This window comes from Pseudarthrobacter sp. R1 (assembly GCF_024494415.1).
GTDB lineage: Bacteria > Actinomycetota > Actinomycetes > Actinomycetales > Micrococcaceae > Arthrobacter.
On sequence record NZ_JAMKFI010000011.1, the window covers coordinates 1 to 109797 of the forward strand.

A 109797-nucleotide genomic window follows, 5' to 3' on the forward strand; every position below is an offset into this window, starting at 1 on the left:
GGCGACGGCTCGCACCGGGTCTCCCTCGACGAGGTCATCGTGACCATGCGCGAGACCGGCAAGGACATGAGCTCCAAATACAAGGAAACGGCCATGGGCGGCCTCGCCGTCAACGTCGTCGAATGCTAAAGGAAGTACAGAAATGACATTGGCACCTGAAGGCCGGAAGCTTTTGCGCGTTGAACAGCGCAACTCTGCTGTCCCGGTGGAGCGGAAGCCGGACTGGATCAAGGCCAAGGTCCAGATGGGCCCGGAGTTCGTCCAGCTCAAGAACCTGGTGAAGAAGGAAGGCCTGCACACGGTGTGTGAGGAGGCCGGCTGCCCCAACATCTTTGAGTGCTGGGAGGACAAGGAGGCCACGTTCCTGATCGGCGGGTCCGAGTGCACCCGTAGGTGTGATTTCTGCCAGATCGATACCGGCAAGCCCTCCCCGGTGGACAGGTTCGAACCGACGAAGGTGGCTAGGTCGGTGCAGGCGATGCAGCTGCGCTACGCCACCGTCACCGGCGTGGCCCGGGATGACCTCGAGGACGAGGGCGTGTGGCTGTACGCGGAGACGGTCCGCAAGATCCACGAGCTGAACCCGGGCACCGGCGTGGAGCTGCTGATCCCGGACTTTTCCGGCAAGCCCGAACACATCGCCGCGATTTGCGACTCCAAGCCGGAGGTGTTCGCGCACAACGTGGAGACCGTGCCTCGGATTTTCAAGCGGATCCGGCCGGCGTTCCGGTACGAGCGGTCCCTGGATGTGATCACGCAGGGCCGGAACCTGGGCATGGTGACCAAGTCCAACCTGATCCTGGGCATGGGTGAGACCCGTGAGGAGATTTCCGAAGCGCTGCGGGACCTGCACGAGGCCGGCTGTGACCTGATCACCATCACCCAGTACCTGCGTCCGTCCGAGCGGCACCTGCCGGTGGACCGGTGGGTCAAGCCGCAGGAGTTCGTGGACCTGCAGGACGAGGCCACGGAGATCGGGTTCCTCGGCGTGATGTCCGGCCCGCTGGTCCGTTCCTCCTACCGCGCCGGCCGGCTCTGGGCCACCGCGATGCGCAAGAAGGGCTGGGACATCCCGGCAGAACTGGCCCACATCGAGTCCTCCGGCACCACCCGCCAGGAAGCCAGCTCCCTCCTCGCAGCTACAGCCTGAGTTGGTATAGCGAGCCCTGATGCACAGACAGGACCAATGATGTTCCCCGTCAGAATCGAAATCATCCCATCCCAGGGAATTGTTGAGCAGGTCAAGGCCCTGGTGCCCACGACCACCACGCTCAGCGTGACATGCCTGCCGCACCACGGCATCGAGCGGACCATGCGCACCGCAGTGGAGCTGAGCGACGCCGGGTACAAGGTGATCCCGCACCTCGCCGCGCGGAGCATCCGCAGCCGTGCCGAGCTCACCGAGATTGTCCGCGGCTGTGATGCCGCGGGCATCCGCGAAGTGTTCGTCATTGGCGGCGACCGGAAGCAGCCTGCCGGTATTTACGATTCAGCCCTTCCGGTGCTGGAGGACATTGCCCAGTACAGCAGCGGAATCATGCGGGCGGGCGTCGCGGGCTACCCGGAAGGCCACCCCCTCGTCAGCCCGCTGGAGGTGTTGGACGGGCTTCTGGCCAAGCAGCACCTTGCTTCGCATGTGGTCACCCAAATGTGCTTTTCCGCCGGGAAGATCCATGACTACGCAGCGCTCCTGCGCCGTGAAGGAGTCCACCTGCCTGTCTGGGCGGGCGTGGCCGGGTCCGTGCCGCGGACCAAGCTGGTGGCACTGTCCACGCAAATCGGCGTCGGAAGCTCCCTGAAGTTCCTTAGCCGCAAGGGCCCGCTGGCACGCAAACTCCTGAGCGGGGACCGCTACTCGCCGGACAGCCTGATCACCGGCCTCGAAAGCCGGCCCGGCTCCATCGCCGGCATCCACCTTTACAGCTTCAACAGCCTCGATACCTTGCCTGCGGGCCCGGACCAGGCGACCCCTTCAGCACTCCAGACAGCATTGATTCGAGGAGCAGCACGTGACAACTAAACCTGTAACGCCCCACCAGGAGCCGCATCTTGAGCGGCAGCTCACCAACAGGCACATCCAGCTGATCGCCATTGGCGGCGCCATCGGCACGGGCCTGTTCATGGGCTCGGGCAAAACCATCTCCGCGGCCGGGCCGTCCGTCATTTTCGTCTACATGATCATCGGCTTCATGCTGTTCTTCGTCATGCGGGCCATGGGCGAACTGCTGCTGAGCAACCTGAACTACAAATCCTTCAGCGACTTCGCGGCGGACCTGCTGGGCCCCTGGGCGGGCTTCTTCACCGGCTGGACCTACTGGTTCTGCTGGGTGATCACGGGCATCGCGGACGTCATCGCGATCGCCGGCTACTCCAGGGAACTCTGGCCGGGACTCCCGCTGTGGATCCCGGGCCTGGCTACCGTGGCCATCCTCCTGCTCCTGAACCTCGTCACCGTGAAGGCGTTCGGCGAGACCGAATTCTGGTTCGCGCTGATCAAGATCATTGCCATCGCGGCGCTGATCATTGTGGGTATGTTCATGATTTTCACGGGCTTCCAGTCCGACGCCGGCCCTGCCACCTTCACGAACCTGTGGAGCCACGGCGGCATGTTCCCGAACGAGTTCATGGGCTTTGTGGCCGGCTTCCAGATCGCAGTGTTCGCGTTTGTGGGCATCGAACTGGTGGGCACCACTGCTGCCGAGGCGAAGGACCCGGAGAAGAACCTGCCCAGGGCCATCAACTCCATCCCCATCCGCGTGCTGCTCTTCTACGTGGGCGCCCTGATCATCCTGATGTCCGTCACCCCCTGGACCCAGTTCCAGGCCGGGCACAGCCCGTTCATCGCCATGTTCTCCCTTGCCGGCCTTGGCGCCGCAGCCACCGTAGTGAACCTGGTGGTGCTCAGCTCGGCCATGTCCTCGGCCAACTCCGGCATCTACTCCACCTCCCGCATGGTTTACGGGCTGGCACAGGAGGGGGACGCACCGGCGGTCTTCCGCGGCCTGTCCCGGCGCAAGGTCCCACAGAACGCCCTGTTCCTCTCCTGCGTGCTGCTGCTCTCCGGCGTCATCCTGATGTACGCGGGCCAGGACATCGGCAAGGCCTTTGAGATGGTGACCACCGTGTCCGCCGTCTGCTTTGTGTTCGTCTGGTCCATCATCCTGGCCAGCTACCTGGCATTCCGGCGCCGCCGGCCGCAGCTGCACGAGGGCTCCAAGTACCGGATGCCCGGCGGCGTGCCGATGGTCTGGGTGGTGTTCGCGTTCTTCGCCTTCGTCCTGTGGGCACTGACCACGCAGCCGGACACCCTGTTGGCACTTGTGGTGACCCCGGTGTGGTTCCTGGTGCTCGGCGCCGCGTGGCTGATACTGCGACGGCGGCCTGCCCACCTGGCCCGTTACGCGACGTTCAAGTCGGAGCTTGCGCAGGACCTGGATACCGAGGCGTCAGCCATCGGGCGGGACTTTGACGGCGTGTTGAATGACGGGGTGAATAAGTGAGCACCCTGCATACTGTGGAAACGCCCGTGCCAACCCCTGCCAAGGGTGCCTCGACGGCGGAACCTCCTGCCGCCGTCGAACATGTCCTGACGGTTGACTGTGTTGAGTCACCCGGGATTGTCCATGCGATTTCGGCCTTCCTGCTGGAGCACGGCTGCGACATCATCGACATCAAGCAGTACGGCGACAAGGCGCAGGGGCACTTCTTTATGCGGGTGCACTTCGCTTCCGGCCCAGGCCCGGAGCAGGAGCCCTTCAGCACCGAGGACCTGCGCGCGGACTTTACCCCGCTGGCTGAACAGTGGCAGATGAACTGGCAGCTGGAGCCGCACGGCCGCAAGCGCCGCGTGCTGGTGATGGTGTCCAAAATGGGGCACTGCCTCAACGACCTGCTGTTCCAGGCACGGACGGGCGGTATCCCGGTGGAGATCGTCGCTGTGGTGTCCAACCACCCAGACCAGGCAAGCCTGGTGGAGTGGGACGGCATCCCGTTCTTCCACGTGCCGGTCACCAGGGACACCAAGCCCGCCGCCGAAACCCGGCTGCTGGAACTTGTGGACGAGCTCGACGTCGAACTCGTGGTCCTGGCCCGCTACATGCAGGTGCTCAGCGACGAGCTCTCCGCCAAGCTGGCCGGCCGGACCATCAACATCCACCACTCGTTCCTGCCCAGCTTCAAGGGCGCGAAGCCGTACCACCAGGCGTATGAGCGGGGCGTCAAAACCGTGGGGGCCACGGCGCACTACGTGAACGCGGAACTGGACGAGGGCCCGATCATTTCGCAGCAGGTCATCGAGGTGGACCACACGTACACCGCCGAGGACCTGGTGGCGGCGGGCCGCGACGCCGAGTGTGTTGCGCTGCGGAACGCCGTCCGCTGGCATTGCGAGGGCAGGGTCCTGCTGCTGGGCAACCGCACGGTCATCCTGCGGTAGTGCCGTGACAGCGGCGGGCGGGCAACGGTGGCGGCGGGTGTCGTGGAACGCCCTGCCGACGGGGCAGCGGGTGCGGCTTTCGCAGCACGGACTGCCCATCGGTTCGGGCTTTGTGGACACCGCCACGCCCGATGGCTCAATCATGTGGGTTGTATTGGACGGCTGGCAGGAACGCCGCATGTTCCTTCGGGAGGACTATGTACAAGTGGAGATCAACGGGTAACGGATCAAAGCGCAGGACCCTGCGGCAGCGCCTGGAAGCGTGGGCGGTTGCGGCCACGTTCCTTGCCCTGATCGCGGTCACCGTTGCGCAGGCGCTCTCTTTCGGGAGTTGACGGAAGCGGCCGACGGCGGGAGGGAGCCGCCGTCGGCCGCTTTGCTTTGGGCCGCTTCCGTTATTGACCGTTCATCGGCAACCGGTAACCATGAGTTATGACTGACTCAGCCGATACCTCAAGCGCCCCCTTTGACGACGACGAAACAGTGGAGGACACAGCCCCTACGGAGACTCCTGAAAGCATTGCGGACGAGGTCCGTGACGAAATTCGGCTTGGCCACGTGGAGGATGACGTGAGCCATGTGCTCGAGGAACGCTTTGAGGAGGCCGGCATCGAACTGCGCCCGGAAGAGGTGGACGACCTCGCCGAGGAAATCGAAAAGGACGTGTCCAGCTAGGGGACCGTGCGGGCCGGAAACGGCAGGGAACAACCTGGATTAGTGCGCTGGCCGTGTTGGGCGCATGGCTCCTGAAACACAACAGGTGGAGGGAGCAATACCACTGGTGCAGGTGGCCCGCACTTACCTGCTGCGAAACGCAAACGGCCGACGGCGGGAGGTTCCGCCGTCGGCCGCTCGCTTGGTTTGGCTGTTAGTCCTCGTAGGTGTTCGCGATGTAGACATCGCAGGGGGCGTTGTGCGCCACGCTGTTGGCGACGCTGCCCAGGAGCCGGCCGATGCCGCGCATCCTGCGGTTGCCCACCACGATCAGCCGGGCGTCCAGTCGGATGGCTTCCTTGATCAGCGCATCAGCCGGCTTGCCGCGGGCGGCGGAGTGGGTGATCTCCAGGCCCTGCCCCGAGTTACCCAGGGACCTCGCGACGTGTTCGGCGCTGTCGGCGTTTGAGATTCTGACCTTGTCGGACCCTGCGCCGAAGGTTTCGGCTGTCTCGAACTCGAATGCGGTCACAATGTGAAGGGACGCTCCCAGGGATACCGCCAGGTCCCTTGCAGCTTCCGCAGCCTTCCTGGCCGACTCGCTGCCATCCACTCCTACAACAACTACTCCACTCATTAATGGCTCCTTTGTTCCTTGTTGCGGCTTGTGTCCACTGGCAATTCTAGAGAACTTGGGCTTGAAGCCCCCACATCATCTTTCGGATGGCCTCACTCTCGAAAGCCCCTACCTTGACCCGCTACTGCCGGGCTGGCCCGGACAAGGCCGGCCCGCACGCGAAACCTCTGGAAGGAGCGTTCGACGCGGGAGTAGACTACGTCCACACTGACGCTGTCGAGGCGCTGAAGCAGCTCCTCATCACCTGCACAAGTAGCCACCCGGTAAGCAGACAGGCGAAACTGATGACTTCAAAAACCCTCATTGCAACGACGACGGCGGCCCTGCTCGCGCTGGGCCTCGTCGCGTCCGCGCCCGCGGACGCTGCTGACAAAGCACCCAACAAGGACTCCTTCAGTTTCGGCGTTATCGGGGACATGCCCTACGGCGACGCGGAGGTCGCCAAGTTCCCCGACCGCATCCAGGACATTAACGCGGACAGCAGCCTTGACTTCGTGGCCCACGTGGGCGACATCAAAAACTCAACGTCCCGCTGTTCCGACCGCTACTTCGCCTACATCCGGGAGCAGTTCGACACCTTCGAGCTCCCACTGGTCTTTACGCCGGGCGATAACGAGTGGGTGGACTGCCACCGCGAGAACAACGGCAAATACAACCCCCTGGAACGGCTGGACAAGCTGAGGGAAGTGTTCTTCGACGAACCTGGCAACACCCTCGGTGCCGCCATGCCCGTCAGGTCCCAGGATGAGCTCGGCCTTCCCGAAAACGTCCGGTTCACCCAAAACCGGGTGGCCTTCTCCGTCCTGAACATCCAAGGCAGCAACAACTCGCTGCAGCCATGGACCGGCCTCGGGAAAACTACCGCGACGCGCGCGCAGCTGGCCGATGTGGAGCACCGGATCGACGCTGCGGTGCAACAGATCCGCAGCACGTTCGCTGACGCCGGGAGCCGCGACCTCCGTGCCGTAGTGCTGATGACACAGGCCGACATGTTCGATCCCTTCCTCCTGGACGCCGCTACGGCCAACCCGAACTCGGTGTCCGGTTTCAAGGAAATCGTAAAGACCATCATCGAGGAAACGAACAGCTTCGACGGGCCGGTTTATCTCATCAACGGCGACAGCCACGTGTTTGCCCAAAACAAACCGCTTGCAGCCGGCTCACCGTGGCTGGACATCTACGACCAGCCGGCCGCGGATAACCTGCAGCGCATCACCGTGGACGGCTCAGAAAACGCCACCAACTACGTCCGGTTCACGGCGTCGCGGAACAACGGTGCCGGAGCCCCGGTCCTGACCTGGAAGAAGGTCCCCTTCAGCCGGTAGCGGCACCCACAACCGCAGCGACAACGGAAGCGGACGACGCCGGGAGGTTCCGGCGTCGTCCGCTTCCGTTTCTACGTGGTCACCCCGGGGAAAGGTCGGGTGGAAAGGTCAGGCCGATTCCCGGACCACCAGTTCGGTGGGAATGGTGATGGCGGCGGGGCGCTTGCCGTTGATGACGTCCAGGAGCAGGCGGACCATTTCCTCGCTGATGCGTTCGAAGGGCTGGCGCACGGTGGTGAGCGCCGGTGTGGCAGTGGAGGACGCGCTGATGTCATCGAACCCGACGACGGCGACGTCCTCAGGTGTCCGCCGCCCCGCCTCGTGCAGCACTTCCAGGGCGCCGATAGCCATGAGGTCGTTGGCAGCGAAAACAGCGTCGATATCAGGAGCCCGGCCGAGGAGTTCCCGCATGCCTTTCGCCCCGCTCTCCTTGCTGTAGTCACCGTTGACGATGAGCGCCTCATCAATGCCGGCGTCCTGGTCGTCGCGGTAGGCCTCGAGCCTGCGGATGCCGCCGGAGGTGTCCTGCGGGCCGGTGATGGTGGCGATCCGGCGGCGGCCGGCGTCCCGCAGGTACCGCAGGAGGTCCCGGGCACCTTCGTAGTCGTCGGCCGCCACGTAGCCCATCTTCTTCTCGAAGCCAAGGGGGATGCCGCAGGAGATGGCAGGGATGCCCGCGGAGATGATGTCCGAGATGATCCCTTTCCGGGTGGCATGCGAGGACACCAGCAGCACGCCGTCCACATGGCCTGCCGTGAGGAAGTCGGTGGCGCGGCGCTGTTCGTCGTTGGTGCCGGCCAGGATCAGGACCAGCGGAATGTCATGTACTGCCAGCGCGTCTGCCGCCCCGCGCAGGAGGACCGCGAAGTTCGGGTCCTCGAAAAGTCGGTCATGCGTTTCGGTCAGCAGGAATGCCACCGAGTTTGCCCGGTTGGTGGCCAGGTTCCGGGCATGCGGGTTGACTCGATAACCGGTCTTTTTGATGGCGGCGTTCACGGCTTCCAGAGCGGACGGGCTGACCCAGTGTCCGCCGTTCAGCACCCGGGAAACCGTGCCGCGGGACACCCCGGCTTCCTTGGCCACATCGTCAATCTTTGGCCTCGGCCGGGAGGTGGGTTGAGTCATATCCAAAGCCTATCCAGTACTAGGCCTTGACAGCGCCGGCGGCGAGGTCGACCCGCCAGTAGCGCTGCAGCAGGAGGAACATGATGACCAGCGGGATGATCGATAACAGGGCGCCGGCCAGGACCAGGGTGTACAGGGCCGGTGCGGAGGCGCCCTGGTTCAGCAGCCCGTTCAGGCCCACCGTGATCGGGAACAGATGGTCGTCCCCGAGCATGATGTAGGGCAGCATGAAGTTGTTCCAGATGGCCACGAACTGGAAAAGGAAGATGGTCACCAGGCCGGGCAGCATCATGGGGGCCGCAATCCGGTTGAAAATGTACATTTCCTTGGCGCCCTCGGTGCGGGCGGCCTCGATGACATCGCCGGGTACCGACGCTGCTGCGTAGATGCGGGCGAGGTAGATGCCATAGGGGCTGATGATCTGGGGCAGGAGCACGGACCAGTAGGTGTTGGTCAGCCCGGCTTGGGCGAGCATCAGGTACTGGGGAATGGCCAGGATGACGCCGGGCACCAGCACGCCCATCAGCAGCACCTTGAAGATGCCGGACTTGCCGGGAAAGTCGAACTTTGCCAGCACGTAGCCGGAGAGGGCGGAGACCCAGGTGGAGACGATGGCGCCCACTCCTGCGTACAACGCGGTATTGGCCATCCAGCGCCAGAACAGCCCGTCACGGTATTCGGTGAGGGCAACGATGTTGTCCCACAGGTGCGTGCTGGGGGCCAGGGTGAAGGTGGAGAACAGCTCGTTGCCGTCCTTGCTGGCGGCGGCCACCACCCAGATCACGGGGAACAGGCAGTACAGCGCGCCTAAGATCAGGATCCCGGTGGACAGGTAGCTCGGCTTGTCGTGGGCCGAAACTGCGCCCTTAGACGTACGGGCGGATTTTGTATTCGAGGTGCGGCTGGGCACGAGGGTGGTCACGGTCAGTTCTCCTGTCCGAAGGCCCGCTTCTGCACAACGCGCAGGAACAGGAAGGAAATGATGAAGGTGGCCGCGGCAATCACGATGCTGGTGGCGGCGGCTGAGTACACGTCGTTACGCGTGAAGGCGTCGCGGTAGACCAGCATGAGCGGGGACCAGCTCGTGGAGAGGCTGTTGGCCAGCGGGCGCAGGGTGGTGGGCTCGGCGAAGACCTGGAGCGTGGCAATCATCGAAAACAGCGCTGTCATGACAAGCGACGGGGCGATGATGGGGATCTTGATCCGCAGGGCGGTCTGGATCTCTGAGCAGCCGTCCAGCTTCGCTGCCTCATAGATTTCGCTGGGCACGGCCTTCAGCGATGTGTACATCACGATCATGTTGAAGCCCACGCCGCCCCAGAGGGCGATGTTGCAGATGGCGAACGTGACGAGGTTCGGGTCCAGCAGCGAGGGAAGCGCGACGCCGAACTGCCGGGCCAGGAAGTGGAAGGGGCTCACGCCGGGCAGGTACAGGAAGCCCCACAGAAGGGAGCTGATGACTGCGGGCACGGCGTAGGGAAGGAAGATGGCGGTGCGGGAGAAGCTGCCGGCCCTGGTTCGGCGGGAATCCAGCAGGAGCGCGAACAGCAGGGCGAAGCCGAGCATCAGCGGGATCAGGATGAGGCCGTACAGCAGCACGCGCAGCACGCTGCCCAGGAACTCCGGGTCTGTCAGGGCGCTGACGTAGTTTTCGAGGCCCGCAAACACCTGGCTCTGGGAGCCCTTGCCGAGGCCCAGGCCACTGACCTTCTTCTTCTGGAAGCTCAGCACCAGCGTGTAGACGATGGGGGCTGCCATAAAGACGAGGAAAAGGATGATGCCCGGGGAGAGCATCGCGTAGGGGATGAGCACCCGGGATTTGAAATTCTTCGCCCGCCTGGAGGGTCCGGCTGCGGTATCAGCCGCCGGACCGGGCTTGGTCACGGTCATTGCCACGGGTGCACTTCCTTGTGTGGGTTGGAGCTTGTTTGGCTTGGATTTGTGGGATTCGAACTTGTGTGATTCGAGGTGGTGCCGGTTCCGGGAGGGGCCTTGGGGATGCCCCTCCCGGAACCGGAGTCTGTTGCTGCTTGCCGGGGCGCTACTTGACCGTGAAGCCGGTCTGCTTCAGGTCCTCGACGGTGACCTGCTGCATGGATTTCACGGCGTCGCTGAAGGCGCTCTTCTGCTTGGCCTGGGCAGCTTTGGCGAACTGGTCGTTGTAGGCGTTGAAGGCCACGTTGACGTTGGGCCCGTAGGTGAAGGAGCCCACGTTCTGCGCGGCGTCGCCCACCACCTCGTAGAAGTCAGGCTGGTTGGAGAAGAATTCCGGTGCCTCCGTGAGCGCGGACTTGGCGCCTGCGTTGTCGGCGGGGTAGACGCCGGTTTCCTTGACCAGGGCCTGGACTGCTTCGGGGTCGGTGTTCAGCCAGGTGGCAAACTTCGCGGCGGCTTCTGCGTTCTTGGACTGGGTGGTCACGGCGGTGGAGGAGCCGCCCCAGTTGCCGGTGGAGGGCTTGGAGGCATCCCACTGCGGCATGGGTGCCACCTTCCACTGCCCGGCGGTGGCGCCGGCGTTGCCGGAGAGAACGCCCGGGCCCCAGGCTGCGCTCAGCCAGCCCACCTGCTTGCCCGTGTTAAGGGCGGTGTTCCATTCGGGGGTGTACATCGGCTTGTTGTCGATGGTGCCCTCTTCCACGAGGCCGCCCCAGTACTCGGCAACCTTTTTGGTGGGGTCCTCGTCGATGTTGACGCTCCAGGCGTCGCCGTCGACACCCCACCAGGAGGCACCTGCCTGCTGGGCCATGCCGGTGAACCAGCCGGCGTCGTTGGAGGAGAAGGTGCCGAGGTAGGCCTCGGGATCAGCGGCGTGGACTGCCTTGGCGGCCTGGGCGTACTCATCCCAGGTGGTGGGAACGGAAAGGCCCAGCTTCTCGAAGATGTCCGCGCGGTAATAGAACACCATGGGGCCGGTGTCCTGCGGAACCGCGTAGAGGGCGTCGCCGCCGAGGGTCACGGAGTCCCACACGCCTTCCGGGAAGTTGCTCTTGGTCTCATTGGCTTCAGTGCCGGAGAGGTCGGCGAGGGCGTCGGCTGCGACCAGCGTGGGGATCTTCTGGTATTCGGCCTGGATAAGGTCGGGGGCGCCGCTGCCGGCCTTGACGGCGGTGAGCAGCTTGGTGACGGCGGGATCGCCGCCGTCCTGCTTGTTGACGGTGACGTGGATGTTGGGGTTTTTCTCGTTCCAGACCTCCACCACCTTGTCCAGGTTGGGGGCCCAGGCCCAGTAGGTCAGTTCCACCTTCTGGTTGGGATCATTTGCTGAGCCGGCGTCCGTACCTGAAGTACCGGAGCATCCTGCGGTGAGCATCGCGGCCGCGGCGAGCATGGCCACGGCGCCTGCACGAAATGACTTGCGCATTTCGTCCTCCTTGTCGAAAAGCTGAATGGTCTGTCTGAAATTTCACCGCTCATCCGAACCGAGGCCGCATGACTGTGAGCGGTTCCAGTAATTCATAATGCTGTGAGCTATGTCAATAGCAGATTAGGGATGGTGTTGCTGGATTGCGCTGTGATAGAACTGGGACCGCACACAGTCCTAAGGAGAATCCCCCATGACAGACGTCCTTCACCGCACGGTGCCGCAGACCGCTGCAGCGCCAGAGCGCTCACCTGCGCCCTGGGTCCAGCGGCCTGCCGGCCTTTGCTACGGCGGGGACTACAACCCCGAACAGTGGACGCGCGAGGTGTGGGTGGAGGACATCGCGTTGATGAAGGAAGCCGGAATCAACCTGGTCAGCATCGGCATCTTCTCCTGGGTGCTCCTGGAGCCGCGCGAAGGCGAGTACGACTTCGAATGGCTGGACCACCTGATGGATCTCCTGCACGACGCCGGCATCAGTGTGGACCTGGGCACGCCCACGGCAGCGCCGCCGGCGTGGTTCTGGAAAAAGTACCCGCAGGCCCGTCCGGTCACACGTGAGGGTGTCACCCTTGGGAACGGATCACGGGGAATGGCCAGCCCCAGCTCCCCTGAGTACCGCCGCGCTGCCGCCAACATCACCGAGCAGTTGGCCCGCCGCTACGCCTCACACCCCGCGCTGGTCCTTTGGCATGTGCACAACGAGTACGGCGCGCCGATCAGCGACTCGTACGATGACTACTCCGTGACGGCGTTCCGGGACTGGCTCCGGGCCCGCTATGGCACCCTGGAGGACCTAAACAACGCCTGGGGCACCCTTTTCTGGGGCCAAAAGTACGGCGATTGGGACGAGATCGACGCGCCCCGGCTCTCGGCCAGCGTGAGCAACCAGTCACAGCGCCTGGACTTCCGCCGCTTCACCTCGGACGCGCTGCTGGAGTGCTACCTCAACGAGCGGGACGTCATCCGCCGGTATACCCCGGACATTCCCGTCACCACCAACTTCATGGCCACCAACTGCCTCGCGGCCGACTACTGGAAGTGGAGCAAGGAGGTGGACATCGTCGCCAACGACCACTACCTCGTGGCCCAACGGACGGACAACCACATCCTGCTCGCCATGGACGCCGACCTCACCCGCTCCCTGGCCGGAAACCGGCCCTGGATGCTGATGGAACACTCCACCGGTGCGGTGAACTGGCAGGGACGGAACATCGCCAAACGCCCCGGCGAGCTGGCACGCAACAGCCTCTCCCACCTGGCCCGCGGCGCCGACGCCGTGATGTTCTTCCAGTTCCGGGCGTCCCGGTTCGGTGCCGAGAAGTTCCACTCCGCCATGCTTCCGCACGCCGGCACGGGCACCCGGATCTGGCGCGAAGTGCTGGACCTGGGCGATGACCTGAAGAAGCTCACCGCCGCCAAAGGGTCCACGGTGACGTCCCGGGTGGCCATCCTCTGGGACGTGGAGTCCTTCTGGGCGCAGGACCTGGAATGGCGGCCCAGCAGCGACCTCAACCACCGCGAGCGCATCGAGGCGTATTACACCGCACTCTGGCAGGCCGGCATCAGCACCGACTTTGCCCACCCGGAAGCGGACCTTTCCGGATACGACCTGGTGCTCGCCCCGGCCCTCTACCTGGTGGGGGACAAAGCTGCTGCCAACCTCAAGGACTACGTCCAGGGCGGCGGTAACCTGATGGTCTCCTACTTCTCAGGCATTGTGGACGCCACCGACACCGTTCCCGTTGGCGCCTCACCTGGCGCTCTCCGGGAGGTGCTGGGCCTGGAGATCCACGAGTTCCTGCCGCTCCGCGAGGACGAGACAGTCACCCTGACCAGCGGTGCCGCGGGCAGCGTCTGGGCGGAGGAAATCCATCCCGGTACCGCCACCGTCCTCAGCCACTACGTGGACGGGCCGGCAGCTTCGCGTCCCGCCGTAACGCGCAACCACTTCGGCAGCGGAACTGCCTGGTACGTCTCCACCAAGCTCGACAGCGGCGACCTCGCCGCTGTGGTGCGTGACGCCGTCGAAAGCTCCGGCATTGAAGCGGCACCGCGGCCGCCCGCCGGGCTGGAAGTCGCTTCCCGCAGTGCCGGGACGGACACCTTCACCTTCCTGATCAACCATGCAGACACCGACGCGGAGTACCCGGCCACCGGGCGCGACCTCCTCAGCGGCGAAACCGTCACCGGTACCGCTGTGGTCCCCGCCGGGACCGTCTGCGTTATCCACGCCAGCACGGAACAGGGGTAGGACATGGCAACCGCAACCGCTGAGTACACCGCAACTGTTGAGCACATAGAAGTCAGGGTGAACAGTGCGGGTGAGGTCGAGGACCAGCTGAATTTGGCCGTCAAGGACCTGCAGGTGATCGCAACCCGCAGCCGGACCCACGGGATCCTGGTCACCCGCCTCAACCCCGGCCACTTCAGCGTCTCCCTAAGCGATCAAGTGCCTTTCGGGCTGACCCGGGAGCTGATCCACTAGGCGGGCTCAGGCTGCGGTGATGATCGCGTCCAGCTTCCGCAGCGGTCCCCAGGCGCCGCCCTCGCTGTTGGATACAACAGCGAGGGTGACCTCCTGGGCAGGGTAGTAACGGACCATGGCGCTGGTGCCCACGTTGATGCCCTCCTTGTAAATGGAGCGCACTGCTCCATCCGAGGTGAGTTCGATGGCGGGACCGAGGCCATAGTGCAGCTCGGCCCGTGCCCCCGGCGCCGGGTCCGCCTTGGAACTGTGCAGCGCCTGCGGCGTGAGGAAGGCCTCAGTTGAGGCCGGGCTGAGCAGTTCGCCCTTGCGGACGGCAGTCAGGAACCGGGTGAGGTCCGCCGCTGTGGCGTGGGCGCCGCCGTCGGGAGAGCCGATGGGCGGGTAGGAGTAGATGTTTTGCCGCCACCCCTTGACGGGCCCGCCCGGCTGTTCCCGGACGGGCTCCCAGCCTTCTGCGACGTCGGGCTCTGCCACACGCATGTCGAAAAACCCGGCGGTCCCCATCCCTGCCCTGGCGAACACGTTGCTCCGCACTGTGTCGCGGTAGCTTTCACCGGTGGCGTGTTCCAGGGCGAGGCCGCAGAGGATGTAGCCCACATTGCAGTACCTGCAGCCGTCACCGGGTTGAAAAACGGCAGGCTTGTGCACGAATTGCGGCAGGAAGTCTGCGGTTTTGGTAACGGAGTAGGAGGGGCGGTCCAGCCACAGCGCCTCGTAGGACTCGCCCGCTTCCTCGTCGGCGTCGTCTGCTATGCCGGAGGTGTGGCTGAGCAGGTGCCGCAGCGTCACCGCGGGGGAGATGGTGGTTCCGGCCAGGTCCACGTAGGAATGGATGGACTCATCGAGGTCGAGGGTGCCGGCATCCACCTGCTGCAGGATGGCGACGTCGGTGAAGAGTTTCGTCACCGACGCAACGTCGAAGCGGGTTCCGGGAGTTACCTGAACGTTCCAGCGCCGGCTCGCTGTGCCGTGGGCAGACTCCATCAGCACCTCACCTGCCCGCTCCACGCGTACGACGCCGGAAAAAGCGTCGGCGGCCGAGAGGGCAGCAAGCTCGGCATTAACGTCCAGCAAAGGGCTTTCGAGCGAAACGGTCTTGGGGTGTCCTTTCATCTCAGGCCATCCTAGGGACCACAAGGGGCGGTCACCGTGTCATTCCACACTTTCCACGAGGCTTTGACGTGACGGACGGCACTGTTTATACTTTTATGAAACGATTCAAAAAAGCAGCCACCTACTGGCCCCTCAGCGTAGCCAGTCAGCTCCGCCGGCGTCCCCGTGATCACAAGACAATCCGGAACAGGACACTTCCGGTTCCTTGCCAACGACGAGAAGGAAATCAGCGAATGACCATAACCACCACCGGGAATGCCCAGCCCGGCCACAAAACCGGCATCGAAGGCAGGGACCCGAAGCGAGCCGCGATGAGCGGTTGGATCGGTGGAGCGCTGGAGTACTACGACTTCGCGTTGTACGGCCTGGCCGCGACACTCGTCTTCCCGGCCATCTTCTTCCCTTCCGAAAACCCCACAGTCGCGATCATCGCGTCACTGGCGACTTACGCGGTGGGTTACGTTTCCCGTCCTGTAGGCGCTGTTGTCCTGGGCGCCTACGGCGACAGGCGCGGGCGCAAGAACGTGCTTGTCCTGGCGATGCTGCTGATGGGCTTCGCGACCTTCGCCGTCGGGCTCCTGCCCACGTACGGGCAGGTGGGTATCCTCGCCCCTATCCTTCTGGTGGCCCTCCGCCTGATCCAGGGTTTTGCGGTGGCAGGCGAACTCGGCGGCGCCAGCGCAATGATCGTGGAGCACTCGCCGGACGCCCGGCGCGGCTTCTTCGCAAGCTTCAGCCTTCAGGGCACCCAGGTGGGATCCATCCTGGCCACCGGCGTCCTGCTTCCACTGGCGGCCCTTCTTCCCGCCGACCAGTTCCAGAGCTGGGGTTGGCGCATTCCCTTCCTGCTCAGCGCCTTCGTGATCCTTGCCGGCTACATCATCCGCCGGCGGGTCCAGGAGCCCCCGGCCTACCTGGCGCAATCTGAAAGCGGTACAGCCAAACGCCGGTTCCCGATCGTTGACCTCCTGCGCACGCACCCGCGCGTTATGATCCTGTGCGTCATCATGACCTTCACCAACGTGGTGGGCATGGCGACCCTCATTTTCGGCGTCTCCTATGCGACCCAGGAGGGCTACGGCATCGGCTTTTCCAGCAGCGAGTTCCTGTGGGTAACCCTCGTGGCCAACCTTGCCGCAGTAGCGACCATCCCGGTGTTCGGCGCCCTGTCAGACCGGATTGGCCGGCGGGTGCTGATGGTGGCCGGCGGAATCGGCGGGGGCCTCATGTCCGGGGCCTACTTGTGGGCCATCGACCAGAAGAGCCTGTTCCTGGTCTTTGTCTGTGTGGTGATCGTGCAGGGCATCTTCTTCCAGATGTGGAACGCAACCTTTGCCACGTTCTTCCAGGAACAGTTCCCCATGCGTATCCGTGTGACCGGCTTCGCGGTGTCGCAAAACGTGGGCCTTATGATTGCGTCGTTCTTCCCCAGCATCTTCACGGCGGTGGCTCCTCCCGGCTCAGGAAACGTTCCGCTGGTCATTGGCCTCATCACCTTCGGGATTTGCCTCGTGGCAGCGGCGGCTACCTTCCTGTCCTCCGACACTAAGGGAAAGTCACTCGAGGACCTCGAGGCACAGTAGGCCTAACACGCCAGCCAGAAAAGGCCGCGGCTGCCCCGAGGGGCAGCCGCGGCCTTTTTGCGCAAAGGGGTCAGCGCTTGACGTCCGGATCCGGCGCAAATTCCTGCAGCGCCGGAAGGGCCCGGCCGTCGAAGCCGAACATCGCCTGGTTTTCCCACGCGTTGCCCGTGGTGGGGTCTGCGGGGTCCCAGCCGTTGCCCGGAACCGCTGTCCAGGCCGGCTCCCAGGAGACAACGCCGAGGCCGCGTCCGCCGGGTGCAGAGGCCACCACGTCCTGGACTGCCCGGAAGTTGGCTGCCTGCCCCTCCGGCGTGGCCGGGTAGCCGGGGATGAGCTGGTTTGGCCGGGCTATGACGTTCTCCCACGGATCAACCGGGTTGTCCGCGAGCGTGAACGGGTAGGAGTTCTCCACCACGATCACGTTCCGGTCGTAGCGGGCGGACAGGGTGGTGACGGCGTTCTGCAGGTCAGCCATGGAACCGTGCCAGAAGCCATAGTAGGACAGTCCGATCGTGTCGAACTGGACGCCCCGTTTGGTGACCTCGTCGTACCACCAGGTCAGGCCGCCGATTCCGTTGTTGATGTTGGTCAAATGCAGGATGACGTCCGTCTGGGCGTTGACGTCCTTGGTGGCCCGGGCGCCGGCCGAGAGGAACAGTGCCAGGTTGTCCCACTGGGCCCCCTTGACGTCGTCCGTCGGGTTGACGTCCCAGGTTTGTCCGAGGGGCCAGAGCATACCCGGGTTGATTTCATTGCCCACCTGCACGGAGTCCGCCGTGGCGCCGGCGTCCTTCAACGCAGTCAGCACTTCGAAGGTGTGGGCGTACACCGCGTCGGCCACAGCCTGTGGGCCCAGGCCCACCCAGGCCGCCGGCATCCCCTGGGCGCCGGGATCAGTCCACCGGTCGCTGTAGTGGAAATCCACCAGGACCTTCATGCCGGCTGCCTTGGCGCGCCTGGCAGTTGCGACTACTTCATCTGTGGTGTTGTAGCCGTCCGCGGGATTGACCCACACCTTGAGCCGCACGAGGTTGGCCCCCGCATCGGCGAAGGCCTCCACCGCGTCCACCGGCCGGCCGTTTGCGTCGAAGTACACCGCGCCCATGTCCTCGTTCTTTGCAAGGTTGGAAAGGTCGGCGCCCCGGACCGCACGCTGCACAGATCCGGGGGTGAGCGTGACGTCGTCAACCACCGCCCAGTCACCGGCCCTGCCGCGGGTTTCGATGATGATCTCGCATGCACTCTTCGTGACGTAAGCGTCGGCGGAAATCTGCAGCCACGCGCCGTCCTGTGCCGTGGACGGAAGGACGGTCTCGCCGTCGACACCGCAGTTCTTGAGCCCGATCCGGGAAGCCCCAAGTGTCCCCTCAGCCTTGACCCGCGCTGAAACCGTCCACCAGCCCTCGGCCAGGTTCCCGGTTTTCTGGCGCAGGTTCACGGTGCCGTCCGAGCCGAGCCGCTGGACCAGTTGCGGGTTGCCTGCCTCCACCGCCGTGGTAGTAGATGCCGCCTCGCCGGTGGCCTTCCATCCGGCCAGTCCTTGGGAAAAGTTTCCATTGACCACAGCGCCCTCCGCCTTGGCGTGCGGGCTCTCAGCAGCGGCAGGGGCAATTCCTGCCGGCAGTGCAACAGCAGCAAGGAGCGAGGCCGCCATCACTGCTGATCGTCGTTTTCGGTTCCTGGGATGCTGGATCGTCGAGTCGTGCTTTTTCATGTCGTCCTCCCTGACGGTATGAAGTGGAAACCGGTCCGTGGCACCAAATTTGCACGCGCGAACCGTGTGCGCTCCCAGTAGTAGCACAGGGAAATAGCCCCGCACTAGTCGCGTTCATCCGACTCAGTCATAGCCGACCGGTGCAACTCAGCTGTAATCGCTCCCAGATTTGGCAGTGGTCGGCCCTGATTACGATTTCGACGCAGGCGGCCCGCCGGCGCACCGTCAGCCAGTGGTTAGACGCATCCGAAGCGAGTCGAGGAGGAGCTGAAGGCCGGTCTCGAAAGCCCGGTCGCTGCGTTCCCGCCCGTGGCCGGATGCCTTGAGCAGCCGCGACAAAGTGGCGGCGGACTCTGTCGGTTCCCAGACGTCGTCGGGGGCTGCAAGGTCCAGGCCGGCACCCAGGGAAAAGGAATCGATGACTGCGATGATCGTCAGCACGTCGTCGTCGGGGAACCCGCCGGTGATAAGGGCCGATGCCATCCGCTCGTAGGCGGTGATCACCCCGGGGTCGGTAATGGTCTTACCCACGATGAGCGGCACCACGAACGGATGGGCCGCGTACATCTCCCGCTGGCCGCGGACAATCAGCGAGACCACCTCATGCCAGCCGGCATCCTCCGGAACATCGGGGATGGACTGCGTGGCCAGCCGCGCGCGCATCAGTTCGATAATCTCGTCCCGCCCGGAGATGTGGTTATACAGGGACGACGCCGTGACGCCAAGACGGCGGGCGAGGGCATTGACGCCGAAGCCGGCCCCTTCATCCACCAGTTCGATGGCGGCATCGGCGATCCGGTCCACCGACAGGATCGGGGTTCTGGGCCGTGGCATGGGGCTCCCTTCGTCAAATGCCAGTCTATGGACTCTTCCCTTTGATCCACGTCACATGCATAATAAAACGAACGCCATTCGTTTTAGCGGACGCTGCCGGTGTCGGCAGCAAGCACGGAGGACGCAACGGAGCGCCGCCGGGCCCTGCACCGCGCAAATTCCTGTTCAAAGGACACATCCAATGACCCAGCCAGAACCGCAGCGGCTTCCGCTGACCACACAACGCGCCGTCTCCACGTTCGGAATCGGCGTCGTTGGCTTTATGAGCGCCAACCTCGTCCCGTTTATGATCCTCGCCATCCAGGACTCCCTCGGCGTGGGCGCGACGGAAGCCGGAACACTCATGACCGCCTGCCTCCTGGCCACGGCTATCGCCTGCCTTCTGGTCACCCGCTTCACAGAAGGCCGCGGGCGCTACCTCGTGGCACGGCTGGGGCTGGCCGTGACGGCGGCGGGGTTCGGCCTCGCCGCCCTGGACCTGGCTCCCGCCGCGTCCATCGTCGGCATCATCGCCGGTGGCGTTGGGGCCGGCGGTGCCGTGGCATCCGGCGGGGCAGCACTGGCCGCCCTCCGCAACCCAAACCGGGCGTCCGGTATCAGCGGACTGGCAAACCGTGCCATCGTCACGGTTGTGCTGGCAGTTATCCCTGCGGTGGGCATCGGGATGGGGAGTGCCTTCGGCTTCGTGGCCGGGCTTGCCCTCGTGCTGCTGTTCACCGCCGGGTGGCTGCCGATGGCTGAGGCGCCAGAGGGACACGAGGGCACGCCGGGCGCGTCACCGGCGCCGAGTACGACGGCGGCAGTTGCCACCGGGGGAGCTGTTACCACCGGAACCATCACCACCAGGACCATTACCGTTGCAGGCTTCGCTTTGCTGGCAATTTTCGCGCTTTGGGCAGTGGGCGAAGACTCACTCTGGGCGATGTCCGGAGCCATCGGTGTTGCCCAGGCCGGGATGACGGAGGAACAGTTGGGCCTGGTGCTGAGCGCGTCCACCGCAGGAGGGCTGCTGGCCGCCATCGCGTTGATCTTCCTGGGAACCAGGCTGGGCCGGGCGCTCCCGCTGGGCATCCTGCTGGTTCTCGGCAGCGCCTTGAAACTGACCGCCTGCCTCACCGACGACCCCACCATTTTCCTCGTCACCATGATCGCCTGGAACACGGTGTACGCCGTTGCCTTTATGTTCTTCATCGCCACGGCGGCCGCCCTTGATGCCAGCGGCCGCTGGTCCGGCCCCGTGCTGGGGGTCTACCTGGTGGGATCCAGCTTCGCGCCGATGTTTGGGGCCCGGATCGGAGAGGCGTTCGGCTTTCCCGCCCTCGGCTGGGTGCTCGCCGGCTTCAGCCTGGTGCTCCTGGTTCCCGCCGTGCTCATCGCCAGGCTCTCGTCACGGGTCGAGGCGGAACACGCCGCAACCACTCCAAACTCATCCGACATCGCCACCATCCGAACTGCAGGAGTCTGAAACCCCATGAACGTGCTCTACCGCAACGCCCGCGTGTTCACCGCCGACCAGTCTGCCCCCTGGGCTGAAGCGTACGTTACCGACGCCGGCAAACTCACCCATGTAGGCAGCGATGCCTCCGCCGCTGCGGCTGCCGGTGACGCCGCAGAGGTGGTGGACCTGGGCGGGAAGCTGGTGCTGCCGGGGTTCATCGACGCGCACACGCACGTGATGATGCTCGGCGAGGCACTGGGGAAAGTGGGCCTCACAGATGCCAGAACCCTGCCTGAGATACAGGCACGCCTGCGCACCGCACGGGCCACCGACCCGGGTGCCCCGCGGATCCTGGGCAGGGGCTGGCTGTTCGACTCGCTGCCCGCAGCACCAACCTCGGCCATGATCGACGAAGCAGTATCCGACGTGCCCGTCTATCTTGATGCCAACGACTACCACTCCTGCTGGGTGAACCGGGCCGCGCTGAAGGAACTGGGCATTACCAGGGACACCCCTGATCCACTCGGCGGACGCATCGGACGGGACGGCCAGGGCGAACCGGACGGGATGCTGTACGAGACCGCAGCACAGCAGTTTGTGTGGCCGTTCCTGGGGGAGGTGACCTCGGACGCTGACCGGGATGCCGCCGTCGAACGTTCCCTTGCGGCCTACCTGGCCGCCGGGGTGACCGGAGCAGTGGACATGGCCCTGGGGGAACTCGACCTGGCGGCGTTCCTCCGTGCGGCAGCGCGGCGCGGCGGCCGGCTGCCGATCCGCGTCGTGGCGCACTGGTTCATCCACAACACCGGCGACGAGGCCGATAACCTGGCGCAGGTGGAACGGGCCGTGCTCCTGGCCAGGGACGTCAACACCGAGTGGCTGCGCGTGGCCGGCATCAAGCTGGCACTGGACGGTGTGATCGACGCCTGCACTGCTGCCATGAACCGGCCCTACGCGGACGGTTCGCAGGCCGGTCCCATCTGGTCCCCTGAGCAGTTGGATCCGGTGGTGGCAGCCGCCGATGCGGCCGGGCTGCAGGTTGCCCTGCACGCCATCGGGGACCACGCCAGTGATATTGCCCTCGATGCCCTGGAGCGTGCCGCAGAAATAAATGGCCCACGCCACCGCCGCCACCGCATCGAGCACCTCGAATACGCCTCACCGGAGACACCTGCCCGGATGGCCCGGCTCGGCGTCACTGCGTCCATGCAGCCTGTCCACGCAGACCCTGCCATCTACGGCAATTGGGTGGCGATGCTGGGGGACGACCGGCCGGACCGCAGCTTCGCCTGGCCCGAATACGTGGCGGCCGGCGCCCTCCTGGCCTTTTCCACCGACGCCCCCACCGCGCCGTACGAGGCCCTGCAGAACATGTTCGTCGCCGCAACCAGGCAGTCGGCCCTGGACCCGTCCTTTCCGCCAAACAATCCGCATTTCGCCCGTCCCCTGGCTGAGGCCATCACGCACGCAACCCGCGATGCCGCGGCATCGGTCATGGAAGAGGACCGCCGTGGCCGCCTGGCGGCTGGCCTCGCTGCGGACTTCACCGTGCTCGACGCCGATCCTTTCAAGGACGGCGAGGAATCACTGCTGAATGCCCGCGTACTGCGCACCGTTGTTGGCGGCCGGACGGAGTACGTGGCCTGACTCGGCCAGCTGATATCGACGGGGTGAGGGGCTGTTCCTGCGGCAGCTCCCATCCCGCCACCCGGCGCGCTCCGGTACCCTGTTGAGATGGCGCGAGAACTTGCCGAATTGAACGCGGAGGGCATCCTGCTGGCGGGGGCGGGACGGGCCATCCTGCTTCAGCTTGCCGATCCGGCGGTGGGCCGCGGCGTCGCCGAGAACAGCACCTTCACGGACCGCCCGATCAATCGGCTCAAAGGCACCCTCACATATGTATACGCCGTCACCTACGGGACCGAGGAGCAGGTCAAGGAGGTCCGCCGCCGGGTGAACCGCGCCCACATACCTGTCCGCCGGGATGCCGATGACACATCACCCGGGTACAACGCCTACGACCCGGAGCTGCAGCTGTGGGTGACGGCAACGCTGTACGACACGGCCCTCACCATCATCGAAAAGATCTACGGCCCGCTCGACGACGAATCCGCCGATGCCATGTACCAGGACTACGCCAGGCTCGGGACGGCCCTGCAGCTTCCGCCGGGCAAATGGCCCAAGGACCGTGAAGAGTTCAACCGCTACTACGAAGAACGCATGGCAAACCTTCGGGCCAGCGACGCCGCTGTGCGTGTGGGCCGCGGCCTTCTCTACCCGAAGCGTGCAGCACTGTGGTACCGCGCGATCATGCCATTCGCCAGGTTCCTCACGGCCGGTCTCCTTCCGGACCAGCTGCGCCAGGACTTCGGCCTGCCGTGGAGCGGCCGCCATGAGCGCCGCTTCCACCGCACCATGAAAGTCCTCGCCGTGACCTACCCCAAGCTGCCGCAGGGTATCCGGCACTGGTTCAAGAACTACTGCCTCAACGAACTGGAATCGTCCCCGCGCCGGGCAGTGAATGCGTAGTTCCACCCCGCTGGAGCAGCGCCTCGATGAGCGCGCCCGCCGTTTCCTCGAAAGTGCCCCGGCCAGCCGCATCCGCCCCAAGCTCACCGAGTTCGTTGTCTTCGGCCTCAAGCAGGGCTGGGCCTGCATCTTCGGCGCCGCCCTCCTCGCAGTGCTGATGGCCGCCCGGCTCTGGTACCCGGACCACGCCGGCCTGGCCAGGAACGACTTCCTGACCCTGGCCGCCGTCGCTATCCAGGTCCTCATGGTGGTATTCAAACTGGAGACCCTCAGGGAGTTGCGGGTCATCATCCTGTTCCACCTGGTGGGCACGGTGATGGAGCTGTTCAAGACCGACGTCGGCTCCTGGTCCTACGAAGCCGAGGGTGTACTGCGGCTCGGGGCGGTCCCGCTCTTCAGCGGGTTTATGTACGCCGCCGTGGGCTCGTACATGGTGCGGGTCTACCGGCTCTTCGACCTCAAATTCGCGAGCTATCCGCGGCGCTGGATAACGGCGGTCGTCGCCGCCGCCATCTACCTAAACTTCTTCACCCACCACTACCTCTGGGACGCGCGCTGGGTGCTGCTGGCCGCCGTCGCCGCCGTTTTTGGCCGGTGCGTCATGCACTTCAGGGTGTTCCGGAAGCACCACCGGATGCCGCTGGTGATTGCGTTCCTGCTGGTGGCGCTGTTCATCTGGATCGCCGAGAACATTGCCACCTGGTCCGGTGCCTGGCTCTACCCCAGTCAGCTGGACGGCTGGCAGCCGGTGGGCCTGGAGAAGCTGGTGGCGTGGTTCCTGCTGATGATCATCTCCGTGGTGCTGGTGGCCTGGGTGTACAAGCCCGAACCGCCGAAGGCAGTGGAAGAAACGGAGCCCGCCGCTCAAAGTAAGGTTGCTTACTAATTTCAATAACGCGGCAGGGGGGTCCGGCGGCGCAGCAGCGGATCAGATAGCCGGCGGCGTCGCCATGGTTCAGCCTCGTGCTGGGCGGGACGGTCTCGTCGATCCAGCTGCCTGGCCATCACAACGCCGGTCCGATCGATGCCAGTTCCCCTGCGCCCGCGCCGGCGTAGCGGTTTGCGGGGCGTTCCAGGCCGTAGTGCTCCCGCAGCGTCCTGCCGGTGTATTCCGTGCGGAACAGGCCGCGTTCCTGCAGGATGGGAACCACCTGGTCCACGAACGTCTCGAGCCCCGAGGGCAGCACCGGCGGCATGATGTTGAAGCCGTCCGCCGCGCCGCCGTCGAACCATTCCTGGATGGCGTCCGCCACCTGGACCGGGGTGCCGGTGAAGGTGCGGTGCCCGCGGCCGCCACCCAGCCGGCCGATGAGCTGGCGGACCGTGAGCTTTTCGCGGCGCGCCAACTGGACGATCAGCGTGTAGCGGCTCTTGGCGCCCTCAATCTCGTCCTCGCTGGGCAGGTTGTCCGGCAGCTGGCGGTCCAGGGGCAGGTCCTCCGGGGAGACCCGCAGTGTCTTGGCCAGCTGGATCCGCGCGTACTCCGGCTTAATCAGCCGGTCCAGCTCCCGCTCAAGCTCCAGGGCTTCCGCTTCCGTGGCACCGATGACCGGCACGATGCCCGGCAGGATCTTGATGCTTTCGGGATCGCGGCCGACGGCGGCGGTGCGCTTTTTGAGGTCCCGGTAGAAGGCCTTTGCATCAGCAAGCGTCTGGTGGGCGGTGAAGACCGCGTCCGCGTACCGTGCGGCGAGGTCCTTCCCGTCCTCCGACGAGCCGGCCTGGACGATCAGCGGGTGGCCCTGCGGGGAACGGGGCACATTCAGGGGCCCTCGGACTTTGAAGTGCTTGCCTTCATGATCGACCACGCGGATCTTGCCGGCATCGCCCCACACGCCCTCGGCTTTGTCCGCGAGCACGGCATCGTCCTGCCAGCTGTCCCAGAGCTTCTGGGCCACCTCGAGAAACTCAGCGGCACGTTCGTACCGGACGGCGTGGGCGGGCTGGTCGTCCACGCCAAAGTTGCGTGCTGCGTCCGGACCGGCGGTGGTGACCACGTTCCACCCCGCGCGGCCGCCGCTGACCCAGTCCACCGATGCGAACCGGCGGGCCAGGTTGAAGGGCTCATTGTAGGTGGTGGAGGCGGTGGCGATCAGTCCGATGTGCTCGGTGGCGCCGGCAATTGCGGTGAGGAGCACGGTGGGCTCAAGCTTGCCCGAGGGGCGGCGGCCCACCTCGCCGAACAGCACGGGGGAGTCGGCGAAGAAAATGGAGTCCAGCTTGCCGCGCTCGGCGGTTTGCGCGAGCTGCTTGTAATGCTCGATGTCCGTGCTGGAGTGCGGGTCGCTCTCCGGCAGCCGCCAGGACGCCTCGTGATGTCCGGTGCTCCTCAGGAACGCGTTGAGGTGGAGCGGCCGGTTGCGGGTGGGGTTTTCGGAAGTCATGGGATGGTCCTTTAGCTGAGGGTTAGGTTAGTGGGAGGCGCCGATGACGCCGAGGTCGGCAAGGAGGTCGCGGCGGAGGGCTTCGTGGCCGGCGGCATCCACTGCGGTGCTGATCTCCGGCGTTACGGTGCGGACGGTGGCAACGCGGCCGCGGTCCAGCACCACGATCCGGTCGGCGAGGGCAATGGCTTCGTCGACGTCGTGGGTGACCAGCAGGACGGCCGGGCAGTGTGCGGCCACCAGGTCCTGGAGCAGCCCGTGCATCCTGATCCGGGTGAGGGCGTCGAGCGCTCCGAACGGCTCGTCCGCCAGCAGCAGCTGCGGCTCGCGGACCAGGGACCGGGCCAGCGCCACGCGCTGCTGCTCGCCGCCGGAGAGCTCGTGGGGCCAGGATTTTTCCCTGCCGGCGAGCCCCACTTCGGCGAGGGCCTTGCGTGCCCGGGACCCGGCGTCGTGCTCCCGCAGGCCCAGGGTGACGTTGCCCAGCACGCTGTCCCACGGCAGCAGCCGCGAATCCTGGAACACCACGGACACCCGTTCGGGGACGCTGATCACACCGCTGCCGCGGACGTCGTGGTCCAGCCCGGCGAGGGCCCGGAGCAGGGTGCTTTTGCCGCAGCCGCTGGGGCCGAGGAGGGCCACGAACTCGCCGGGAGCGATGTCCAGGTCCACCCCGTTTAGGACGCCTTTCGGGCCAAAGCTGCGGATCAGATTCCGGACCGAAACTGCGTTGCCGGCACCGGTTGCAGGGGCTGTGCCGGAGGAGGAGCCGACGGCGGACGGTACCGTGCCTGAAGAAGCGACGGCGGTCAGCCCGCCAGGGTGCGCTGCCATGAGAGGGCCTTTCGTTCGATGAAGCGGACGGCGGCGTCGGACAGGAGGCCGAGGATGCCATAGACAGCCAGTCCGAGGACGATGATGTTGGTTTGGCCATACGTGCGGGCGAGCTCCATCATGTAGCCGATGCCGCTGGTGGCGTTGATCTGTTCAACCACCACCAGGGACACCCAGGCTCCGGTGACGGCGAAGCGCAGGCCCAGGAAGAACCCGGGCAACGCGCCGGGGAGGACCACCTTGCGGATGAAGGCGGCGCGGCCGAGCCCCACCGTCTGGGCGAGTTCGACGTAGCGCAGGTCGATCCCGCGCAGGCCGGCGTGGGTCTGCAGGTAGATGGGGACGAAGACGCCCAGGGTGATGGTGAGGACCTTCATGGTTTCGTCGATGCCGAACCACAGGATGAGGAGCGGAATCAGGGCCAGGCCGGGGATGGCGCGCTTGATCTGCACGGGCCCGTCGATCAGCGCCTCACCCACGCGGCTCAACCCGGCGAGGAGGGCCAGCACCGCACCCACCACGATGCCGAACAACAGCCCGAGGCCGGCGCGCTGGGCGGAGATGGCGAGGTTTTCCTGCAGCCTGCCGTCGGCGATCAGTTCGCCGGCGGTGGCCACCACGGTCCAGGGCTCGGACAGGATCCGCGGGTCCAGCAGCCCTGTTGCGGAAGAAACTGTCCAGAGCCCCAGCAGGGCGGAGGGTCCCAGCAGCCAGGCCAGGCGCCGCCGTCGTCCGGGGCCCAGCCTCCTGCCGGTGGGCCGGACGTCCTCGCGTGCTGCGAGGGCCGGGTCCAGGTGGGGCTCGACGGCTGGACGTTCCAGGACCGGGGCCGCGCTCATGCTGCACCGCCCTTTCCGGCCGCGGCGAAGGCGGTGCCGGCGATGGCCTCGAAGCGGGCGTCGTAGAGGTCCGCCGCCTTCAGTTGCGGTTTCTTCTGTTCCCTGGCCAGCAGGTCGATGGTCTGCTGGTGCCGCTCGATGGCCTCGGTCCAGGAGGTGGGAACGTCCCGTTTGCCTGCGGCGTCGATCAGGTACTGCCCGTCCTCGGCGGAGAGTCCCTGGTCCTTGATGTAGTAGCCTTCGAGCCATTCCTTGGGGTGGTCCTCGATCCAGCGCTGGGCTTTGCCCCACGCTTCCACGTATTTGGCCAGGGCGGCGGCCTTGGCGGGATCGGCCAGGACCTTGGCGGGGGAGTACAGGTGCCCCGGGTCGTCACGGAGGCCGTGGCGGAGGGTGGTGGCGCCGTCGGCCTTGTACTTGGCGAGGTACCGCTTGATCTGGACGCCGCCCAACGGTGCCGCGTCAACCTGCTTGCTGGAGAGCGCGGAGGAGTAGGCGTCTCCCGTACTGGGCAGCTCAATGAGCTTGACGTCATCCTGGGCGAGCCCGGCCTTTTCCAGGATGCGCAGGACCAGCGCGCCCTGGGCCTGGCCCGGGCTGTACGCCACCTTCTTGCCGCGCAGGTCCTCCAGCTTTGCGATGCCGGAGCCGGGGGCGATGCCGAGTTCGTACAGCGGGTGGTTGACGGCGTCCTGCCGGTAGGCGCTGGCGATAATCCGGACGTCCAGGCCGGTCCATGTTGCGTGGATCGGCGGGATATCCGCCACCGAGCCAACGTCCAGGGCGTTGGCCCGGAACGCTTCGGTGGTCTGGGGTCCGCCGGAGATGTTGGCGAACTCCACGTTGATTCCGTCCAGGTCCTTGATCAGCCCGGACAGTTCCAAGGCAACCCGGATGCTGGGATCACCGACTTTGATGGTGGTGCCGGCGGGAACGGAGGTGGCAAGCGGTGTGAAGGACGCCTGGCTGGATGGGTTGCCGGCCGTGGCGGTTCCGCCGCAGGCCGTGAGGAGGCCGACAGCGGGTATCACCAGGAGTGCGCCCAGGGCGCGCCGCCGGGTGAAGGCACCACTGGAGGATTGTTGGGGCGGGGAGGATGCTGCGGGGGACATGCTGTGCCTTTCGAAGGGACGGTATGTGGGCATCAGGGCGCGACGAAGCGCCGGAGGACCCAGATAGCCGGGGAAAGGGAAGGAGGTGCGTGCCGCCGTCGGAGGCTGTGGCGGTGGTGCGGTGATGCTGCGGTGCTACGTCAGCGGCTGGTGGTTGAGCGTGTCGAAACCAGGGAATAGGTGCACATTCGGCGGAGGCAACATGGACCGAAAGTGCGGGTGCCTTGCGGACGGCTGGATGGATGCATCGGTCCTCCTGTTCACTGTCAGTGTGTGTGTTGCGCTCGGCCTGGCGTGTGCCGTGGAAACACCTAAGCACGGTCTTCAATGCCTTCGCCAGCACCGCGCAACGGAAGCGAAACGGGAGGAAACGGCGCTACTTACGGCGCCATCAGGAGGACAAACCGGGAAACCGGGCGCCATGATCCGCAACGGGGGTTAATGTGACTGGAACGACTCGTTAGGAGAAGCGCATGCGCCACCGGACCCTTACCGCGGCTGCCATTGGGACGGGTATCCTCCTGGCTGGCTGCACAGCAACCCCGCCGCAGTCGCCCACAGCTACGTTCCCTGCCCCGTCGTCCTCGGCTCCGGTTACGTCCGCCCCGGCCGCTGCCACAGCCAGTCCAGCCCGGACGGCCCCAGCCATGATCGCCGGGACGCCGCAGCCTGTCGCAACTGGCCTTGCCGCGCCGTGGTCCGTCGTGTTCCGCGACGGAACGCCGTTGGTCAGTGAGCGGAACAGTGCGCGCATTCTCGAACTCGCGCCGGACGGGTCTGCGCGGCCCATCGGGACCGTTGAGGGCGTGGTTGGCCGGGGAGAATCAGGACTGCTGGGCCTCGCGGTAGGTGGCGGCGGTGACCTCTACGTCTACTCGACGGCGTCGGACGGCAACCGGGTCCAGCGTTATGCCGTGACCGGCACACCAGGATCTCTCTCGCTTGGGCAGCCGGACACACTGCTGGCAGGGATTCCGGCCGCGAGTACTCACGACGGCGGCCGGATCGCCTTTGGTCCCGACGGCATGCTGTACGTGACGGCCGGGGACGCACAGCAACGCACCAGCGCCCAGGAGAGGGATTCCCTTGCCGGAAAAATCCTGCGTATGACTCCCGACGGTGAGGTTCCGGCCGACAACCCCTTCCCGGGCTCCCTGACGTACAGCTACGGGCACCGGAACCCGCAGGGCCTGGCGTGGGCGGACGACGGTACCCTGTTCGCCACCGAATTCGGGCAGAACACGTGGGACGAGCTGAACGTCATCAGGCCTGGCGCCAACTACGGCTGGCCCACCGTGGAAGGGATTGCGGGCCGGGAAGGTTTTGTGGATCCCGTGCAGCAGTGGCAGCCCGGCACGGCGAGTCCCAGCGGCATGGCCCACGCCGGCGGCACCCTGTTCATCGCCAATCTCCGGGGACAGGTTTTGCGGTCGATTCCCGTCTCGGATCCCACCACGTTCACCGACCACTACAGCCGGGAGTACGGCCGCATCCGCGACGTGGCACTGTCACCGGACGGGCAGCTGTGGTTCATGACCAACAACACCGACGGCCGCGGTGACCCACGGCCCGGGGATGACCGGATCCTCGCCGTTCCCCTGGCATAGCGCTGGGCAAGGGCAGCTTGGGGCTTTAGCGCCTGGTGTTTAGCTCCGGGCGTGGGCTTGGGCTGTCTCGACGATGTTCTCGGTCGCAGCCCACGAGGCGAGGAGCTTGAGGGCTTCCTCGGAGGGGCTGCCCGGCGTGGCGGGGTAGACCGTCAGGGTATGGCCGGGATCCTCTTCCAGCCCCAGGACCTGATAGTTCAGCTCGAGGAGTCCCACCACAGGATGCTTGAAAAACTTTGTGCCGGCGTAGTGGCGGCGAACATTGTGTGCCGCCCAGCGCGTACGGAATTCGTCACTGCGCATGGACAGCTCGCCGATCAGCTCGGCAATGCCCTTGTCGTGCGGGCTGCGGCCCGCTTCGCGGCGCAGGATGGCGACATTGACATTGGCTGCCCGGTCCCAGTCCGTGTAGAAATCGTGCGCGCGGGGGTCCAGGAAGATGAACCGGGAATGGTTCGCCGGCCGTGCCGTGCCGCGGTACATGTCGGAGTACAACGCGTAGCCCAGGGCGTTGGCGGCCACGATATCCATCCGGTTGTTGCCAATGAAGGCCGGCGCGGCGGTGATGGTGTCCAGGAGGTACTGCAGTTCGGGCCGCACCCCGGACGGGACGGAACCCGCTGCGCTCGCAGCACGCTTGCGTCCTGACGTGTTGGCCGCCCGGGCCAAGTCGTAGAGGTGGTCATGTTCAGCGCGGTCCAGCTCCAGCGCCTGTGCAATGGCGTCCAGCACACTGTCGGAAACCCCGGTGAGATTCCCGCGTTCCAGCCGGGTGTAGTAGTCAACACTGACCCCGGCCAGCCTGGCCACTTCTTCGCGCCTCAGTCCCGGCACGCGCCGCCGGCCGCCGTACGGTTCGATACCCGCCTGTTCCGGTGTGATGCGCCCCCGGCGGGTAGAAAGAAACTGCCGGACCTCGGCTCGGTTATCCATACGGACACGTTACGACGAAACCGCAAACCCTAAGGAGGGTCTGCCAGAACCCGTTACGTCAGGGCCCTCGCTACCCGCGCCCGTTGCCGGTTTGATGGAGATACCCCCCTTTTTAGCCATCAACGAGCTGGAGCACCAACCCATGCTGCCCACTGCAACCACCCGCGGGCCATCGGCCGGCACCGTCCCGGCCACGCTGGTTGCCACGGTCATCTTCCTGACGGCCGTGGCGCCGCTCGCTACCGATATGTACGTTCCGGCCTTCCCGCGTGTATCCGAAGAGTTTGGCACCACCGCGTCCGCCGTGCAGTTGACGTTGACCACGTTCTTTGCCGGGATGGGGCTCGGACAGCTGGTGGGCGGGCCCTTTAGCGACCAGCGCGGCCGGCGGATGCCGCTGGTCGCGGGAACAGTGCTCATGACGGTCGCATCGGTCGCGTGCGCCGTGGCACCGGATGTTTGGATCCTGATGCTGGCCCGGTTCCTGCAGGGGTTCGGCGGTGGCTGGGCGATGGTCATCGGGCGCGCCGTCATTGTTGACCTGGCCCACGGGCCGCAGCTGGTCCGGGTACTGAACCTTGTCATGGGGATCGGCGGCGTGGCCCCGATCATCAGCCCACTGCTCGGAGCCGTCATCCTCCAGCTGACCGGGTGGCGGATGACCTTCTGGTCGCTGGCCGCCCTCGGCATCCTGATGACTTTCTGTGCGCTGTTCATCGTTCCGGAGTCGATGCCGCCGGAAAAGCGGCACGCAGGCGGGCTGGGGGAATTCGGCCGCGCGGCGAAGGCCGTGCTCTCAAACCGCCGGTTCGTTGGCTACGTGGTGGTGGCGTCGTCGGCCTTCATCGCCCTATTCGCTTACGTGGCAACGTCCGCGTTCATCCTGCAGAACATGAACGGCCTGTCGCCCGTGGCCTACTCAATCGTGTTCGCGGCGAACGCGGGCGGCATGACCCTCGCAGCGTTGGTCTCGGCACGGCTCGCCGGCCGTGTCTCTACCCGGAAGGTCATCTTCGTGGGGCAAATCATCGCCCTGGCTGCCGGAGCCGCCATGCTGGCCGGGGCTTTGTGGTGGGCCACCCCGCTGCTGGTGGCGATGGGCAGCTTTTTCGCTCTTATGGTGGCCCAAGGCCTGATTAATACCAACGGCGGCGCCCTGGCCTCGGCCGAAGTACCCGAACACCCGGGCACCAGCTCAGCCGTGCTGGGACTCGTCCAGTGGACCACAGCCGGCGTCGTCGCTCCGATAGCGGGACTGGGCGGCTCGGACACAGCCGTGCCCATGGCGTTGCTCATGATCGGCGGAGCGCTGCTTTCCCTGTTCGGACTCCTTGTCCTGGCCCGCCCGCAACCCGCAGGTGCCCCAGCGGGCATCAGAGATGACGAGTAGGAGGGCGGTTGAAGGGGGTTCTGCCATAACCCGTTTCAGCAGGGCCCTCGCTACGCCTCCCCAGCACGGGGTTTGATGTTAATCGACCCTGTAGCATTCAGTAATCCCCCCAAAAACCACAGGAGAACCATGACCACCGTCAAGGCCTATGCATCCCCGTCCGCCACAGAGGACCTTTTTGCGACCACCATTGAACGCCGCGAAGTGGGCCCCCACGACGTCCTGATCGAGATCAAGTTCGCCGGCATCTGCCACTCGGACATCCATACCGTCCGAGGCGACTGGGGCCCGCAGCAGTACCCGCTGGTTCCCGGCCACGAAATCGCCGGTGTTGTCACCGAAGTTGGCTCCGCTGTCACCAGGCACGCTGTGGGTGACCGCGTCGGCGTCGGCTGCATGGTCAACTCCTGCCGCGAATGCGCCAACTGCCTGAAGGGCGAAGAGCAGTACTGCCTCAAGGGAATGGTGGGTACCTACGGCGCAGTGGATCGCGACGGAACCATCACCCAGGGCGGCTACTCAAGCCACGTCGTCGTGACCGAAGATTTTGTGGTCCGGATCCCCGAAGGCATCGAGCTCGACGCCGCGGCCCCGCTGCTGTGCGCCGGTATCACCACGTTCTCCCCGCTGCGCCGCTGGGGCGCCGGCCCGGGCAAGAAGGTTGCCGTCGTCGGCCTCGGCGGCCTCGGCCACATGGCCGTCAAGCTCGCCGCCGCCATGGGTGCGGAGGTAACCGTCCTGTCCCAGTCGCTGAAGAAGCAGGAAGACGGGCTGCGCCTGGGGGCGGCCAGCTACTACGCCACCAGCGATCCGGGCACGTTCGAACAGCTCGCCGGCACCTTCGACCTGATCATCAACACCGTCAGCGCTTCGATTGACATCAGCTCCTACCTGCAGCTGCTCACCCTCGACGGCGCACTGGTCAACGTCGGCGCCCCCGCCGAACCACTCCCGGTCAACGCTTTCGCCCTCATCACGGGCCGCCGATCCTTCGCCGGTTCCATGATCGGCGGGATCCGCGAAACCCAGGAGATGCTCGACTTCTGCGCCGAGCACGGCATTGGGGCGGAGATCGAGGTCATCCCCGCTGAGAAGATCAACGACGCCTACGAGCGCGTCCTGGCCTCGGACGTCCGCTACCGCTTCGTGATCGACACCGCCACGCTCTCATAACAAAACGCGTTCGACGGCGGCCGGCTCCCCAGGGGGCGGGCCGCCGTCGTGCGTTAAAGCTCCAAAACTCTTCTGTTATTCGGCGCAACGGTTCGGCGCCAATAGCTCAGCGCCCGGCCCGAAACCTGTACCTGGTTCCACAATTGGAGGAAAGGTTTTCCTAGCCCCGGGAGGGTGCCATGCGTAGGTCCGGCGGACTGTTTCCCGCGATGATTCTGGTTTCTGTGGTGCTGGCCGGTTGCGGCCCGCAGGCAGGGCCGCCGACGGCAACAACCCCGGGGGCGACGGACACCGCCCCCGCCACGTCCGCTGCCCCCAGCCCTTCCGTCACCTCGACCCCGCCGGCCGGCCAGGCCACCACGACGGCCACCGCGACCGCGAAGCCGCCCGCCGAGGGGACGGTATGGATGACCTTTACGACGGCGGACGGGCAGCTCGCGTTTGACCTGCCGGCGGAGTGGAGCGTACGGGACCCGGCAGGGGAGCTTCCGGAAGGCGGGGGTGCCTTCGCGGAGGTCACCAATGAAGCAGGAAAGCCGCTGGCCACCCTCCGGACCAACATGGCCACCGGTTCCACCTGCACTGAGAAGTATCCCTTCTCGGAGTTTGAGACGCAGGAACTCCCGGCGCTGGCCCAGAACGGCGACGTGCCCCGGTACGTGTTTGAAACCCGCGGCGATGCCACAGCCCCCGGCCCCGCCGATACCCCTGCTGCCGCCTACGGCATCACCACCGTTGAAGCTCCCACCGGCGGCTCGGCATGTCCGATTTTCCACTTCTTCACGTGGCCGCCCACCGCGGCGATGTTCGGTGCCTTCTTCAACCCGGAGAACAACGTGACGCCCGGTGCCGAGTCGCTGCCGTACCTGGAGCAGGCCCGCAAATACATGGACACCCCGGAGTACCAGGACATCAGGCGGATGATCACGTCGCTGCGGCCGGCCGGTTAAACACATCCGGTTTCCGCCATCCGAGCCCACCCTGACAACGAATTACCGGCATGAACTATTACAGCCCGGCGGCGCAGGAACGGGCCCGGGACGCCGCCTACGACGCAATGGAAAAAGTCCTCGACGGCATGTTCTCGCCGCTGAACCGGCACGCCCTGAACGCGCGCTGGAATCAGGCCTGCGAAGCCATGGCGAGATACCTGGAAGCCGAAGACAACGGCGAGGAATAGGTGCCGCAACCGGGCCTTATCCGGCCGGGCGTGACTCGAACTTCTCCCGCGTAAGGAACACCAGCTGGGCTTCCTTTTCTGCCAGCTGCACCCTGGGGCCTGGCTCGAAGCCGTAGCCCACAAGCCGCCCTATCGCTTTTCTGTTCCGCGCATCCGGTTCCGCCACGACGCGGTCCTTCGACGGGTCCGTCAGGAGGAACCGGATCAGCCCCGACAGCAAGGTGGCCGTGAAGTGGGGGACCGGTTGTGCCGCGGGGGCCAGAAGAAGATGCATGCCCGTATCCTCCGGCCGGGCCGGATACGCTTCGCCCACGGGATCGTGCAGTGGCTCGTACGTCTGGAAAATCCCCACAGGCTGGTCCTCCACCACCATCACGAACCCGTGGTGCGTATCCAGGCTGTCGAGGAAAAGGTAAATGTCCCGCACTTCGTCCCGGGTCATGGCGCCCATGCCCCAGAACTGCGCGCGTTCCTCCCGCACCCAGCTGTATATCAGGTCTGCGTCCGCCTCGGGTGCGATCACGACGAGCCGCAGGCGGCCCAGGCCCGCGAGCTGCTCCTCGAACACCGCGCTTCTTGCTGCGAGGGGGAGAGCTGTATCAGCGCCGGTCATGATTTCTCCTTGGTGAGCTGGTCCCAGTCAGTGACAACGGGAATGAGTTCGCCGGCTGCCCAGTGCGGCAGCTGGCTAGCGAAATGGTGGTTGTCCGGGTCTCCGGAGGCGCCGAACGGGACGATCCAGCGGCTCTTCGTCCTGTCCGAGAGATCCCAGACGTAGCGTGCCACGGGCCCACGGAAGGACCCGTCCGTGACACCTGGCAGGCTTTCCGTGGAGAGGACGCAGTTGGTGTCGCCGGACAACGAAGTCAGCGGCACCGTGGGCGCCACGGCCCCCAACGACGGGTAGTCCGACACCGCGTGCAGCGGCAGCAGGATGTGGCTAGCTCCCCAGGTTCCCGCCGGCGGTGCTGCAGCCACTTCCTCCAGCGCCTGCCGGGCCGCTGCGCCGACGACGACGCCGTGTTGGTCACCTTGCGCGAGGATGGTTTCGACGGCAAAACCCACCCTTGCCGCCGGGTGCAGCCACGGCGCGAACAGGGGCGAGCGGCCGTGCGGCGCGGTCAAGGGTTCCAGGGCGGGGCTTTGTGCCAGCGCGAGGACCAGCGCGGAACGCCAGGCAGAGAACGTTGCTGCCGTGTTGCTGTCGGCGTCCATCTGGCCGTCCCAGCCCAGGAGCCGCAGACGCAGCCCGTCGGCAGGGCCACTCAGCAGATCCAGCCCATCCAGCAGCGTCCGGAAGGTAGGCCACGAGCCGAGCAGGGTGTCCATCTGGATGCGTTGCATCGCGTCCGCGTCGAGCGCTGGCCCGGCCTCCTCGAGCAATTGCCGGATGCGCCGTGCCCGGTGGACGGGGGCAAATTCCAGTCCGGTCCTGTCTCCGCCGCCGGAATCGCGGTCGTTGGCGTTGACGGCAAGCGCATCCACGGCTGACCGGGGCAGGTCCACCCACCCGCCGGTCCACTGGTGGTCTGCGGACCAGGCAGGAACAGGGCGGACACGGTTCTCGCTGTTCCGTACAGGCACCTTGCCGGCAACAATGTGGCGTACGTCCCTGCTGGAATCCGCGGCCAGCACGCAGTTGACGGGCTCCACCCAGGATCCCAGCGCCGCTTCCACCCCGGCCGCCGAACGGCTCCGAAGGAGCGGAAGGAGGCACTCGAACCCCAGCACCCCGGCGGAGCGCGACGGCGTCCGCAGGCTTAGCGCCCCGCCGTCGGGCCCGCCGGAAATCACCGGGCCCCGCGCGGTTTCGATCACGTCCACAGTTTCTGCGGCGCCGCCGCGCACCAGGATCTCCTCCTGGTGGTTCACCGGCACGGGCTCCCAGCCGTCCGGCCCCAGCGCCTGCAGGGTGTCGCCGGTGTGCCGAAGCTGTTCGGTGTAGAGGTCCTGGTAGTCCGCCATCGCGTTGGTGACCGCCCAGGCTGCAGTTCCGGTATGGCCGAAGTGCGGCAGCCCGGGGACGCCCGGAAAGGCCAGCCCGACGACGTCGAACTCCGGGCAGGCGAGTCGCACCTGCTGGTACACCCCGGGCAGCTCCATGAGCCGGTGCGGGTCCCCGGCGATCACTGGAAAGCCGGAAGCTGTGAGGCTGCCGGCTGCGGCCCAGGCGTTGCTGCCGGCCCAGACCGGAGCCTCGATGCTGAAAAGTCCCATAGCGTCCGTGCCGAGGGTAGCGGCGACGTGGTCCCGCCAGAGCTTATTGGGGAAGGTGCTGAAGAGGATGTGCTGGACCAGGAAGACGCCCAGCGGAGTCCATGGTTCCCAGCGCGCCGGAGCGGTCCCGGTGTCCTGGAACTCCTGCGCGTCCCGGCGGCCGTCCGTCAGTGCCTGGTTGACGCCGTCCACATACGCCGTGCACCAGCGCTGGGTCTCCGCGTCCAGGGTGGCGAAGCTGCGGCGGGCGGTGTCGTCGATCCTTGATTGGCGGGCAAACCGGTCCCACAGCAGGCCCTCGGCGCCCAGCTGCTCGGCGGTCCTGCCCTCGGAACGCCAGCGTTCCACTTCGATCTGCCAGGAACGGTCAGTTGCGGCGTTGCTTCCCTGCAGGAAGGCCAGTTCCTCCGCGGAGTCCGCCCGGAAATGGGGAATTCCCCAGGCGTCCCGGAACGTCTCAGCCGGCATGGGCGGGGTCCGGCAGGGGAGTGGGGCGCACAGTCAGTCCTTCTTCTTAGGTGAACCTAAGTAAGAGTAGGGTGCTGGTGCTTGTTCCCAAAAACGGGCCCTGACATAAACAACTGCCGCGCGCCGCCGTCCCTAGCCCGCGGCGCTCTCCGCTTCATCCGCAAAGAGCTGGTCAACAGCATCAGGGGCGAAGATCTTGCGCATAACGAGGGTAGTGAGCCCGTGGCAGGCGGCAAGGTCTTCCGGATGGCCTGCCTCCACCACCATGCCTTCGGCGATCCGCTCCACCACGTCGGTGAGGACCCGGGAGGACACCTTTTCCACAAACTCGGGCAGTCCACCGATCTGTCCACCCAGCACCAGGCGGTCAGGATTCAGCGTGGTGACGGTGGCTGCAAGCGCCCGGCCAAGCACGTCCGCAGCATCGCTAAGGGCTTGCAGGACCTCGGGATCTCCCGTCCCTGCTGCGGCGCTGATGTCATCAATTTTCGCCAGCCCCAGATGGTCCCTGAGGGCACGCCCCGAGCTGTAGGCAGCCAGGCACCCGTGCCGGCCGCAGCGGCAAAGGGGACCGTCGGAGGACATGCGGATATGGCCGATGTCCCCGGCAGACCCATGGGCACCCCGCAGGATTGAACCTTCCACCACGATGCCGCAGCCAATGCCCGTTCCGACCTTGACGTAGACAACGGTCTCAGCGTCACTGGCCCTTTCGCCCAGGGCTGCGGCCCGCGCGTCGTTCTCAATAACCAGGGGCAGGTCCCAGGTCGCCTTGACAGCCCGCACCACTGAGTCGGGTGACCATCCGGGGATGGTGGTCTGGTGCTTCACGTGCCCGGTCCCGGCTTCCACCGGTGCTGGAAGGCTGACGCCGATACCCAGCAGGGTCTCGTCGGAACCCTGTTCCAGGAGTTTTCGTCCGGCTTCGACCAGTGGCAGGAGGACCGAGTCAGCCGGCGCGCTGATTTCCAGTGCGAAGGTCTCAGAGCGCAGTTGGCGCCCGGTGGTGTCCGTGATGCTCACGGTGCCGTGTGTCTGGCCGAGTGTCAGCGCCAGGACAACGCGCCCGCGGTCCTCGAAGCGGATCTTCCGGGAGGGGCGGCCACCGGTGGAATTGAGGGGTTCGGCCTCGTAGATGTAGCCGCGGCGGGTGAGCGTGTCCAGCCGCTCATACAGGGTGGCACGGGACATCCCGGTGGTTGAGAGCAGTTGCTGGCGTGACAGGCCGTCCGCCGAACGGATCAGCTCCAGCAGATGCCCGTGCGAGGTTGCCCCGCCCAGGCTTGCAGGCATTCTTTCAACCGTCACACCGGCCCCCTTTCTCCGGTCTACAAGCCTACTTCCTTACCGGCCCGGGCCCTCCAGGGGCTGGCCGGTTCCGGCTGGAAGGTGAGCGCCGGCAAGGTGGACGGCACCGAAGACCGGCTCGACGGCGAGGGGCTTGGCGGCAGCCAGCCCTTCCCCGGCCAGATGGGCGTTCAGTGCTTCCACAAGCGCAGGCTGGTGGACGCCGAGGCCGCCGCCAAGAACCACCGGGCCAACCAGGGCGAGGCGCCGGGCAACCTGCAGGACCTGGTCCGCCAAATGCCAGCCGCCTTCCCGGATAATGGCCTGGCTGAGCACATGGCCGTGGGCTGCCGCCTCGAAAACCACGCCGGACCGCTGTGCCCAGTAACGCCGGTCGTGGTTGGTGTGGAAGTGGCTGATCAGCTGTTCGGGCCGGTCCAGCCCGCAGTCGGACAGCAGCAACCGTGTGAGCTCGTCCGGCGCAAGTCCCAGGTTGAACTGCCGTAGGCTGTGGCGGACAGCCTCCCGCCCGAACCAGTATCCGCTGCCTTCGTCGCCAAGCAGGTAACCCCAGCCGCCGCTCCTGGCCTCGTCGCCGGCCTCATTGGTTCCCCAGACAGCAGAGCCCGTGCCGGCGATCACTGCTATCCCTGCGTCCTGGCCTGCTGCTGCCAGGACAAGCCTGGTGTCATGAACAATTTCCACATCGGCTCGGGGAGCATGCGGGGAAATCAGCTTGCGGAGGTTGGCCGCGTCCTCCCTGGTGTCGATCCCACCGGCCCCGACATAGACTGCATCAGCATCAAGGCCGCAAAGGGCAGCCATGAGGTCCCCGATATTCGCAGCCGCCGTGGCCTGGTCAACGTTTTGCACGTTTGCACTGCCGGCCACCTCATTCCGGGTGACCCTGCCGCCGTCGATCCTGACACCATGGGTTTTCGAACCCCCGATATCCAGCCCAACGATCACCTTCTCTTGGAGTGCCGGTGCGGGCTGGCGACCGGATTCCGCAGGTGCCGTTGGAACTGTGGTCACTGGGGGTTCTCTTCGATGTCGGCGTGTTCCGGGGCTGGCCCGGCTCCCATCCATTCCAGGGCAGCAGCCGCGGTCCAGGCCTGGGCCAGGCTGCCCAAGGGTTCCCCGGTGAAGGGTTCGTAGTACTCGCCGAACTGCAGATCGGCCAACTGTTGAAGGGAAGCCGATCGAAGCTGGCCGTACAGCCCGGCTTCGCCGTCCCTGGCGGAGGCCCAGCCAAGCAGGAGGTTGAGGAACGGCCAAACCGGCCCCCTCCAGTACGTCCGGGGTTTGAAGGCGCCGCTCGCAGGAGAAGTGGATGGCGGCAGCGGGAACCGGAGGTCCGGGAAGCCCATCCACCGCGGCCCCTGCAGCAGCTCGCGCTGGGCGGCCAAGAGGGCAGGGTCTCCGCCGGACACCAACGGTGCGAAACCGGAGACGGTCTCGGTGCCGATCCACTGTCCGGCCAGTACGTCGTAGTCCCTCGCCAGGCCCGTCGAGGGATCCACGGTGGACGCCACTCCCGCCTGGAACCGTGTCGCCATCAGCCGCAGTTCCTCGGCTTCGGTGCCCCTTCCGATCTCCTCGGCAAGGTCTGCCAGTACTGCGCTGGAAGCGGCCATGATGGCGGAGAAGAACACGTCCCGCACCCGGAAGTGGACCACTTGCTGGACAGCGGCGTCGTCGAAGTCCACATCCGCCATCTGCTGGACCAGCCACAGGTACTTTGTGTACTCGGCATCGTCCGGCCGTTCGCTGGCGTCCGCCACGTGGAGGGTGTCCCGGCGGGTGAAGGGAGCGACGTCGCCGGGCACCACCCGCGCATACGGGCCGTCCCAGCGGGGGGAATTGTCGAAGCCGGATTCCCAGCCGTGGTGGATTTCAATGAGGCCCACACCGTCCGGGTCCCGGACCGTGGCGAGCCACCGGTGCCACGCGAGCCAGCCGTCAAAGGATTCGGCAAGAAACGCTTCCGCCGCTGCCTGGTCTGCACCGCCATTTTCGCGGCCGCGGTCAACGATGTGGCGAAGGGCGATGGCGTGCACCGGGGGCTGGCAGATTCCGCTGCTCTTAACCCCTGGTGGCAGGGCCGCCGCGCCCGCCGTTCCCCACCGGTCGAAGCCGGGAAAGTAGCCCGTGTCGTTGTCGCTGAACACGATGTGGGGGATCATCCCCGTGGACCACTGGGCATTGAGCAAGGTCCGGAGTTCGGTGACGGCGCGCGGGACGCTGGTGCGGGCCAGGCCGATGGCCACGAACGCGGCATCCCAGCTCCACATGTGCGGGTAGAGGTTTGGTGCCGCGCTGGTCATGGTACCGAGGTCATTGAGGCGCAGGACCTCAATGGCGGCGCTGCGAAGCTCTTCCATGGAAACGGACGTGACGGGGTTCATTTGGCCTCCAGTGCCATCGAGGTTTCGCGGTCGTAAACGCGCATGGTGTTCGGGGCGAAGCCCAGCCAGATCGTTTTGTGGGGTGCCGTCCGGAAAGTGGGCGGCGCCTGGACCTTCAGGGTGTGGCCATCCACTTCCACCGTGAGGAGGATGGTTGAACCCATGGGTTCAACCACCAGAACCGTGGCCGCGACGTCGCCCGAGGACCGCTCGTTTCTGACCGTCACGTTTTCGGCCCGGACGCCCAACAGCACGTCCCTGCCGGCGAAGGACCTCAGGATGGACGGGGCCATCAGCTGCTGTTCGCCCAGGACCAGGGTGCCGCCGTCGTGGCTGACTGCGGCGTCCATGAAGTTCATGGGCGGAGATCCGATGAAGCCGCCCACGAAGCGGTCCGCCGGGGCGTCGTAGACGTCCAGCGGGTCACCGAGCTGGGCGATGCGGCCCTTGCGCATCACGGCCACCTGGTCGCCGAGGGACAGGGCCTCGCTCTGGTCGTGCGTGACGTAGACGGTGGTGGTGCCCAGGTCCTGGACGATCTTTTTCAGTTCCGAGCGGAAGGTCAGACGCAGCAGGGCGTCCAAATTGGAGAGCGGCTCATCCATAAGCAGGACGTCGGCATCCATGACAATGGCCCGGGCCACCGCGACGCGCTGGCGCTGGCCGCCGGACAGGTTGGCGGGAAGCCGGTCCAGGTACGGGCCAAGCTGCAGCAGGTCCGCCGCCCACTGGACCTTGCGTTCAATTTCTTCGGCCGGGACCTTGGCCATGCGCAGCCCGAAACCGATGTTGTAGCGGACCTTGCGGTGGGGGAATACGGCGTAGGACTGGAACACCATGGACAGGTTGCGCTTGTTGGGCGGCAGGTAGGTCACGTCACGGCCGCCGATGGCAATTGAACCCGAATCGGGCAGCTCGAGTCCGGCGATCATGCGCAGCAGGGTGGTCTTGCCGCAACCGGAGGGTCCCAGCAGGACGGTGAACTCACCGTCCTGGATCTGCAGGGACACGTCGTCGGTGGCCCGTTCGGATCCGCCCGGATAGGTCTTTACGAGGTTGGAGATCTGGATATCAGCCACGATCGGCTCCTTCTGAAGTGCGGTGATAGGTCGGGCGGACCTAGCGGATGGTTGAGCCCCACATGTTGGTGAGGTAGCGGCGCATCAGCGCAATGAAGATGATGGACGGGATGACCAGCGCAAAGCCGCCGGCGAACCGGTAGGCGAGCGGTGAGTCGGACAGCGAGCTCAGCACCTGGGCCGGCAGCGTGCGGTGGTCCAGGGTCAGGATGGAGGCGCCCAGGACTTCGTTCCAGGACATAACGAAGGTGAAGATCGACGCCGCCGCCAGGCCCGGCAGTGCCATGGGCAGGACCACACGGCCGAAGGCCCCGAGCGGTGTGCAGCCGAAGAGCCTGGCTGCCTCCTCCACGTCAATGGGAACGCTGAGGAAAACGCTGGCTGAGATGAGGATGGTGGTGGGCAGGGCAAGCGCGGTATGCAGCAGGATCACGGCATACGTCGTGTCGTAGATGTCCACCGTCAGGAAGAGCCTGGCCAGCGGAACGGACAGGACCACGATGGGAAGGGCGCGTGTGAAGAGCAGGAACAGCTGATAAGGGTCTTTGCCCTTGAAGCTGTAGCGCGCGAGTGCATAGCCGGCGGGAACCCCGATAATTGCGGCGAAGAGCAGTGTTCCCAGCCCAACGATCAGCGAGTTGCCCAGGGCCCCGAAGATTCCGGTGGAACCGAGGAACGCGTTGAGCGTCTCCACCGAAAGGTTGGTGGGCAGCAGCGAGAGCGGAAACTGGTTGAGGGAGTCCCTCGTGGACAGCGCCGCCAGCGAGATCAGATAGATGGGGATCAGCATAAAAAGTGAGACGGCGATGCAGGCGGCCTGCAGCAGGAAGCGGTTGCGCTTCTGCCGGGCGATGGGTGTTGTGTCCACTGGTGTGCTCATCGGAGCCCTCCCTGGTTTTTGTCGCGGAGTGCCCGCAGGTAGAAGATCGACGTCAGCATCGAGACGACGAGGATGACCAGTGCCAGTGCAGCGGCGACGTTGGGGTTCTGCAGGCCGGTGTACCAGCGGTAGGTCTCGCCCACCACAAGGGGGAAGTTTTGGCCGGTGAGGGCTTGTGCCACGGCGAAGGTTTGGAAGGCCAGGATTGTCCGGAGGATGAGGGCAACCTGGAGGCTGGGCTTCAGCAGCGGCAGGGTCACGTGCCGCAGCCGCTGCCAGAACGTGGCGCCGAAGACCTGGGCGGCTTCGTCGTAGTCCTTGGGAATGCCCTGAAGCCCGGCGACCACAATGATCAGCACCAGCGAGGTTGCCCGCCAGAGCTCAGCGATCAGGACGCACATAAACATGCTCGCCTGGTTGTCGTAGGCCAGCCAGGAGCCACCTTCGATGCCGAACAATGACAGGGCCGAGTTCAAATAGCCGCGGTCGTTGAAGATCGCCAGCCAGACGAGTCCGGCTGCCAGGTCGCTTAGTGCCAGGGGGATGGCCCAGACGAAGAAGTGGACTTTGTGCAACCGGGGATTGGTCCGCAGCATCAGGGCCATGCCGATCGCGAAAGCGAACTGCAGCGGAATCATCACCACGATGAGCAGCAGGGTATTGCGCACGGCGGGCCAGAAGTAGGGGTCCTGGACCATCCGCGTGACGAAATCCAGGGTGAAGCCGTTCTCATCGCGGAAAGCCTGGAGGATTCCCTGGATGACAGGCCAGCCCAGAAGAAGCGCCATAAAGACCACCGAAGGGGCGATCAGCAGGACGGCGGGAGGTATTTTGCGCCGGCGGGGCGGGGCCAGCGTTCCGGCGGGAGTGGGTGGTGCCTCTACAGCCATTACGCTACCTCGCACTTCGTTGAGATCGGATCGGGTGCCCAGCATGGAACGTTAAGGCCCTGCAGAATGGTATTGAGCTGTGTTGCCTGGGTATCGAGGACCTGCTGGATAGGGCGGTTTTCCAGGCAGATTTGCTGGAAGCAGTTCTTGAAGACTTGGGATACTTCGCCTTCCTTCGCGCCCAGCCCCACGGGGGGAAGGGCAAGAAGGGCGCCTTCTGATCGTTGCTGCCGCCGGACTGCCGCGGCTTCCAGGGCAATGGCGCCGGTCAGGTCTGACGGGAGTTCCGTCTGGACAACCGGGAAGAAGGCGTTGCTGCGCAGCGTCTCAATCTGGGACAGCGGTTCGGACAAGGCGCGGATGGCCTTCTCTGCCAGGTCCCTTTCCTGGCCATTCTTCGGCAATGCGAGGCCGGCGATGATGAGCATGTAACCGCGGCCCTTGGGGCCTCGTGGTGCAGGGACCATCAACCACTCGTCCGGGTTGTTGGCCGGTGCACCGACCAGCCGCGCAACGTGGTCCCACCCCACCAGTACTTCGCCACGTGCCAGGGGTTCCTGCATGTTGTCGAAGTTGGTGGAGGCCGGTGTCAGGGCCGACCACAGTTCCTGCATGTAGGTCCAGGCCGTGGCGGCGTCCCCGTTCCGGAAGGTGGTGATCTGGCCGCCGGTGAAGCTGGGCAACAGAAAGCCCTGGTAGAAGCGGTGGTGCAGGCCTTTGGGGCCTGCGGGCATGCCAAACACCGGACGTCCGGCTCCCTGTTTTGCCGCCTTCGCCCAGGCAAGGAAACCCTCGTAGGTCAAATCGTTGACGTCCACTCCCGGGGGCAGCCATTCAAGGGCCTTCTTGTTCACGGCAACCACATACGTGGCCTGCATCCAGGGGACGTAACGGGATGTGGAACCGCCCACTTTCGTCAGCTCGAGCATCTCCTTGGTGAAGCCACGGCCTGACAGATCGCGGAGGAGGTTGTCCACGTCCTCCAGGGACTCCGCGAGCGGGGCAAGTTCGCCGTGAAGCCCGCCAAGCAGGGAGGTCTTGACGTTACCGGCAGAAGCCTGGGTGCTGACGGTGGAAGAGAAAACGCCCGGATCCACAGAGTTGTAGGCGACTGGTGCCTTCGCGAACTTCTTCAGCACTGCCTCGTATCGCTGCTTTTCCTCCACGGGCGTGAACTGGGTGGACAGGAAACCGACAGTCCCTTCCCCGGCGGCCGCGCCGCTCGTGTCGAAACCTGCGCATGAAGCCAGGAAGGGGGCCGACATAGCCGTTCCCAGTCCGGCCAAAAGGAGGCTCCTGCGGGACATCGCGGCGTGCTTGGGCTGGAAATACATGTCTTTCATTGACTGCTCCAATCGAGTGTGCGCCACTGCACAAACTTTCGTCTAAGCATTAGACATAACCCGGAGTGTGTCAACCCCCTGTCGACGTTCAGGCACGTCCGGGGCGCCATGAGGGGATCCGCGGCTGGGCGTAAAAAAGCCACTGCCCGGGCAGGTCTACGTGCAATGGCACCGGGGGCGGAGCCCGGCAGTGGCCAGGACGCGTGCTATGCGCCGCCGGCTTCCTCTTCAAGCTCTTCGAGCACGTGGGCGGCGTCCCGGTTGCCTCGTGCCGCCAACCGGCGGAGCTCATCGAGGTTGCCCCTCTCGCCGGCCGTTTCCACCAGCTGGTCCGCCGCGTCGCGGCTGCCCGAATCAGCCAGCCGCCGGAGTTCGTCCAGGTCCCCCCGCTCGGCGGCACGCTCAATCAGTTCATCGACGGCGTCGGACTCGCCGCGGGCCGCCCGCTGCCGCAGGGCCTCAAGTTCAGGATCGGGTGTCTGCACGCTCCCACTATGGGCTCACGCGTCCTTCACGTCCAGAGCAGGCAAACGCCAAATTTGGCAGGAGGCGTCAGTACAGGAAGATGTCGATCCATTCGCGGTTGTGGGCATGGATGAGGACCAGGAACAGCACGAAGTCGAACAGCAGGTGGACGCTGACGATGTAGGACAGCGACTTGGTAATCGTAAAGAGCCGCGCTTGGAGCAGGGCAAACGGGAAGATGAAGAACGGCGCCCAGGACTGGAATCCCAGCTCCCACAGGAATGACGTGAAAAGCACTGCCTGGAGCAGGTTGGCCTGCCAGTCCGGAAGGTGCCGGCGCAGGAGCGTGAAGGCCGTGCAGATGAAGAACAGCTCGTCCCAGATCCCCAGCACGTTGGTGCCCAGGAAGAGCCGGGCGATGCCCTCCGGATCGCTCACGGCCGGCCAGTTGTTGTAGACACCCGTCCGGATCATGTAGACCGGCATCAGGGCGTACCCGATGAGCAGGACTGCGGGCAGGTACCATTTTTCGGCCCTGGTCCACGGCTGGCCGGTCCGGACGGGGAAGCGGATGGCGTGGTCCTTCGTGACAAACCGCGAAACCGCGTAGGGAATGCCGACGGCCAGGATCATCGCGGTACCCATCACGGCCATGTGCTCGGTGCTGATGTCCGTGGTGATGGGAACCAGGCTCATGGCGGTCAGGCCCACGGCTATCAGCGCCAGGTCAATAACAAGGCGGCGGCTGATGATCCCGGCCAGCACCAGGGCGGCGGCCAGGAGGAGGAAGCCCGGGACGCGGTCCTCCCGGGCAAACAGCAGAAAGCCCGACGCCGACACCATCACGGCCGGGATCAGGCTCAGTGACGGGCGGGGCAGGTCAGCAGGGCCGGCGCCGCGCACTTGGGCTTGCGCCGCAGATTGCTGCCTCACAGCGTCGCCAGGAGTCCGGCCGCCTCATCGAGTGCGCCGGGGACGAGGGAGTAGTAGGCCCAGGTGCCACGCTTTTCGCGGTTGAGCAGGCCGGCATCCACCAGGATTTTCAGGTGGTGGGAGACCGTGGGCTGGCCGAGGTCCAGTGGCTCGGTAAGGTCGCACACACAGGCTTCGCCTGATTCCCCCGCCTTGACGATCGACAGCAGGCGGAGCCGGTTCGGATCGGCCAGCGCCTTGAAAACCAGGGCCCTCTGCTGGGCCTCCTTGGCGCTGAGGACCGGCTTCCCGGACGGCGCGCAGCAGGCGTCCACCTCGGGTTCGAGAATCTGCAGGGAGGTCATGCACCCCATTATGCAACGGCGTGACATTCGTCGATATAGGCGGCCATGCGTCACCTATCGACGTCTATCGTTTACAAAGCCCGCCGCGCAGGAGGAGGGTGAGCGCAGGAATCCGAAGCCTCCGGTAGCCGCGCAGCACCCGGATGCCCAGTAGCCTTTTACTAACGCCCGAAGCAAAGGAACCTGCCGTGACCATCACCTCGAATAACCAGCACGCCGCAACGGAGCAACTGATCATTATCGGTTCGGGCCCGGCCGGGTACACCGCTGCCATTTATGCTGCCCGGGCGGGCCTGGAACCGCTGGTGCTGGCCGGGTCCGTGACGGCCGGGGGTGCGCTGATGAACACTACCGAGGTGGAGAATTTCCCCGGCTTCCCGGGCGGGATCCAGGGGCCGGAGCTGATGGACGGGCTGCAGGAGCAGGCCGAGAAGTTCGGCGCGAAAGTACTGTTCGACGACGTCACGGAGGTCCAGTTGAAGGGCCACCTGAAGACGGTGGTCACCGGCGGAGGCGAAACCCACCGTGCCCCGGCGGTCATCCTTGCCACCGGTTCCGCGTACAAGGAACTCGGGCTGCCGGAGGAGAAGAAGTTCAGCGGCCATGGTGTGTCCTGGTGTGCCACCTGTGACGGGTTCTTTTTCCGGGAACAGGACATCATCGTGGTGGGCGGCGGGGATTCGGCGATGGAGGAAGCGATGTTCCTGACCCGGTTCGGAAAGTCCGTGACCGTCGTGGTGAGGAAGGGCGAGCTGCGTGCCTCGCGGATCATGGCGCAGCGGGCCAAGGACAACCCCAAGATCAGTTTTGCCTGGAACTCTGCCGTCACGGCCATTCACGGTGACGGAAAGGTCTCCGGGGTGACGCTGACGGATACGCGCACGGGGCAGACCCGGCGCCAGGACGCCACGGGGATTTTCGTTGCAATCGGCCACGTGCCGCGCACCGAACTGCTGACCGGGCAGGTGGACCTCGACGAGGAGGGCTACATCAAGGTCGATTCGCCCACCACCGTCACCAACCTCTCCGGCGTGTTTGCCTGTGGGGACGCGGTGGACCACCGGTACCGCCAGGCGATCACCGCCGCCGGCACGGGCTGCGCTTCTGCCCTGGACGCCGAACGCTACCTCGCCGCGCTGGAGGATGCGGACAGCATTGCCACCGCTTTGGTTGAGGAACCAACCCACAGCTAGGACCCGGAACAGGGGGAGGGGGTGAGCGGAATGACGACAGGATGCTGCGGCGACTCCGCACAAGCGGGAAAAGCGGGCGACGCCGGAACCTCCCGGCGTCGCCCGCTTTTCCCTAAGCGGTGTGAACTTACGCGGAGGCCAGCGCGCGGTCTTCGCCGCGCACGCTCAGCGTAAAGGTGTTGGGTCCGCTGCAGGTGACGGCGATGCGGCAGGTGGTGGTGTCGTGGTGTGTAGAAAGGTCGCTTACCGCGGGGTCCAGGGTGTGGTGGAGGGCCGACCGGTCCCAGATCTTCAGGGTCACGGAGTCATTGGCATCGAACGTCATTATTCAACTTCCATTTCATGCGGTTGGCGGCCCGGAGTCTTCATTGCCCGGACCGTGTCCTCGTCGGTGAGGACGGACTGCAGGTGGGAAAGCGCATTCCCGTACTTCCATGGTGCAGGTTGCTGTGGGGATTGGCAACCGTAGCAGGGCTGATGTGACCAAGCACACGGGACTGCCGGGAGTGTTGCCCGGAAGCCGCATGCCCTGCTTTCCATGGTGCCCAGAGCCGGGTGCGAGTCTCAACCAATATGCGGATTGTTGCAGGTGAGACTCGTCACCTCGCGGTAACCGGGGGGCGGCCCTACTCGTCGAAGTAGGTGACGATCTGCTGCTCGCCCGAAATGGACCTGATGACAGAAGCCGCTACATCCCGGAGCTTGATGTTGCGGGTGTTGGAGGCCCTGGTGAGGATCCGGAATGCAGTGTCGCGGCTGCACCTGTTTTCGGCCATAATCGCGCCAACCGCCATGTCGATAATGGTGCGGGACTGCATGGCCGACGCGAGGTCGCTCCTGGCCTCGCTGAGCTGGGTGATGCGAAGCACCAGCCGCACCGAACTTGCGGCCTGGCTGGCGAAGGCTTCCACGGTGGACACATCGTCCTCGGAAAATCCGTTGCTTCGGCCGGAATAGAGGTTGAGGACCGCTTCTGCCTCGCCGGCCAGGTCCAGCGGTACCGCGAGGATGGAGGAAACGCCATGCTCCCTGGCGACCTTCAGGTACGGAGACCAGCGCCGCTCAGTGGCAAGGTCGGATACCAGGACAGCCTTCCCGGCCCGGAGCGCCGTCAGGCAGGGTCCATCCCCGAACCCGTTCTGCAACTCGTCCAGGGCGTGGGCTGCCGCGTCGCTGCTGGCTACTGCTTCGGCTCTCTTGCGCCGGATGACGGTGACTCCCGTGTGGATGCGGTTGTCAGGGGAGGACAGCCTTGAAGAAGAAACCACCGCCAAGTCCGTAAGGAAGCCGACGACGTCCCGGCTGTCCAGGACCATCTCCTGCAGCCGCAGCTCAATGTTCGACGCCGATTGCGGTACTTCCCGGGGTGCGGCGTCAAAGCTGCCGGCGCTGGATTCGTGAGCAGTCATGGTAGGTCGTCTTCCGTTAGTTCCGTAATCGCGGTGGCAATCAAAGCCACTTGTGCAGCCGGGATGTCGAGTGCTTCGTGGAGGTAGGCATCCAGGGACATCTCATCAATCCCGCCACCGAGCCCGTAGTAATACGTCCACAACTTGGCCAGCGGCAAATCGGTGTTCCGGAAGCGTTCAGCTGTGCCGCGCCGCTCTTCAGCTGCGCGGTTCGGTTGCTCGGAACCTTCGCCCCCGTCGGTATACATTCCTATCCTCCGTTGAGCCGGCCTGCCGGGAACTGAGCTCCCCGGACGATGTCGCTGGCGATGTCATGGACCCGCCGGTTGTTGGACTTGGCGGCCCGCTGGAGGATCTCCAGGGCGCCTTCCCGCCCGCCACGCTGCTGGAGCATGATCAGGGATACCGCGGCGTCCACCACCGCCCGTGACTTGAGCGCGGCGCGGAGATGCTCGGGATGCACATTCGCGCCGTGCAGCCGCAGGGCGATCCGCAGGACCCGGGACATGGACCCCGCGTGCTGCTCCAACAGGGCTTTGGTTTCCTCGGTGAAGGCGCCCACCGTGCTTGCATAGCAGTTCAGTCCGGCACGGGAAAAGGGCTCGGTGGGGATGGGGACAGCCAGGACGGAACGTACGCCTTCCTGGAGTGCTGCCTCCAGGTAGTCGCTCCAGCGTTCGTCGCCCCTCAAATCCGGAATCCACACCAGGCGCTGCTCCCGCACCGCCGTCAGGCAGGGCCCGTCATGGAACGCGTACTGTGTTTCATCCAGCCGGCGGCCGGCTTCGCTGCTGCTGGCAACCGTTACCGGGCCCCCGTCGCGCTCCACGGTAATAGTGCACGTCACTTGACCCTCAGGGCCAACCAGCGACGCGGACATTGTGGCGAGTCCCAGGAGGAAGTCAGGAAACTCAGGGCTCTCAAGCAGCAGATCCTGCATCTGGTCCGAAGTGGTAAGTCTGCTGTCCTGGGCCATGAGGCCTCGATCCCTGGGTTTGCCGTGAGCATTTGCCCCTGGCCAGCGGCCTCCGCTCTCTGCGCGGCCGACCTGAGTATTCAACCTCTGGATCTGTTTATATCCCGAAATCTCCTACTACCGACACTACGCCGGTGCGGGACCTATTGATATGCCCGCACCTTCCGATCTACTCGTCCGGCCCGGTTTGCCGTCCCGGGCCGTCATCCCGGGCCTCCGCAACTTCGGGACCTGAGGCCGGGCCGCCGTCGAAATCATCCGAGTAAGGGGCCCGGGGTCTGGGGAGGTCGTCAATCAGCTCATTGGCGGCCAGCGCCAGCAGGTCGCGCTGGACGGGCGGCAGGGAAAGCAGCCCCTGCAGGTAGGCTTCCACCTCGTATTCGCCCGCATCGCCGGACATGCCGAAATATTTCAGCCACAGCTCGGATACCTGGATATCTGCGGCCTTCAGCGCGGAGCGCAGCCTGCGCCGTTGTTCCGGTTCGTTCGGATCAAAGCCCACGGGCAGCTCCTACGCGCCGTGGGCCGGCGTCCCGGCCAGGACGCGTTCGCTGATCTGCTGCAATGCGGTGTTTTCGTCGCGGGCCTGCTTGATTAATCGATGCAGGGCGGCTTCGTGGCTAATCCCCAGGCGTTCCATCAGCACGCCGCACGCCCGGTTTACAACGTCACGGCTGTAGAGGGACGCCTGCAGGCCCTGGGTCATTCTGTGTGGTGCCTCGCTGGCCTGGATGTGCGAGAGAAGCGTGGCGGCCGGGGCAGCAAAGAGTTGAAGCAGGATAACACTGGACTCGTCATAGGTATTCGGGGTGGCAGCGTACAGCTTCAGGGCGCCGACGGATTCCTTGCCTGCGATTAGTGGAGCACTGACAACCGAACGCACAGGCAGGCCCGCCACGGCCTTGCGCCATTCCGGCCAACGCGATTCCTCCGTGAGGTCCTTTACCAGTACAGGTTCCTCCGTGGCCCAGGCGGTCAGGCACGGACCCTCCCCGCACTCGTACTGCGTGGCATCTGCCTGGCTGACAATCCTGTCCGTGTAACCGCTGCTGGTGCGGCGCCCCCGGGCATCCAGGAGGGAGACTCCAGCTCCGATGGTGCCCGGAACGGACTCTTTGGCTGCCTGGGCAAGCAGCCTCACTGCGGTGTTCACTTTTTCTTCCGTCAGCAGCAGCCCCTGAATGCGAGCGATCACGGTGCTGAGCTCGTCCAGGGGAAGTTGCTGCGCCATAGTCCCAGCATAGGCCCAAGGGCGCGCCGCCGCCCCTTGGCTCACAGGGAAACCGGCCACCCTGAGGGGCTAACGACGGCGGGACTGCGGTCAGGTGCGCGCGTACGAGCAGCCTCAAGCCGTGTACGCATAGGGGCCCGTCTTACTGGATGAGGTCTTCCAGGTATGGTGCGCGGGGCAGTGGTGGAAATTCATCGATGAGTTCATTCGCTGCGTGTGCTATCAAATCGCGTTGGTCCGGTGGCAGTGACATCAGCGACTGGATGTAGGCGTCCACTTCGTATTCGCCTACCGTGCCGCCGATGCTGAAGTAGCGGAGCCACAGATCGCCGTGCCGTATGCCCGCGTGGTGCAGGGCCTTGCGCAGGAGCCGGCTTTGCTCCTGCTCGAGTCCTGATCCAAGGTCCGGCCTGCCTCGGTCACCGTCACCCGTCATCAGGACCGCTTTTCGTTTCGGTGAGTATGTCGGTGCTGACGCTGAAGAGCGACTGCCTGCTGGTCTTGGACAGCTCCAGGAGTTTCTGCAGGGCCGCGCCCTGGTCCAGGCCATGCCTGTGCATCAGGAAACCCTGGGCCCGGTTTATCGTGTCCCGGCTCAGCAGCGCAGATGTCAGGACCTGGGTAAAGCGCTTCGGTGCCTCGGAGCTCTGGATGTTGGCCAGCAGCGTGGCGGCAGGGACGACGAGTTTCTCCAGCGGCCGCGCGGTGGCGGCGTCGTACGCCCCCGGTTGGGTTGAATAGATCTTTAGCGCTCCCAGGCAACGGGTGCCGGACATGAGCGGAGCGCTGATCACGGATCGGATGGAGATGTCCCTTACCGCTTGGGACCACAGCGGCCAACGGTCATCAGTGGCGACGTCGTGCATCACCACGGTGCGTTCAGTCGCCCAGGCTGTGAGGCAGGGTCCCTGTCCGAGCTCGTATTGGGCCTCGTCTGCCTCGAGTACCGCAGGGTCGGTGGCACCTGTGCTGGTTCTGTTCCCATGTTCGTCCAGGAGTGACACCCCGGCACCGGAACTTCCCGGAAAGGCGTCCCGGATTCCCTCGGCCAGCAACTGAACGGCGCGGTCAACCTTCTCCTCGGTCAGGAGCATGCCGTTGATGCGCGCGAGCGCGAGGGTGAGTTCATCCAGGGGGAGCTGTTGTGGCATGGTAGCCAACCTTCTGCGTCGGACGATTGCCGTCCTTCGGAGTGCCCCCTGCTGGGCCGGGACCGGAAATTTTCCTCCGGCCCATATCCAGCATAGCCCCTGGCGCAGCCACCATGTCTGGGTCCGGCACGCCTGTTTGCCGCTTGTCCAAAAAATCCATGTACGCTGGGGGAACGTTTGGAAGTGGGCGTCTTAAGGCCGCACGCGAAAACTGGATGCGGTTGAAGCCCAACTTCAGGAAGTGCCATGGACGCTTTGCCCGAAACTGCAGATTCTTTGCCCGACACTGCGGAACCCTTTCCCCGCGTAACAGACGCTTTCGTCAGCACCGCCGCAACTGAGCACGAGATCGTTTCGCGCCTCCAGGATCTGGTCCTGCAAACGGCTGACCCCCAGGACTTCTTCAAGGAATTTGCCGTCTTTTCGGCGTCCATGCTGGCCCCGCCCGGAGGCGATGTCCATTGCAATGTCACTGTGGTGCGGCGGAAAAGGCCCGTCACTGTGGCCTCCAGTACACCGCGGGCGCGAATCATGGATGAGCTGCAGTATGCCCACGGCGACGGTCCGTGCCTTTTGGCGATGCGGACCGGCAAAACCGTTTACGTCGGCGACGTCACGAACGAGCGCCGTTGGCCGGAATACGTCCGTGCGGTGGCTGCCCAGGGTGTTCGCTCAATTCTTGGCGTTCCCCTGCAGCTCGAGGGCGATGCCACTGCTGCCCTGAACATCTACTCCTCAGCGGTCCGGGGATTTTCCCCGGAGGAGATTGTACGGGCTGAAGTGTTCTGCGAGCAGTCCTCCAAAACGCTCCGGCTTGAACTGCGCATGGCCCAGTTGAAGGACGCAAAGGAGGACCTGGAGGCGGCAATGAAGTCCAGGACGGCAATTGATGTCGCAGTCGGGGTCATCATGGCGCAAAACCGCTGCAGCCAGAGCGCAGCCATGGCCATCCTGAGGACGGCCTCCAACAGTCGCAATATCAAGCTGCGTGACGTGGCCGCAGGCGTCATCGAATCCGTCTCGCCGGACCCGGCGCTGCGCACGCACTTCGACGAATAGCGGCCGGAGCGGCCTGCTGGACAGCAGGGCGCCGAGTGCGTAGATTCTAAGTGGCGGGCGTCACGTTATCGGGACGCTTCCCCTCCGGGTCAAGTGCAGGGCCATCAGGAGGAACCGCTGTAGCAACACGGCGGACAGATGCACACCAGCGAAAGAGAGCCATCATGGCTGCCTCGCATTTCTCAACCTTTCTTGCCGAAGCCACAGTTCCCGAATTCGATACTGACTGCCCCATGTCCGCCGACTGCCTTTACGGCCTGTACGTCAGCTGGTGCTTCCTGCAGGGCATGGAAGCGAAACCGGACGTTACCTTCCGTGCCGCAATGCACCGGGCCGGCGTCGACGTTCATGACAGCAGGCTCCGGATGGTCGGTCCGGCGGCGGCCGACTACATCCTGTCCAGCTACCCCGCGGCCGCCTGACAATGTCGATCCACCCCGAGGGTCCCAACAATGGCGTCAGAGGGAAGCAGGCTGAGGACTATCCCCTCATCTGCACCAGGTGCGGCTCGGACCGCCACTTGGCCCTGCACTCCATCGCGGCGCTCACCCCTCCTGCCAGCGGTTCCGTGGAAGTGGGTTACTCCTGCAGGACGTGCAGGAACCAATACCTCCACCGGGCGGGCGTTGTTGCTGTTGCCGCGGTCCTGAACCGGGTCCGGAGCCTGGAGGACGTGCTCGCCTTCGGCGGGCACTACATCCACTGCGGGCAGCCCATGCAGAAGACGGGCTCGGAACTCCGCCGCCTTTATGCGCCTGCCACCACGGACCAGGACCTGGTAGACGCCTTGGACGTATACCTCACAACGCAGGTATTGCACTGTCCATGCGGTTTCCAGATGGAGCTGCCCGAGTAGGCATCGGCTCTCGTCTCGGGAAGTGTCCGTTCGGCATAAAGCCAATCGAGATCGGCTTCGCCCTGCTTCATGTACGTCAACAGCCGCCTCTTTCGTGGGCCGGGACATAGGATAGGCGCATGTCGAATTCATCAGGGAGCGAGCCCGCAGCGCAGCTCCAGAGCATTCTGGTGGGCACGGAAGATGCAACTGAATTTCTCTCCGGGCTCTCCAAACTGGCGGCTGCGGCGGTTTCGGAGGCGGCCGGCGACGAGGTCGAATGCGCAGTCACCGTCAAGCTGAGGCGCAAGCCCTCTACTGCGGCGGGCAGCAGCAAACGCGCGATCGAGCTGGATGAGCTGGAGCAGGAAGTGGGCGACGGTCCCTGTATCAAAGCGCTCAGGGACATGTCCCCGGTGATTATCGACGACGTCGCCGCGGACCAGAGGTGGCCGGAACTGAGCCGGAAATTCGCCGAGGCGGGCGTCTACAGCTCCTTGGGAGTGCCCCTGGAGATCAGCGAAGGAGCCAGCGCCGCACTGAACTTCTTCGCATCAAAGCCCGGCGTCTTCACACCGAATGTCTACGACAAGGCTCTCGGCTTTGCTGCCGCCGCCCACAGCACGCTGCAGCTGTCGGTCCGCATCAAATCGGCAGAACACCGGGCCGAGGACCTGGAGGCGGCCATGGAAAGCCGGACCGCCATCAATTTGGCCTGCGGTGTGATCATGGCGCAGAACAGGTGCTCGCAGTCGGAAGCGATGGAAATCCTGACCAAGGTCTCCAGTAACCGCAACCGCAAGCTGCGCGACGTCGCCACCGAACTGATCGAACAGTTGTCCGGCACCAGCATCCAGACACACTTCGAGTAGGCCCAGTCCTGCCTCAGCCAGGCGCTATTGGTTCAGTTGCCCTTCGAACGAACGGAAACGCTGCACCCGGTGCCCGCACTGCGGACGTCCCAGCAGTTGCCGCGGCCGATCACGTCGAATTCCGCGTCGCCGACGCTGGGCAGGAGAACCGCCGTGTTCTCGTCCACCGCCACTGCCCTGTCCACGAGGCCCGCGGTCACGGCACCCACGGCCCTGCTGAGGGTGCCGGCCTGGGCGGCGTGGACGTCCACGGAGAAGGGAACGAGCCCCAGTCCGTCGCGTACATCCACTTCGTCGAGGTCCTCGGAGCACTCCTCGCCGCACACTTCGACGCCGCCAATCCGGTAGCCGCCAATAATGCCCCTGCGGGGCGCAACCATGGCGCCGGCGGAAAACCCAAGGTAGGGGGCGCCGTCGGCCACTCTTGCCGCGATGGCACCCGCGCAGTCCCGAAGCCCTTCGAGGTATGCCGGGGTCAGCCCGCCGCCCACCACCACAGCGTCAGCGTTATCGAAAACCGCCGGATCCGCCGGGCTGCCCGCATGGAGCAGGACCGGTACCACCTCGCAGGAGGTCAGGGATTGAAGCGGCCCGGCGTAATCCTGCAGCACACTTTCAGGGTTACCGCCGCGGTGGTGCACCACAACGGCGATCCGGCGCAACTGGCCGCGGCGCCCGGGGATGTTCTTGATGAAGCGCTCGAACACCTCGGGGAAAGAGTGGTAGTCCGGTCCGGCGCCGGCCAGAAAAATGCCCATGGGCTACAAGATACAGCGCGGGCCTGGGCTTGCCGGGCCGGAAACAGGAATTCCACAAAGCATTGACACCTGCTTGACGCCGGACTATCGTACAACCAAATGGTTGTAGATCAGCTCCGTGAAACCGAACTTGACCGCCTTTTCCAGGCGTTCGCCGACTCCACGCGGCGGGACATCGTCCGCCGGGTGACGGTCGAAGAATACACAGTCTCCGGCCTCGCGGGCCTTTACGCCATGAGTTTCGCCGCCGTCCAAAAGCATGTTGCGGTGTTGGAGCGCGCCTCCCTGGTCGCCAAGGAAAAGCGCGGAAGGGAGCAGATCGTGCGGGGTAACCATGAAGGGCTGCAGAAAGCCCGCCGGCTGCTCGATGAGTACGAGGCGATTTGGCACCAGCGCGTAGGCCGGATCGCTGACATTCTGGCCGAAGGATAAGGGAAAGGTTTCTGCAATGCCGGTAATCAGTTCCACCAAGAATCTTGAAGCGCTGAGCTTCACGCTGATCGCAGAATTTGATGCGGACATCCAGCGGGTCTGGCAAATCTGGGAAGACCCACGCCAGCTGGAACGCTGGTGGGGCCCGCCTACCTGGCCGGCCACCTTCGAGGAGTTCGACTTCCGCTCAGACGGCAAGGCCAGCTACTACATGAGCGGTCCCGAGGGTGAAAAGGCCCGCGGCTGGTGGCGCTTCACCACCATCGATGGCCCCAAGAGGCTTGCCTTCGATGACGGATTTGCCGATGACAACGGCCAGCCCGTGGATGACCTGGGAACCACCCACGCCACCGTCAACCTGGAGGGCATTGGCGGCCGCACCAGGATGACGATCGTCTCCTCCTTCGAGTCGGAGGAGCAGATGGAGCAGATGGTCCAGATGGGCATGGAGGAAGGCATGAGGGAGGCCGTCGGGCAGATCGATGCCCTCCTTTCCGAACACGCCAAGGCCTGAGCAGCCAACCTGGCCCGCAACCCAAGGGAGCGGACGACGGCGGGGCCTCCCGCCGTCGTCCGTTTAGGCCTTTCCTGGTGCGGCACCCGCGGCGATGACAAGGAGCGAGCTCGTGGCGGTGGCCAGCAGCTCACCGGCCGGGCCAAGAATGCGTCCCTCGGCAAAGATGACGCGCTGCCCTTGCTTGACCACCGCTCCCTCGGCCCGAAGGGTCCCGTGCTGGGCCGTGATGGGGCGAAGATAGCTGACGGAAAGGTCGATGGAGGTGTAGCCGAACCCAGCCGCCAACGTACTGTGGGCGGCGCACCCGACCACCGTATCCAGGAGCGTGCACGCCAGGCCGCCGTGCACCACGCCCAGAGGGTTGTAATGCGCTTCAGCGGGCCTGCATTCAAACTCCACCCGCCCGGACTCCACTGCCACAAGAGCCAGGTTCATCAGTGCTGCCATGGGCGGCCGTGGAATGGCCCCGTCGCGCATTCCGGCGAGGAACTCCAGCCCGGACATCCGCGGGAGGTGTGCCAGCCCCACCCGGGGGTCCGTCCAGCGAAAGGTTTCCGCCCGCTCTGCTGATCCGCTGGAATCCATGGACGTGCTCCTCTTCGATCGGCCGGCCTGAACAGCCTAAACCTCGCGCCCGAAGTGATCCACGGTTGGCGTTGAAGCCGACGAAAAGCTTCTGAATACTGGGAGGAAGGATCATTCCGACGTGAGGCGGTGGCAGCGATGAGCAGCGGTGCGGAGGACTTCCGGAAGCGCCTGGAGCGGGCCGCAGAAGTCCGGTCCTACCGGGGCGCCGGCATCAGCGCCGAGGAGGAAGCGGCGCTTGACGCCCTCGATGCCCAGGAGCGGGAGAAGCGCCGGAAGGTGGGCGATGCTGCCAGGGCGGAGTATCTGGTCCGGGATGCCATGGCGCAAGGAAAGTTCGACAACCTCAAGTACGCGGGCAAACCGATTCCAGGGTTGGGGGAGTCCTACGATCCCGACTGGTGGGTCAAGGGCCTCATTCAGCGGGAAAACATCAGCGGCCTCGGTCCGGCGGCCATCCTGCTCCGCACCGAGGACGCCGAGCTGGATGCCAAGCTCGATGCCCAGTACACGGAACAGCAGGTCCGCGACATCCTGCAGGATTTCAACCGCCGGGTCATCGACGCGCGGCGCCAGCTTCAGGGCGGGCCGCCGGTCATCACCAAGACCCGGGACGTGGAGGAGGAAGTGCGGCTGTGGCGCGAACGCCGGGCAGCCTCGCAGGTTCCCCAGACTGAGGCGGAGCCGGAAGCGCCCCGCTCGTGGTGGCGGCGGCTGTGGAAAGGGACCGGCCCGGCCTACTGACCCGGCCTACTGCTCAGGGAGGCGGACGACGCCGGTGCTGCCCGCCGTCGTCCGCCTGGTTTTGGCCGTTGCTTTGCTTGGATGGGGTGCTTTCGCCTCGAAAAGCTCGCAAAGTGCGTTGTAGTACTTGTCGGTCTGGCCCAGGTGCGTCATGCCGATCCGTGCGCAGACCCGCTGGGAAGCGGTGTTGGCCGGGGCCGTGACTGCCACAACTTTGTCCAGCCCGCTGTCCAATGCGTAGGCAAGGACCGCGGCGGCCGCCTCTGTTGCGTAGCCGATTCCCCAATGATCGGGATGGAAGTGCCAGCCAATCTCGGTATCACCGGAAGGCTTCAGGGGCAGCGATCCGCTGGACGCCGGGATGGATTTCAGGAGCAGGGTCCCGGCCAGGGTCGCCGGCGTTGCTGGTCCCTTCAGCTCCACTGCCCAGATGCCGTGGGCGGGGTGGACCATGTCCTGCTGGCCGATGCTCCGCCAAGTGCGGATGCGGTCCTCGGCTTCGGCACGGTCCCTCATCACCTATGGGTGGTTCCCGATGAAGCGCTGTACCGCCCAGCGCGAGTAAAGGTCCAGCACAAAGTCGGCGTCCTCCGGCTCCCACTGGCGGAGAACCAGCCGCTCCGTTTCAAGCCTCTTCACCCGCCAATCCTGCCAGAGACTCCCGGTTTGCAGTCAGCGGCTTTCTAGCCAGCGGCTCCCAGCCGGCGGCCCTGAGTCAGCGTTTCGGGGTGGGCGGAGGCGTTGGGCTCGACATGGACGGCGGAGGCGCCGGGAACGGCGCGGCCGGATACAGCGGTGCCACATTCACCATGTAGTTGGCCCACTGCGGCCCGGCGATCATAAAACCATCCAGCCGGGGGTAGAACGTGCCGTTGATCGTGACGTTCTGCCCCGGGCGCTTCTGGCCTTCCAACGCGTCCCCAAAGAAGGAAGCCGTGGCCAGTCCGGTGGTGTAACCCACCACCCAGGTGGCCCCGTTGTTGTTGGAGGTTCCGGTCTTTGCCGCCACGGGAACCTTGTCCTGGACCTTGGGGTTGATCCAAACCCCGGAGCCCACCTTCATCACGTCCTGCAGCACGGAGTTCACGCCACGGGCCACGTCCGGCTTCACTGCATCCCGGCAATCGACGGTCTGGGCCGGAAGTTTCCCGCCGGCGGCGTCAGTTACGTCCAGCAGGGCGATGGGTGCGCAGTATAGACAGTCCGTGGCGAAGGTGGCGAAGGCGTTGGCCATATGGAGCGGCGCCACATTGGTGGCTCCCAGGAGGTTGCCCAGCTGGTGCATGTTGATGGGGGAACCGTCGTGGCCGCTGTGCAGGCCCACGGCGTCCACCATCTTCTGGATGCCGCAGAAGTCCAGCTGTGTGGCGGAAGCGAAGGTAGCGGTGTTGATGGAGTTGTAGAGGCCGTAGTTGATGGGCATCTTCCGGTAGAAACCCTCCTCGGCGTTCTGGAGGTCATCGGCCGCGCCCAGTTCGGGGTTGTTCTGGGCTGTGCTGTAGGCGCCCAGCACCTTTCCGCAACTGGAACGCCAGGGGAATCCCAGGGGGTAGACGCGCTTCGAGGCGTCGATCTCGGCGTTCAGCGGCTTGCCCTCATTCAGCCATTGGGCAAAGGTGAACGGCTTCATGGTGGATCCGGTCTGGAAGCCGCCGGCGCCGTTCAGGTCATTGCCCTGCGGGTCCTTTGCATCCACGTTGAAGTTCAGGTGGGTATCGAACTTGCCCGGCTCAGCGAGGAACACCGTGTTCTGCGCCATCGAAAGAATTTTTCCGCTGCCGGGCTGGACGGATACCAGGGCTGCTCCCCACCGGTCCGGATTGGGCCCAGCCGTGCCGTCCACCTGTGACTGGGCTGCGGCCTGAAGCCGGCTGTCCAGGGTTGTGGTGATGGTGAGGCCGCCCCGGTAGAGCTTCCTCTCCCGTTCCTTCAAAGTGGGCCCATACGCGGGGTTGTTCAGGATGAGGTGCGAGATGTAGTCGCAGAAGTACGGCGCCATGGTGGCATTCGCACAACCCTGCCGTTCCGGGCTGATCTTCAGCTCGATGGGGGTGGCTACCGCCTGGTCATGTTCTTCCTGGGTGATCTTCTCCTGGCGGAGCATCTCGCCCAGCACCTGGTCGCGGCGGACCACAGACTTGTCCGGGTTAAGCGCGGGGTTGTAGAACGTGGGGCTGTTCACCAGCCCGGCCAGCAGCGCGGACTGGGGAAGGTTAAGGTCCTTGGCCGTAGTGCTGAAGAAGTAGCGGGCGGCCGCCTCGATCCCGTAGGCGTCGCTGTTGAAGAACACTATGTTCAGGTATCCCTCAAGGATCTGCTCCTTGCTGAACTTCTTCTCCAGGGCCACAGCCAGTTTCATCTCCCGCAGCTTGTCCCCGATGTCCTTTTGGCCGCTGAGGATCACTTCATCCGGCCGCTCCTGCGAGAGCCTCGCCTCGTTGATCACGTTGGTGACGTACTGCTGGGTGATGGTGGATGCCCCCTGCTGGTCACCCTTCGTCAGGTTTGCCACCACGGCGCGGAGGATGCCTTGGGGGTCGAGGCCGGCATGTTCATAGAACCTGCTGTCCTCAATGGCGATGACGGCGTCCTTGATGTAAGGCGACATCTGGTCCAGCGGGATCCTGACCCGGTTCTCCGCATAGAAGGTTGCGATGGGCTGGCCATCCGAGGTGAGGACCTTGGTGGATTGCGACGGCGGCTGGACCGTCAGCTCCTCCGGCAGGCTTTCGAAAAACCCGATGGAAGTGGTGACGCCGTAACCCGCGGCTGCAACAGACGGCACCACAAGGCTGGCGGCAAGCACTCCACACATGGCGCTCGCCGCGAGGAATCCGACGATGCTTCCCAGAATAGAACCGCGACCACGCCGTCGCTTCTTTTTGTGCGCCATTTTTCAGCCCTCGAGCTTGAAGAGTGCCATCAGACTACGCCGCTGCCGAGGCTGTGAACCAGACATGGAAGATCATATTTTGGTGAATTCTTTTATTGACTCAGCGATAGTTAACGACATATCGTTAACTATCGCTGAAAACGACAGCGAAGACTAACAGGAAGAAAGGATGCCACGATGAAGGGCATTTCTCATGACGAATTTTCAGGCCACCAGTCTGATCGGGGCCGGTTTGAACGCGGCCGCGGCAGGCGTGGACCGCACGGGCACCGGGGCGGCGGGTTCGGAGCAGGACTCGGCGGCGGCTTTGGACCAGGTTTCGGCCCGGGCTTTGGACCGGGTTTTGGCCCGGGGTTTGGGCGCGGACCGCGAAGGGCAAGCCGGGGCGACGTCCGCTCAGCCATCCTCTCGCTCCTGGCGGAAACGCCCTCAAATGGTTACGGACTGATCAAGGCGATTGCCGAAAAGACCGGAGGAGCTTGGCGGCCGAGCCCGGGATCCATCTATCCCACGCTGCAGCAGCTCGTGGACGAGGAACTCATTACCGCGCTCAGCGAAGGGCGCGGAACCGAATTCACCCTCACGGACGCCGGAAGGGCCTGGGTGGCAGAGCATGCAGAGGAGATGGAAGCTGCGTGGAACTCCGGACCGGACAACCCGGACCGGGATTTCCACCAGAGCATCGGGAAGCTGATGGGCGTTATTCACCAGTTCCGCACCGGTGTCACTGAAGAGCAGCGGGCAGCAGCCATTGAGAAGCTGGACGAGACCCGCCGCGCCCTCTACAAGATCCTGGCTGACTGACCGGCAGGGGCGGGGGACTGGGCCATGGCGTGGCCCGCCGGGTTGAACGCGGCTCCCAGCTCCCCGAACGCGTAAGCGCTCTCAGCGTGCTCGGACAGGTCAACTCCTGCAGTCTCTGCCTCGCGGCTGACCCGGAACCCGATGGCCTTGTTGATGGCCCGGCCAATAACCAGGGTCCCGATCCCGGACAGCAGCAGCGTGATCACCACAGCCACGGACTGGGCTACGAGCTGCTGGAAGCCGCCACCGTAGAAGAGTCCGCCGCCCAGCCCGTCTACCGGGAGGGCAATGAAACCGAGTGCCAGTGTTCCGATCAGTCCTGCGCCCAGGTGGACCCCCACCACATCGAGGGAATCATCCAGCCCGAACCGGTATTTGAGGTCCACGAAGACGGCGCAGGCTGCCCCGGCCACCAGGCCCAGGCCGATAGCGGCCACTGGGCTGATGTTGGCGCAGGAAGGCGTGATGGCCACCAGCCCGGCCACCACGCCCGACGCCGCTCCCAGGGAGGTGGGGTGGCCGTGGCGGATCTTTTCGGTGACCAGCCAGCTGAGCATCGCCGCCGCCGGAGTCACCAGGGTGTTGACCCAGATCAGGCCGGCCTGTTCGGCCGTCGTCGCCGCTCCGCCGTTGAAGCCAAACCAGCCAAACCACAGGATGGCAGCGCCCAGCATAATGAACGGGACGTTGTGCGGGCGGTGGTTGGGATCCTTGGCGAAACCGTGGCGCTGGCCCACAATCAGGGCCAGGACCAGGGCGGCCGTTCCGGAGCTGATCTCCACCACGGCGCCGCCGGCAAAGTCGATGACCTGCCCAAAAACAGCGGTGATGGCTCCATCGGCGCTCATCAGGCCGCCGCCCCAGATCATGTAGGCGAGCGGGCAGTAGACCACGGTGATCCAGACAGGAACGAACACTGCCCAGGCGCCGAACTTGGCGCGGTCGGCGATGGCACCGCTGATCAGGGCTACCGTGATGATGGCGAAGGTGGCGCTGTACCCGGCCTTGATCAGGTCCGGGGAACCCATCAGGTTCTGCAGCCCGAAGCTGGCGAAGGGATTGCCGAAGATGCCCAGCACGCCGTCGCCAGTTGTCATGGAGTAGCCCCAGAGAACCCACACCACCCCGACGATGCCGGCGGAGATGAAACTCATCATGATCATGTTCAGGGCTGCCTTGGCGCGCGTCATGCCGCCGTAGAAGAGGCCGAGCCCGGGCGTCATCAGCAATACCATCGCGGCTGAAATCATCAGCCAGACATGTTGGGCAGTGATCTCCACCTGCGGGTCCCTTCGCGTTGCGCCTCGAAGCGGGGCGCTCTTGCCGGCCCTCGCATTTCCCCCGCCCTCCATCTTTCGGGGGGCGTGTTTCGGGAAACGCGCCTGAAAGTTGCGCTGGCGTTACAGAAAGGGCGGCTGTGTGAAGTCCCCGTGTCGAAAATGTTTCAGCCGTGTAAACGGCGGCCATCGGCCAGGAGCCGGAGGACATTGATGCCCGCTGGATTGCCCGGTGCGGGGCGGCGGGGTCAGGAACGAAGGTGAGAAGCCGCCGTCGCGCTCCCGGCCGCCAGGTTACGAGGCCGTAAACGCAGGCTCACCGCATGCGCGGGCTGAACTTCCCACCCCATGGAAAACGACGACGCCGTGCCGCGCGGAAGGCGGCACGCCGTCGTCGTTCGCTGGCAAAGCCGGGGAGACCTACCCGGCCATCGCCATTTCCAAGGAGGATCAGAACTGGCGGGCGTTCGCCAGCACGGGAAGCTTGGTGCGCACCTCGTCCACTGTCGACGGATCGATATCGACGACGGCGAGTTCCGGCTTTCCGCCCAGCGCGGCTACAGCTGAGCCCAGGGGAGTGATGACAGCGCTGTGGCCGATGCCCGTGGGGGCCGTTCCCGCCGGTCCCGCGCCGGTGGTCTCGGGGTCGCCCTGGCCACAGGCCACCACGAAGGTGGTGCTGTCCAGTGCGCGTGCCCGCACCAGCAGGTCCCACTGCTCTGCCTTGCCTTCGCCAGCGCCCCACGAGGCGCAGACGATGTTGACCTGGGCACCGGCGCGGGCGTTGGCCGTGAACAGGGCGGGGAACCGGACGTCGTAACAGGTGGCAAGGCCGAACACGGTGCCGCTGATTTCGAAGGTCACCGGGCTGGTTCCCGGGTCCACGGTCCTGGATTCCTGGAAGCCGAAAGCGTCGAAGAGGTGCACTTTGTCATAGGACGTGTCCACGCCGGGGCCGGTGACCAGCAGTGTGTTGCGGACCCTCCCGTCCTTCCCGGGAGTGAACATTCCGGCTACGATCGCAATGTCCAGTTCCTTGGACAGGGCGCGGACCTTTTCCGCCCACGGTCCGTCCAAGGGCTCGGCGACGTCCGTCAGTGAGTTCCCGAACGCCCGCATGGCAGCTTCGGGGAATACCACCAGCTCCGCGCCGGCAGCCTTGGCCTGGGTAGCGTAGTCCCGGATCAGCTCCAGGTTGGCCGCAGGGTCCGCGCTGCTGATGATTTGGGCAACTGCTAGTCGCATGGATAGCTCCAATCTGTTGTATACATAATGTATGGGAAAAACGGCGGGTACGGCTGCGTCCGGACGGGAAAAGGCGTATATCCACCTGCGCGAAAACGTCCTGATCGACCCCGAACTCCAGGGCCGCTTCCTCAACGAGCAGGAACTTGCCGCGGAAATTGGAGTCTCCCGCACCCCGGTCCGTGAGGCCCTGCTGCTCCTGGTCTCGGATGGGCTGGTGGAGCTGATTCCGCAACGCGGGGCGTACGTTCCGCCCGTCACCGGCCGGGAAATCTCCGAGCTGATGGAACTCCGCGGCGTCCTGGAGAGCCACGCAGCCCGGCTGGTGATCGCCGAGAACCGCGTTCCTGCCGCGCTGATGCAGGAGACCCTGGACCTCCAGGCCCGGATCCCCGACACCAGCGAGGCCGATGATGCCCGCGAGTTCATCCGCCTGGACACGCTCTTCCATCAACAGCTCATTGATGCGGCCGGCAATGAGCTGATTTCCCGAACCTACAGCAAGCTTCACGTGCGGCAGATCCTGGTGGGGGTTGCCGCCCTGTTCCGGATGGGCGGCCGGCGGCAGGACGTCTGCGCCGAGCATCAGGGGATCCTCGACGCATTGGTGTCCGGAGATGCCGACCAGGCGCAGAAGGCGATCGACGAGCATCTGGCTGTCACGCGGGATATCCTCCTCCGGACCTGACGCAGTTTTGTCCACGCGGCGCAGGCTGCAAGGCCTTGTAAACACGCCACGTGGACAGAACTTTTCCATCGGTCAGCGGGATTCGCCCACGCCCGACGCCCGGGTTGCGTTACTGGCTCCTTCCAGGAGGAGCCGATAGTCCTGGTCCTCCACAGTGTCGTTGTCGCGGCCCATGGCGAGCCCCACTACGGTCACGACGGCGGCGACGGCCACGTAGATGGCCACCGGAACCCAGGTGCCGAACTGCGAGAGCAGCACCGTGAACATCAGCGGGGCGATGGCGCCGCCGATCACGCCGGCGAAGGTGTAGGCAAGGGAACTTCCCGTGGAACGAAGCCGGGGGGAGAACTGCTCCACAATGAAGGCCGCCTGCGGACCGTACATAAAGGAGTGCGCCATGAGGCCCAGGACTATGCCGATGATCAGCATCGGCTGGTTGTTGCCGCCGAGGATGGCGAAGAAGATGAACGTCCAGACGGCGCCCACCACCGCACCCACCCCGTAGACCAGGCGGCGGTTGAACCTGTCTGACACGGCGCCGGCCAGCGGGATCATAAAGAGCTGGAAGGCGGAGCCGATCAGGACTGCGGTGAGTACTTGGTTGCGCTCGTAGCCCAGGGACTGGATGCCGTAGGTGAGTGTAAACACTGTGAACAGTGCGTAGAGCACGTCAGGTCCCACGCGGGAGAGGATGGCGGCGATCAGCGGGCGCAGTTCATGGCTGAATACCTCGCGGATGGGGGCATGGGGCTGTTCGCCGTGGGCCGCGATCGCCTTGAAGACGGGAGTGTCTTCCAGCCGGAGGCGGATCCACAGGCCGAACGCGACCAGCAGCGCCGACACAAGGAAGGCGATACGCCAGCCGAAGCTGAGGAACTGTTCCTCCGTAAGCATCAGGGTCAGGACTGCCAGCGCGCCGTTGGCGAGGAGGTTGCCGGCAGGTGGGCCCACCTGGGCGGCGGAGGCCCAGAAACCCCGCCGGTGCGGATCGCCGTATTCGCTGGAGAGCAGGACGGCACCGCCCCACTCGCCGCCGACGCCCACGCCCTGCGCGAACCGCAGGAGCACCAGGATGACGGGCGCTGCGATGCCTATGGCGTCGTATCCGGGCAGGACGCCGATCAGCACCGTGGCCACGCCAATGATCATCAGCGTGGTCACCAGCACCTTCTTGCGGCCAATGCGGTCGCCCAGGCGGCCGAAGATGATCCCGCCCACCGGGCGGGACACGTAGCCCACCGCATAGGTGGAGAAGGCGAGGATGGTGCCCGTCAGGGGATCGCTTGCGGGGAAGAAGACGATGGGAAAGACGACGGCGGCGGCCGCTGAGTAGACGGCGAAGTCGTACCACTCAAGGGCCGTCCCGGTGAGGCTGGCGGCAAAGGCCTTGTAGAGGCCTTTGGGATGGATTGGCGGGTGCGGCGCCGCACCATGTGCCGGAACGGGAGAGTTGCTCATTGTGTCCTCCGCTGGAGTGTTCAAAAGGTGACGCCTGTCACGCTGGCGTATAATGTATACATTACGCATACTGGATGTACATTGGCGACCCTTTGCGGTTTCCGGTTTGTTAATTTTTCTGCAGCACCACGAAAAGGACGGATCCACCATGACGGTTCTCAGCTTTGAACTTCCCGACGGCAGCACCAAGGACGTGGAGGTCAAGCACCTTCTCAATGCCGGCTACGCGGGACGCGAGCAGGATGAAGTCCAGGCGCACATTGCCGAACTGGCGGAGCTTGGCGTTCCGGGACCCACCACCACTCCTGCCCTCTATCCGGTGTCGCCCTACCTGGCGCAGCAGGTGTCCGAAGTGCGCGTGCAGCATGGACGGACGTCCGGAGAAGCGGAGTGGGCGCTGGTGATCGCGGACGACGGCGTCCTGCTGACGGTGGCCTGCGACCACACCGACCGGGAGCTCGAAGTCCATGGCGTGGCCTGGAGCAAGAACGCAAGCCCGGACATCCTGGGCCGGAAGGCATGGCGGCTTGACGATGTGCGTGACCACTTGGACAAGATCACGCTGAAGGGCTGGGTGGGGGAGGGGGAGACCCCGGACACCCTCATCCAGGACAGCACGCTGGAGGCACTGCTGACGCCGGACTACTGGCTGGAGGTGCTGGCCGAGCGCGGCCTGAACCAGCCCGGCACCGTGCTCATCTCCGGCACTGTGGCCATGACAGGGGGCGTGAACCAGTTCGCCCGCAGCTGGAAAGTCGAAATGGCGGACCCCGTCACCGGGCTGTCCGTGGATGCCCAGTATGTGGTGGAGCAGATGCCGGAACCCATCGGCTGAAAACGCAGCCCGGCTGGGAAGTAGAGGGCTACTGCTTGTAGCCCTCTACTTCGCTGACGGGACGGGCTTCGGCTTCGTTGGGGTTTTCGCCTGACTCCGCTTTGGCCCTGCGCTGGCGCAGCAGGTCCCAGCACTGGTCAAGGCTCTCTTCTACCTGCTTGAGCCTGGCCCGGTCCGGCGCCTGGCCGTCTCCGGATCCCTCGCGGAGTGTGTGTTCCTCCTCCACCAAGGCCTGGATGCGGCTCAAAAGATCCTCGTTGTTCATGTCTGCCCCTTTCGCCGGAAACGATTTCCCTCAGGGTACGCCTGTACCATCAGAATCATGCCCACTGTGCTTGATATGGCAGGTCCAATCCTGGAAATGCTCACTTGGTTGTGCCTGCCCGCCGGGCTGGGATTGCTCTTTTACACCGGCTTCCTGCGCCGCTTCGTGCATCCATGGGCGGTGGCCGAAGCCGTGGTGTATTCGGACAGCAGCGGCGTGGGCTTCCGTTGGTTCGACCGGAAGTACCAGGTGCACCATGCGCCGATGTCGCCCCATGACATCAAGGACCTGGCGGTGGGCGATACCCTCCCCATCTACTACCACCCCAAGCGGCCCACCCAGTGGCAGATGGCGGCTCCGGAAGAGGCTGGAAAAACGGCAGCGGTGCTGGGCCGTTGCCTCACCGGGATCGGCGCCGTGGCGCTGCTCGCGGGGTTTGTCCTGCCGATGTTCTAGGGCCGGATCAGCGGGTTCGCTCAGCCGGCGAGGACGACGCCGATGCCGAGGCCGCCCAACGCCACCCCCGCACAGGCCGTCCACAGCACGGCGGTGATGTCGGCGTCGACATTTTCCCTTGCAATGCCGCGGGAGCTGGCGCCGTAGCGGCGGCGCTGCGTGAAGTAGATGGCGGCAGCCGCCCCGGCCGAGACGGCGAACAGCAGCAGGATGGGCAGCCCGTGGGCCGGAAGCCAGCGCAGGAAGATCGCGCTGACCGTGACCAGTGCCATCATCGTCCTGCCCCAAGCGAGTGTGGTGCGCTCCGGTTGGAGGCCCGGATCGCCGTGGCTGCCGGCGGGGTGCGTGGCCGTCACCGGTCAGCGCCAAAGGATAAAGATCAGCACGACGGCGGCCGCCAGCGCCCCTGCCCCGGCCAGCAGCGGGACAATCAGCGGCAGCGGCAGCGGGGCCTTGTTGCGCATGCTTCGTTCCACCCGCAGCCACCGCACCGCAGCGCCCGCGCTCAGCAGCATGCCCAGCAGGAGCAGCACCACGGCGAGGCCCTTTCGGACGGGCTCCAGGAAAAGGTCCGCGGTGAAGGCCTCGATGGCAATGCCGCCGGCGAGGAGCGCCAGGGACGTACGGATCCAGGCAAGGAAGGTGCGTTCGTTCGCCAGGGTGAACCGCGGGTCCGGTTCCTCCCCGCCGGGCAGCAGCCGCTCGGCAATTTTCCCGCGCGACGGCGGGGTATTGGCTCCGGCGGGCTGCTCGCTGTTGGTCACGCTGCCAGTTTAGCCAGCGGCGTTGCCCCGGCCGCCTGCGGTGCTGCTCCGGAAGCCCGACATACCGTGTGGGTTCCCGCCAAGAGCAGGCCGTACTGGAATCAGCCTGCGTTCCGGGGCGCGAACATAATCACCGCCACCCCCAACAGGCAGATGAGGGATCCAGCCACGTCCCAGCGGTCGGGGCGGAAGCCGTCAAAGATCATGCCCCAGGCCAGCGAGCCGGCGACGAACACCCCTCCGTAGGCAGCCAGGATCCGGCCGAAGTGGGCGTCCGGCTGAAGCGTTGCGACAAATCCGTAGAGGCCCAGGGCTATCACGCCCAGGCCGGCCCACCACCTTCTTCAGAAATACCCACCCGGCCATCATGCCAGCCGGGAATGCCTGCCGCCCCGCTGCAGTTGGGGCAGGTATGGAGCGCATCGGATTCCTTTCTTTCGGTCATTGGGGCCCCGGCCACGGTTCCCGCACCCGGACTGCGGGGGACGCCCTCCTCCAGGCCATTGACCTTGCAGTCGCCGCCGAGGAACTGGGGGTCAATGGCGCATTCTTCCGCGTCCACCATTTCGCCCGGCAGCAGGCCTCGCCGTTTCCCCTGTTGTCTGCCATTGGTGCACGGACGAGCCGCATCGAAATCGGCACCGGCGTGATCGACATGCGGTACGAGAATCCCTTGTATATGGCAGAGGAAGCCGCCGCGGCCGATCTCATTAGCGGCGGCCGGCTCCAGCTGGGGATCAGCCGCGGTTCACCGGAGCCGGCCCGGGAAGGGGCGGCTGTGTTCGGTTACCGGCCGCAGCCGGGCGAGACAGACGCGGACATGGCGCGTCGCCACACAGCCCTGTTCCGGAAGGCCATCAGCGGGGCCGGAGTGGCGGAAGCGGATCCCCGCTATGCCGGCGGTGCCACCGGGCTCCTGCCCGTCCAGCCGCAGTCGCCAGGCCTGGCTGAGCGCATCTGGTGGGGAGCAGGCAGCAGGAAGACAGCCGTATGGGCCGCGGAACTGGGCATGAACCTGATGAGTTCCACCCTGCTGACAGAGGACACCGGCGTGCCCTTCCACGAACTCCAGGCGGAGCAGATCCAGTTGTTTCGGGATGCTTGGGCCGCAGCCGGACACCAGCACCCACCCCGTATTTCGGTCAGCCGCAGCGTGCTTCCCATCGTGGATGAAGAGGACAGCCGCTACTTCGCGGGCAGTGCCCTGCGCGACAGCCGGGACCAGGTGGGCGTCATTGACGGTTTGACCGCCCGGTTCGGGAAAAGCTACGTGGGCGCCCCGGACTTCCTGGCCGAAGAACTCGCTGCGGACACAGCAGTACAGGCTGCCGACACCCTGCTGCTCACGGTCCCCAACCAGCTCGGCGTCGAGTTCAACGCCAAGCTCCTGGGAAACGTCACCCGGTATATCGCACCGGCACTAGGCTGGCGGTCCGCGACCTCCTGACCAGCCGTGATGTCTCCGGTCATAAAGAAACCTTTCGGCAGAAGCAGGGCCCTGACGATACACTAAGCATGCTTACTGAAATACGGGGAACCTTCTGCAGGCAGCAGCCGTTACTCTTAGAGTGCGGCTTTGGGGGCTTAGCGCCCTTACTACAGCGTGACTGCGGAACGGTCATATGACGGAGAGAGAGAAATATGGCCCGCGCCCTTTTAGGCTTTAACGCATGATCCGGCTACGTCAGCTGGCCCAGGCGGCCACCGTGCTCACAACCCCCTTGTCGCCGGAGGACATCCTGGCGCTGTTCAACCCTGTCTACTCGGCACGGCAACTTCGCGGCGTCGTGACGCGCGTGGTGCAGGAGACCGCACAGTCTGCAACGATTTTCTTCCGGCCCGGCCGCGGGTGGCACTCCCACCTGGCTGGCCAGTGGGCGCGGATCGGCGTCGAGCTCGACGGCGTCCGCCATTGGCGGTCCTACTCCCTGAGCGCCCCCGCCGGCAAGGACCCAGCCATTACGGTCACTGATGTCGGGGCCGTCTCAGGCACCCTGGTCCGGACCACCAAGCCAGGCGACGTCCTGTTCCTCGCCCCTCCGCAGGGCGACTTCGTGCTCCCTGAGCACCCCAGGCCCCTGCTGATGGTGACTGCGGGCAGCGGCATCACTCCGGTGATGTCCATGATCCGCACCCTTGTTCCACGTCGTCCGGATGCCGACGTCGTCCTGGTCCACTCAGCACGCACCCCAGGTGACAGCCTCTTCCGCGAGGAACTTGCCGAGCTCGCCGACCAGTTCCCCAATTTCCGCCTCGCACACTGGTTTACCGGCGAGCAAGGCCGAATGGACCTCACCAATACCAAGCAGCTGGACGAGATCTGCCCCGACTGGAAAGAACGCTCGGCCTACGCCTGCGGCCCGGACAGTTTCCTGGACGACGCCGAGGCCCTGTGGAAGCGCGCAGCGCTGACCACCGCCGCCCCCGGCTCCGATGTGGCAGTCGCGGGCGGTGCCGGCAACCTCATGATCGAGCGCTTCAATACAACCTTCGAAGGCGGCGTCGGCCACGACGGCGGCCTGGTCACCTTTGAAGCTTCGGACCGTGAGGTGGAAGCCGACGGCGACACCCCCATCCTGGACGTCGGCGAGGACGCCGGGGTGCTGATGCCCAGCGGTTGCCGCATGGGCATCTGCCACAGCTGCCTCACCCCGCTCCTGTCAGGGCAGGTCCGGGACCTCCGAACCGGGGAAGTCCATGGCGAACCCGGCCAACTGATCCAAACGTGTGTCTCGGCAGCCGCCGGACCCGTCAACCTCGAAATCTGAGGAGCACAACGGTATGACTGTAATTTCACCGAGCAAAACCAACCCCGCCGAAGGCGCTGCAACCGGAGGGTCAAGGACGCGCCCGGGAAAGCTCGCCGAGTCCGGCAGCCCCACGGTCCGCCCGCCCGCTGCAGCGCACCTCTCTGACGAGCAGGTAGCGGAACTTGGCCGCGAGCTGGACGCGATTCGCGATGAGATTCTGGCCAAGCGCGGGGCAGCGGACGCGGCCTACATCCGCCGCGTGATCAAGGTCCAGCGCGGCCTGGAAATCTCCGGCCGTGCTGCACTGCTGGTCAGCAAGAACAAGGCTGCCTGGGTCACCGGAACCACACTGCTCAGCTTGGCCAAGATCCTGGAAAACATGGAGATCGGACACAACGTCCTGCATGGCCAGTGGGACTGGATGCGGGACCCGGACATTCACTCCACCACCTGGGAGTGGGACTTCGTTACCCCGTCTCGTTCCTGGCAGCACACCCACAACGACCTGCACCACCGCTGGACCAACGTGGTTGGCAAGGACAACGACGTCGGATACAACCTCCTGCGCATGGACGAACAGCAGCCGTGGAAGCCCGTCAACCTGGCCAACCCGCTGTTCAATGCTATTCTGGCGCCTCTCTTCGAGTGGGGAATCGCCATTTACGACCTTGAGCTCACGGAGTTCAAGGAAGGCACGAAGTCCAAAGAGGCGCTGCTCAAGGACCTGAAGGCCCTCGGCAAGAAGGTTGTCACCCAGTTCACCAAGGACTACGCCGCAACCCCCGCCGTGGCCATGCTCACGGGCTCCGGCAAGCAGGCGCTCTACGGAACCTTGACCGCAAACGCTGTCCGCAACGTCTGGGCCCACGCTGTGATCTTCTGCGGCCACTTCCCCGAAGGTACCGACACCTTCACCGAGGAAATGGCCGAAGGCGAAACCCGCGGCGACTGGTACATCCGCCAAATGATCGGCTCCGCCAACATCTCCGGGTCAAAGTTCATGCACATCATGACCGGAAACCTGTCGCACCAGATCGAACACCACCTCTTCCCGGACTTGCCGTCCAACCGGTACGCCGAGGTAGCGCCCAAGGTCCGCGAGATCTGCCAGCGCTACGGCCTGAAGTACACCACCGGCCCGCTGCTCAAGCAGGTTGGATCCACCTGGGGCAAGATCTTCAAGCTGGCTCTTCCGGGCAAGGCTGCCAGCGCCTGATCAAAAGCGCTGCCTGTTCAATACACAGAAGGCACCTCCGGTACCGGGATTTCCCGGCACAGGAGGTGCCTTTTGTCTGCGCCCCCGGACGCTCTCTCACTTGATGCGGGTTTTCCGGCGACGCTCTCTCACTTGATGCGGGTTTTCCGGCGGCGCTCTCTCACCTGACGCGGGTTTTCTCCAATCGATCGCTTACTTTTGCCCGCCCACGCCGCATAATTGAACCCACAGCCGCCACGGCCTATGGAGGAATCATGCGGATTCTCGGAGCTCTTGTTGTCATCTGGCTGATCATCGGCGGTGTGGCCGCGTGGCAGCGCGGCTACTTTGGTTCCGCGCCGGGGAACTGCGCGCAAGCAGGGACGATCGCGATCACCATCGTCGCCGGCCCGCTGAACTATATGGGTGCCAATCCCCAGATATCCTGCGAGCTTCCGCAGCCCTCACAGTAGCGTGGAGCACGGCGGACCGCCCTAGAGTAGGAATTGCGCGGGCAAAAGCATTTCCCGCCCGCATTGATCCCACAGTCTCGAAAGGACCGCCGCGATGGCTTTCATCACCGTTGGAACTGAAAACAGCACTGACATCGAGCTTTACTACGAGGACCATGGGTCGGGCCAGGCGGTCGTGCTGATCCATGGCTATCCCCTGGACGGCGCCTCCTGGGAGAAGCAGACTGCCGCTTTGCTGGCTGCCGGCTACCGGGTGATCACCTATGACCGCCGCGGCTTCGGGAAGTCGAGCAAGACCACTGAGGGATATGACTACGACACGTTTGCTGCCGATCTCAACACCATTTTGACAACTCTGGACCTCAGCGACGCGGTGCTGGTCGGCTTCTCCATGGGTACCGGCGAAGTGGCCCGTTATTTGAGCACCTACGGCTCGGCAAGGGTGGCGAGGGCGGCGTTCCTCGGCTCCCTTGAACCTTTCTTGCTGAAGACAGACGACAATCCGGCCGGTGTCCCGCAGGAGGTCTTCGACGGGTTGAACCAGGCTGTCACGGCAGACAGGTACGCGTTCTTCACGGAATTTTTCAAGAACTTCTACAACACCGACACCTTCCTTGGCACGCCCCGCCTCAGCCAGGAGGCAGTCAATGCCAGCTGGAACACGGCTTCCGGCGCAGGAGCCACTGCTTCGGTTGCAGCGCAGCCCACCTGGCTCACGGACTTCCGGCAGGACATCCCCAAAATTGACGTTCCCGCGCTGATCCTCCACGGCACCGCGGACAACATCCTTCCCATCGACTCCACCGGACGGCTGTTCGCCAAGGCCCTGCCCAGCGCGGAGTACGTGGAGATCGAAGGCGCCCCGCACGGCCTGCTGCTGACCCACGCCGCGGAGGTCAATGAAGCGCTGCTGCGCTTCCTGGCCAAGTAGTCCCGCCTTATGCCGGAACCTTCGGCGACGGCGGGAATCCGCCGTCGCCGAAGGTGATGGGGCGTTTCGGGAAGATGTTCTATAGGTGATGGGGCGTTGGGGTTTGGCCTACGGAAGGTGATGGGGCGTTTCGGGAAGATGTTCTATAGGTGGTGGCGCGTTGGGGTTTGGTCTACGGGAGGTGATGGGGCGTTGGGGTTTGGCCTGCGGGAGGTGATGGGGCGTTGGGGTTGGGCCCGCGGGAGGTGATGGCGCGTTGGGGGTAACGGGCGGGGTCCGCCGCCGCACCATACAGTTGGTCTGCCCGGCCCACTGCGATCGATAGGATCGAACGCGTGACTGGCTCCCGTGACACTGTGCTGCGCCTCAGGCGTCTCCTGGTCTTCACCGTGTTCGCGGTGTGCGCCGTCACAGCGCTGTCATTCTGGGCGCTGCAGCGGTCCGGCGCGGATGCCCGCGTGACCCTCGATCCGCCGCCGCGGTCGGAGGCGAAACTTGAAACGCTGTCCACCGGCATCACGCCGGCCGTGAACATCACCCGGAATGCGGACGCCGAGTGGCTCGCGCAGGCTGCCGCGCAGACCGGCATTCCCGCGCGGGCGCTCCGGGCTTACGTGGCTGCGGCCGGCGCGGCCAACCAGTCCTCTCCGGGCTGCGGGATCGGCTGGAATACGGTGGCGGCAGTAGGCTTCGTGGAATCCCACCACGGGTCCTACGGCGGCGGAAGCCTGGACTCCGCAGGGCAGGCCAGCGGACCAATTGTTGGCCCAAGCCTGGACGGAAACGGGTTCGCCGCTATCGCTGACACGGATGCTGGAGCCTTGGATGGCGACGCGCGCTGGGACCGTGCCGTGGGGCCCATGCAGTTCATTCCCTCTACGTGGGAGATTGCGGGGAGGGACGGCAACGGTGATGGGGCAGCGGATCCCTTCAACATCGACGACGCTGCGCTCAGTACAGCCAGCTACCTCTGTGCTCACGGCCGGGATCTCACCAGCGCCTGCGGATGGACCGACGCCATCTACTCCTACAACCAGTCGGATGCCTACCTGGTCCAGGTACGTGACCAGGCCCCCGCATACGCCGGGACGACGGGCGCCATCGGATAAGAACCGCGGCGGCTACCGGCACCGTCCACGCCGCTGCCGCTTCCGTGGCGGCCCTCGTCGCAGGTTCCGACGACGGCGGGCGGCCCAGCCCTGACGAAGCGGCCTGACGTTGGGCTGCTACCCGTCGTAGTGGGTGCGTGCCGGACCCTGGCCCAGGGCGTTGACCACTGCCGTGGCAACGTCATGCAGTTTCGAATTGCGGGTGCTGGACGCCGTCTTCAGGATCTCGAAAGCGTCGTGCTGGCTGCAACGGTTCTGGGCCATGATGATACCCACCGCCATGTCGATGACTGTCCGCGATTCCAGGGTTGCCCGCAGGTTTGCCGCTGTCTCGCTGTAGTGGGCGAAGCGGACAGCAAGCCGGAGCGCGAGGGAGGTCTGGCTGACGAAGTCCTCGGCGAATTCGAGCACCCGTGTTTCGAAACGGTTGGGGCGGCCCGAGTACAGCAACAAAGCCGCCTTGGTGCCGCCTTCCAGCTGGAAAGGCAGCGCAAGGACGGAGCGGACGCCTTCACCCAGCAAGGCCGCGGAGTATTCAGGCCACTGACCATCGTCGCGGATATCCGGAACATGGACAGTTTCCTGGGTGGTGGAGGCAAGCATGCTGGGCGTTTGGTTGAATTCGTACTCAAGCCGTGCAACGGCCTCGGCGGCCGGGCTGCTGCTGGCCACCATGGCGGCTTTCCGCTCCCGCAGCAGGGTAATGGCGCACAGGATCTCGTCGCCGGGCTCGGACAGATTGCGGGCGGACACCTGCGCCAGTTCGGTGAGGAAGTCCTCGACATCGGAGCTGTTGAGGACAAGTTCATGCAGGTGGTCAGTAATGGATGTATCAGTTTTAGCAGTTGACTCGCTGGCCACGGTTTCTTGGTGCCATTCGCTCAGGTCAAAACGAGCCGGCAACATGCTCCGTCCAACCCCAAGGGCGGACGGCGGCAATGCTCGCTGGATCGACGAACTTTCCAACGGCCTGCTGCTAAACCGATACCGAAAAGTATATACATCCTCCGGACACGGGAAACGTCATATTGGCTTCCCCTGTTACCCCGTGGCTGCTGGTGCCGGAACGGGTATTGCGGGCAGAATAGGGGACGCGCCGGAGCCGCCGGCGGTGGACCCGGAAACCAGCGGTGCTGCGCCGTGGAGGGACAGAAACATGACCAGACTGCTCATTATCGGTCCGCCCGGCTCCGGCAAGGGAACGCAGGCGGAACACCTGGCACGGCATTTCGGCATTCCCGCCGTGTCCACGGGCGAGATCTTCCGCAGCAATGTCAGCCGGGAAACTGAACTCGGCAATGAAGCCGCAAAGTACCTCGACGACGGTGACTTCGTTCCGGACCACCTCACCAATGCCCTGGTCAAGGACCGGCTCCTGGAGGCCGACGTCAAGGCAGGCTTTCTTTTGGACGGCTACCCGAGGACCGCACCCCAGGTTATGGAGCTCGACAACATGCTGGCCTCCCAGGGGCACGCGCTCGATGCGGTGATCGAGCTCCAGGCCCCCGATGCCGAGCTGGAACAGCGGATGCTGCAACGTGCCAGGGACGAGGGCCGCAGGGACGATACCGTGGACGTGTTCCGGCGCCGCCTTGACCTCTACCACCGCGAGACCCACGAAGTGGTGTCCCTCTACGCAGGCCGGGGCTTACTGGTGCCGGTGAACGGCAGCGGCGAACCCGGCGACATCACCAAACTTGCGATCGCCGCCGTCGAACGCTTTATCAACCGAAAAGGAGAACACGCATGAGGGTGGCAGTAACCGGGGGAAGCGGAAAGCTGGGACGGCACGTGGTCCGCAGGCTGGCCAACGACGGGCACCAGGTGCTCAACCTGGACCGCGCAGGGGAGCGGAACCCGGGGCTGGTGGTGGTGGACCTGCGCAACTACGGCCAGGTGGTGGATGTCATGCTGGGGCTGGACGACCGCCACGGCGGATTCGACGCAGTGGTCCACCTCGGTGCCGTTCCCGCGCCGGGCATCATTCCGGACGCCGCCACCTTCGAGAACAACATGCTCGCCACCTACAACGTGTTCCAGGCAGCCCGCCGGGCCGGAATCAAGAAGGTGGTGTATGCCTCCAGCGAGACGGTGCTGGGACTGCCGTTCGACGTCGACCCGCCCTACATTCCGGTGGACGAGGAGTATCCCGCCAGGCCGGAGAGCACCTACTCGCTGGTGAAGCACCTCGAGGAGCAGATGGCGGTGGAGCTGACGCGGTGGGACCCGGAATTGAGCATCTCCGGGCTCCGGTTCTCCAACGTCATGGATCCCGAAGACTACGACAGGTTTCCGGCTTTCGATGCCGACGCAACGCTGCGGAAATGGAACCTGTGGAGCTATATCGATGGCCGTGACGGAGCGCAGGCGGTGGTCCGTGCACTGGAAAACGCCGGGCCCGGGTTCGAGGCGTACATCATCGCCAACGCGGACACGGTGATGAGCCGGCCAAGCGCGGAACTGGCGGCGGAGGTGTTCCCCGACGTCAAGGTCACCAAGGACCTGGGCGAGCACGAGACCATGTTGTCAATTGACAAGGCCAGGCGGTTGCTTGGTTTCGAGCCGGAGTACTCCTGGCGGAACCACCAGGTGGATATCCCGGCAGGCGCCTCAATCTAACCCGCCAGGTCCGGGCCGCAGGAATCTCATAGGGTTGGCACAAGATCCTGCAAGGACCGGGTTTCGGGGCGAACCAGGTCCTAACCTTTTGGTAGGGCGGATAAATCAGCTGCCCGCGCAGCCCGCAACGCCAAAACAAGGACCCGAAAATTCGCACTCCATCCTTTGTGCTGACCGCCGCAGCAGTGTTGGTCTCCGCCGTCGCCCTTTCCACCACATCCGTGCCGGCGTCAGCAGCCCCGCCGGCAGATGCCGGCGAAACTGGCCGCTACATCGTCCGGTACGCAGCCAATGCCGATGTAGCCGCGGAGGCAGCCGGGCTGCGGACGCAGGGGCTCGGCGTCGGCCGTACTTTTGCCCACGCCGTCCGTGGTGCCGTGGTTACCGCCAATCCTGCACAGGCAGCGGCGCTGGCACGCTCCGGCCGCGTGGTCTCGGTGGAAGCCGACGCCCCTGTCAGGCTCTCCGCAACCCAGCAGCCGGCACCTTGGGGCCTGGACCGGGTGGACCAAAGGCCCCTGCCCTTGTCCGGCTCCTACTCCTGGACGGCATCCGGAGCCGGCGTGAGCGCGTACGTGGTGGACACAGGTGTCCTGGCCTCGCACGCGGACTTCGGCGGGCGGGTGGCGGCCGGCTGGAGCGCCGTTGCTGACGGCCGGGGCTCCAGCGACTGCAACGGGCACGGCACCCACGTGGCAGGATCGGTGGCCGGATCGACTTACGGTGTAGCCAAGGGCGCTACCGTCGTGCCGGTCCGGGTGCTCGACTGCAACGGCTCCGGCTACAACTCAGACGTGGTGGCGGGCCTGGACTGGATCGCGGCCCACCATACGGCGGGAACGCCCGCAGTGGCCAACCTCAGCCTGGGCGGCGGCGCCAGTACCGCCGTGGACGCGGCCATCCAGGCGGTAATAAACGACGGCGTCACTGCTGTGGTTGCCGCCGGCAACTCCGCCGTGGATGCCTGCGGGACCTCTCCCGCCCGCGTTCCGGCAGCCGTAACCGTAGCTGCCAGTGACTCATCTGACCGTCAGGCATCCTTCTCCAACTTCGGATCCTGCGTGGACCTCTACGCTCCCGGGGTGGGGATTACCTCAACCCACCACACGTCTGCCACCGCCACTGCATCGATGTCCGGAACCTCCATGGCCGCTCCCCACGCGGCGGGGGCAGCAGCAGTGCTGCTTTCCCAGAACCCGGCACTCACACCGGCCCAGGTGGCGGGCACGCTCACGTCCAATGCAACCGCAGGCGTCATTACCGGCGCCACCAGCGGAACCCCGAACCGCCTGCTGTTTGCCGGCGCTGCTGCTGCCGCCCCGGCACCAGCCCCCGCCCCCGCCCCGGCACCTGCCCCCGCTCCGGCGCCCACTGTCATTGCCGTCACCCCAGGATCCAACGCAACGGCAGTAGCAGCGGGAGCCAACGTGACAGCCACCTTCAGCGCCGCGGTCCAGGGCGTTACCACCGGAACGTTTGTGCTCAAGAATGCGGCTGGCAGCGCTATCCCGGCCACGGTCAGCTACAACTCCAGCACCCGCACGGCCACCTTGGACCCGGCTGCCGGCCTGCCCGCTGACGCAACCTACACGGCCACACTGGTGGGCGGAACCTCCGCCATCCGCAACGCCGCAGGAACCCCCTTGGCCTCAGCCACCTGGAGCTTCCTTACCGGCCCGGCCCCCGTGGTCACCGCCTCCACACCTGGCAGCAACGCGCTGCTGGTCCGGCGGACCAACAACATCAGCGTTACCTTCAACGAGGCCGTCCAGGGGGTGGCAGGGGCGACGTTCACGGTAAAGAACGCTGCCACCGGCGCGGTGGTTCCGGCCGCCGTGTACCGGAACGGCACCACCAACCAGTGGGTACTGGACCCCCAGCAGGCGCTGGCGGCCAAGACCAAGTACACCGTGACGGTGACCGGTGGCAGCGCCGGAGTCCGCGACCTTGCCGGAAACCCGTTCGCCGGCAGGAGCTGGCAGTTCACCACCGGCTCGTTCTAAGCCATCCCAGCGGGGAGCTAGGCCATCTCCAGCACGAACTCGGTGCGCCCATGCGCCGCGCCGTTGATCTGAAGCTCCAACGCGTGCAGTCCCGGATGATGCACCCTGGTGGTCATCTGCCTGAACGCGTGGCGCTTGGAGATGCTCCTGCTCTCGCCCGGCGCCAGGGTCAGGGTTGAGATCTTGAAGACCTTTGCCGACTGGCTGCCATTGGCTTTCCGGTAGTGGATCAGGTAGTCCACGGCGAGGCGGACATCCCGGGTGCCGGTATTGGAAATCTCGAAGGCGAACGTCAACTCTCCGGGCACCGTGAGGATTTCCTGGTCAAGGCGCGGCCCGGAAACGGCCACCGACGCCGGCGGGAAGCCAAACAGCGCCAGTGCGCCCGGGTGCCCCTTCTTAATGAGGGTGCGGAGACCATGGCGGACCACCCAGCCCGTGTTGCGGTCTGCCGCCGCGAGCCAGTGCCGGGCTGTGTCCACAACAGCATCTGGCGCGTGGCGGGCGAGATCGTTGAGGTGGTTGGCTACAGAACGCCGTACATATTCGGACGGGTCGCGGTAGAGGGCTGTGAGGATGGGCAGGGTGGCTTCGGGCCGCCGGACGAGGGCTGGGACGCGCACCGCCCACGGAAGGTACGGCCGTGTGCCCTCGCTCGCCAGGCGGCGGACGTGCTCATCAGGGTGTGCGGTCCACGTCAGGATTGCTGCCAGTGCCCGGTCCATGTCCCTGGCCAGGAGGCGGCGGACGGCGAATTCCCCGGTGAGCCGTGGCGTCAGTTCGGCGAGCAGGGCCAGGCAGTCGTTGAAGTCCTCCGCGGCATCCGAGGCGAGCGCGAGGGTGACGGCCGCCTCCGAAACCGGCCAGAGGACCCAGCCGGTGAATTTCGGAGCTGCCAATGCCGCACGGAAGCTGGCGGACGCCGTCGTATATCCCGGGACCGGACCCGTGCTGATGTCGGCCACAAGGGCATCGGCCACCAGGTCGGTCCGTGCCCGTAAGTTCAGGTCACCCAGCAGGGATGCGGTGGCAGCAGTTTGCTTCCACTCCACCATGGGCGCACTTTCCGTCAAGATACGCGTGAGCGTGCCTATGCCCGGAGGATCAATCAGTTCGTTCATTACGCCCATGCAGTCAGGCTACCGCTGCGGTATGACAGTTCGGGCGGCCCCCGGATCCCTGATGGAAAGGCCGGACCCGATACCGCGCCAAAGCCGCGCAACCGGGATAATCTTCACCCTAGGCAAATCTCCATCTAGGGACGGGCATGCAGTGGCACAGCAGGGATCAGCGGGTTCCGGGGCTACCGGTAAAAGGGCCAGCAGATGGCGGGTCTTCCATGACAAATTCGTGGTGGAGGAGCGCTATGTGGAGCCGAACGACCGGCGGGGGCTGTACCGGGCGTCGATCGTTCTGATGGCGCTGGGGGTGGCGCTCTTCATCGCCACCCTGATCAGCGTGGTGCAGGCCGATGGCCTCTCCGCCGCCGACGGCCCGGTGCGCGACTGGCTGCTCGGGCTGAGGTCACCGACCCTCACAGCCATCATGATCTTCCTGGCCGTGGTCTTCGGTCCGGTGGCCCTCCCCATCATCGTCCTGGTGGTTGTTGCCGCCTGGGGCTTCGCGGCCAAGCACGCCTGGCGCCCCATTGTGCTGGCGTCAGCGATGCTCACGGGCGTCATCATTTCGCAGATCATCCTCCAGATTGTGCGGCGGTCCCGTCCCCCGGTGGACCAGATGCTGTTTGGCGTTGACCAAACCTTTTCGTTCCCGTCCGGGCATGTCCTGGGAGCCTGTGACTTCCTGTTGGTGGGTGCCTTTTTGATCTACTCCCGGCGAAGCAACAGGCGGGCTGCCGTCTTCGGGTTCATCGGGGCAGGCATCGGCATTGTGCTGGCGGCCCTCAGCCGTTTGTACCTGGGATACCACTGGCTCAGCGATGCCCTGGCATCGCTATCGCTGTCCTTGGTGATCCTGGGCGGAGTGATCGCCCTCGACACCTGGCGGACGGCGAGGGTTCCAGGCGAACGGATCACCGGCGAACTGTCCAAGGCGGACGCGCCGCGGGACTGAACTCCAGGAGGCCAAGGCGTTCCAAGGACGTCCAAGTATGGGTGCAAGTGAGCCGGACGGCGCCGAGGCGGCTGGCTGTCGTCGGGCCTTTCATGCCGCCGGCTCAGGCCGGTGGCCGGGACCGCTTGAGGGCCCGATGGAGCTTGACGTTGGCTTCCTCCAGCTCCAGCACCTTTGCAACGCCGGCCAGGTTCAGGCCCTGTTCCAGGAGTTCGCCGATCCGCAGCAGCACCGCGATGTCCGCATCGCTGTATTGCCGTGTGCCGCCGGAAGTACGCGACGGCGTGAGCAGGCCCCGCGTCTCATAGAGCCGGATGTTCTGCTGGCCGGTGCCTGCCAGCTCCGCCGCCACGGAGATGGCATACAGTGCGCGTCCCTTTGCAGGCACTCGGGCCCCTCCTGTTTCCTGCCCTGCCATCAGTTCTCCAAAAATTGTCGGGGAGTCTTGCTTCAGTTTCCCACGGGTGCTATAAAAAATCTATATCCATCACCATAGATCATGGGGACGGATATGGCATCGATCCAACATCTGACAAGCTGAAGGAGTGGGAAATGATGTTGATGCGTACGGACCCGTTCCGTGAGCTGGACCGGCTCACGCAGCAGGTCTTTGGAACCGCCGCCCGCCCGGCCGCCATGCCCATGGATGCCTGGCAGGAAGACGGTGAGTTCGTGGTGGCCTTCGATCTTCCGGGCGTCAAGCTCGATTCGCTGGACCTGAACGTTGAGCGCAACGTCCTTACGGTCCGGGCGGAACGCCAGGACCCCACCCAGCCCAATGTTGAGCTGGTTGCCTCCGAGCGTCCGCGCGGCGTCTTCAGCCGCCAGTTGATCCTGGGTGACACCCTGAACACGGACAACATCAAGGCCAGTTACGACCAAGGCGTCCTGACGCTACGGATCCCCGTGGCGGAAAAGGCCAAGCCGCGCAAGATCGAAATCGAGACGCAGCAGGGCCAGATGCAACAGATCGGAACCTAGGCCAGCGGTGGACGGCGCAGGGCAACCCCGGGTTGCCCTGCGCCGCCCGGATTCGGAACTGCAGCTGGAACCGGAAGACTGACATGAGCCAAACCCCGGATTACTACGCCGCCCTGCACATCCCGCATGACGCCACGCGGCAGCAGATCTCACGCGCCTACCGTGCGCTGATGCGCAACCATCACCCGGACATGGAAGGCGGAAGGGCCACGTCGGGGGTGAAGGAGGGTGTGCTCGAGGGCGCCCAGGACGCGGTGCAGAACTCCGCGTCGGGTGGAGGAACGCCACCCGAAGCGGAGCTGCTGCGCATTATGCAGGCCTTCGCCGTCCTGCGCGATCCTGCCCGGCGGGCAGCGTATGACCGCGAAATCAAGGCACACCCGGCAGTCCGTGCAGTACCGGCATCCCAAGCGGGGACGGACATCCCGGTCCGCAAGGTCCGGCACGCCGCCGGCCCGGGCGGGAACATCATACGAATCACACCCGTGCGCTGGGAAAGCGGCCCCTGGGCCTAGCTGCCACAACACCTGTCATGCCCTAGCAACCCCCCGCGATCCAACCCGGGAACCACTTCGAGAGGCGGAGAACTGTATGAGCGATTGGCGCCGCTATGATTCACACCTGATGCCTGCATTCCACGAGCGCTTCGAACAGCGGTGGGGCCAGGGCACCGCTCCGTTTTTGGATCCGGAAGCGCATGAGGAGCCGGTTCCACGTGCCCAGTGGATCAACCCCGCTACCGGAGCGGCGCTGGCTGTGGTGCCGGTATGGACGAACGACGAGAGGCAGCAACGGTCCTTCGGCGTGTTCTATCTTCCGCCCGCGGGGGACATCTGGGTGCTGCGGCCGGGCTACACCGGCTATCTGGAACCGGCCGATGGCGAAACGGAGCACCTGGTCACGTTACGGAACGATGCTTTCCGCAAGGCCGTGGCGCACGCAAAGGAATTCCTGTTCGGCGACCAGTGACCGGTAAATCCCGGGAAGCCTTAAGCGCAGGGCCGCCGTTAGACGATTCCTGCCGCGCCGCTGCCCAGCAGGCTCCTGGTCAGGGATTCGGCGTCGCCCAGCAGTTCTTCTGCCGCCGTTGCCAGGTGGGAATCGGACACCGGCACGTCCTCGAGTGCTGCGGCCACCACGGCCCGGCGCACCAGTTCGCGGGCGAAGGAAGCGGTGGTTCCGTCGGTGCGCTCGGCGGCGGCAGCCACGGCGTCGGGACTGAAACCGGCCTGCCGGCCGTAGAGGCGAAGGAGCTCGATCCGTTCGTGGAGCGCAGGCAACGGGATCTCCACCGCAAGATCCACCCGGCCGGGCCGCTGCGCCAGCGCCCGCTCCAGCATGTCCGGCCTGTTGGTGGTGAGCACAAATACGACGTCGGCGTCATTATCCAGGCCGTCCATGGCATCCAGGACTTCAAAGAGCAGCGGCTGCGGCCCATGGCCGAAACTCCGGTCCTCGGCGATAAGGTCGCAGTCCTCGAGCACTACCATCGATGGCTGCAAGGCGCGGGCCATCCGTGCCGCCTCCGAGATCCGGGCGAGCGAACCGCCGCTGAGGAGGATGGCGGTGGTGCCCTCGCTTTGGCCGAGCAGATAGCGCACGGTGTGTGTTTTGCCTGTTCCGGGAGGGCCGTACAGCAGGACGCCCCGTTTGAGGTGCTGTCCGTGGCGCTTCAGGGACTCGCGGTGGGCGGCAATGCCGACGGCGTGGCCCGCCACCTTGTGCAGGAGGCCAGGCGGAAGAATGACCTCCTGCTCCTGCAGCTGCGGCCGGTGATGGAAGGTCACCCCGCCGCTGCTGGGTCCGAACTCACCCATTGCCAGGGAAATGACCTGGCCCTTGAAAACACTCTGGCTGTCCATCCGGCGCCGGTACTCGGCCAGGAACGCAGCCCCTGTTTCGGTGTTCTCAGGCGCCACCTCCAGGGTAGCGGTTTGCCGCCCGGACCGGGGATCCGCCGCCCGCTGCAGGACGGCCAGCCGCCCGCCGTCGTACGTTAAGAGCCGCACCCCGAAACCTACCGCCTGGCGCTGGCTGTCCGGCCCCACAGGCAGGTTGATGTAGTCGGGCTGGGCCAGCGGGAACTGCGGGAAGGCCTGTGATTGCTGAAGCATGTCGCTCAAGGACTGGTGGTGCCGCTGGCCGCCGCCGCCCACCCCCACCAGCCTGCTTTCCGGGTCCAGGGCCGCGAGCCCGGCCATAACGATGTCCGCATCAACGAACCGGTGGGGCGGAATTTGTTCCTCCACCACCGCAAGGTCTTCGGCAGCCAGGCCCAGGTGCCCGGTCAGCGTATCCAGCAGCTGCACCCCGGCCTGGCGCCTGTGGCTGCTGGCCTGTGCCAGCTGCACCAGATCAGCAAAATTATCGATGAACTTCCCCAGTTTTTCATCCATTCCCAGACCCTAGCAGCCTGCTCACCAGCAGCAAGGGAATCGTGCAAGGATATGGTCCTGACCTCGCGGAAGTTGAAGGACTCCGCAGGTGCCGTCCTGTTCGTCAGTAAGGGTTGAATCAATGCACATTACCGCCAGGGACCTCGCAGCACTCATCCCGCCGGGGTTTACCCTTGGCGTGGCCACCGCAGCCTTCCAGATCGAAGGCGCGCTGGATGAGGACGGCCGCGGACCTGCAGGCTGGGACGTGTTTTCCCGCAAGCCCGGCGCCATCGTGGAGGACCACAGCCCGGCCGTAGCGTGCGACCATTACCACCGCATGCCCCAGGACGTGGCGCTCATGAAGCAGCTGGGTGTGGACTCGTACCGGTTCTCGTTCGCCTGGCCCCGCATCCAGCCCACGGGCAGCGGCCCCGCAAACCGCGCCGGCCTGGCCTTTTACGACCGGCTGCTGGACGAGCTCCTCGCCAACGGAATCTCACCCATGGCCACGATCTACCACTGGGACACTCCGCTCGCCCTGGACGAGGCCGGTGGCTGGATGAACCGTGACACCGCCTACCGCCTGGGGGAGTACGCCGGCATCCTTGCCGAAAAGTTCGGCGACAGGGTAGCCCGGTGGGTGACCATCAATGAGCCCGCCACCGTGAGCACCAACGGATATTCGCTCGGCCTGCATTCGCCCGGGAAGGAGCTCGTCCTGGGCGCCTTCCCCACAGTCCATCACCAACTGCTGGGGCACGGCCTGGCAGTGCAGGCCCTGCGTGCCGCGAATGTGCCCGGCGAAATCGGCATGACCAACGTCTACTCGCCCATGGTCCCAAACTCCATCAACCCGCTGGACTACATCAGCGCAGGCCTGATGGACCTGGCCCAGAACCGTCTCTATGCGGACCCCGTGCTGACCGGAAAATATCCGGACCTGATCCGGGCCGCCAAGTTCTTCAGCGCCTTCGACCACCCCGCCGAGGACATGGAGCTCATCTCCCAGCCGCTGGATTTCTACGGACTCAACTACTACATGCCCACCAAGGTGGCCGTCGGGCCCGGCGCAGGCGCGGTGCCGGCGAGTATGGCCGAGGCCATGGGCAGCGACCTCAGCGCGGCGGGCAGCGGTGGAACTCCCTTCCACGTGGAAACCTGGCCGGAGGCAGACATCACGTCCTACGGCTGGCCGGTGAAACCGGAGTACATGGGAGTCGCCCTGAAGGAAATGGCCGAACGGTACCCCAACCTGCCGCCCGTCATCCTCACCGAGGGCGGGGCCAGCTTCGAGGACATCATCGTCCGGGACAAATCGACCAACACCCGCTTCATCCCGGACGAGCGCCGCCTGAAGTACCTTTCGGACCATCTTGAGGCCGCGCTGCGGGCCACCGCCCCGGGTGGTGACGCTGAGTCGATCGATTTGCGCGGGTCCTACGTCTGGTCCCTCCTGGACAACTTCGAGTGGTCAGCGGGCTACAACCAAGCGTTCGGGCTGCTCCATGTGGACTTCGAGACCCAGGAGCGGACGCCCAAGGCCTCCTACTTCTGGTACCAGGAACTCATCGAGGAGCGCGACCTTGTCAACGCCGCGGGGGCCGCCATCGCGCAGGCAGCGGCGCCTGAAGTCCTTGATGCCGAAGCGCCCGACGACGGCGTGGCACCCTTGGGTGCCAGCGCTTAGGCGTTCGCGGCTGCTGGAGCTTGGGGCCGGGCCGTGCGGGCTGGCCAGGACGCGCGGTTCCGGACCGGGGCCTAGAAAAAGGTCCAGGGCCTAGAGAAGCTCCAGCGTGGCGAGCTGCTTGGCTATGCCGGCACCGTCCGGGGAATAGATCCAGGGCACCCTGGACGTGGTGTGGTCGCCGTCCTCCGAGTGGCCGCCCGCGAATACGGACTCGCTGACGGACAATTGCCGGATGGCGATGGCTGCAACCTTGTCCGGGTTGTCCTGGGCAAAGCTTGAGTAGATCGCCTCATCGTGCTGGCCGTTGTCGCCGACCAGGAGCCAGCGCATGTCCGGGAACTCCTTGGCCAGCCGGTCCAGGTTTTGGCGTTTGTGGTCCTGGCCGCTGCGGAACCAGCGGTCCTGCGTCAGGCCCCAGTCGGTCAGCAGCAGGGCTCCGGACGGATACATATTGCGGTTGAGGAAACGGGCCAGCGTGGGCGCCGCGTTCCAGGGCCCCGTGGACAGGTAGATCACCGGCGCATCGGGGTGTTCGACGGTGAGCCGGTCCAGCAGCACCGCCATGCCCGGCGTGGCCATGCGCGCCCGTTCGCTCAGCACAAATGTGTTCCAGAGGGCAAGGAACGGCCGGGGCAGGGCCGTCACCATGACGGTGTCGTCGATGTCCGAGACGATCCCGAACTTCACGTCGGGTGCGATTACCTGGATCAGGGCCTCGACGGGTTCTGTTCCTTCCGCCCGGAGGACAGCCGTGTGCCAGCCCGGTGAAAGCGTTACGTCCACCTCAGTGTCGATCAGCCCGCCACGGTCCGCTTTGACGTGGGTGACAACATCGCCGATGGTGATTTCGACGTCGGTAAACTGCAGCGGCACACTGGTGAAGGCACGCCAGCCGCGGACGTTCTGGTTGCCGTTCCGCGCCGCGTGCTCTGCTTTGCTCCCGGGCAGGGGCTTTTGTGTCAGCAGGACCCGTCCCAGGACGCGCACCAGGCTGGTGGAGCCATAGCCCTGGTAAGCGATGGTCTGGGGCACAAAGTGCCAGCGCTTGGCCAGCCGGATCCGCACCGAATTGACCGCGTCCGAGAGCTGGTGCGCCAGCCGGAACACCTGGTTTCCCGAGAGCGCGTCCGGGACCGGAGTGTGCGCTGTTTTCTGTGACGAATTGTTCGGAGCCGTGTCCATGGCTCCACTCTGCCACAGGGCGGCGCCCGGGGAAGGGAACACTGGTCCCCACGGAGGAGTATGACGTCAGCCTTCTCCCAGGATCCCGCGCAGGGTCTCGGCGTTCCGCACGGCGTGGCCCTCGCCGTCGTTATTGAAGTAGGCGTAAACGTCCTGGCCGCTGCCGGACCACTCCCGGATCCGTTCCGCCCACCAGTGCAGGTCCGCATCCGAATAGGAGCCGGCATACAGGTGCTCGTGGTCCGGCCCGTGCAGCCGGACATAGGTAAAGGGGGCCGTGGTGCGCAGGATGCAGGGCAGGTTGGCGCCGCTCATGATGCAGTAGGCTGCTTGGTGCCGTTCCAGCAGGGTGAACACTTCGGGGCTGTCCCAGCTCGGGTGGCGGAACTCCACGCAGACACGGATCCAGTCCGGGACCGCAGCCAGGAAGTAGTCCAGCCGGGCATCGTCCCGCTCCATGCCGGGCGGCAACTGGACCAGGAGGACCGCCCGTTTATCGCCGAGTTCGTGCCAGCATCGCGTGATGCGCTCCAGCCACACCTCGGGCTCGTACAGTTTTCGGGCGTGGGTCAGCCCCCGGGGGGCCTTGACGGACATGCTGAAGCCGGGCGGCAGCCGCTGGTTCCACCCCGCAAATGTTGTGTCCCGGGGCCAGCGGTAGAAGCTGGCATTGAGTTCGACGGTACGGAACCGGGCTACGTAGTGCTGGAGCCGGTCCTTGACCGGCAGCTTGGGTGGATAGAGGACGTTCTCCCAGTGGTTGTAGCTCCATCCGGAGGTGCCGATATGGATTGCCATGAGTGCCTCCGGTGCCTGCTGCCGTTGCTGTGAAGGCTACACCCCTGTGCCCGGTCCACTTCGGAGCTGGCTGTGGCAGGGTAAGGGCATGGCGCGAATTGAAGACTATGCAGTTGTCGGTGACCTCCATACCGGGGCGTTGATCAATAAGGAAGGCTCCATCGACTGGCTTTGCCTTCCCCGGTTCGATTCGCCCGCCTGTTTCAATGCGTTGCTGGACACGCCTGAAGCCGGGCGCTGGCTCCTGGCGCCGGCAGGCGGGGGCGCCTGTACCCGCCGGGGCTACAGGGACGGCAGCCTTATCCTGGAAACGGAATGGGACACCCCCGAAGGCAGTGTGCGGGTCATCGACTTCATGCCGCCCCGGGACTCGGTGGCGGACATTGTCCGCATCGTCGAGGGCGTCAGCGGCAGCGTGAAGATGCACGGCGAGCTCACCCTCCGCTTCGACTACGGCCACATCATCCCCTGGGTGCGCAGGGACGAATACGGCCTGCATGCCATCGCCGGCCCGGACGCGGTCTACTTTGTCACCCCGGCCCCGCTTCACAGCGAAAACATGCACACCGTCAGCGACTTCACCGTCAATGCAGGGGAGCGGGTCCCCTTTGTCCTGACGTGGGCGCCCAGCCATGTTGGGCGGCCGCATACTGTCGACGCCGAAGAAGTGCTGGGGACCACCTTCGCGTTCTGGCGCGGCTGGGCCTCCCAATGCACGGTGGAGGGCCCGTACCAGGATGCCGTGGCCCGGTCACTCGTGACGTTGAAGGCCCTGACCTACGCCCCGACCGGCGGAATTGTGGCGGCAGTGACCACCTCGCTGCCCGAACAGCTGGGCGGCCCCCGCAACTGGGATTACCGCTACTGCTGGCTGCGCGATGCAACCATGACGCTCCAGGCGCTGCTGGCTGCCGGTTACACCGCAGAAGCCGCCGCCTGGCGGGACTGGCTGCTGCGGGCCGTGGCCGGTGACCCTGCGGACCTGCAGATCATGTACGGGATCCATGGCGAACGCCGCCTGCCCGAGATGGAGCTGCCTTGGCTGAAGGGTTACGAAAACTCGTTCCCGGTGCGCATCGGCAACGGTGCCGCCGAACAACTCCAGCTCGATGTTTGGGGGGAGGTGCTCGACTGCCTGGCGTTGACGCGGAACTCCCTGCTGAAGCACTCGGATGAGGCCTGGGACGTCCAGGTCGCACTGATGGAGCATCTGGAGACCATCTGGGACCAGCCTGACAACGGGCTCTGGGAAATGCGCGGTCCCCGCCGCCACTTCACCCACTCGAAGGTGATGGCCTGGGTTGCCGCGGACCGGATGGTGAAGGGTGTCCGCGAATCGGGACTGCCCGGGCCGGCGGACCGCTGGGAGAAGCTGCGGGACACCATCCACCGCGACGTGATGGCCAACGGGTTCGACGCCCGCCGTAACACGTTCGTCCAGTCCTACGGGCGGCCGGAGCTCGACGCCAGCCTGCTCCTGATCCCCCGGGTGGGGTTCCTGCCGGCTGATGATCCCCGCGTCATCGGAACCATTGAAGCCATCCAGCGGGAGCTGACCGAGGACGGGTTTGTGCTCCGTTACCGCCCCGACGTGAGCGACGACGGCCTGCCCGGTGATGAGGGCGTCTTCCTGGCCTGTTCGTTCTGGCTGGTGGAGGCGCTGCTGGGTGCGGGCCGCCACGAGGAATCGAGGGAACTCTTTGAACGCCTCCTTGAGCTGCGCAACGACGTGGGCCTGCTGAGTGAGGAATGGGGCGTACGGGCGGGCCGGCAACTGGGCAATACACCCCAGGCCTTCAGCCACTTCGCGCTTGTGACTAGCGCTTTGGAGCTGCATCAGGATACGGTTCGGCGAAGTGACACCCCCATCCCGCCGGAGACGGCGGAAGCGCGCTGAGGCGGCGCGTCCAAGGGTGCGACTTCTCCTTCGCAGAATAGATAAGTATACTTACTAACACTTCATTGAGTGCTCCCAGGAAGCACGGTGCGGTGACTGACGGAGGAGTGATTGCAAATGGCCGGGTATTTTGAGCTCGTGGATGCGCCTGACGGCGGCTACCGGATCAGGATGATGGACGGAACCGGGAACCTCATGGCCATCTCGGTGACCTTTCCCACGAAAAGGGCAGCTGTAGCCGGAGTGGCAATGGCGCGGGAGATCGCCGGGACGGGCCTCATCAGGGACAAGAGCCACGATGGCGCAGGCACGGTGATCCGGGAGCGCGTACGTCCGGTGAGTACGGCCAAGGAGGAGGCTGCCCTCGCCAGGAAAACCGCGGGGGCCAAACGGGCAGCGGTCAGTTGATGGCCCTGCGGGATGCTGGGTCCCCTGACGGCGGGCGCCGGCAGGGGATCCTTTTTGATGTTGATGGCACCCTGATCGATTCGTCATACATCCACACCATCTCCTGGTGGGGCGCCTTCCGCCAGCAGGGTTACGACATCCCGATGGCATCCATCCACCACTTCGTGGGCATGGGCGGGGACCGCCTGGTGGACAGCCTCCTCCCGGCAAACCGGGACCGTTCCCTTGATTCCGACATCATGGCCAGCCATGGGGCCCTCTACGCCTCGCACTGGCCGGCGCTGCGACCCTTCGACGGCGCCAAGGACCTGCTGGCCCAGTGCCATGCGGCGGGACTCACCGTTGCCCTTGCCTCCTCCGCGCGCAAGAAGGATCTGCAGGTCATGAAGGCCACCCTGGATGCCGACGCCTTCATCGATGCCGCCACCAGCGCCAATGACGCCAAGGACAGCAAGCCTGCTCCGGACATCCTCGTGGCGGCGCTGGAGGCCATCGGCGTGGAAGCGGCGGACGCCGTCTTTGTGGGGGATGCGGTGTGGGACATGAAGGCCGCTGCGGCGCTGGGTATTCCTGCGATTGCCGTTACCTGCGGCGGGGTCAACGCCGGCGAACTCCGTGACGCGGGCGCCGTGGAGGTCTACGAGGGTCCGCGCGACCTGCTCGAGAACCTCACATCAAGCGCCATCGGCCGGTTGCTCTCCCTGGCGCCCAACTCCTGACCCTCAACTCCGACGCCCGGCTTCTGGCGCCGGCGTGCCCCCGCAGCCGCCATCCCGCCGTCGGACTTTCGCCGTTCGGCGCTACAGGACCTGGCCGCCGGCAACGGAGTCTTCGTCACCCTGATTGGCCGGCTTGGCCCAAGAGACAGCCACCCGCACCGAGCCGTCGTCGCTCCGGTCAATCTCCGTGGCCACGTCCGATGCGCTGGCCCCCATCTCCATGATCCGCTCGCGGTAGCTAGCCACGAGCAGCTCCAGGCTCTCTTCCGTCCACTCTCCGGGCCGCATGCGGGTGGAGATTTCAACCGGTTCGGGCTGGTAGAGCGACATAACGTTCCTCTTTCACTTCTGCGGGGTCTGCGGGTGTAGCTCTTCCTACGCTAGGAGCACGAAGTCAGAACAACAAGGATTTTAGTCAGGTTGCTTACTTTTTGCCTCGTGAGCCGATAGCGTCGAAGGATGGGCGCGAGTCCCCACTGCAGCGAAAAAACTTCCGGGAAAGGTGAATTGTGAAAGCACTGACATGGCAAGGAAAACGCTCGGTAAGTGTGGAAGAGGTCCCGGATCCCGTCATCCAGGAACCCACGGACGCGATTGTCCGGATCACCTCCACGGCCATCTGCGGATCGGACCTGCACCTGTACGAAGTGCTGGGGCCGTACATGCACAAGGGCGACGTGATCGGGCACGAACCGATGGGCATCGTGGAGGAGGTGGGAAGCGCAGTCACCAACCTCCGCAAGGGCCACCGCGTGGTGGTCCCGTTCAACATCGCCTGCGGCCGGTGCTACATGTGCGCGCAGGGCCTGCAGTCCCAGTGCGAAACAACCCAGGTCAAGGACAAGGGCTCCGGTGCTGCCCTCTTTGGTTATTCAGAGCTGTACGGTTCCGTTCCGGGCGGGCAGGCCGAGTACCTGCGTGTTCCCCACGCCGACTATGGCCCGGTGAAGGTGGGAAGCGAACTGCCGGACGAGCGCTACCTCTTCCTTTCGGACATCCTTCCTACGGCCTGGCAGGCCGTGGAGTATGCCAACACCCCGGCCGGCGGTACGCTGGCCGTCTTCGGGCTGGGGCCGGTGGGCCAGTTCTCGGGCCGCATCGGTGTGCAGCGCGGGCTGCGGGTGATTGCCGTGGACCCTGTGCCGGAGCGGCGCGAGATGGCGGCGCGGCACGGAATTGAAACGCTGGATTACACCAAGGACGTGGCGGACCAGCTGCGGGAGATGACGGCCGGAAGGGGCCCTGACGCGGTGGTGGACGCCGTCGGCATGGAAGCACATGGGTCCCCGGTTGCCGGCTTCGCCCACCAGGCACTGGGCCTCCTGCCCGACAAACTGGCGCAGAAGGCGATGGAGACGGCCGGCGTTGACCGGCTGGCAGCGCTGCACACGTCCATCAACGCCGTCCGGCGTGGCGGGACTGTGTCCCTGAGCGGGGTCTACGGCGGCCAGGCCAGCCCGATGCCCCTGCTGACAATGTTCGACAAGCAGATCCAGGTGCGCATGGGGCAGTGCAACGTCCGGCGGTGGACCGACGACCTGCTTCCCCTGGTGGAGGACGACGCCGATCCGTTGGGTGTGATGGATCTTGTCACCCACCGTTCGGGGCTTGAAGGGGCGCCGGCGCTGTACGAAAAGTTCCAGAAAAAGGAAGACGGCTGCATCAAGGTGGTCCTGAACCCCTGACGTGTTGAACCACTGAACTCCTGAAGCGCGAAGTGCCGTGGCGACGCTCCACCACGGCACTTCGCGCTTCCCCGCTGGGCGGGTGATTAGGTGAGGCGGACCTGCCGGTTCATGTCCTTGTAGAGCAGGTAGCGGAATTCGCCCGGGCCGCCGGCGTAGCAGGCCTGCGGGCAGAAGGCGCGCAGCCACATGAAGTCGCCGGCCTCCACCTCCACCCAGTCGTTGTTCAGCAGGTACATGGCTTTGCCCTCCAGGACGTACAGGCCGTGCTCCATCACGTGGGTTTCGGGGAACGGGATGACGCCGCCGGGCTGGAATGTCACGATGTTCACCTGCATGTCGTGGGCAAGATCGTTGGAGTCCGTGAAGCGGGTGGTCTTCCAGGCGTCGTTGGTATCCGGCATGGACGTGGGCTGCACGTCCTTTTCGTTGGTGACGAAGGACTTTGCCTCGTAGCCCTCAAGGCGTTCGTAGGCCTTGCGGATCCAGTGGAAGGACACGACGTCGCTGGAAACGTTCTCCAGGCCCCACTCCGAACCGGCAGCCAGGTAGGCGTAGCCGCCTTCCTCCAGCTGGTGCAGTTCACCGTCGAGGGTGAGGTTCACCTTGCCGCGGGTCACAAAGATGACGCCTTCAACACCGGCCTCGAACTCGGCCTTGGGAGCACCGCCGCCCGGGCCGATCTCCACGATCAGCTGCGAAAACGTGGTGGCGAAGCCGGAGATGGGCCGCGCGATGATCCAGGAGCGGGTGTTCGAAAAACCCGGAAGGTTGGACGTGACGATGTCTGTCATGACGCCCTTGGGAATAACCGTGTAGGCCTCGGTCACGATGGCCCGCTCCGTGGTCAGGTGCGTCTGCGGCGGCAGTCCGCCTGTGGGGGAGTAGTACTTGCCCATGAAAGGTTCCTTACCTAGGAGTTGGAGGTGGTGGCGAGCCTCGGGTGGGCCAGCGCAGTCAGTTGGGGGATGCCGACGCCGGCGAGCGCCTGGACTTCTTCCGCACCAACGGCGCCGCACTGGACGCCACGCAGCACGAACGCGGCCAGCGCACGGGCCGTGGCAGGCTCGTCCATCACGCCGCCTTCAGTCTGCTCCACGTAGTTCCGCAGCCGGGCTGCGGCGGCCGGAAGTCCCTGCCGGTAGAAGGCATAGGTGGCAGCGAAGCGGGTGGGCAGCTGGGCCGGGTGCAGGTCCCAACCCTGGTAATAGCCACGTTCAAGCGACCGCCGGACCAGCCGGCTGTGCAGCTGCCAGGCGTTCTCCACGTTGTCGCCCACCGGAATGATGTTGGTGGATCCGTCCGAGAGCCGGATACCGGTGCCCGCCACGGCCAGCTGCATGACTTCCTTGGCGAAGTCCGCCACCGGATGCTCCATGGACTGGTACTCCGCGGAGATCTGCAGGGACGCGGAATAGTCGTACGTGCCGTAGTGCAGGCCGCTGATCCGGCCGGGAACGGCGTGCGGCAACTGCGCAACCGGCGACGTCCCGTCGGGGCCGAGGATCAGCTGGGGTGTTTCCACCTGTACCTCGAAGCGGAGCCGTCCGGCGGGCAGGGAGTGGACTTCCTCCAGCCGGGACACGGCGTAGTCCATGGCCTTGACCTGGGCCACGGTGGTGACTTTGGGCAGGGTCAGGACCAGCCCCTCCGGCAGCTCGCCGGCCGCGGCAAGACCGGACACAAACAGGTCCAGCGTGCGCAGTCCGCGTGCCCGGGTGGGCGCCTCGAAGCACTTGAAGCGGATGCCGATGAACGGCGGAGCGGAGCCGGCAGCGACGGCGGCGGCCACAGCGGATGCCGCGGTGACAGCGGCGGCGTCCTCGGCGTCGTCGCCCCTGTCCCCGAAGCCGTCCTCGAAGTCGAGGCGCAGGTCCTCGATCGGCTCACTCGCCAGCTTGGCTTGAACCCGCGGGGCAACGGCCTCCGCGAGGGCGGCGTCCTGGCCCAGCAGCGCGCCGAGCTTCGCCAGGCCGCCGTGCGCTTCAACAGTGTTCAGCGCCTCGGCGCCCCAATCAGCAGCGAACGACGCCGTGAACCGGTCAGCGGGCACGTACACCGTGTGGACAGGCTGGCGGGAGCCGTCGTCGCCCGGGTAGTTCTGCTCCAGCAGCCGGTCAGTGGCGGCCAGTTGCCCGTCGATGTGCGCGAGGTCCCGCGGGGAGAGCGACGCCTTGGGTGTTGCCGGCATGCGTCAGCCCACCAGTTCGTAGGCCGGGGTGGTGAGGAAATCCGTGTAGTCCTCCGAAAGGCAGATGTCCGCGATGAGTTCGCTGGCGGGCTGGTAGTAGAGGCGGAAGGCCTCGTCGCCGAACTCGGTGCGGAGCCGCTCGGTTTCCTCACCCAGGATCCGCTCCACCAGTTCGCGGGTGACGGTGTTGCCGGTGTCCGCGAGGACTGACTTGTTGCGGATCTGCTGCCACACCTGCGAGCGGGAGATTTCCGCCGTAGCCGCGTCCTCCATCAGGTTGTGGATGGCGACAGCGCCGTTCCCGGACAACCACACGGCGGTGTACGCGACGGCCACGTAGAGGTTCAGCCGCAGGCCCGACTCGGTGACCTGGCCGTCGGCGGAGGCCACGTCCAGCAGCTGCTCCGCCGTCACGGAAACCTCGGGGCGCTGCTTGTCCAGCTGGTTCGGCTTGTCGCCGAGGACGGCGTCGAAGACTTCCCGGCAGGTGGGAACCAGGTCCGGGTGCGCAACCCAGGAACCGTCAAAGCCGTCGTTCGCCTCGCGGGTCTTGTCCGCGCGGACCTTGGCGAAGGCCGCCTCGGTAACCTCCGGGTGGCGGCGGTTGGGGATGACGGCCGCCATGCCGCCCATCGCAAAGGCGCCGCGCTTGTGGCAGGTCTTCACGAGCAGTTCGGTGTAGGCACGCATGAACGGGGCGGTCATGGCAACGGAAGCACGGTCCGGCAGCACAAACTCCTCGCCGGCGTCGCGGAAGTACTTGATGATGCTGAACAGGTAGTCCCAGCGGCCGGCGTTCAGGCCGGAGGCGTGGCGGCGCAGTTCGTAGAGGATCTCGTCCATCTCGAATGCGGCCGGGATGGTTTCGATCAGTACTGTGGCGCGTATGGTGCCCTGGTGCAGGCCGAGGTAGTCCTGGGCGAAGACAAAGACATCGTTCCAGAGCCGGGCCTCCAGATGGCTTTCCATCTTGGGCAGGTAGTAGTACGGTCCCTGTCCGTTGAGGACCAGCTGCTTGGCCACGTGGAAGAAGTGCAGGCCGAAGTCCACCAGCGCGCCGACGGCGGGTTCGCCGTCGATGAGCAGGTGCTTCTCCGGCATGTGCCAGCCGCGGGGCCGGGCCACCACGACGGCGAGCGGCGCGTCAGTGCGCAGCCTGTACTCCTTGCCCTCGGCCGACGTGTGGCTGAGGGTGCCCTGGGCGGCATCGCGGAGGTTCAGGATGGCATCGATGACGTTGGCCCAGGTGGGTGTGCTGGCATCCTCGAGGTCCGCGAGCCACACCTTGGCCCCGGAGTTCAAGGCGTTGATGGCCATCTTTGCCGGAGAGGCCGGCCCGGTCATCTCAACCCGGCGGTCCTGCAAAGCCGCTGGTGCCGGCGCAACCTTCCAGTCGCCGTCGCGCACGTCCTGGGTTTCCGGCAGGAAGTCCAGCTTGCCGGTCTCGGCAACGCGCTGCCGCTTGACGCCGCGGGCTGCCAGGAGCTCGTTGCGGGTGCCGGCAAAACGGGTGTGCAGCTCCTCCAGGAATGCCAGCGCCTTGGGGGTGAGGATCTCCTCCGCGCGCTCGATGGGCCGGGGGTCTGTGACAGTGATGGCCATTTCTGGTCCTTTCCTTGTACTGAAGTCAGGCAGTGAATCAGGCGCTGGCCAGGGCTTCTTCGAGCTCCTTGGCTGCAGCCGCGGTTGCCACGTTGGCGGCGTGGGCGGCGGCGGCAACGGCTGAGGCAACATCGGCGGCCACGTGGGGATCGAAGACGCTGGGGATAATGTAGCTGGCATTGAGCTCGTCGTCAGCTACCCGGTTGGCAATCGCCTCCGCGGCGGCCACCAGCATCTCCGGAGTGATGTCCGATGCGCCGGCGTCGAGCAGGCCCCGGAAGAAGCCGGGGAAGGCCAGCACGTTGTTGATCTGGTTGGGGAAGTCGCTCCGGCCGGTGGCCACCACTGCGGCGTGCCGGGAGGCGATCACGGGATCGATCTCCGGCGTGGGGTTGGCCATGGCAAACACGATGGCGTTCTCTGCCATGGCGGCAACCTGCTCCTCGCCAATCACGTGCGGGGCGCTGACGCCGATGAAGACGTCCGCACCCACGAGGGCCTCGTGCAGGGTGCCGGCGAAGCCTTCTTCGTTGGTGTTCGCGGCAATCCAGCTGCGGTGCTCGTCGCTGTACTTCTCGCCGGCGTGGATGGCGCCGGAGCGGCCGGCGGCGATGATGTGCCGTGCGCCCTGGGCCTTCAGGAGCTGGATGATGGCGGAGCCTGCGGCGCCCACACCGGAAACCACAATACGAACCTCATCGAGCTTCTTGCCCACAACCCGGAGCGCGTTCACCAGGGCAGCGAGGGTGACGATGGCGGTGCCGTGCTGGTCGTCATGGAACACCGGAATGTCCAGTTCCTCGCGGAGCCGGTTTTCGATCTCAAAGCAGCGGGGGGCTGCAATGTCTTCCAAATTGATGCCGCCATACACGGGAGCCATGGCCTTGGCGATCATGATGATTTCCTCGGTGTCCTGCGTGTCCAGGCAGACCGGCCAGGCGTCAACGTTGGCGAACTGCTTGAACAGGGCGGCCTTGCCTTCCATGACCGGCAGGGCCGCGGCCGGGCCGATGTTGCCCAGGCCCAGGACGGCTGATCCATCGGTGAGGACGGCGATGGTGTTGCGCTTCACCGTCAGGTTGCGGGCCGCTGCGGGATCCTCGGCAATGGCCAGGCAAACGCGTGCGACGCCGGGAGTGTAGGCGCGGGAGAGGTCGTCGCGGTTGCGCAGGGCTACTTTGGGGACGACTTCGAGCTTGCCGCCCAGGTGCATCAGGAAGGTGCGGTCCGAGACGTGCTGGACAGTGACGCCGTCGAGCGCGTTGAGAGCGTCTTTGACCCTGCCTGCGTGCTCATCATCGGTGGTGTTGCAGGTGACATCGACAACCAGCGTCTCGTGGTGGGACTCGCTGACGTCCAGGGCGGTAATGGCCGCGCCCGCGGCGCCGACGGCCGCGGCGAGCTCGCTGGTGGCGCTGAAGCTTGACGGTGCTTCCACGCGCAGGGTGATCGAATTTCCGGGGCTGGGGTTCGCCATTGAATGTCCTCCTGTTGGGCCCGGGACGGGCTTCTGCTCGAATCCGAATGTTTTCGTATTATGGATACTATTATCTACTTTGTGGAAATACAACCCCATCTTACTGTTCATCGCGTCAGCCCGGCCGGTGCTGTATCTTGAGAGCATTAGGGCAACTCTTTTCACGATGCGGATAAGACTTGTCGGAATCCGAGTCCACAGGAGACTGGTACATGGCTGAGAAAGCCGCAGGTGGCGTCCAATCCGTTGAGCGCGTCTTCGAACTGCTGGAACTGATCACTGACGCCGGCGGCGATGTCACCCTCAGCGAGTTGTCCTCGTCCACGGACCTGCCGCTGCCCACAATCCACCGCCTGCTGCGCACCCTGGTGTCGCTGGGCTACATCCGCCAGCTGCCCAACCGGCGCTACGCCCTGGGTCCGCGGCTCATCCGCTTGGGCGAGGGAGCCAACAAGCAGCTTGGTGCCGTAGCCCGCCCACAGTTGAAAACGCTGGTGGACAGGCTGGGGGAGACCTCGAACATGGCCGTGCTCGACTCGGACATGGTCATTTACGTGGCGCAGGTGCCCTCGCTGCACTCCATGCGGATGTTCACCGAGGTGGGCCGCCGCGCCCACACCCACGCCACCGGCGTCGGCAAGGCCATCCTTGCGCAGCTGGACGACGACACGGTCCGCGGCATCGTCACCCGTGCCGGGATGCCTACCCCCACGGCGAAGAGCATTGGCGACGTCGAGGAACTCCTCGCCGACCTGAAGCTCATCCGGGAACGGGGCTACTCCATTGACGAGGAGGAGCAGGAACTGGGCGTCCGCTGCTTCGCCATGGCTGTGCCCAACGCTCCCACCCCCACCGCAATTTCCGTTTCCGGTCCGGTGTCCCGGGTTGACGAGGACTTCGCAGGCAAAGCCGTGCCGATCCTCCGCGAAGCTGCCGAGGCCATCTCTATGGAGCTCAACCGCAACTGATCCAACCCCTATGATGACGCCGACGGCGGCCTGCTTCTTCCAGAAGCGGGCCGCCGTCTGCGTTCCATGGTGTTAGTGCTCTGACGCCTTTTCGGACGACTGGACAGGGACTTCCTTGCCGTCGCAGTCGATGAGCTTGCCGCCTTCGAAGCGGTCGCCGTCGGCCAGGCATTTCAGGTCCTCTTCCCGGACCACGCGTTCGGTGCCGGCAACAAACACCGACTGGTTCTCCGAGTTGCCGGCCTTGAGGTGGTTGAACAGCAGGTTTAGCAGGATGGCCATCACGGCAGCCGAGCTGATGCCGGAGTGGAAGATGGTGCCGAACCAGGACGGGAACTGGTCGTAGAAGCTGGGGGCGGCGATGGGGATCATGCCGAACCCGATGGACGCCGCCACGATGATCAGGTTCATGTTGTTCTTGTACTCCACCTTGGAGAGGGTGCGGATGCCGCTCGCGGCCACCGTTCCAAAAAGTACGACGCCGGCGCCGCCCAGCACGGGGGTGGGCACCGCTGCGACCACCCGGCCCAGGACGGGCAGCAGGCCGAGGATCACCAGGATCAGGCCGCCGGCGCTGACCACGAAGCGGCTCTTGACGCCGGTGATGGCCACCAGGCCAACGTTCTGGGCGAAAGCGCTCTGGGTGAAGGAGTTGAACAGCGGGGAGATGGCGCTGGACAGCATGTCCGCACGGAGCCCGTCGCCGATCCGCTTGGAGTCCACCTTGGTGCCGACGATCTCGCCCACGGCGATGATGTCCGCCGAGGTTTCGGTCAGGGTCACCAGGATGACGATGAGCATGGAAATGATGGCGGCGATTTCGAACACCGGCGGTCCGAAGGCGAACGGCGTGGGGAAGGCGACGATCTCGCCCTGGCCCACCTTTGAGAAGTCCGCCATGCCGAAGGCGAAGGCGATCGCGGTGCCCAGGACCATTGCAAGGAGGATGGACAGCCGGGAGATCGCGGCGCTGCCCACCTTGCTCAGGAGCAGGACGATGGCCATGGTGGCTGCCGCGAGGCCGATGTTGGCCATGCTGCCGTAGTTCTCGGCAGTCCGGTTGCCGCCCATGGCCCAGTTGGCGGCCACGGGCATCAGGGTAAGTCCGATGGTGGTGATGACCGTTCCGGTGACCACCGGCGGGAAGAACCGGATGATCTTGGAGAAAAGCGGCGTGATCAGCAGGCCGATCAGCGATGCCGCAATGACGGATCCGAACACCGCCTGGATTCCGCCGCCGCCGTGGACGATGGCAACCATGGTTGAAACACCCGCGAACGAGACGCCCTGGACCAGTGGCAGCTGCGAGCCGAAGAACCGGACGCCGATGGTCTGCAGGATGGTGGCCAGGCCGCCCACGAAGAGGCAGGCGGCAATCAGCAGGCCGATGTCCTGCGACGACATTCCGGCGGCGGCGCCGATGATCAGGGGCGGGGCGATAATGCCGCCGTACATCGTGAGGACGTGCTGGAAGCCGTAGGCAAAAGTGCTTGCGATGGGGAGCCGCTGGTCCTCCGGACGGGCCGGCTGCTTGCTTTTACCGGCGGCCGCAGCGGCCAGTTTCTTTCTGGTGTTCATGGCAGACTTTCTTGGTTCATGGCAGACGACATTGTCTGGCTAACGGGGTCTGGCTAACGGGTGTTGCGGAAAGACGTGGATGAAAGCCCGGAGTTTTGTCCACGTATGCGGACTTTAAGTGCGCTGAGGGCGTCGTAGCTGGACAAAAACTCCGGGCCTGGAGTTGTGGGTGGTGCGGTTTAGCAGAAGCCGGCGATCCCGGACCAGGCGATGCCCGCCGGGGTGGCGTCGTCGCGCTGGACGGTGGCCTCGATCAGGCCGTAGGGGCGGTCTGCCGCGTAGAAGACCTCGTTGGGGTTGTCGAGGCCGAAGGGTGAGAGGTCCACGAGGAAGTGGTGCTTGTTGGGCATGGAGAACTTGATCTCGTCGATCTCGCTGTGTGCCTCCAGGACCTTGGTGCCCATGTCGAACAGGGTCTGCTGCAGGGCGTGGGAGTACTTCTCGGTGAAGCCTTCAAGCAAAAGACCCTTGACGTCCTCGTAGCTCTTGTTGAAGTCCAGCGCGCTGAAATCGGTTCCGGTTTTGAAGCGCCAACGCGCCGAGACGTCGGTGGCCAGGATGCGGTCGGTGGTCTCCTGCAGGGTGGTGTACCTGTCCTTGGGGTAGCCCACGAAGCCTGACTGGGTGGACTTGAGGACGGTCAGGTCCTTGAGCCCGGAGATGAGGTGGGTGGTGGCGCCGTCGCGGACCAGGACCGCGGTGCGCACTTCCTGGCCGTTGCGCACGAAGGAGTGGTCGTGCTCCGTGCCGTGGGCCTGGATCCGGTCCCAGCTGTAGGACTCGGCTTCCCAGCGGCCGCCGGTCACCCAGTCGAAGCTGGACGTGAAGTGCTGGCCCAGCCGCAGCAGGAATGCCTCCGGGGAGCCGACGCCGTCCCGGGCGAAGGCGTAAATGGTGTTTTTCTGGGTGTCGGTGGCCACCACGTGGGCGTTGTCGCCTTCGAGGTGTGCGGCCGCAAAATCCCCCCGCAGCTGCGAGGTGACGTTGAGGTCTTCGATTTCGTGGCGGTCGCTGTCGCGGGTGATCTTGACGACCCGGACCTCGGCCTTTCCGTACTGGTTTTCGCCGAGGATGATCTTGCTGCTCATGGTCTGTTCCCAACTTCCGGTAAGTGGAACCTAGGTTCCATCACTGAAATTAAGCGCGCGTTTCAAGCGCGTTTCCGGTGGAGCCGACCCAACAAAAAAGAGCCGGCATCCATTGATGCCAGCTCATTACGACCCTGCCTGCTGCTCCCAGGTTACGTGACATACACCACGAATTGACATCCAGCGTAGCTCAGCAAGCCGGTGGTGTACATCACAAAGCGAAAAATCGATTTGTGACCGGGGAGTGCGGGAACCGTTGACGAAGCAGCGGATTGCCACCTAAGCTATTCCACATAGCAAAAGTTATTTTCCATTTTATGGAACTACTTCAACCCCTCGGAGGAGGATCAGATGTACCAGCAGGACACGACGCCGGTTGCACCGGCACAAACGGCGGCACCCACAGTCCAGGAGTTCTACCTCCCCCTTGGCGGCGGAACGGATCCGGACTTCTATTTGCCGGCCGACCGGGACCATGTCCCGGGGCGTTTCTCGCGCTGGGTCCACGCGCTGCCGGGCTTCGGCAAGCGCCTTTAGCCCAGCTGGCGCCGCGGGCTGCGGCCAAATCGACGGTTCCCTGCGGGTTCGACGTCGCTGGGCGTCGGGTACGCAGGGAACCGTCGAGTCGGGCTGGGCGTCAGCCGTTCACCAGCCGCCGGGCGGCCGCGGAGTGCTCGGCGATGAGCCCGGCAATGTCCAGTCCGGGGATCTGCCCGTCCACCACGCGCCACTGCCCGCCCACCATCACCCGGTCGGCCCGGTCGGCAGCGCACAGCAGCAGCGCGGCGATAGGGTCGTGGCTGCCCGAAAAGCGCAGGTCGTCCAGCCGGAACAGCGCCAGGTCTGCCTGCATTCCAGGGGCAAGCTGGCCCAGCCCTGGACGCCCAAGGACGGCCGCCGAGCCCCGCGTGGCCCAGCCAAGCGCCCTTTCCACAGGAACGGCCGCCCCATAGCGCAGCCTTTGGAGGTACAGCGCCTGCCGCGCTTCAAGGATCATGTTCGAGGCATCGTTCGACGCCGAGCCGTCCACTCCCAGCCCCACCGGCACCCCGGCGTCCTCCAGTTCCAGGACGCGTGCCGTCCCCGACGCCAGCCGCATGTTGGACGTGGGGCAGTGTGCGACGGCGGTGCCCGCGGCTCCCAGCCTGGCAATTTCCGCGTCGCTGAAGTGGATGCCGTGGCCCAGCCAAGTGCGCTCCGTCAGCCAGCCTACGCTGTCCAGGTAGTCAACGGTCCGCAGCCCAAACATCTCCCGGCAGAAGTCCTCCTCGTCCAGAGTCTCAGCCAGGTGGGTGTGCAGCCGCACGTCCAGCCGCTCGGCGAGCGCAGCGCTTTCGGCCATGATGTCCTTCGTTACCGAGAAGGGCGAGCACGGTGCCAAGGCAATCTGGATGACCGCGTCCTCACCGCGCTCGTGGTACTCGGCCACCAGGCGTTCGCTGTCGGCCAGCACCACCTCGGGTGCCTGGACGGTGGACTGGGGCGGCAGGCCGCCGTCATCCGTTCCGAGGGTCATGGACCCGCGCGTCAGGGTGGCCCGCATTCCCAACCGGCGCACCGCCTCAACCTGGATGTCGATGGCGTGTTCCAGGCCGCCCGGGAAGAGGTAGTGGTGGTCCGCTGCCGTGGTGCAGCCCGAGAGCAGGAGTTCGGCGAGCGCCACCGTGGTGGCGAGCTCGAGGTCCCGCGGCGTAAGCCGGGCCCAGACCGGATACAGGTTCTGCAGCCAGGGGAACAATGGGGCGTTCGCCACCGGACCCCAGGCGCGGGTGAGGGTCTGGTAGAAGTGGTGATGCGTGTTGATCAGGCCCGGCAGCAGCACGTGGCTTCCGGCGTCGAAGACCTCCGTGCATGGTTCCGCCGGCACTTGGCCCGCGCCGAGCACTTCCACGATGATTCCGCCGCTGACCACGAGTCCGCCGGAGGCGTCAAGGGTGTTGGCGGTGAAGGCGGCCTGCGGATTCCGGATCCAGAGGCGGGATGCGGCAGGAGCGGGAAGATGGGTCATGGAGTGTCCTTGTCTGAGCGCAGATGCGGTATTTCCAGCTCAGTGAGGCCCTGTCTGCTGATCCAGGTACCGGCGGCTGCGGGCAGCGGCGGTGCCATCAGAGTAGGGAACAAGCCTGACCTGCGTCAACGTCCCCACAATGTGACCGGCCGCGGCCCGCCCGGTGAAGAACACGTAACCTGGATTTCACATTGCGGAATAAAGTTTTCAGAAAACTATGGCGCGGGCCACAATCCGGTGCTAATCTCGATTTTGCCAAAGGCGGGCACCCGGACTGTCGGGAAGCTATCTACCAGGCGCAACTTAACCTTCACAGCACATGCTGAAGCCTGGTAACCGTCGCACCTGGTTCTACTGGTCCTGCAAGCGGCAACAGGCTTCCCGGCAATAAGGAAGTCGCATCATGAGTACCACCGTCACGGCCGAGGAATTTTTGGCCAGATCCATCCGGCTGGCAACGGCCAACGTCCTGAACAGCGGCGGCCCCTTCGGCGCCATGATCGTCACCGCGGACGGCAAAACGTTCGACGGCGTCAACCGCGTCACTGCGGACAACGATCCCACGGCCCACGCCGAAGTCACTGCAATCCGCACCGCCTGCCGCGAACTCGGCACCTTCGACCTCAGCGGCGCCGTCCTCTACACCAGCTGCGAGCCATGCCCCATGTGCCTGGCTTCCGCACTCTGGGCCCGCGTCGAGCGGGTGGTCTTCGCTGCCGACCGGCACGACGCCGCCTCCGTCGGCTTCGATGACGCCGTCTTCTACGAATACTTCGACAACCAGGACAGGGATTCCCTGATGCCGGTATCCAAATTGGAGCTGGGCGATCCCCAGGCCCCGGCCCCGCTGGAGCCGTTCAACACCTGGAACACGCTTGAATCCAGGATCGACTACTAGGCCCGGCGGCTCACCATGACCATCCTGGATTCCTCCCACGAGGAGCATTCGGCTCCATCCCCCCGCACCTCCCAGCCGGCATCAGGCGCCCCCAAGCCGCCGGCGTCGAACGCCATCCTTGACCGGTTCTTCCACATCACCCAGCGCGGTTCCACGCTGGCCCGTGAATTCCGCGGCGGCCTGGTCACCTTCTTCACCATGGCGTACATCGTTATCCTCAACCCCCTGATCCTGGGCGGCTTCAGCGCGGACAACGCCCCTACCGACGTCGCCGGGGGCTGGCTCTCCGCCGCGCAGGTGGGTGCCGTCACCGGCCTGACCGCCGGCGTGATGACCATCCTGTTCGGGCTCGTCGCCAACCTGCCGTTCGGCCTCGCCGCCGGATTGGGCATCAACTCCTTCCTGGCCGTCTCGGTCATCCAGGAAGTCACCTGGGCCGAAGCCATGGGCCTGGTGGTGATCAACGGCATCCTGATCGTGCTGTTCGGCATCACCGGAGCCCGGACCGCCATCTTCCGGGCCGTCCCCAAGGAGCTGAAGGCCGCCATCACGGTGGGCATCGGCCTCTTTATAGCCTTCATCGGTTTCGTGGATTCCGGGTTCGTCAAGGCCACGGCGGGCGGACCGCCCGTCCAGTTGGGCAATGGCGGCTCCATCACCTCCATCCCCACGCTGGTGTTCATCGTCGGACTCCTGGCCATGGGCATCCTCGTGGCGCGCAAGGTCCAGGGCGGACTGCTGATCGGTATCGTGGCCACCACCTTCCTCGCCGCCGTCGTGGAAGCAGTGTTGAAAATCGGCCCGGCCAGCGAAACCAACCCCGGCGGCTGGCACCTGAACACCCCGGTACTCTCCGGACAGCTGGTGTCCGCCCCGGACCTGGGCTTGGTGGGGCAGTTCGACCTGTTCGGAGCCTTCAGCCGAATCGGTGGGCTGGCCGCCACCATGCTGGTGTTCACCCTGGTGTTCACCAACTTCTTCGACGCCATGGGCACCATGACCGGCCTGGCCAAGAGCGCCGGCGTCGCCCACAAGGACGGAACGTTCCCCCGCCTGAAGTCCGCCTTCATCGTGGAAGGCGTGGGCGCGGTCGCAGGCGGAGTCACCTCGGGCTCTTCCAACACCGTATACATCGACTCCGCCGCCGGCATTGGCGAAGGTGCCCGTACCGGCCTGGCGTCGGTGGTCACCGGGGTGCTGTTCCTCGGCTCGATGTTCCTGACGCCGCTCACCAGCGTGGTCCCGCTTGAGGTGGCAGCCGCTGCCCTGGTGGTGGTGGGCGCGATGATGATGGCGCAGATCCGGGAGATCAAGTTCAGCAAGTTCTCCGTCGCGCTGCCCGCCTTCCTGACCATCGTCACCATGCCGCTGAGCTACTCCATCGCCAACGGCATCGGCGTGGGTTTCATCAGCTGGGCCATCATCGGGGCGGCTTCCGGGAAAGCGAAGAAGATCCATCCCCTGATGTGGGTGGTCAGCGCCGGGTTCCTGGTGTACTTCGCCCGCGGGCCCATCAACCTGCTGCTGGGCGCCTGACCGCAGCTTTCAGCCGCACCTGCTCCGCTTCCGGGCATCCGCACCTGTGACCCTGGGTGCGGATGTCCGGAACGGCAGCAATTTTCCCTGGAGCCGGACCAGTGCTTGGCCCGGCTCCCGTTAGGAACGACAATATGGACACCACCGCACAGTGGAAGAAGGAGCGCCGCCATGCTTGACCTGATCCCTTCACTTCCCTGCTGGGCGCCCACCATCATCGGACAGCGGTTCGCGGTGGCCACCATCGTGCGGGCCAGCGGCTCCGTTCCCCGGCCCGTGGGCAGCTCCATGCTGGTGTCCGACGCCGGTGCAGTCCTGGGCAGCCTCTCCGGCGGCTGCGTCGAGGGGGCCGTTGTGGCGGCAGCCCTGGAATCAATGGACGACGGCGCCACCCGGCTCGAGACGTTCGGCTACAGCGCCGCCGATGCCTTCGCCGTCGGGCTCACCTGCGGGGGCGAACTGGACGTGCACATCGAACCGGCCAACGGGAACCCCGGCGGGAGGCTGGCGGAAGCATTGCTGCAGTTGGTGGCTTATGGGCCTGACGAACCGGTGGCGCTGGTCCGGAGGCTGGATGCCGGCGGCAGCGGCGCCGTCGTTATTTCCCAGCCGGCCGCTGCGGATGTGTCCCGCCATCCGGAACTGCGCGCGCTGCTGGACCTTCCGGGAGACCCCGGGGCCGGCCGTGCCCGCAGCGTGCAGCTCGAGTCCTTCCTTCGCAGCGGCGCCACCGGTGTGCTGCAATTGGCCGGGCCTGGCTTGTGCACCGGCGCAGCCACCCTCCTGGTCGAGTCCCGGCTCGCGCCGCCGCGCATGCTGGTGTTCGGCGCCAACGACTTCAGTGCCGCGCTGCTGCCCGCCGCCAAACCGCTCGGCTACCACGTCACCCTGGTGGATGCCCGGCCGGCCTTTGCCTCCCAAGCACGGTTCCAAACAGCGGACGAGGTAGTCACCGCCTGGCCCCACCATTACCTCGCAGCAGAAGCGGCGGCAGGACGGGTCGACGCCCGGACGGTCATCTGCGTCCTCACCCACGACCCGAAATTCGACGTTCCCCTGCTGGAGACCGCGCTGGCGCTGGACGTCGCCTTCATTGGGGCCCTTGGCTCCCGGCGCAGCCACGTCCAACGGGTAGGCGCCCTGCTCGACGCCGGCGTACGCCCCGAACGGATCGCCCAGCTCCACTCACCGCTCGGCCTGGATCTCGGTGCCGTCACACCGGCGGAAGTGGCGGTTTCCGTCCTGGCCGAAGTCATCGCCGCCCGGCATCCGGCAGCCTCCCATCAGCCGTTGAGGGAGACCTCCGGCCCCATCCACCAGGAGCGCGCCGCGAAGCCGGCGCCCACCCACTCTTTGCAGCAGGAGATCGCATGGACATGAACACCATTGAGGCGGTGGTCCCCACCACCGACCCCGCGGAATGGCGCGACGGCGACGCCTGGCTCGCCGGAGGCACGGTCCTCTTCTCCTACGGCAGCTTCGCGTTCGGCCCCCAGCCGCTGAGGCGGCTCCTGGACCTCGGCAACGCCGGCTGGACCCCCGTCACCGTCAGTGCTGACGGGATCGAGCTTGCCGCCACCTGTACTGTCGCGGACCTCTACAGCCTCCCCGGCTCTGCTGCAGCAGCAGGCCGAAGCTGGCCGGCCCTGGACCTCATCCAGCCATGCTGCGACTCCTTTGTTGCCTCCTTCAAGGTGTGGAACATGTCCACCGTGGGCGGCAACCTGTGCACCTCGCTGCCCGCCGGGCCCGTCATTTCGCTGTGTGCCGGCCTGGACGGCAGCGCCACCATCCTGGGCCCCGGCGGCACCAGCCGCAGCGTCCCGGTGACGGACTTCGTCACGGGGGACGCAAAGAACTGCCTGGCACCGGGCGAGCTGCTGCGCAGCGTCCACCTCCCGGCGTCGGCCCTCGCCTCCCGGGTGGCGTTCCGCCGCCTGTCGCTGAGCAACCTCGGCAGGTCCGGGGTGCTGCTGGTTGGAAGGCTCGACGGCGGAACCCGGCTGGTGCTCACCGTCACCGCCGCCACCAAACGGCCCGTGCAGCTGCGCTTCGATGGGCTTCCCGACGCCGATGTGCTGGCCGCCGCAATTACCGCAGCGATTCCCAAC

At 65.4% G+C, this 109797-nt stretch carries 114 protein-coding genes and 1 pseudogene (1 of these 115 only partly in view); 56 read left to right on the forward strand and 59 right to left on the reverse strand.

Annotated elements, in window-relative coordinates; genetic code table 11:
* The 7 genes from M8J71_RS20920 to M8J71_RS20950 form a co-directional block, all read left to right on the forward strand.
* Window positions 1–129: L-serine ammonia-lyase, iron-sulfur-dependent, subunit alpha (locus M8J71_RS20920; RefSeq protein ID WP_256246323.1), on the forward strand; the 129-nt coding region annotated here is incomplete at its 5' end.
* Window positions 130–142: 13 nt separating this feature from the next.
* Window positions 143–1150 (forward strand): lipoyl synthase, encoded by a 1008-nt coding sequence (gene lipA, locus M8J71_RS20925; protein ID WP_163166089.1) that lies wholly within the window; start codon window positions 143–145, stop codon window positions 1148–1150.
* A 36-nt stretch (window positions 1151–1186) separates the two neighbouring features.
* A complete protein-coding gene (locus tag M8J71_RS20930; protein ID WP_256249757.1) occupies window positions 1187–2020 on the forward strand; it encodes a methylenetetrahydrofolate reductase in 834 nt (277 codons plus the stop codon).
* The gene (gene cycA / locus M8J71_RS20935) at window positions 2010–3500 is read left to right on the forward strand and encodes a D-serine/D-alanine/glycine transporter (RefSeq protein WP_256249758.1); all 1491 of its coding nucleotides are present in this window, start codon (window positions 2010–2012) and stop codon (window positions 3498–3500) included. Before M8J71_RS20930 ends, cycA begins: the two co-directional genes overlap by 11 nt.
* A 14-nt stretch (window positions 3501–3514) precedes the next feature.
* Complete coding sequence (gene purU, locus M8J71_RS20940; protein ID WP_374114888.1) at window positions 3515–4435, forward strand: formyltetrahydrofolate deformylase; 921 nt, start codon at window positions 3515–3517, stop codon at window positions 4433–4435.
* Window positions 4436–4472: 37 nt separating this feature from the next.
* Window positions 4473–4658 (forward strand): hypothetical protein, encoded by a 186-nt coding sequence (locus M8J71_RS20945; RefSeq protein ID WP_256249759.1) that lies wholly within the window; start codon window positions 4473–4475, stop codon window positions 4656–4658.
* A 209-nt stretch (window positions 4659–4867) separates the two neighbouring features.
* Entirely contained in the window at window positions 4868–5110 is a 243-nt protein-coding gene (locus M8J71_RS20950) for a hypothetical protein (RefSeq protein WP_256249760.1), read from the forward strand.
* 193 nt (window positions 5111–5303) lie between these two features.
* Here the strand turns inward: M8J71_RS20950 and M8J71_RS20955 are convergent, their stop codons facing one another.
* Window positions 5304–5726, reverse strand: coding sequence for a universal stress protein (locus M8J71_RS20955; protein ID WP_256249761.1), 423 nt, complete (start codon window positions 5724–5726; stop codon window positions 5304–5306).
* A 284-nt stretch (window positions 5727–6010) separates the two neighbouring features.
* On the opposite strand from M8J71_RS20955, the gene M8J71_RS20960 reads away from it, so the two are divergent.
* The gene (locus M8J71_RS20960; RefSeq protein ID WP_256249762.1) at window positions 6011–7051 is read left to right on the forward strand and encodes a hypothetical protein; all 1041 of its coding nucleotides are present in this window, start codon (window positions 6011–6013) and stop codon (window positions 7049–7051) included.
* Window positions 7052–7159: 108 nt separating this feature from the next.
* Here the strand turns inward: M8J71_RS20960 and M8J71_RS20965 are convergent, their stop codons facing one another.
* The 4 genes from M8J71_RS20965 to M8J71_RS20980 form a co-directional block, all read right to left on the reverse strand.
* Window positions 7160–8176 (reverse strand): LacI family DNA-binding transcriptional regulator, encoded by a 1017-nt coding sequence (locus tag M8J71_RS20965; RefSeq protein ID WP_256249763.1) that lies wholly within the window; start codon window positions 8174–8176, stop codon window positions 7160–7162.
* A 19-nt stretch (window positions 8177–8195) separates the two neighbouring features.
* Window positions 8196–9098, reverse strand: coding sequence for a carbohydrate ABC transporter permease (locus M8J71_RS20970; protein ID WP_256249764.1), 903 nt, complete (start codon window positions 9096–9098; stop codon window positions 8196–8198).
* Between the two features lie 2 nt (window positions 9099–9100).
* Complete coding sequence (locus M8J71_RS20975) at window positions 9101–10066, reverse strand: carbohydrate ABC transporter permease (RefSeq protein WP_256250091.1); 966 nt, start codon at window positions 10064–10066, stop codon at window positions 9101–9103.
* Between the two features lie 151 nt (window positions 10067–10217).
* Window positions 10218–11537 (reverse strand): ABC transporter substrate-binding protein, encoded by a 1320-nt coding sequence (locus M8J71_RS20980; RefSeq protein WP_256249765.1) that lies wholly within the window; start codon window positions 11535–11537, stop codon window positions 10218–10220.
* Between the two features lie 193 nt (window positions 11538–11730).
* Here M8J71_RS20980 and M8J71_RS20985 point away from each other — a divergent pair, with 193 nt between their 5' ends.
* Entirely contained in the window at window positions 11731–13791 is a 2061-nt protein-coding gene (locus M8J71_RS20985; RefSeq protein WP_256249766.1) for a beta-galactosidase, read from the forward strand.
* A 3-nt stretch (window positions 13792–13794) separates the two neighbouring features.
* Entirely contained in the window at window positions 13795–14025 is a 231-nt protein-coding gene (locus M8J71_RS20990; RefSeq protein WP_256249767.1) for a hypothetical protein, read from the forward strand.
* A gap of 6 nt (window positions 14026–14031) precedes the next feature.
* Here M8J71_RS20990 and M8J71_RS20995 read toward each other — a convergent pair whose 3' ends face one another.
* On the reverse strand, window positions 14032–15141 hold the full coding sequence (locus M8J71_RS20995; RefSeq protein ID WP_256249768.1) for a serine hydrolase domain-containing protein: 1110 nt from the start codon (window positions 15139–15141) through the stop codon (window positions 14032–14034).
* A gap of 233 nt (window positions 15142–15374) precedes the next feature.
* Between M8J71_RS20995 and M8J71_RS21000 the strand changes: the two genes are divergently transcribed.
* Window positions 15375–16724: an MFS transporter gene (locus tag M8J71_RS21000; protein ID WP_256249770.1), complete on the forward strand. Its 1350-nt coding sequence runs from the start codon at window positions 15375–15377 to the stop codon at window positions 16722–16724.
* Window positions 16725–16794: 70 nt separating this feature from the next.
* On the opposite strand, the gene M8J71_RS21005 is transcribed toward M8J71_RS21000, so the two are convergent.
* Together M8J71_RS21005 and M8J71_RS21010 are read right to left on the reverse strand one after the other, a co-directional pair.
* Window positions 16795–18438 carry a glycoside hydrolase family 53 protein gene (locus tag M8J71_RS21005; protein WP_256249771.1) on the reverse strand — a complete coding sequence of 548 codons (1644 nt, stop codon included), beginning with the start codon at window positions 18436–18438 and terminating at the stop codon, window positions 16795–16797.
* Between the two features lie 225 nt (window positions 18439–18663).
* A complete protein-coding gene (locus M8J71_RS21010; RefSeq protein ID WP_256249772.1) occupies window positions 18664–19272 on the reverse strand; it encodes a TetR/AcrR family transcriptional regulator in 609 nt (202 codons plus the stop codon).
* Between the two features lie 181 nt (window positions 19273–19453).
* Here M8J71_RS21010 and M8J71_RS21015 point away from each other — a divergent pair, with 181 nt between their 5' ends.
* The 4 genes from M8J71_RS21015 (at window position 19454) to M8J71_RS21030 (ending at window position 24125) form a co-directional block, all read left to right on the forward strand.
* Window positions 19454–20737 carry an MFS transporter gene (locus M8J71_RS21015; protein WP_256249775.1) on the forward strand — a complete coding sequence of 428 codons (1284 nt, stop codon included), beginning with the start codon at window positions 19454–19456 and terminating at the stop codon, window positions 20735–20737.
* A 6-nt stretch (window positions 20738–20743) separates the two neighbouring features.
* A complete protein-coding gene (locus M8J71_RS21020) occupies window positions 20744–22357 on the forward strand; it encodes an amidohydrolase (protein ID WP_256249777.1) in 1614 nt (537 codons plus the stop codon).
* 87 nt (window positions 22358–22444) lie between these two features.
* Window positions 22445–23239, forward strand: coding sequence for an oxygenase MpaB family protein (locus M8J71_RS21025; protein WP_256249778.1), 795 nt, complete (start codon window positions 22445–22447; stop codon window positions 23237–23239).
* Window positions 23232–24125, forward strand: coding sequence for a DUF817 domain-containing protein (locus M8J71_RS21030; RefSeq protein WP_256249779.1), 894 nt, complete (start codon window positions 23232–23234; stop codon window positions 24123–24125). The genes M8J71_RS21025 and M8J71_RS21030 overlap by 8 nt, the downstream gene beginning before the upstream one ends.
* Before the next feature lie 118 nt (window positions 24126–24243).
* On the opposite strand, the gene M8J71_RS21035 is transcribed toward M8J71_RS21030, so the two are convergent.
* The 4 genes from M8J71_RS21035 to M8J71_RS21050 are packed head-to-tail and all read right to left on the reverse strand — an operon-like array spanning window position 24244 to window position 28408.
* Entirely contained in the window at window positions 24244–25623 is a 1380-nt protein-coding gene (locus M8J71_RS21035; RefSeq protein WP_256249781.1) for an LLM class flavin-dependent oxidoreductase, read from the reverse strand.
* 27 nt (window positions 25624–25650) lie between these two features.
* Entirely contained in the window at window positions 25651–26457 is an 807-nt protein-coding gene (locus M8J71_RS21040) for an ABC transporter ATP-binding protein (RefSeq protein ID WP_256249782.1), read from the reverse strand.
* The gene (locus M8J71_RS21045) at window positions 26433–27296 is read right to left on the reverse strand and encodes an ABC transporter permease (RefSeq protein WP_256249783.1); all 864 of its coding nucleotides are present in this window, start codon (window positions 27294–27296) and stop codon (window positions 26433–26435) included. Before M8J71_RS21045 ends, M8J71_RS21040 begins: the two co-directional genes overlap by 25 nt.
* Entirely contained in the window at window positions 27293–28408 is a 1116-nt protein-coding gene (locus M8J71_RS21050; RefSeq protein ID WP_256249784.1) for an ABC transporter substrate-binding protein, read from the reverse strand. Before M8J71_RS21050 ends, M8J71_RS21045 begins: the two co-directional genes overlap by 4 nt.
* 473 nt (window positions 28409–28881) lie before the next feature.
* Here M8J71_RS21050 and M8J71_RS21055 point away from each other — a divergent pair, with 473 nt between their 5' ends.
* Window positions 28882–30015, forward strand: a complete 1134-nt coding sequence (locus M8J71_RS21055; protein ID WP_256249785.1) for a PQQ-dependent sugar dehydrogenase — start codon at window positions 28882–28884, stop codon at window positions 30013–30015.
* Window positions 30016–30054: 39 nt separating this feature from the next.
* On the opposite strand, the gene M8J71_RS21060 is transcribed toward M8J71_RS21055, so the two are convergent.
* On the reverse strand, window positions 30055–30948 hold the full coding sequence (locus M8J71_RS21060) for a helix-turn-helix transcriptional regulator (protein ID WP_256249786.1): 894 nt from the start codon (window positions 30946–30948) through the stop codon (window positions 30055–30057).
* Between the two features lie 142 nt (window positions 30949–31090).
* On the opposite strand from M8J71_RS21060, the gene M8J71_RS21065 reads away from it, so the two are divergent.
* The 4 genes from M8J71_RS21065 to M8J71_RS21080 all read left to right on the forward strand — a co-directional run bounded on the left by M8J71_RS21065 (window position 31091) and on the right by M8J71_RS21080 (window position 34691).
* Window positions 31091–32338 carry a multidrug effflux MFS transporter gene (locus M8J71_RS21065; protein WP_256249787.1) on the forward strand — a complete coding sequence of 416 codons (1248 nt, stop codon included), beginning with the start codon at window positions 31091–31093 and terminating at the stop codon, window positions 32336–32338.
* Window positions 32339–32467: 129 nt separating this feature from the next.
* Window positions 32468–33511: an NAD(P)-dependent alcohol dehydrogenase gene (locus M8J71_RS21070; RefSeq protein ID WP_256249788.1), complete on the forward strand. Its 1044-nt coding sequence runs from the start codon at window positions 32468–32470 to the stop codon at window positions 33509–33511.
* A 179-nt stretch (window positions 33512–33690) separates the two neighbouring features.
* Window positions 33691–34461 carry a hypothetical protein gene (locus tag M8J71_RS21075; RefSeq protein WP_256249790.1) on the forward strand — a complete coding sequence of 257 codons (771 nt, stop codon included), beginning with the start codon at window positions 33691–33693 and terminating at the stop codon, window positions 34459–34461.
* A gap of 50 nt (window positions 34462–34511) precedes the next feature.
* Window positions 34512–34691 (forward strand): hypothetical protein, encoded by a 180-nt coding sequence (locus M8J71_RS21080; protein WP_163166144.1) that lies wholly within the window; start codon window positions 34512–34514, stop codon window positions 34689–34691.
* A 16-nt stretch (window positions 34692–34707) separates the two neighbouring features.
* Here the strand turns inward: M8J71_RS21080 and M8J71_RS21085 are convergent, their stop codons facing one another.
* From M8J71_RS21085 to M8J71_RS21140, 12 genes are all read right to left on the reverse strand, one after another.
* Entirely contained in the window at window positions 34708–35304 is a 597-nt protein-coding gene (locus tag M8J71_RS21085) for a GNAT family N-acetyltransferase (protein ID WP_256249793.1), read from the reverse strand.
* Window positions 35301–37376, reverse strand: a complete 2076-nt coding sequence (locus M8J71_RS21090; RefSeq protein ID WP_256249794.1) for a penicillin acylase family protein — start codon at window positions 37374–37376, stop codon at window positions 35301–35303. The genes M8J71_RS21085 and M8J71_RS21090 overlap by 4 nt, the downstream gene beginning before the upstream one ends.
* Window positions 37377–37508: 132 nt before the next feature.
* The gene (locus tag M8J71_RS21095) at window positions 37509–38684 is read right to left on the reverse strand and encodes an ROK family transcriptional regulator (RefSeq protein WP_256249795.1); all 1176 of its coding nucleotides are present in this window, start codon (window positions 38682–38684) and stop codon (window positions 37509–37511) included.
* Between the two features lie 36 nt (window positions 38685–38720).
* A complete protein-coding gene (locus M8J71_RS21100; RefSeq protein ID WP_256249796.1) occupies window positions 38721–39698 on the reverse strand; it encodes an N-acetylglucosamine kinase in 978 nt (325 codons plus the stop codon).
* The gene (gene ggh / locus M8J71_RS21105) at window positions 39695–41071 is read right to left on the reverse strand and encodes a glucosylglycerate hydrolase (RefSeq protein ID WP_256249797.1); all 1377 of its coding nucleotides are present in this window, start codon (window positions 41069–41071) and stop codon (window positions 39695–39697) included. Before ggh ends, M8J71_RS21100 begins: the two co-directional genes overlap by 4 nt.
* Complete coding sequence (locus tag M8J71_RS21110) at window positions 41068–42150, reverse strand: ABC transporter ATP-binding protein (protein WP_163166151.1); 1083 nt, start codon at window positions 42148–42150, stop codon at window positions 41068–41070. Before M8J71_RS21110 ends, ggh begins: the two co-directional genes overlap by 4 nt.
* A gap of 40 nt (window positions 42151–42190) precedes the next feature.
* Entirely contained in the window at window positions 42191–43030 is an 840-nt protein-coding gene (locus tag M8J71_RS21115) for a carbohydrate ABC transporter permease (RefSeq protein ID WP_256249799.1), read from the reverse strand.
* Window positions 43027–43920 carry a carbohydrate ABC transporter permease gene (locus M8J71_RS21120; RefSeq protein WP_163166155.1) on the reverse strand — a complete coding sequence of 298 codons (894 nt, stop codon included), beginning with the start codon at window positions 43918–43920 and terminating at the stop codon, window positions 43027–43029. Before M8J71_RS21120 ends, M8J71_RS21115 begins: the two co-directional genes overlap by 4 nt.
* Complete coding sequence (locus M8J71_RS21125; RefSeq protein WP_256249801.1) at window positions 43920–45263, reverse strand: ABC transporter substrate-binding protein; 1344 nt, start codon at window positions 45261–45263, stop codon at window positions 43920–43922. The genes M8J71_RS21120 and M8J71_RS21125 overlap by 1 nt, the downstream gene beginning before the upstream one ends.
* 206 nt (window positions 45264–45469) lie before the next feature.
* Window positions 45470–45748, reverse strand: coding sequence for a hypothetical protein (locus tag M8J71_RS21130; protein ID WP_256249802.1), 279 nt, complete (start codon window positions 45746–45748; stop codon window positions 45470–45472).
* Window positions 45749–45815: 67 nt separating this feature from the next.
* Window positions 45816–46571, reverse strand: coding sequence for a CPBP family intramembrane metalloprotease (locus M8J71_RS21135; protein ID WP_256250092.1), 756 nt, complete (start codon window positions 46569–46571; stop codon window positions 45816–45818).
* 86 nt (window positions 46572–46657) lie between these two features.
* Window positions 46658–47005, reverse strand: coding sequence for an ArsR/SmtB family transcription factor (locus M8J71_RS21140; RefSeq protein WP_256249803.1), 348 nt, complete (start codon window positions 47003–47005; stop codon window positions 46658–46660).
* A gap of 194 nt (window positions 47006–47199) precedes the next feature.
* On the opposite strand from M8J71_RS21140, the gene trxB reads away from it, so the two are divergent.
* Window positions 47200–48198 carry a thioredoxin-disulfide reductase gene (gene trxB, locus M8J71_RS21145; protein WP_256250093.1) on the forward strand — a complete coding sequence of 333 codons (999 nt, stop codon included), beginning with the start codon at window positions 47200–47202 and terminating at the stop codon, window positions 48196–48198.
* Between the two features lie 127 nt (window positions 48199–48325).
* On the opposite strand, the gene M8J71_RS21150 is transcribed toward trxB, so the two are convergent.
* The 8 genes from M8J71_RS21150 to M8J71_RS21185 form a co-directional block, all read right to left on the reverse strand.
* A complete protein-coding gene (locus M8J71_RS21150; protein ID WP_256249804.1) occupies window positions 48326–48523 on the reverse strand; it encodes a hypothetical protein in 198 nt (65 codons plus the stop codon).
* 301 nt (window positions 48524–48824) lie between these two features.
* A complete protein-coding gene (locus tag M8J71_RS21155) occupies window positions 48825–49607 on the reverse strand; it encodes a GAF and ANTAR domain-containing protein (protein WP_256249805.1) in 783 nt (260 codons plus the stop codon).
* Window positions 49604–49855 carry a hypothetical protein gene (locus tag M8J71_RS21160; RefSeq protein ID WP_256249806.1) on the reverse strand — a complete coding sequence of 84 codons (252 nt, stop codon included), beginning with the start codon at window positions 49853–49855 and terminating at the stop codon, window positions 49604–49606. The genes M8J71_RS21155 and M8J71_RS21160 overlap by 4 nt, the downstream gene beginning before the upstream one ends.
* 2 nt (window positions 49856–49857) lie before the next feature.
* Window positions 49858–50583 (reverse strand): GAF and ANTAR domain-containing protein, encoded by a 726-nt coding sequence (locus tag M8J71_RS21165; RefSeq protein ID WP_256249807.1) that lies wholly within the window; start codon window positions 50581–50583, stop codon window positions 49858–49860.
* 169 nt (window positions 50584–50752) lie between these two features.
* Window positions 50753–51085 carry a hypothetical protein gene (locus tag M8J71_RS21170; protein WP_256249808.1) on the reverse strand — a complete coding sequence of 111 codons (333 nt, stop codon included), beginning with the start codon at window positions 51083–51085 and terminating at the stop codon, window positions 50753–50755.
* 9 nt (window positions 51086–51094) lie between these two features.
* Window positions 51095–51814: a GAF and ANTAR domain-containing protein gene (locus tag M8J71_RS21175; protein WP_256249809.1), complete on the reverse strand. Its 720-nt coding sequence runs from the start codon at window positions 51812–51814 to the stop codon at window positions 51095–51097.
* A 142-nt stretch (window positions 51815–51956) separates the two neighbouring features.
* Window positions 51957–52250, reverse strand: a complete 294-nt coding sequence (locus tag M8J71_RS21180) for a hypothetical protein (RefSeq protein WP_256249814.1) — start codon at window positions 52248–52250, stop codon at window positions 51957–51959.
* Window positions 52240–52965 carry a GAF domain-containing protein gene (locus M8J71_RS21185; protein ID WP_256249815.1) on the reverse strand — a complete coding sequence of 242 codons (726 nt, stop codon included), beginning with the start codon at window positions 52963–52965 and terminating at the stop codon, window positions 52240–52242. Before M8J71_RS21185 ends, M8J71_RS21180 begins: the two co-directional genes overlap by 11 nt.
* A gap of 246 nt (window positions 52966–53211) precedes the next feature.
* Here M8J71_RS21185 and M8J71_RS21190 point away from each other — a divergent pair, with 246 nt between their 5' ends.
* The 4 genes from M8J71_RS21190 to M8J71_RS21205 all read left to right on the forward strand — a co-directional run bounded on the left by M8J71_RS21190 (window position 53212) and on the right by M8J71_RS21205 (window position 55731).
* Entirely contained in the window at window positions 53212–54024 is an 813-nt protein-coding gene (locus tag M8J71_RS21190; protein ID WP_256249817.1) for an ANTAR domain-containing protein, read from the forward strand.
* 164 nt (window positions 54025–54188) lie between these two features.
* Window positions 54189–54446: a hypothetical protein gene (locus tag M8J71_RS21195; RefSeq protein ID WP_256249818.1), complete on the forward strand. Its 258-nt coding sequence runs from the start codon at window positions 54189–54191 to the stop codon at window positions 54444–54446.
* A 2-nt stretch (window positions 54447–54448) separates the two neighbouring features.
* Complete coding sequence (locus M8J71_RS21200) at window positions 54449–54880, forward strand: hypothetical protein (protein ID WP_256249819.1); 432 nt, start codon at window positions 54449–54451, stop codon at window positions 54878–54880.
* Between the two features lie 119 nt (window positions 54881–54999).
* Window positions 55000–55731, forward strand: coding sequence for a GAF and ANTAR domain-containing protein (locus M8J71_RS21205; RefSeq protein ID WP_256249820.1), 732 nt, complete (start codon window positions 55000–55002; stop codon window positions 55729–55731).
* 32 nt (window positions 55732–55763) lie between these two features.
* Here M8J71_RS21205 and M8J71_RS21210 read toward each other — a convergent pair whose 3' ends face one another.
* Window positions 55764–56489 (reverse strand): Type 1 glutamine amidotransferase-like domain-containing protein, encoded by a 726-nt coding sequence (locus tag M8J71_RS21210; RefSeq protein ID WP_256249821.1) that lies wholly within the window; start codon window positions 56487–56489, stop codon window positions 55764–55766.
* A gap of 99 nt (window positions 56490–56588) precedes the next feature.
* On the opposite strand from M8J71_RS21210, the gene M8J71_RS21215 reads away from it, so the two are divergent.
* Together M8J71_RS21215 and M8J71_RS21220 are read left to right on the forward strand one after the other, a co-directional pair.
* Window positions 56589–56921 (forward strand): ArsR/SmtB family transcription factor, encoded by a 333-nt coding sequence (locus M8J71_RS21215; RefSeq protein ID WP_256249824.1) that lies wholly within the window; start codon window positions 56589–56591, stop codon window positions 56919–56921.
* Window positions 56922–56937: 16 nt separating this feature from the next.
* Window positions 56938–57435 carry an SRPBCC family protein gene (locus M8J71_RS21220; protein WP_256249825.1) on the forward strand — a complete coding sequence of 166 codons (498 nt, stop codon included), beginning with the start codon at window positions 56938–56940 and terminating at the stop codon, window positions 57433–57435.
* 63 nt (window positions 57436–57498) lie between these two features.
* Here the strand turns inward: M8J71_RS21220 and M8J71_RS21225 are convergent, their stop codons facing one another.
* Window positions 57499–58023, reverse strand: a complete 525-nt coding sequence (locus M8J71_RS21225) for a PaaI family thioesterase (protein ID WP_256249827.1) — start codon at window positions 58021–58023, stop codon at window positions 57499–57501.
* A gap of 138 nt (window positions 58024–58161) precedes the next feature.
* On the opposite strand from M8J71_RS21225, the gene M8J71_RS21230 reads away from it, so the two are divergent.
* A complete protein-coding gene (locus M8J71_RS21230) occupies window positions 58162–58767 on the forward strand; it encodes a J-domain-containing protein (RefSeq protein WP_256249829.1) in 606 nt (201 codons plus the stop codon).
* Between the two features lie 6 nt (window positions 58768–58773).
* Here M8J71_RS21230 and M8J71_RS21235 read toward each other — a convergent pair whose 3' ends face one another.
* The 3 genes from M8J71_RS21235 to M8J71_RS21245 form a co-directional block, all read right to left on the reverse strand.
* Window positions 58774–59283: a GNAT family N-acetyltransferase gene (locus M8J71_RS21235; RefSeq protein ID WP_256249832.1), complete on the reverse strand. Its 510-nt coding sequence runs from the start codon at window positions 59281–59283 to the stop codon at window positions 58774–58776.
* A 3-nt stretch (window positions 59284–59286) separates the two neighbouring features.
* Complete coding sequence (locus M8J71_RS21240) at window positions 59287–59406, reverse strand: GNAT family N-acetyltransferase (RefSeq protein ID WP_256249833.1); 120 nt, start codon at window positions 59404–59406, stop codon at window positions 59287–59289.
* Between the two features lie 76 nt (window positions 59407–59482).
* Entirely contained in the window at window positions 59483–61660 is a 2178-nt protein-coding gene (locus tag M8J71_RS21245; RefSeq protein ID WP_256249834.1) for a transglycosylase domain-containing protein, read from the reverse strand.
* A gap of 177 nt (window positions 61661–61837) precedes the next feature.
* Here M8J71_RS21245 and M8J71_RS21250 point away from each other — a divergent pair, with 177 nt between their 5' ends.
* Window positions 61838–62464, forward strand: coding sequence for a PadR family transcriptional regulator (locus M8J71_RS21250; RefSeq protein WP_256249835.1), 627 nt, complete (start codon window positions 61838–61840; stop codon window positions 62462–62464).
* Here the strand turns inward: M8J71_RS21250 and M8J71_RS21255 are convergent.
* Window positions 62443–63744: an ammonium transporter gene (locus tag M8J71_RS21255; RefSeq protein ID WP_256249837.1), complete on the reverse strand. Its 1302-nt coding sequence runs from the start codon at window positions 63742–63744 to the stop codon at window positions 62443–62445. The genes M8J71_RS21250 and M8J71_RS21255 overlap by 22 nt on opposite strands.
* Before the next feature lie 447 nt (window positions 63745–64191).
* Window positions 64192–64986, reverse strand: a complete 795-nt coding sequence (locus tag M8J71_RS21260) for a carbon-nitrogen hydrolase family protein (RefSeq protein WP_256249839.1) — start codon at window positions 64984–64986, stop codon at window positions 64192–64194.
* A 31-nt stretch (window positions 64987–65017) separates the two neighbouring features.
* On the opposite strand from M8J71_RS21260, the gene M8J71_RS21265 reads away from it, so the two are divergent.
* Window positions 65018–65674 (forward strand): GntR family transcriptional regulator, encoded by a 657-nt coding sequence (locus M8J71_RS21265; RefSeq protein ID WP_256249840.1) that lies wholly within the window; start codon window positions 65018–65020, stop codon window positions 65672–65674.
* 72 nt (window positions 65675–65746) lie between these two features.
* Here the strand turns inward: M8J71_RS21265 and M8J71_RS21270 are convergent, their stop codons facing one another.
* Window positions 65747–67132 carry an MFS transporter gene (locus M8J71_RS21270; protein WP_256249841.1) on the reverse strand — a complete coding sequence of 462 codons (1386 nt, stop codon included), beginning with the start codon at window positions 67130–67132 and terminating at the stop codon, window positions 65747–65749.
* Between the two features lie 148 nt (window positions 67133–67280).
* On the opposite strand from M8J71_RS21270, the gene M8J71_RS21275 reads away from it, so the two are divergent.
* Window positions 67281–67967: a DUF2848 domain-containing protein gene (locus M8J71_RS21275; protein ID WP_256249842.1), complete on the forward strand. Its 687-nt coding sequence runs from the start codon at window positions 67281–67283 to the stop codon at window positions 67965–67967.
* 28 nt (window positions 67968–67995) lie between these two features.
* Here the strand turns inward: M8J71_RS21275 and M8J71_RS21280 are convergent, their stop codons facing one another.
* A complete protein-coding gene (locus tag M8J71_RS21280; RefSeq protein ID WP_256249843.1) occupies window positions 67996–68232 on the reverse strand; it encodes a DUF2630 family protein in 237 nt (78 codons plus the stop codon).
* 57 nt (window positions 68233–68289) lie between these two features.
* Between M8J71_RS21280 and M8J71_RS21285 the strand changes: the two genes are divergently transcribed.
* Window positions 68290–68688: a DUF3592 domain-containing protein gene (locus M8J71_RS21285; protein ID WP_163166221.1), complete on the forward strand. Its 399-nt coding sequence runs from the start codon at window positions 68290–68292 to the stop codon at window positions 68686–68688.
* A 20-nt stretch (window positions 68689–68708) separates the two neighbouring features.
* Here the strand turns inward: M8J71_RS21285 and M8J71_RS21290 are convergent, their stop codons facing one another.
* From M8J71_RS21290 to M8J71_RS21300, 3 genes and pseudogenes are all read right to left on the reverse strand, one after another.
* Window positions 68709–69044, reverse strand: coding sequence for a DUF202 domain-containing protein (locus M8J71_RS21290; RefSeq protein WP_256249844.1), 336 nt, complete (start codon window positions 69042–69044; stop codon window positions 68709–68711).
* Window positions 69045–69047: 3 nt separating this feature from the next.
* Window positions 69048–69452, reverse strand: a complete 405-nt coding sequence (locus tag M8J71_RS21295) for a YidH family protein (RefSeq protein WP_256249846.1) — start codon at window positions 69450–69452, stop codon at window positions 69048–69050.
* Between the two features lie 101 nt (window positions 69453–69553).
* Window positions 69554–69790: pseudogene (locus tag M8J71_RS21300) on the reverse strand (YnfA family protein); the annotation flags it as partial.
* 74 nt (window positions 69791–69864) lie between these two features.
* Between M8J71_RS21300 and M8J71_RS21305 the strand changes: the two are divergent.
* The 6 genes from M8J71_RS21305 (at window position 69865) to M8J71_RS21330 (ending at window position 75910) form a co-directional block, all read left to right on the forward strand.
* A complete protein-coding gene (locus M8J71_RS21305) occupies window positions 69865–70899 on the forward strand; it encodes an LLM class flavin-dependent oxidoreductase (RefSeq protein WP_256249849.1) in 1035 nt (344 codons plus the stop codon).
* Between the two features lie 223 nt (window positions 70900–71122).
* Window positions 71123–72220 (forward strand): ferredoxin reductase, encoded by a 1098-nt coding sequence (locus M8J71_RS21310; RefSeq protein ID WP_256249850.1) that lies wholly within the window; start codon window positions 71123–71125, stop codon window positions 72218–72220.
* A 13-nt stretch (window positions 72221–72233) separates the two neighbouring features.
* Window positions 72234–73418 carry a fatty acid desaturase family protein gene (locus M8J71_RS21315; RefSeq protein WP_256249851.1) on the forward strand — a complete coding sequence of 395 codons (1185 nt, stop codon included), beginning with the start codon at window positions 72234–72236 and terminating at the stop codon, window positions 73416–73418.
* A 254-nt stretch (window positions 73419–73672) separates the two neighbouring features.
* Window positions 73673–73870 (forward strand): hypothetical protein, encoded by a 198-nt coding sequence (locus M8J71_RS21320; RefSeq protein ID WP_163166235.1) that lies wholly within the window; start codon window positions 73673–73675, stop codon window positions 73868–73870.
* A 94-nt stretch (window positions 73871–73964) separates the two neighbouring features.
* Complete coding sequence (locus M8J71_RS21325) at window positions 73965–74801, forward strand: alpha/beta fold hydrolase (RefSeq protein WP_256249852.1); 837 nt, start codon at window positions 73965–73967, stop codon at window positions 74799–74801.
* A 356-nt stretch (window positions 74802–75157) separates the two neighbouring features.
* Window positions 75158–75910 carry a lytic transglycosylase domain-containing protein gene (locus M8J71_RS21330; protein ID WP_256250094.1) on the forward strand — a complete coding sequence of 251 codons (753 nt, stop codon included), beginning with the start codon at window positions 75158–75160 and terminating at the stop codon, window positions 75908–75910.
* A gap of 117 nt (window positions 75911–76027) precedes the next feature.
* On the opposite strand, the gene M8J71_RS21335 is transcribed toward M8J71_RS21330, so the two are convergent.
* On the reverse strand, window positions 76028–76771 hold the full coding sequence (locus M8J71_RS21335; protein ID WP_256249853.1) for a GAF and ANTAR domain-containing protein: 744 nt from the start codon (window positions 76769–76771) through the stop codon (window positions 76028–76030).
* Between the two features lie 295 nt (window positions 76772–77066).
* On the opposite strand from M8J71_RS21335, the gene M8J71_RS21340 reads away from it, so the two are divergent.
* The 3 genes from M8J71_RS21340 (at window position 77067) to M8J71_RS21350 (ending at window position 80532) form a co-directional block, all read left to right on the forward strand.
* Window positions 77067–77660, forward strand: a complete 594-nt coding sequence (locus M8J71_RS21340) for an adenylate kinase (RefSeq protein WP_256249854.1) — start codon at window positions 77067–77069, stop codon at window positions 77658–77660.
* A complete protein-coding gene (locus M8J71_RS21345) occupies window positions 77657–78529 on the forward strand; it encodes an NAD-dependent epimerase/dehydratase family protein (protein ID WP_256249855.1) in 873 nt (290 codons plus the stop codon). The genes M8J71_RS21340 and M8J71_RS21345 overlap by 4 nt, the downstream gene beginning before the upstream one ends.
* 167 nt (window positions 78530–78696) lie before the next feature.
* Entirely contained in the window at window positions 78697–80532 is a 1836-nt protein-coding gene (locus M8J71_RS21350; RefSeq protein WP_256249856.1) for a S8 family serine peptidase, read from the forward strand.
* A 17-nt stretch (window positions 80533–80549) separates the two neighbouring features.
* Here the strand turns inward: M8J71_RS21350 and M8J71_RS21355 are convergent, their stop codons facing one another.
* Window positions 80550–81662, reverse strand: a complete 1113-nt coding sequence (locus M8J71_RS21355; protein ID WP_256249858.1) for a DNA alkylation repair protein — start codon at window positions 81660–81662, stop codon at window positions 80550–80552.
* 142 nt (window positions 81663–81804) lie between these two features.
* Here M8J71_RS21355 and M8J71_RS21360 point away from each other — a divergent pair, with 142 nt between their 5' ends.
* A complete protein-coding gene (locus tag M8J71_RS21360) occupies window positions 81805–82605 on the forward strand; it encodes a phosphatase PAP2 family protein (RefSeq protein WP_256249859.1) in 801 nt (266 codons plus the stop codon).
* 103 nt (window positions 82606–82708) lie between these two features.
* Here the strand turns inward: M8J71_RS21360 and M8J71_RS21365 are convergent, their stop codons facing one another.
* Entirely contained in the window at window positions 82709–83023 is a 315-nt protein-coding gene (locus M8J71_RS21365; protein WP_374114882.1) for a MerR family transcriptional regulator, read from the reverse strand.
* 137 nt (window positions 83024–83160) lie between these two features.
* On the opposite strand from M8J71_RS21365, the gene M8J71_RS21370 reads away from it, so the two are divergent.
* The 3 genes from M8J71_RS21370 (at window position 83161) to M8J71_RS21380 (ending at window position 84555) form a co-directional block, all read left to right on the forward strand.
* Window positions 83161–83586, forward strand: coding sequence for an Hsp20/alpha crystallin family protein (locus M8J71_RS21370; RefSeq protein ID WP_256250095.1), 426 nt, complete (start codon window positions 83161–83163; stop codon window positions 83584–83586).
* Window positions 83587–83669: 83 nt separating this feature from the next.
* Window positions 83670–84101: a J domain-containing protein gene (locus M8J71_RS21375; protein WP_256249861.1), complete on the forward strand. Its 432-nt coding sequence runs from the start codon at window positions 83670–83672 to the stop codon at window positions 84099–84101.
* Between the two features lie 76 nt (window positions 84102–84177).
* Complete coding sequence (locus M8J71_RS21380) at window positions 84178–84555, forward strand: hypothetical protein (RefSeq protein ID WP_163166255.1); 378 nt, start codon at window positions 84178–84180, stop codon at window positions 84553–84555.
* Window positions 84556–84593: 38 nt separating this feature from the next.
* Here M8J71_RS21380 and M8J71_RS21385 read toward each other — a convergent pair whose 3' ends face one another.
* Window positions 84594–85982, reverse strand: coding sequence for an AAA family ATPase (locus M8J71_RS21385; RefSeq protein ID WP_256249864.1), 1389 nt, complete (start codon window positions 85980–85982; stop codon window positions 84594–84596).
* Between the two features lie 121 nt (window positions 85983–86103).
* On the opposite strand from M8J71_RS21385, the gene M8J71_RS21390 reads away from it, so the two are divergent.
* Complete coding sequence (locus tag M8J71_RS21390; RefSeq protein ID WP_256249865.1) at window positions 86104–87651, forward strand: glycoside hydrolase family 1 protein; 1548 nt, start codon at window positions 86104–86106, stop codon at window positions 87649–87651.
* A 90-nt stretch (window positions 87652–87741) separates the two neighbouring features.
* Here M8J71_RS21390 and M8J71_RS21395 read toward each other — a convergent pair whose 3' ends face one another.
* Window positions 87742–88833, reverse strand: coding sequence for an App1 family protein (locus tag M8J71_RS21395; protein WP_256249866.1), 1092 nt, complete (start codon window positions 88831–88833; stop codon window positions 87742–87744).
* A 66-nt stretch (window positions 88834–88899) separates the two neighbouring features.
* Window positions 88900–89631: a DUF72 domain-containing protein gene (locus M8J71_RS21400; RefSeq protein ID WP_256249867.1), complete on the reverse strand. Its 732-nt coding sequence runs from the start codon at window positions 89629–89631 to the stop codon at window positions 88900–88902.
* An 88-nt stretch (window positions 89632–89719) separates the two neighbouring features.
* On the opposite strand from M8J71_RS21400, the gene M8J71_RS21405 reads away from it, so the two are divergent.
* From M8J71_RS21405 to M8J71_RS21415, 3 genes are all read left to right on the forward strand, one after another.
* Window positions 89720–91528 (forward strand): glycoside hydrolase family 15 protein, encoded by a 1809-nt coding sequence (locus tag M8J71_RS21405; RefSeq protein WP_374114883.1) that lies wholly within the window; start codon window positions 89720–89722, stop codon window positions 91526–91528.
* A gap of 117 nt (window positions 91529–91645) precedes the next feature.
* A complete protein-coding gene (locus M8J71_RS21410; RefSeq protein ID WP_256249869.1) occupies window positions 91646–91936 on the forward strand; it encodes a hypothetical protein in 291 nt (96 codons plus the stop codon).
* Window positions 91936–92655: an HAD family hydrolase gene (locus tag M8J71_RS21415; protein WP_256249870.1), complete on the forward strand. Its 720-nt coding sequence runs from the start codon at window positions 91936–91938 to the stop codon at window positions 92653–92655. Before M8J71_RS21410 ends, M8J71_RS21415 begins: the two co-directional genes overlap by 1 nt.
* A gap of 81 nt (window positions 92656–92736) precedes the next feature.
* On the opposite strand, the gene M8J71_RS21420 is transcribed toward M8J71_RS21415, so the two are convergent.
* On the reverse strand, window positions 92737–92985 hold the full coding sequence (locus tag M8J71_RS21420) for a hypothetical protein (protein WP_256249871.1): 249 nt from the start codon (window positions 92983–92985) through the stop codon (window positions 92737–92739).
* Window positions 92986–93164: 179 nt separating this feature from the next.
* Between M8J71_RS21420 and M8J71_RS21425 the strand changes: the two genes are divergently transcribed.
* Window positions 93165–94340: a zinc-dependent alcohol dehydrogenase gene (locus M8J71_RS21425; protein WP_256249872.1), complete on the forward strand. Its 1176-nt coding sequence runs from the start codon at window positions 93165–93167 to the stop codon at window positions 94338–94340.
* An 86-nt stretch (window positions 94341–94426) separates the two neighbouring features.
* On the opposite strand, the gene M8J71_RS21430 is transcribed toward M8J71_RS21425, so the two are convergent.
* Genes M8J71_RS21430 through M8J71_RS21445 form a run of 4 tightly spaced genes read right to left on the reverse strand, consistent with a single transcriptional unit; the run spans window position 94427 to window position 99610 of the window.
* The gene (locus M8J71_RS21430) at window positions 94427–95239 is read right to left on the reverse strand and encodes a bifunctional allantoicase/(S)-ureidoglycine aminohydrolase (protein WP_256249874.1); all 813 of its coding nucleotides are present in this window, start codon (window positions 95237–95239) and stop codon (window positions 94427–94429) included.
* Window positions 95240–95253: 14 nt separating this feature from the next.
* Window positions 95254–96531 carry a DUF6986 family protein gene (locus M8J71_RS21435; RefSeq protein ID WP_256249875.1) on the reverse strand — a complete coding sequence of 426 codons (1278 nt, stop codon included), beginning with the start codon at window positions 96529–96531 and terminating at the stop codon, window positions 95254–95256.
* Between the two features lie 3 nt (window positions 96532–96534).
* The gene (gene aceB, locus M8J71_RS21440; protein WP_256249876.1) at window positions 96535–98133 is read right to left on the reverse strand and encodes a malate synthase A; all 1599 of its coding nucleotides are present in this window, start codon (window positions 98131–98133) and stop codon (window positions 96535–96537) included.
* Between the two features lie 37 nt (window positions 98134–98170).
* Complete coding sequence (locus tag M8J71_RS21445) at window positions 98171–99610, reverse strand: NAD-dependent malic enzyme (RefSeq protein ID WP_256249877.1); 1440 nt, start codon at window positions 99608–99610, stop codon at window positions 98171–98173.
* Between the two features lie 212 nt (window positions 99611–99822).
* On the opposite strand from M8J71_RS21445, the gene M8J71_RS21450 reads away from it, so the two are divergent.
* Entirely contained in the window at window positions 99823–100578 is a 756-nt protein-coding gene (locus tag M8J71_RS21450) for an IclR family transcriptional regulator (protein ID WP_256249878.1), read from the forward strand.
* 72 nt (window positions 100579–100650) lie between these two features.
* On the opposite strand, the gene M8J71_RS21455 is transcribed toward M8J71_RS21450, so the two are convergent.
* Window positions 100651–102156, reverse strand: a complete 1506-nt coding sequence (locus M8J71_RS21455) for a nucleobase:cation symporter-2 family protein (RefSeq protein ID WP_256249879.1) — start codon at window positions 102154–102156, stop codon at window positions 100651–100653.
* 179 nt (window positions 102157–102335) lie between these two features.
* Window positions 102336–103244, reverse strand: coding sequence for a factor-independent urate hydroxylase (gene pucL / locus M8J71_RS21460; RefSeq protein ID WP_256249880.1), 909 nt, complete (start codon window positions 103242–103244; stop codon window positions 102336–102338).
* Window positions 103245–103595: 351 nt separating this feature from the next.
* Here pucL and M8J71_RS21465 point away from each other — a divergent pair, with 351 nt between their 5' ends.
* Window positions 103596–103781 carry a hypothetical protein gene (locus tag M8J71_RS21465; RefSeq protein WP_256249881.1) on the forward strand — a complete coding sequence of 62 codons (186 nt, stop codon included), beginning with the start codon at window positions 103596–103598 and terminating at the stop codon, window positions 103779–103781.
* Between the two features lie 100 nt (window positions 103782–103881).
* On the opposite strand, the gene M8J71_RS21470 is transcribed toward M8J71_RS21465, so the two are convergent.
* On the reverse strand, window positions 103882–105252 hold the full coding sequence (locus M8J71_RS21470; protein ID WP_256249882.1) for an 8-oxoguanine deaminase: 1371 nt from the start codon (window positions 105250–105252) through the stop codon (window positions 103882–103884).
* A 403-nt stretch (window positions 105253–105655) separates the two neighbouring features.
* On the opposite strand from M8J71_RS21470, the gene M8J71_RS21475 reads away from it, so the two are divergent.
* The 4 genes from M8J71_RS21475 to M8J71_RS21490 all read left to right on the forward strand — a co-directional run.
* Window positions 105656–106150 (forward strand): nucleoside deaminase, encoded by a 495-nt coding sequence (locus M8J71_RS21475; protein WP_163166294.1) that lies wholly within the window; start codon window positions 105656–105658, stop codon window positions 106148–106150.
* A gap of 15 nt (window positions 106151–106165) precedes the next feature.
* Window positions 106166–107686 (forward strand): NCS2 family permease, encoded by a 1521-nt coding sequence (locus tag M8J71_RS21480; protein WP_256249884.1) that lies wholly within the window; start codon window positions 106166–106168, stop codon window positions 107684–107686.
* Window positions 107687–107857: 171 nt separating this feature from the next.
* Window positions 107858–109066 (forward strand): XdhC family protein, encoded by a 1209-nt coding sequence (locus M8J71_RS21485; protein ID WP_256249885.1) that lies wholly within the window; start codon window positions 107858–107860, stop codon window positions 109064–109066.
* Window positions 109057–109797 carry the 5' portion of an FAD binding domain-containing protein gene (locus M8J71_RS21490; RefSeq protein ID WP_256249886.1) on the forward strand. 180 nt of this gene lie beyond the right edge of the window, so the window shows 741 of its 921 coding nt (coding positions 1–741); its start codon is at window positions 109057–109059; its stop codon lies off the right edge, out of view. Before M8J71_RS21485 ends, M8J71_RS21490 begins: the two co-directional genes overlap by 10 nt.

Bases quoted from the DNA above. Each gene is read 5' to 3' on its own strand.
- M8J71_RS21410 (WP_256249869.1), top strand. From the start codon at position 91,646: ATGGCCGGGTATTTTGAGCTCGTGGATGCGCCTGACGGCGGCTACCGG.
- M8J71_RS20985 (WP_256249766.1), top strand. From the start codon at position 11,731: ATGACAGACGTCCTTCACCGCACGGTGCCGCAGACCGCTGCAGCGCCA.
- M8J71_RS21090 (WP_256249794.1), bottom strand. From the start codon at position 37,376: ATGCCGGCTGAGACGTTCCGGGACGCCTGGGGAATTCCCCATTTCCGG.
- M8J71_RS21485 (WP_256249885.1), top strand. From the start codon at position 107,858: ATGCTTGACCTGATCCCTTCACTTCCCTGCTGGGCGCCCACCATCATC.
- M8J71_RS21250 (WP_256249835.1), top strand. From the start codon at position 61,838: ATGAAGGGCATTTCTCATGACGAATTTTCAGGCCACCAGTCTGATCGG.
- M8J71_RS21065 (WP_256249787.1), top strand. From the start codon at position 31,091: ATGCTGCCCACTGCAACCACCCGCGGGCCATCGGCCGGCACCGTCCCG.
- M8J71_RS21200 (WP_256249819.1), top strand. From the start codon at position 54,449: ATGTCGATCCACCCCGAGGGTCCCAACAATGGCGTCAGAGGGAAGCAG.
- M8J71_RS21435 (WP_256249875.1), bottom strand. From the start codon at position 96,531: ATGCCGGCAACACCCAAGGCGTCGCTCTCCCCGCGGGACCTCGCGCAC.
- M8J71_RS21125 (WP_256249801.1), bottom strand. From the start codon at position 45,263: ATGAAAGACATGTATTTCCAGCCCAAGCACGCCGCGATGTCCCGCAGG.
- M8J71_RS21285 (WP_163166221.1), top strand. From the start codon at position 68,290: ATGCCCACTGTGCTTGATATGGCAGGTCCAATCCTGGAAATGCTCACT.
- M8J71_RS21000 (WP_256249770.1), top strand. From the start codon at position 15,375: ATGACCATAACCACCACCGGGAATGCCCAGCCCGGCCACAAAACCGGC.
- M8J71_RS21045 (WP_256249783.1), bottom strand. From the start codon at position 27,296: ATGAGCGCGGCCCCGGTCCTGGAACGTCCAGCCGTCGAGCCCCACCTG.
- M8J71_RS21185 (WP_256249815.1), bottom strand. From the start codon at position 52,965: ATGCCACAACAGCTCCCCCTGGATGAACTCACCCTCGCGCTCGCGCGC.
- M8J71_RS21430 (WP_256249874.1), bottom strand. From the start codon at position 95,239: ATGGGCAAGTACTACTCCCCCACAGGCGGACTGCCGCCGCAGACGCAC.
- M8J71_RS21055 (WP_256249785.1), top strand. From the start codon at position 28,882: ATGCGCCACCGGACCCTTACCGCGGCTGCCATTGGGACGGGTATCCTC.
- M8J71_RS21260 (WP_256249839.1), bottom strand. From the start codon at position 64,986: ATGCGACTAGCAGTTGCCCAAATCATCAGCAGCGCGGACCCTGCGGCC.
- M8J71_RS21385 (WP_256249864.1), bottom strand. From the start codon at position 85,982: ATGGATGAAAAACTGGGGAAGTTCATCGATAATTTTGCTGATCTGGTG.
- M8J71_RS20960 (WP_256249762.1), top strand. From the start codon at position 6,011: ATGACTTCAAAAACCCTCATTGCAACGACGACGGCGGCCCTGCTCGCG.
- M8J71_RS21025 (WP_256249778.1), top strand. From the start codon at position 22,445: ATGGCGCGAGAACTTGCCGAATTGAACGCGGAGGGCATCCTGCTGGCG.
- M8J71_RS21345 (WP_256249855.1), top strand. From the start codon at position 77,657: ATGAGGGTGGCAGTAACCGGGGGAAGCGGAAAGCTGGGACGGCACGTG.
- M8J71_RS21395 (WP_256249866.1), bottom strand. From the start codon at position 88,833: ATGGACACGGCTCCGAACAATTCGTCACAGAAAACAGCGCACACTCCG.
- M8J71_RS21270 (WP_256249841.1), bottom strand. From the start codon at position 67,132: ATGAGCAACTCTCCCGTTCCGGCACATGGTGCGGCGCCGCACCCGCCA.
- M8J71_RS21470 (WP_256249882.1), bottom strand. From the start codon at position 105,252: ATGACCCATCTTCCCGCTCCTGCCGCATCCCGCCTCTGGATCCGGAAT.
- M8J71_RS21190 (WP_256249817.1), top strand. From the start codon at position 53,212: ATGGACGCTTTGCCCGAAACTGCAGATTCTTTGCCCGACACTGCGGAA.
- M8J71_RS21040 (WP_256249782.1), bottom strand. From the start codon at position 26,457: ATGGCAGCGCACCCTGGCGGGCTGACCGCCGTCGCTTCTTCAGGCACG.
- M8J71_RS21075 (WP_256249790.1), top strand. From the start codon at position 33,691: ATGCGTAGGTCCGGCGGACTGTTTCCCGCGATGATTCTGGTTTCTGTG.
- M8J71_RS20995 (WP_256249768.1), bottom strand. From the start codon at position 15,141: ATGAAAGGACACCCCAAGACCGTTTCGCTCGAAAGCCCTTTGCTGGAC.
- M8J71_RS21365 (WP_374114882.1), bottom strand. From the start codon at position 83,023: ATGGCAGGGCAGGAAACAGGAGGGGCCCGAGTGCCTGCAAAGGGACGC.
- M8J71_RS21085 (WP_256249793.1), bottom strand. From the start codon at position 35,304: ATGACCGGCGCTGATACAGCTCTCCCCCTCGCAGCAAGAAGCGCGGTG.
- M8J71_RS21315 (WP_256249851.1), top strand. From the start codon at position 72,234: ATGACTGTAATTTCACCGAGCAAAACCAACCCCGCCGAAGGCGCTGCA.
- aceB (WP_256249876.1), bottom strand. From the start codon at position 98,133: ATGGCCATCACTGTCACAGACCCCCGGCCCATCGAGCGCGCGGAGGAG.
- M8J71_RS21015 (WP_256249775.1), top strand. From the start codon at position 19,454: ATGACCCAGCCAGAACCGCAGCGGCTTCCGCTGACCACACAACGCGCC.
- M8J71_RS21465 (WP_256249881.1), top strand. From the start codon at position 103,596: ATGTACCAGCAGGACACGACGCCGGTTGCACCGGCACAAACGGCGGCA.
- M8J71_RS21210 (WP_256249821.1), bottom strand. From the start codon at position 56,489: ATGGGCATTTTTCTGGCCGGCGCCGGACCGGACTACCACTCTTTCCCC.
- M8J71_RS21480 (WP_256249884.1), top strand. From the start codon at position 106,166: ATGACCATCCTGGATTCCTCCCACGAGGAGCATTCGGCTCCATCCCCC.
- M8J71_RS21060 (WP_256249786.1), bottom strand. From the start codon at position 30,948: ATGGATAACCGAGCCGAGGTCCGGCAGTTTCTTTCTACCCGCCGGGGG.
- M8J71_RS21420 (WP_256249871.1), bottom strand. From the start codon at position 92,985: ATGTCGCTCTACCAGCCCGAACCGGTTGAAATCTCCACCCGCATGCGG.
- M8J71_RS21280 (WP_256249843.1), bottom strand. From the start codon at position 68,232: ATGAACAACGAGGATCTTTTGAGCCGCATCCAGGCCTTGGTGGAGGAG.
- M8J71_RS21010 (WP_256249772.1), bottom strand. From the start codon at position 19,272: ATGCCACGGCCCAGAACCCCGATCCTGTCGGTGGACCGGATCGCCGAT.
- M8J71_RS21265 (WP_256249840.1), top strand. From the start codon at position 65,018: ATGGGAAAAACGGCGGGTACGGCTGCGTCCGGACGGGAAAAGGCGTAT.
- M8J71_RS20950 (WP_256249760.1), top strand. From the start codon at position 4,868: ATGACTGACTCAGCCGATACCTCAAGCGCCCCCTTTGACGACGACGAA.
- M8J71_RS21320 (WP_163166235.1), top strand. From the start codon at position 73,673: ATGCGGATTCTCGGAGCTCTTGTTGTCATCTGGCTGATCATCGGCGGT.
- M8J71_RS20955 (WP_256249761.1), bottom strand. From the start codon at position 5,726: ATGAGTGGAGTAGTTGTTGTAGGAGTGGATGGCAGCGAGTCGGCCAGG.
- M8J71_RS20975 (WP_256250091.1), bottom strand. From the start codon at position 10,066: ATGACCGTGACCAAGCCCGGTCCGGCGGCTGATACCGCAGCCGGACCC.
- M8J71_RS21175 (WP_256249809.1), bottom strand. From the start codon at position 51,814: ATGGCGCAGCAACTTCCCCTGGACGAGCTCAGCACCGTGATCGCTCGC.
- M8J71_RS21070 (WP_256249788.1), top strand. From the start codon at position 32,468: ATGACCACCGTCAAGGCCTATGCATCCCCGTCCGCCACAGAGGACCTT.
- M8J71_RS21165 (WP_256249807.1), bottom strand. From the start codon at position 50,583: ATGGCCCAGGACAGCAGACTTACCACTTCGGACCAGATGCAGGATCTG.
- M8J71_RS21050 (WP_256249784.1), bottom strand. From the start codon at position 28,408: ATGTCCCCCGCAGCATCCTCCCCGCCCCAACAATCCTCCAGTGGTGCC.
- M8J71_RS21120 (WP_163166155.1), bottom strand. From the start codon at position 43,920: ATGGCTGTAGAGGCACCACCCACTCCCGCCGGAACGCTGGCCCCGCCC.
- M8J71_RS21375 (WP_256249861.1), top strand. From the start codon at position 83,670: ATGAGCCAAACCCCGGATTACTACGCCGCCCTGCACATCCCGCATGAC.
- M8J71_RS21275 (WP_256249842.1), top strand. From the start codon at position 67,281: ATGACGGTTCTCAGCTTTGAACTTCCCGACGGCAGCACCAAGGACGTG.
- M8J71_RS21205 (WP_256249820.1), top strand. From the start codon at position 55,000: ATGTCGAATTCATCAGGGAGCGAGCCCGCAGCGCAGCTCCAGAGCATT.
- M8J71_RS21115 (WP_256249799.1), bottom strand. From the start codon at position 43,030: ATGAGCACACCAGTGGACACAACACCCATCGCCCGGCAGAAGCGCAAC.
- M8J71_RS21340 (WP_256249854.1), top strand. From the start codon at position 77,067: ATGACCAGACTGCTCATTATCGGTCCGCCCGGCTCCGGCAAGGGAACG.
- M8J71_RS21400 (WP_256249867.1), bottom strand. From the start codon at position 89,631: ATGGCAATCCATATCGGCACCTCCGGATGGAGCTACAACCACTGGGAG.
- M8J71_RS21160 (WP_256249806.1), bottom strand. From the start codon at position 49,855: ATGTATACCGACGGGGGCGAAGGTTCCGAGCAACCGAACCGCGCAGCT.
- M8J71_RS21245 (WP_256249834.1), bottom strand. From the start codon at position 61,660: ATGGCGCACAAAAAGAAGCGACGGCGTGGTCGCGGTTCTATTCTGGGA.
- M8J71_RS21370 (WP_256250095.1), top strand. From the start codon at position 83,161: ATGTTGATGCGTACGGACCCGTTCCGTGAGCTGGACCGGCTCACGCAG.
- M8J71_RS21020 (WP_256249777.1), top strand. From the start codon at position 20,744: ATGAACGTGCTCTACCGCAACGCCCGCGTGTTCACCGCCGACCAGTCT.
- M8J71_RS20980 (WP_256249765.1), bottom strand. From the start codon at position 11,537: ATGCGCAAGTCATTTCGTGCAGGCGCCGTGGCCATGCTCGCCGCGGCC.
- M8J71_RS21235 (WP_256249832.1), bottom strand. From the start codon at position 59,283: ATGAGGGACCGTGCCGAAGCCGAGGACCGCATCCGCACTTGGCGGAGC.
- M8J71_RS21305 (WP_256249849.1), top strand. From the start codon at position 69,865: ATGGAGCGCATCGGATTCCTTTCTTTCGGTCATTGGGGCCCCGGCCAC.
- M8J71_RS21445 (WP_256249877.1), bottom strand. From the start codon at position 99,610: ATGGCGAACCCCAGCCCCGGAAATTCGATCACCCTGCGCGTGGAAGCA.
- M8J71_RS21195 (WP_256249818.1), top strand. From the start codon at position 54,189: ATGGCTGCCTCGCATTTCTCAACCTTTCTTGCCGAAGCCACAGTTCCC.
- M8J71_RS21450 (WP_256249878.1), top strand. From the start codon at position 99,823: ATGGCTGAGAAAGCCGCAGGTGGCGTCCAATCCGTTGAGCGCGTCTTC.
- M8J71_RS21380 (WP_163166255.1), top strand. From the start codon at position 84,178: ATGAGCGATTGGCGCCGCTATGATTCACACCTGATGCCTGCATTCCAC.
- M8J71_RS21475 (WP_163166294.1), top strand. From the start codon at position 105,656: ATGAGTACCACCGTCACGGCCGAGGAATTTTTGGCCAGATCCATCCGG.
- M8J71_RS21405 (WP_374114883.1), top strand. From the start codon at position 89,720: ATGGCGCGAATTGAAGACTATGCAGTTGTCGGTGACCTCCATACCGGG.
- M8J71_RS21390 (WP_256249865.1), top strand. From the start codon at position 86,104: ATGCACATTACCGCCAGGGACCTCGCAGCACTCATCCCGCCGGGGTTT.
- M8J71_RS21135 (WP_256250092.1), bottom strand. From the start codon at position 46,571: ATGGTGTCGGCGTCGGGCTTTCTGCTGTTTGCCCGGGAGGACCGCGTC.
- M8J71_RS20930 (WP_256249757.1), top strand. From the start codon at position 1,187: ATGATGTTCCCCGTCAGAATCGAAATCATCCCATCCCAGGGAATTGTT.
- M8J71_RS21155 (WP_256249805.1), bottom strand. From the start codon at position 49,607: ATGACTGCTCACGAATCCAGCGCCGGCAGCTTTGACGCCGCACCCCGG.
- ggh (WP_256249797.1), bottom strand. From the start codon at position 41,071: ATGAACCCCGTCACGTCCGTTTCCATGGAAGAGCTTCGCAGCGCCGCC.
- pucL (WP_256249880.1), bottom strand. From the start codon at position 103,244: ATGAGCAGCAAGATCATCCTCGGCGAAAACCAGTACGGAAAGGCCGAG.
- M8J71_RS21005 (WP_256249771.1), bottom strand. From the start codon at position 18,438: ATGAAAAAGCACGACTCGACGATCCAGCATCCCAGGAACCGAAAACGA.
- M8J71_RS21180 (WP_256249814.1), bottom strand. From the start codon at position 52,250: ATGACGGGTGACGGTGACCGAGGCAGGCCGGACCTTGGATCAGGACTC.
- M8J71_RS21325 (WP_256249852.1), top strand. From the start codon at position 73,965: ATGGCTTTCATCACCGTTGGAACTGAAAACAGCACTGACATCGAGCTT.
- M8J71_RS21230 (WP_256249829.1), top strand. From the start codon at position 58,162: ATGAGCAGCGGTGCGGAGGACTTCCGGAAGCGCCTGGAGCGGGCCGCA.
- M8J71_RS21150 (WP_256249804.1), bottom strand. From the start codon at position 48,523: ATGACGTTCGATGCCAATGACTCCGTGACCCTGAAGATCTGGGACCGG.
- M8J71_RS20965 (WP_256249763.1), bottom strand. From the start codon at position 8,176: ATGACTCAACCCACCTCCCGGCCGAGGCCAAAGATTGACGATGTGGCC.
- M8J71_RS21080 (WP_163166144.1), top strand. From the start codon at position 34,512: ATGAACTATTACAGCCCGGCGGCGCAGGAACGGGCCCGGGACGCCGCC.
- M8J71_RS21455 (WP_256249879.1), bottom strand. From the start codon at position 102,156: ATGAACACCAGAAAGAAACTGGCCGCTGCGGCCGCCGGTAAAAGCAAG.
- M8J71_RS21415 (WP_256249870.1), top strand. From the start codon at position 91,936: ATGGCCCTGCGGGATGCTGGGTCCCCTGACGGCGGGCGCCGGCAGGGG.
- M8J71_RS21225 (WP_256249827.1), bottom strand. From the start codon at position 58,023: ATGGATTCCAGCGGATCAGCAGAGCGGGCGGAAACCTTTCGCTGGACG.
- M8J71_RS21140 (WP_256249803.1), bottom strand. From the start codon at position 47,005: ATGACCTCCCTGCAGATTCTCGAACCCGAGGTGGACGCCTGCTGCGCG.
- M8J71_RS21355 (WP_256249858.1), bottom strand. From the start codon at position 81,662: ATGGGCGTAATGAACGAACTGATTGATCCTCCGGGCATAGGCACGCTC.
- M8J71_RS20990 (WP_256249767.1), top strand. From the start codon at position 13,795: ATGGCAACCGCAACCGCTGAGTACACCGCAACTGTTGAGCACATAGAA.
- lipA (WP_163166089.1), top strand. From the start codon at position 143: ATGACATTGGCACCTGAAGGCCGGAAGCTTTTGCGCGTTGAACAGCGC.
- M8J71_RS21030 (WP_256249779.1), top strand. From the start codon at position 23,232: ATGCGTAGTTCCACCCCGCTGGAGCAGCGCCTCGATGAGCGCGCCCGC.
- M8J71_RS21215 (WP_256249824.1), top strand. From the start codon at position 56,589: ATGGTTGTAGATCAGCTCCGTGAAACCGAACTTGACCGCCTTTTCCAG.
- M8J71_RS21310 (WP_256249850.1), top strand. From the start codon at position 71,123: ATGATCCGGCTACGTCAGCTGGCCCAGGCGGCCACCGTGCTCACAACC.
- M8J71_RS21035 (WP_256249781.1), bottom strand. From the start codon at position 25,623: ATGACTTCCGAAAACCCCACCCGCAACCGGCCGCTCCACCTCAACGCG.
- M8J71_RS21220 (WP_256249825.1), top strand. From the start codon at position 56,938: ATGCCGGTAATCAGTTCCACCAAGAATCTTGAAGCGCTGAGCTTCACG.